The sequence below is a fragment of the Paraburkholderia sp. GV068 genome, assembly GCF_003058125.1.
Taxonomy (GTDB): Bacteria; Pseudomonadota; Gammaproteobacteria; order Burkholderiales; family Burkholderiaceae; genus Paraburkholderia; species Paraburkholderia graminis.
Window position 1 is genome coordinate 227,668 of sequence record NZ_QBUB01000006.1, and the last position, 115,343, is coordinate 343,010.

The window sequence follows — 115,343 nt, forward strand, 5'->3', positions numbered from 1 at the left end:
GTTCTTCAATGCCGCTAGCCGCAACATATCCTGCAGCGAACACGAAACAAAAAAATACTGCTGCGCAAGCCGCAGACGCTTGCCCGCCTCGGGCTCGTCGTTCGGATAGAGAACCTTGGACAAGGTTTCAGAAACCACTTTCTCCTGCACAGCCTCGTAGTATTCGCCGGCGTTGAAATCCTGGAAGTCGAACGACTCGACCGCTTCGCTCTTCCACAGCCGAAGTACATTGCAGGTATCGACACGATAGCCCTGCACCGGCAGGTCGCAGGCAACGCCCTTCACTTGCCGCGCCGGTATCCAGTTCACGCGGAGGCGGCCTTCAGCGTCGGTCTGCTGTTGCGTGTATCCGCCGAAGCCGATGTAGTGACTCACATCCGGCCGTACGATTTCCCAGGGATTGCCGTTCTGCAGCCACTTGTCTGTCACCTCCACCTGCCAGCCGTCGCGGATAACCTGATCGAAGATGCCGAACTCGTAGTGGATGCCATAACCGATCGCCGGTATTTCCAGCGTGGAAAGCGAGTCCATGTAGCACGCGGCAAGGCGTCCGAGGCCGCCGTTGCCAAGTCCGGGTTCTTCCTCGATCGCAAGCAGCGCGTCGACATCCTGCCCCAGCGCATGCATCGCCTCGCGCGCTTCGTCTCCCATGTCGAGATTGAGCAGGTTATTGCCAAGCTGTGGGCCGATCAAAAACTCTGCGGACAGATAACAGGCGACCTTGACGTTTTGTGCGGCGTAGACTTTCGTCGACGCGGCCCAGCGCGCGAGCATCCGATCGCGCACACTGAAGGCAAGCGCCATGTACCAGTCGTGCGGGCTTGCAATGTCCGGATAGCGTCCTACCCGGCAAATCAGATTCCTGACTACGTCGTTCTGGAACGCGTAGCCGCTCACGTCGTGAGTGGCGCCTTGCGTATTCAAAGCCGCTTCCGCTACGGAAACCTCGTTCATGGTCTCGGCCCTCGCATTTCACGCCGGGGCGGGATCGGCCCCGGCTCCCGTTGGATCGCGCAACGCAGGTTCTGTGCTCCGGACGATCAATACGGCCACACCCATTCCGACAACTCCGGATTATCCGTACCGTGCTCATGCGCGTAATTCATGTTGAGGATGATCGCGTTCCTCATGTCTTCTCTTAGATGTGCGGTTCTGCCCTGCAGGCGCGGCACACGATCGAGCACGTCCAGCACCAGATTGAAGCGGTCGACCTTGTTGAGTATCGCGAGTTCGAGCGGCGTATTGATGTTGCCCTTCTCCGTGTAGCCGCGAACGTGCAGATTCTCGTGATTGCGGAATCGATACGCAAGCTTGTGGATCAGCCACGGGTAGCCGTGAAAATTGAATATCACGGGCTTGTCGACGGTAAACAGGCTGTCGAATTCGCGCTCCGTCGAGCCGTGCGGATGCTCTGTCACCGGCTGCATTTTGAACAGATCGACTACATTCACGAAGCGCAGTTTCAACTCGGGCAGACGCTCGCGCAAAATGGCCGTTGCTGCGAGCGCTTCCTGCGTGGCAACGTCGCCGCATGAAGCCATCACCGCGTCGGGCTCCATGTCTTCGTCATTGCTCGCGCGCCGCCAAAGACCCATGCCTTTCGCGCAATGCACGACCGCTTCGTCGATAGTCGTGAATTGCAGGTGCTTCTGCTTGTCGGCGACGATGACATTGATGCAGTCGGTCGAGCGCAGGCACTGATCCGCCACGACGAGCAGCGTATTGGCGTCCGGCGGCAAATAAACCCGTGTGACCGAGGGACTCTTGTTAGTCACGAGGTCGATGAAGCCGGGGTCCTGATGCGAGAAGCCGTTGTGATCCTGACGCCATACCGTCGACGAAAGCAGGATATTTTCAGAGGCCACCGAAGCCCGCCACGGCACATGGTTCTTGCATACGTCCAGCCATTTCGCGTGCTGGTTGAACATCGAGTCCACCACGTGCGCGAACGCTTCATACGTGTGAAAGAAGCCGTGGCGGCCGGAAAGCAGATAGCCTTCGAGCCACCCCATCAGCGTGTGCTCCGAGAGCATCTCCATCACGCGGCCATCGCGCGACAGTTCCCCGCCGTCGTCGTCTTCGGGCAGCATGTCTGCCATCCACGCTTTCTTGCTGACTTCGTAAATCGACTGAAGCCGGTTCGACGCGGTCTCGTCGGGGCCGAAGACGCGGAAGGTGTCCATGTTGCAACGCATGGTGTCACGCAGAAACTGGCCAAGCGGCTGCGTGTTTTCGCGCAGCACATTGCCGGCGCGTGAAACTTCGACCGCGTAGTCGCGAAAGTCGGGCAGCTTCAGATCGCGGCGCAACAATCCGCCGTTTGCATGCGGGTTCGCGCTCATGCGGCGCGGGCCTTGCGGCGCAAGCTCGCGCAGTTCCGCAAGCAACCTTCCGGAGTCATCGAACAATTCGCCGGGCCTGTAGCCGCGCATCCAGCTTTCGAGCAGGTCGAGGTTCGCGGGGTTTCCCCTTACATCCGAGAACGGCACCTGGTGCGAACGCCATGACCCCTCGACCTTATGGCCGTTAATTTCCTTCGGCCCCGTCCAGCCCTTGGGCGTGCGCAACACGATCATCGGCCAGCGTGGACGCTCGGCATTGCCATCCGCGCGCGCTCTTTCGTGAATCGAGCGGATGTCGGCGATCACAGTATCGAGCGTGCCGGCCATTGTCTGATGCATCTGCGACGGGTCGGACCCTTCGACGAAATACGGCATATAGCCGTAGCCTTCGAGTAACGCCGCGAGTTCTCCGTGGCTGATGCGCGAGAGGATCGTCGGATTGGCGATCTTGTAGCCGTTCAGGTTCAGAATTGGCAGTACGGTGCCGTCGCGCGCGGGATTGATGAACTTGTTCGAATGCCACGCGGTCGCAAGCGGACCTGTCTCGGCCTCACCATCGCCGACCACGCAGGCCACGATCAGATCAGGGTTGTCGAGCGCAGCGCCATAAGCGTGCGACAGGCTGTAGCCGAGTTCACCGCCTTCATGAATAGAGCCGGGCGTTTCGGGCGTCACATGCGAGCCGATATGTCCCGGAAACGAGAACTGCTTGAAGAACTTCTGCATACCTTCGGCGTCCTCGCTTTTGTCCGGGTAGACCTCCGAATAGGTGCCTTCGAGATAGGCTGGGCCGAGTACGCCAGGCGCGCCGTGCCCAGGCCCGGCCATGAAAATCATGTCCAGGTCGTCGCGCTTGATCACGCGATTCAGATGCGCCCAGACGAACGAAAGCGCGGGACTTGCGCCCCAGTGCCCAAGCAGACGGTGCTTTACATGATCGACTTTGAGGGGTTCGCGCAAAAGCGGGTTGTCCTTGAGGTAAATCATGCCGACCGAGAGGTAATTGCACGCGCGCCACCAGGCGTCGATCAGCCTTAGTTCGTCGTTGGAGAGCGCGGTTGGGTACGAGGAGTCCGATGCTCGATCGCTGCTCATGCTGGTGTCTCCTGTGCGTGCAGCCTCGGCCCCAACAAACAGGCGAGCGGCTCTACACAATAGAGATAAACGCCGGACAGGCGACAGGCAATAGGACCTTAGGCCGATGTTGGCGGGCAGCCAACCTGCTCCATTACGCCGTCGGCTGCCTGCCCGCCGCCGGGCCGGCAGGCAACCAGCGGTTCGCGTGTAGGACCATGGTCCAATTGCCACAGTCGGGCGCTGCCTTCAGCATTCAAACCGTTGGCAAGTCGCGCCTCGTTGGTCCCGCTTTTCAATGTCGAGGTCCATCTCATGGACGGAGCAAAGCAGTTTTCACGCAGTCGGGACATCAATGCAAAGGTTGCCCGCATTTTGACGAAACGCAGCGCGGTCGCACACGAGCATCTGACAGAACGCGTGCGCACCGCGTCAGGTGTCGATCGCGACACTGCAGCCGCGCCGACCACGCGTGCGCCAACGCCTTGGGACACATGGTCTTACGGGCTCGACATCATTCAGCGATCGGTCATGTTTCTCGATACGCTGCGTGAGCGCGGGACTGCGTATCGCGAGCGGGCCCGGCAGGATCCGAAACCCGTGTTGCACTTCGACTACGAGTCTGTTCTCGACGGTCGCCAGTTCGAAAGACCCGTCAACTACGCGCTGCTAAAAATCAAGCCTCCCGAAGGCGTGATCGTGGACCCGCGCAAGCGCCCTTACCTCATCATCGATCCGCGCGCCGGCCATGGCCCAGGCATTGGAGGCTTCAAGGACGACTCACAAGCCGGTGTCGCGCTGCGCGGGGGACATCCGGTGTACTTTCTCATCTTCTTTCCCGATCCAGAACCGGGCCAGACATTGCTCGACGTGTGCGCCGCCGAGCAGCAGTTCGTGAAGCGGTTGCGCACGCTACACCCCGACAGCCCGAAACCCGCGCTCGTCGGTAATTGCCAGGGCGGGTGGGCCGCGATGATGATCGCGGCGTCAGACCCGGACGACACCGGCCCGATCGTCATCAATGGCGCGCCGATGTCCTACTGGAGCGGTGCGTGGAGCGAAGGCCAGGGCGATAACCCGATGCGCTACGCCGGCGGCATACTCGGAGGCTCGTGGCTCGCGTCATTTGCCGCGGATCTCGGAGCCGGAAAATTCGACGGCGCTCATCTGGTGCAGAACTTCGAGAGCCTTAATCCGGCGAATACGCTGTGGGACAAGTACTATCACCTCTTTCACAACGTCGATACCGAACCGCCCCGCTTTCTCGACTTCGAACGCTGGTGGGGCGATTACTATCTGATGAACCGCGAGGAAATCGAGTGGATCACGCACAACCTGTTCATCGGAAACAAGCTCTGGTCTGGCGATGTGAGAGGATCAAGCGGCAAGGCATTCGATCTGCGCGAGATCCGCTCGCCGATCATTCTGTTTGCGTCGCTTGGCGATAACATCACGCCGCCGCAACAGGCATTTAACTGGGTGGCGGATCTGTACGGCAGCACCGAGGAAATCAAGGCCCGCGGCCAGGTGATCGTCGGACTCATGCATCAGGACATCGGCCATCTCGGCATCTTTGTATCGGGCAAAGTGGCAAAGAAGGAACACACGCAGATCGTCTCAGTGCTGGAAGCCATCGAATCTTTTGCGCCCGGCCTCTACGGAATGTTGATCACCGAACGGAAAGACGCAAACGGCGAAACCGAATACGAGGTCGAGTTTCGAGAACATCGGCTCGAAGAAATAGCGGCGCATTTCAACCGCTTCGAGCGCGAGGACGAAAAGCCGTTCGAAGCCGTCGCGCAACTTTCCGAGTTCAACCAGCGTGCGTACGAACTGTTCGCCCAGCCGATCGTGCAGGCCATGTCGAACGAAACGACCGCGCGGCTGTTTCGCGAATTTCATCCGTTGCGTTTGCAGCGCTGGGCGTTCTCGGATCTCAATCCCTGGCTCGCGTGGCTGCCGTCCGCGGCGAGCGCGGTGAAGACTCATCGCCAGCCCGCGGAAGCAGACAACCCGTGGCGCGCGATCGAGCAAAGCGGCTCGCAAATGATCAGCGCATCGCTCGATTACTATCGGGAGATGCGCGATGCAGGTACGGAGGCAACATTCTTCACGATCTACGGCAACCTGTTCTCGCTCTATCTCGCTGACGCTAAACCTGCGGCAGAAAGCGGGGCCAAAAGCGGGACCGGGCCCGACAGTGATCCTCGCGATTTGCCGTTCGTCAAGGAAGCGCTCGCGTCGATCCGCGAAGGGGGCTACACGGAAGCAATCGCTCGCGCGGCCGCCCTGCTCTCGCGCAAAGGCGAGCCATTGCCGCTTTCGCGGCTCGTCACGCGCAAGGAACTGGCTCAGGCGTACGCGAGCTATCTTCCGGATCTGCCGGCCGATCAGTGGCGGCGAATTCGCGGTGAGCAGGAAATCATCGTCAGCTTCGAGCAGGATGAGGCGATTGCCACGTTGCCGGTACTTGTCGCCGACAGGAAAGATCGGGCGCGTTTCATCACGCTGCTAGACGAATTGTTGAAAGACGAACGCGTACAAAGCACCGGTCCGACTGAAGCGCAGCGGGCCATGTTCGATCGCATTCGCCAGGCACTCACGGCGAAGCCCACGCCGGGCCGCTCCGTTGCTGCGCTCGCGCGGCCATAGTCCGCCAGCCAGATGCACACGGTCCTGTTTTGCATGGAGCCTCAATGGAAGCGAAGCACAGCAAGTACCAACGACTCATCGAGCACTGCAAAAGCTTGCCGCCGATGAAAACGGCGGTCGCGCATCCGTGCGATGCGAGCTCGCTCGAGGGCGCTGTCGAAGCGGCGCGGCTGGGGCTCATCGCGCCGATACTCGTGGGGCCGGTCGAGCGTATCGAAGCCGCAGCCGCGCTGGCCGGCGTTGCGATCGCCGGCTTTGCGCTCGTCGATGCCCCGCACAGCCACGCCGCGGCAGCCGCCGCAGTGCAACTCGTGCGCGAAGGCAAGGCAGAAGCCCTGATGAAAGGCAGCCTGCATACGGACGAACTGATGGGCGCGGTGGTGAGCCGCGAGTCGGGGCTGCGTACCGAACGGCGTATCAGCCACTGCTTTGTCATGGACGTCCCGCTGCTCGAGCAGGCGCTGATCGTCACCGACGCCGCGATCAATATCGCGCCCACACTCGACGTGAAGATGGACATCTTGCAGAACGCGATCGACCTGGGTCACGCGTTGCAATTCGAGCAAGTACGCGTGGCGATTCTGTCAGCGATGGAAACCGTGAATCCGAAACTGCCTTCCACGATCGAAGCCGCCGCGCTCTGCAAAATGGTCGATCGACGTCAGGTGACGGGAGCGTTGGTAGACGGTCCGCTTGCACTGGACAACGCGATCAGTGTCGAAGCGGCCCGGATCAAGCAGATCGATTCGCAGGTGGCGGGCCGCGCCAACGTGCTGATGGTGCCCGACCTGGAAGCCGGCAACATGCTCGCGAAGAGCCTGTCGTTTCTCGCTGGTGCGGATGCGGCGGGTATCGTGCTGGGCGCCCGTGTGCCGATCGTGCTAACCAGCCGCGCCGACAGCTTGCTGACGCGCCTCGCCTCATGCGCAGTGGCGGCCCTCGTGGCAGACGCCAGGCGCGCGAGCGACAAGGTGTTGAGGTAACGCCATGCCGGATGTCATTCTGGTACTGAACGCCGGTTCGTCCAGCATCAAGTTCCGCGCCTTCGGCGTAGACGGTGCGACGATGCATCTCGTGCTGCGCGGTCAGGTCGACGGCCTCGGCACGGCGCCACGCTTTATCGCCGTAGACAGCGACGGCAACACGACAACCCGCGACTGGGACGCCAATCCAACGCTCGGACACGAGGGCGCAATCGAGCATATCGGCGGCTTCCTGCGAAGCTACGGCGGAGGATATCGTCTGATCGCCGTCGGCCATCGTGTCGTACACGGCGGCCAGATGTACTCGGGCCCGGTGACGGTGACGCCCGCCGTTCTCGACGAACTGGACAAGCTGGTGCCGCTCGCACCGCTGCATCAGCCGCACAACCTGAGTCCGATACGCATCATCGCGCGAACTCGGCCCGATATCCCGCAGGTAGCCTGCTTCGATACGGCGTTTCATCGCTTGACACCCGAGGTCGCGCAGGCTTACGCGCTACCCTCGGCGATCACGGAAAGAGGCGTGCGCCGTTATGGCTTTCACGGCCTCTCCTATGAGTACATTGCGAGCGTGCTGCCTCGGATCGCACCGGCCGCGGCAGCGGGCCGATGCGTCGTAGCCCATCTCGGCAACGGCGCCAGCATGTGCGCGATGGTGGGCGGCAAGAGCGTCGCGAGCACGATGGGCTTCACCGCCGTCGATGGCCTCCCGATGGGCACACGCTGCGGCAATCTGGACCCAGGCGTAATTCTCTATCTGATCGATGCACTGAAGATGGACAAGCAGGACATCGAAGATCTGATCTACCGGCAGTCGGGCCTGCTTGGCGTGTCCGGTATTTCGAGCGACATGCGCGCACTGCTCGCGAGCGATGCGCCACGCGCCCGTTTCGCAGTCGATATCTACACGTACAGGATCGCCCGTGAACTCGGCTCGCTAGCGGCCGCGATGCACGGCATCGACGCGCTCGTTCTCACAGCCGGCGTGGGGGAAAACGCCAGCGCGATTCGCGAGCGCATTGTGCGCGACGCCGCATGGCTCGGACTGGAACTCGACCCTGCGGCAAACGAGTCGGGCGGCCCCTGCATCAGCGCTGCGTCGAGCAAGGTATCTGTCTGGGTCATCCCGACCAATGAAGAACTCATGATAGGGCAACACACACTCGCGGCGATCCATGCCGCCGCCTCATAGAGCGAACGTACGCCCGACCGGACCCGAAGGATACCTCCATGACATCCGCCCCGCCGCAGCCGATCCTGAGTGGCGCGAAAGCGCTGGTCACAGGCATTGCCAACGAATATTCGATCGCGTACGGATGTGCGAAAGCGTTTCGCGAGCTGGGCGCGGACCTCGCGATTACCTATGCCAACGAGAAAACAAGGCCCTATGTAGAGCCGCTTGCAACGGCCCTCGGTGCATCGATCTTCGAGCCGCTCGATGCTTCGAGCCCGGGCGAGCTTGCGGCCGTGTTCGAGCGAATCGACAGGGAATGGGGCAACCTCGATATTCTCGTCCATTCGATCGCGTGGGCGCCCAAAAATGATCTGCAAGGACAGTTGATCGACAGTTCGAGCGAAGGCTTCGCGAGTGCAATGGACATTTCGTGCCACTCGTTCGTGCGCATGGCCCGCCTTGCCGCGCCTTTGATGAAAAACGGCGGCACCATGCTCACCATGAGCTATCACGGCGCAAACAAGGTAGTGCCTTCGTACAACATGATGGGACCCGTCAAGGCCGCACTGGAAGCCTGCGCCCGTTACCTTGCATATGAACTCGGCCCGAAGGGAATCCGCGTTCACGCCATTTCACCGGGGCCGCTCAAGACGAGAGCCGCGTCTGGCCTGAAAGACTTTGATCTGCTACTTACGGAAGCTGCGCAACGCGCGCCGCTGGGCGAGCTGGTCGACATCATGGATGTTGGGTTTACCTGCGCCTTTCTGGCGACGCCCTACGCCCGGCGCCTGTCCGGAGAGACGCTGTATATCGACGGCGGCGTCAATATCATGGCCTGACCGCCGTATCGATTCCACTAAGGGAGCACTTTATGGCTGATCTGTGGATGGGAAACGTTGAAGACAATACTTCGGACGACGAAATCAATGATTTCCTTATCAAATACGGCTTTCCGCCATTCGACCGGATCCACCGCTATCACGGAACGGGAGCGCGGCCCGCGATCGTGCTCACCTTCGACGGCACGTCGCCGGATGCGTTGCGCAATCTGCAGGCCCGAGTCCACAACATGTTCTGGAAGAGCCGGCCCATTGTCGTTCAGGTCATGCCGGAGCGCGCCGACAGGTCGTAGAAGGTAAGCGGAACGGTATGTGACTGATCCTGGACCCCTTGCTTGCCGACCCAGGTTACCGACGGCGACGGGGTCAGTTACGTCGGGAACGGCGACTCGTAGTCCTTGCACTTTGCCCGAGGTATCAGCGAGCCGCACGCCGCGCCGCGCGGTCGAGCCGCCGCCGGCCTCTTTCTCAGTAGCCGTCACCTCCGGCACGTTTGCGCCTCATCTCGGCCCACTCGATTAACGCCTGCATCGACGGCCCGAGCGCATATCCCATATCGCAAAGTTCGTACTCTACCTTCGGCGGCACTTGGGGATACACCGTCCGCCGCAAGATGCCGTCTTTCTCCAGCTGCTTGAGCTGCTGAATCAGCATTTTCTGGTTGATGCCGTCAATCAGCTTCTCCAGATCGGAGAATCGCAGCGGGCCTTTTGCGGCAAACAACTGGCAAATGATGACGATCTTCCACTTGCCCTCCAGAACCCGGAGGGCCTCTGTCGTCGCCTCGGCCCATTCAAGCCGCTTCTTGGGATCTTCGCAATTCCATTCACGCTCTTCAGACACAAACACCTCGGTACGCTACTTACTTTTTAGTCGGTACTTACCATTACAACATAAGCCAGCTAAAGTGGGCGCCACGTGCAATATGGAGGATACAGCTATGAAAATCGGGATCGTCGGAACAGGAAACATTGGCGCGTCTCTCGCCCGGAAGTTAAGCGCGGCAGGCCATGAAGTCCGCGTCGCGAACTCTCGTGGCGTGGATGGTGTTCGACAGTTCGCCGACGAGATCGGCGCGCAAGCCGTGGATGTTCGCGGCGCGGTCGATGGCGCGGAAGTCATCATCCTGTCGATTCCGCTGCCCGCCATACAGGCGCTTCCTGCGGATTTGTTCGATTCAGTAGCGGCTGACGCGATCGTCGTCGACACCGGCAACTACTACCCGGACATGCGCGACCCGCACATTCCGGAAATCGACGAAGGAATGCCCGAAAGCGTGTGGGTATCCAGACAGATCGGGCGCCCTGTCATCAAGGCATTCAACAACGTGCTGGCCTACACGCTCGCCGAGTTGGGCCAGCCGGAGGGGACGCCTGGCCGCCTCGCCGTCGCCGTGGCGGGGGATGACCTGCGCTCCAGGGGAATCGTGATGGAGCTGGTGAATCAGACGGGCTTCGATCCGGTCGATGCGGGTTCGCTCGCAGAATCCTGGCGCCAGCAGCCATCAACTCCTGCGTATTGCTGCGACTACGATGCGGATGCCATGCGCAAGGCGCTGGCTGCGGCCGCTCCTGGAATTGCGCCCAGGATACGCGACCGGCTGCCGGAGGTTTTCGCCAGCCTCGGCCCGAATCCCACCCACGCCGATATTGTCGCGGCAAACCGTGCAACCAACATCGTTGCAGGCAAACCAGCGTCGTGAGCGGGCTAGTTGTAGCGCCGCGCTTCATCTAACGCCTCAAGCTACGGTAGCTTCGCGCTGATACCGCGACACCGGCCGCCGCAGGCCCAGGTTCTCGCGCAACGTCGCACCTTCGTATTCCGTGCGGAAGAGGCCTCTGCGCCGCAATTCCGGCAATACCAGTCGGATGAAGTCGTCGAGGCCGTCCGGCAACAGCGCCGGCATTACGTTGAAGCCGTCTGCACCATAGTTGACGAAGCGTTCCTCGAGCGCATCGGCGATATGCTTCGGGGTACCGATTAGTTGCCAATGCCCGCGTGCGCCGGCGACGCGCAGATACAAATCGCGGATCGTCAATTTCTCGCGCCGCGCCAGTTCGAGCGTCAACGACTGCCGGCTCTTGCTTGCATTGGTCTCAGGCAATTCGGGAATCGGCCCGTCGAGCGGATAGCCCGACAGATCGAAGCCGCCCGTAAGCCCGGACAACAATGCAAGTCCGACCGCCGGATCGATCAGCGCCTGTAGCGCGGCGAACTTGTCCTGCGCTTCCTGCTCGGTCGCGCCGACAATCGGCATCACGCCGGGCATGATCTTCAGATCGTCCGGGTCGCGTCCGTACTGCGCGAGGCGGCCCTTCACGTCCGCGTAGAACGCAACGGCGTCGTCCAGCGTTTGCTGCGCGGTGAAGATCACTTCGGCGGTACGCGCCGCGAGCGCCTTGCCTGCTTCCGAGGAACCCGCCTGCACGACGACCGGCCTCCCCTGAGGCGAGCGTTCGACATTCAGCGGCCCGCGCACGTTGAAGAATTCGCCGCGATGGTCGAGCACATGACGCTTTGCCGGATCGAAATAACGCCCGGCCGCTTTGTCTCGCACGAACGCGCCTTCATCCCAGCTGTCCCACAGCCCCTCGACCACTTCCGCAAATTCCACCGCGCGCTCGTAGCGGCGCGCGTGAGCGAGATGTTCGTCGAAGCCAAAATTCTTCGCCTCGTGTGCATTCGACGACGTGACGAGGTTCCAGCCCGCTCGCCCGCCGCTAATGTGATCGAGCGACGCAAACTTGCGGGCAATGTGATACGGCTCGTTGAAGGTCGTCGACGCCGTGCCCACAAGGCCGATTCGCTCCGTGACCGCAGCCAATGCCGAGAGCAAGGTGAGCGGCTCGAACTGCGCGACGTAGCTGTGCGCTGTGCGGCTCAGGAAGTCGACGTTGTCGCCACGCGTTCCCGAGCCGTCCGCGAGGAAGACCAGATCGAACCTTGCTGCTTCGGCGGCTTGCGCAAGCCGGACGTAGTGCCGAAAGTCGCGTCCCGCATCCGCGTGACTGCCCGGATGACGCCACGCGGCGATGTGATGCCCGGTCGGATAGAGAAACGCGCCGAGGTGCAGTTGTCCTTTTCGTTGGCTCATGGTGTGTGCGAAGTGTGCTTCGGATGGCGAGCGCGCGATGCTGCCGGTCGCGTGCGCCAGCGCTGTGCGTTGGCGGGATGCGCGAGACCGGCATGCACGGCGCGTTCAGTTCGGATCGGCAGCCAGGCGATTCAGCGTTCGATATACAGGTCGGCGAAATTGCCGCGTATGCCCTCGCCGCCCGGCGCATAGTTCTTCACTTTCCTGGACGAAATCGTGATGTTCGGATTTGCACCGAACTCGACGGACGGAATATCGTCGTGCACGATCTGCTGAAACTGCATGAAGAGCTGGCGGCGCTGGGCATCGTCGGTAGCGACGGAGGCTGCCTCGAGCAATCGGTCTACTTCCGGATTGGAGTAGTGCGCGGCGTTCGAGAACGGCAGACCGATCTTGAAGTTCTTCGACCAGAACACTCGCTGAACTCCGACGGTCGGATCGAAGGTGTTCGAAAGCGCTTCTAGCGTGATGTCGAATGCGCGATCGGTGTACGCCCGCTTCACGTACGTGGCGAAGTCGTAACTTTCGATCTCGCCGTCGATCCCGATTCGCGCCAGCGATTGCCGGACGAAATCCGCCGCACGCGGGTCCTGGAACGGGTTGTACAGCAGCCGCAAGCCGAAGCGCTTGCCATCGGGTCCGCGCTTATAACCCGCTGCATCGAGGGCCGCGTTCGCCTGCGCGACGTCGTACGGAAAGTAGTGAATGTCGGCGTTGTGATACTTCGCGTTCGCCGTACCGATCGCGGCGGCCGACACCTGACCATATCCATACCAGACCACACGGTTCAGCGCATTGACGTCGAGCGCCTGCGAGATCGCCTTGCGGACCGCCTTGTCTTTCAGAACGGGCGTATCCAGGTTGAAAATCAACTGCTGATGATTGCTGTTGTACGCCCAGTTCGTCGTATCGACATTGAAGTTCGGCAGCGCGCTAAAGCGCTTCACATCCGATAGCGGGATGGCCTGGTCGCCGAGATTGGCAGCGCCCGACTCCAACGCCGCAGCGCGCGCCGCGCCGTCCGGCAAAAAACGCACAACGATCCTGTCGACGTAAGGCTTCGGCTTGTCCCAATAGTCGGGGTTGCGTTCGAGCACGATGTTGCTGCCGTGCACGAACGACTTGAATACAAACGGACCCGTGCCGACCGGGGCGCTGTTGTATGGGCTCGCCGCGATGTCGGTGCCCTCGTACAGGTGCCTCGGAATGATCGGCGACTCGGTGCCCGCGAGCGCCGTCAACAGAAACGGCGCGGGCCTGGAAAGCTCGATGACTGCGGTGTAAGGGTCCGGCGTTTTCACGTCGGTCACGTTGGCAAACGTGCTTCGCCCCCGCGGATGCACCTGCTTTAACGTCAGGATCGAAAAGGCAACGTCGGCGGACGTGAAGGGCTTGCCGTCATGCCACTTCACACCGCGACGCAGATTGAACCGGTATTGCAGTCCGTCCGTGCTGACTACCCAGGAAGTGGCGAGCAGCGGCTTCGGGTTGAGGTTCCTGTCATACGTCAGAAGGCCCTCCACCACCTTGGGGCCGATCTCCGCATTGCCCCCGGCCGTCGTAGTGAGAGGAACAATGGAAGCCGGCTCGGGCGTCACGAGCCAGGTCAGCGTTCCACCGTGGTCGGGCGCGGCGCTCGCGCCCGCAGGCACGATCCCGATGAATGCGCTCGCCAGTAGCGCGACAAGCCGGATCGCGCGTGCCCTGTGTGTCGTTTTCATTGTGGTCCTCTTGTTGTCTTTTCGTTGTCGTTGTCGTTGTTGTCGTTTTGTTGTCGTTTCATTGGGCTGGCGCGGGTGCGTGCTGCGGCGCTATTGGGTCCGACTCTCGCGTCTTGAGCCGGTTGGACTTGAGATCCGGATCGTTGCGCGCGGCTTCGCGTTTCGCAAGCCAGGCAGCGCGCTTTTGCACGAGATACTCGTTGAGCGTCGTCATGTGTGAGCGGTTGAAATGATGGGTGACTGGACAAGGCTAATACGCTGCACAGCATAGCCAGCCACTCCACATGAGCGAACCAAGCGATTCTTCTTTGCTTACGCTTTTGCGTTATTTCCGGCGCTGCCCAATTGCGCGAGCAGATAAGGATAGAAATTATTGTTCGTTGTCCGATGTGTCGACTTGCCGGTAAGTTTTGAGGGCTCCGGTGCGACTGCCCGAATGCGACGCCCGACCCTGAACTTCGTCTGTCACAGCATCGGATATATCCGTCATGACCGGTTTTTTCGCGCCATTGGCGCTCATCCGCAACACCGGGCGGGTCCACACGGTGCATGACCCGGTGCGCTGGAAGTACGCGGTGATCGGCGACTTCTATCCGAATGGTGTGCGGCCGCCCGCGACCGGCAAAACCTGACGCGCTGCGCCCAGGCATGCGCTTAGGCTGCATCGCCGTTGATCGCGCCGCCATCCGGCCGAAGAGCGAGACCTGACACGCGCCACGCCGAACCGAACCGCCACGTTCTCTACACCGATTATCGCCATGACCGACACCCTTCTCGCCGCCGCACCGCAAGCATTAGGACAAGCGCCGGACGCCACGTCTTTCGTGCCGGTGCGCTCGCCCGCCGACTTCCCTGCCAGTCCCGTTGCATGCGCGCTCGAACAGCCGCTGCTGCTCGGGCTCTTCCTGCCAATTCAGGCGGGCGGCTGGAGCGCGTCGACGCTGCCGCGCACCACCGACTGGAACTTCGACTACAACCTCGCGCTGGTGCAGAGAGCCGAGAGCCTCGGTTTCGATCTCGTCTTCGCCCTCTCGCAGTGGCTCCCCAAAGGCGGCTACGGCGGCGTGTTCAACGGCGAGGCGCTCGACTCATTCATGTCGCTCGCGGCCATGACCGCGTGCACCGAAAAAATCATCCTGGTCGCAACCAGCCATGTGCTGTACGGGCCGTGGCATCCGCTGCATTTCGCAAAGTTTTGCGCGACGCTCGATCACATTTCGAAGGGACGCTGGGGCATCAATGTCGTCACCGGGCATCGGGCCGTCGAACACGAGATGTTCGGCTGGCATCGCATCGAGCACGATCGCCGCTATGAGCTGGCGAGCGAGTTCCTCGACGCCGTGCAACAGCTATGGGCACAGCCCGATAACTTCAGCTTTGCGCCGCCTTTGTCGAGCTGGAGGCTCGACACGGCGTTCGTCACGCCGAAGCCGCAATACGGCCGCCCGTTGCTCGTCAATGCGACCGGCTCCGATGCGGGGATCGAGTTCGCCGCCCGCTATTCCGACGTGGTGTTCATCACGAGTCCCGCGGGCTCGGAGATCGAAGCGGCGCTCGCCGCCTTGCCCGCGCACACGGCGCGTGTGAAGGCCACTGCGGCGAAGTATGGCCGCAAGATCCGCACGCTGATCAATCCCATGGTGATTTGCCGCGAAACGGCTGCCGAAGCGCTGGCCTATCGCGACGCGATCGTCGCGCATGGCGACGAAGGCAGCTTCCATCGCTTCGAAAGCGACGCGCACGCGTGGCGTGGCAATCCCGAACAGCGCAATCAGGCAGCCGCGCGCGCGGTGGGGGGCAACATTTCGATAGTCGGCTCGCCGCAGCAAATCGCCGATTACATCGTGCGGCTTCACCGGGCCGGTATCGACGGCGTGCAATTGAGCTTTTTCGATTTCCAGCCGGACCTCGAATTCTTTGGCGCACACGTGTTGCCGTTATTGCGCGAAGCCGGTCTGCGCTACTGATCCCGGACCCATCCCCCACTTTCTCTTTACGTCATGGCGAGACGCATGAGCCGACTCTGGTACACCCGCTGCCCCGCTCCGACTCCATTCGGCATTGCCGTACAGAAGGGCTGGCGTGGTGCTCTGGCGCGACGCGATGCAACGGCTTCGGCTTCCGTCTGAGGCGTCGCCACTCCGCTGCCACTCCGCTGCCACTCCGCTGCCACTCCGCTGCCATTGCGCTGCTATTCATCTCCTCTTTCTATCGAACCGTAAGATGCTTGCTCTCATCTCGCAGGCGGCGCCGCGTCGTCGCGGCACCTCGTTGTTGCTCAGCGCGCTAGGACTCGGCACCGCCCTGCTGATCTCGCTCTCGTCTTCATACGCAAGCGCGCAGACGCCTGTGCGCGGCGGCACCCTGAACTTCGTCGTCACGCCCGAGCCGACCGCGCTGGTGGATCTCGCCACGACCGCGACCAACGTGCTGAAGGTCAGCGCGAAAGTCGTCGAAGGACTGCTCGAATACGACTTCTCGTTGCAGCCGAAGCCGTCGCTCGCAACTTCATGGGACATCAGCGACGACAGCCGCAAGTATGTGTTTCATCTGCGGCACGGCGTGAAATGGCATGACGGCCAGCCGTTCACCTCCGCCGACGTCGCCTATTCGCTGCAGACACTGCGGCAGGTGCATCCGCGCGCCAAGACAACCTTCGCGAATGTGACCGCCATTACGACGCCCGATCCGTACACGGTCGTCATCACGCTGTCGAAGCCGGCGCCGTATCTGATCAAGGCGTTCTCTTCGTCGGAGACGCCGATCGTGCCGAGGCATCTGTACGAAGGCAGCGACCCGCTGACGAATCCCGCCAACAACGCGCCGATCGGCACGGGGCCATTCCGCTTCGTCAAATGGGTGCGCGGCAGCTACATCGAATACGCCCGCAACGACGACTACTGGGACAAAGGCAAGCCGTTCCTGGACAAGATTGTCGTCAAGATCATTACCGATCCTGCGGCGCGCACCGTCGCCTTCGAAGACGGCTCGATCGATCTGAGCGGCGACACCCCGGTGCCGCTGTCCGACCTCGCGCGGCTGAAGAACAGCCCGAAGCTCGCACTCGACTCGCGCGGCTACGAGTTCCAGGCCGGCGTCACCCGCATCGAATTCAATCTGGACAATCCGGTACTGAAGAACCTGCAGGTTCGCCAGGCGATTGCATCGGCGATCGACCGTGAAGTGATCCGCAAAGTGATTTTCTACGGCTACGCCACGCCGCTTGCCAGCCCGATCATTCCGTCGAATCCTTACTACGATCCCGCGCCAACGCCGTATCCATATGACGTGGAGCGCGCCAACGCGCTCCTCGATGCAGCCGGTTTTCCACGCAAGGCCGACGGCACACGCTTCGCGCTGACGGTCGATCCGTTGCCGATCGGCGAGCTGCCCGCTCGCACCGCTGCCTACGTGAAGTCGGCGCTCGCCAGAGTCGGCATTGCGGTCACCGTGCGCAGCCAGGACCTGCCCGCGTATCTGAAACGCATCTACACCGACCGCGACTTCGATTTTTCGATCAACGGCATGAGCAATCTGTTCGATCCGGTGGTCGGCGTCGCGCGCCTCTACACGACCGGCAACTTCCGGCGCGGCGTGCCGTTCACGAACGGCTCGCACTACAGCAATCCGCAGATCGATCGATTGTTCGCACAGGCGGCCGAAGAAACGGACGAGGCGAAGCGCAAGCAACTGTTCTCGCAGATCCAGCAGATTCTGGAGCGCGACCTGCCCGACCTGAATCTCGTCGCTCCGCGATACCTCACCGTGTATTCACGCGCGGTTCACAACCATACGACTGGCCCGGACGGGGTCTCGGCAAGCTTCGCCGACGTCTGGCTGCAACGTTGAAACGATCCCCACTCACTCTGACGGAACTGTACTCATGGAATATAGACAACTCGGCCGCAGCGGCATCAAGGTTTCCGCGCTCACGCTCGGCACGATGATGTTCGGCGGCCCGACCGACGAAGCGACCTCCGCGCGCATCATCGGAGAGGCGCTGGAGCAAGGCGTCAATTCGATCGACACCGCGGACGTCTACGGCAAGGGAGAATCGGAGCGCGTAGTGGGCCGCGCGATCGCCGCGCAGCGCGAGCGCTGGGTGCTCGCCACCAAATTCGCCAACCCGCTCGACGAACGCGACGTGAATGCGCGAGGCGCGTCGCGCAAACACATCCAACGCGCGGTCGAAGCGAGCCTCACGCGCCTCGGCACCGACTATATCGACGTGCTGTACCTGCATCGCGAGGATCATTGGACGCCCGTGGAAGAATCCGTGCGTGCGCTCAACGATCTGATCCGCGCCGGCAAGCTGCGCTACTACGGGCTGTCGAATCATCGGGCGTGGAAGATCGCGGAATTCGCGCATACGGCGCAGGCCCTCGGGCTCGACGCGCCTGTCGCAAGTCAGCCGCTCTACAACATCGCCAACCGCCAGGCCGAAGCCGAACAGCTGACGGCGGCGCACCGCTACGGTCTCGGCGTGATTTCGTACAGTCCGCTCGCCCGTGGTGTGCTGACCGGCAAGTACGAACCCGGCGCGGCCCCTCGCGCCGACACGCGCGCGGGCCGCAGCGACAGGCGTCTGCATCAGACCGAGTGGCGGCCGGAATCCATCGAACTGGCCCGCCGAGTCGGTGAGCATGCGCAGGCGCGCGGACTGTCGGCGGGTCAATTCGCGCTTGCGTGGGTGCTCAATAGCCGCTACATCAGCTCGACCATTGCCGGACCGCGCACCGAGGCGCAGTGGCAGGACTATTTACCCGCGCTCGGCTACCGCTTAAGCGCGGAAGACGAAGCATTCGTCGATTCGCTCGTTACCACGGGCCATCCATCGACGCCGGGTTTCAACGATCCGGGGCATCCGTTCTTCGGGCGCCTCGTTCGTCATGGCGACACAACGTAAGACGGCAACCGGATTCGAGTGGACATGACCGGGCACGACGTGATCGCCGGTCAAGCCGGCATCAAGCTCATTCCGTTGGAGTCGTCACGGGCGCGAGCGATTCGAGGCACCCGCCTCACGCGGCCCGCGCGTCCTCGGACTTGCGGCCCGGTACTGCGTCGAGCAACGTGCGTGTGTACGGATGCTGCGGCGCACGCCAGATCTCGCGATGGTCGCCGCTTTCGACAATCCGTCCGGCCTGCATCACATGCACCCGGTCGGCGATATAGCGCACCACCGACAGATCGTGCGAGATGAACAGATACGCAAGTCCGAGATCGCGTTTGAGGTCGACGAGGAGGTTGAGAATCTGCGCCTGAATCGACACGTCGAGCGCGGACACCGGTTCGTCGCAGATCAGAAGATCGGGCTCCAGCACGAGCGCGCGTGCAATGCCGATGCGTTGCCGCTGGCCACCGGAAAACTCATGCGGAAAGCGCTGCTGCGCGCTGCCCGGCAAGCCCACTCGGTCGAGTATTGCCGCAATGCGCGTGCGGCGTCGCCGTGCATCGCTCACACCATTGACCACCAGAACCGTGTCGAGGATTTCGCCGACAGTACGCCGCGGATTGAGCGACGCATACGGGTCCTGAAACACCATCTGCACGTGGCGGCGCAAAGGCCGCAACTCGCGCTCGCGAAGCGGCACGAGATCGGTGCCCCGTAAGCGGATCTGGCCGCCCGAGGCCGGCACGAGCCGCAGAATGGCTTTCGACAGCGTCGACTTTCCACAACCCGACTCGCCGACCAGACCCACCGTTTCGCCGGGTGCGATCTGGAGGGACACGCCGTCCACTGCACGCAGCGTCGTCTTGCCATGACGCTGCGGATAGTCGATCCGGACGTCGTGCAGCGAGAGCAACGGCGCGTCGACGCTTGCGGCGTTGTCCGCTTCGTGCCGCGCGTCGTCTTCGCTCGAGTACGGCGCGCGCGGGATCACCGAAAAGGCTGCGCTGCCGTCGTCCGATCGAACATGACGGATCTCCGGCAATTTCCAGCCGCGATAGTGCAGATCGTCGACGAGATTCAACGACGCGCCAAGCAGCCCGCGCGTGTAGGCATGTTCGGGCCGCGCGAAGAGTTGCACAGTGGCCGCCTGCTCCACCACCCGGCCCGCCAGCATGACCGCGACGCGATCGGCGTGTTGTGCGACCACGCCCAGATCGTGCGTGATCAGCAGCAACGACATGGACAGTTCGCGTTTCAGGCCGTCCAGCAGTTCGAGAATGCGCGCCTGGATCGTGACGTCGAGCGCGGTAGTCGGTTCGTCCGCAATCAGCAGGCGCGGCCGGCATGCCACGGCCATTGCTATCATCACGCGCTGCCGTTGGCCGCCGGAAAGCTCGTGCGGATAGTCGAACACGCGCCGTTGCGGCTCGGGAATGCGCACAAGGTCGAGTAACTCCACGGCCCTCTTCCATGCCGCGGTTTTAGACAGGTTCTCGTGCTGACGCAATGTTTCGACGATCTGTGCGCCGATCGACAGAACCGGATTGAGCGAAGTCATCGGCTCCTGAAAGATCATGGAGATCTGCTGGCCGCGCACAGCGCGTATCTCTGAGGCGGACAGATCGAGCAGATCGCGGCCATCGAAACGCACGCTGCCGCTCACACGCCCCGGGCTGGGTACGAGGCGCATCAGCGATAGCGCGGTGGCCGACTTGCCGCAACCCGACTCGCCCACCAACGCGAGCGTCTCGCCCCTGGCAACCTCAAAACCGATTCCACGTACCGCTTCGTGCGCGCCGAAGCTGACGCGCAAATCGCGCACTTCGAGCAGGTTGTCGGCTTTGCTCACGCCTTCGGTCCTTGCGTTCATGGTCAGGTACGCTCCCGCAAACGCGGATTCAACGCGTCGTTCAGGCCGTCCCCGAGGAGGTTCAACGCCAACACGGCGACGACGATCGCAGTGCCCGGAACCGCCGTCAAATACCACGCCGTTCGCAACGAATCGCGCCCCGCGCCGATCATGGCGCCCCAGCTCACGACATTCGGATCGCCCATGCCGAGAAACGACAGCGACGACTCGATCAGGATCGCGCTCGCCACCATCACCGAAGCGGTCACGATCACCGGCGGCAGTGCATTGGGCAAAATCTCGCCGAATATGATGCGCGCATTGCCGAAGCCCTGAGTGCGCGCCGCCAGTACGAAATCGGCCTCGCGTAGCGTGCGAAACTCGGCGCGCACGATTCGCGCGACAGTAGGCCACGACGCGATGCCGATAGCGAGCGCAATCACCTCCACACTCGGCCGGCCAATCGCAACGATCACGATCACCAGCAGGAACGAAGGAATAGTCTGGAACAGCTCGGTTACTCGCACCAGCACGTTGTCGACCAGACCGCCGAAGAAGCCGCCCACCGCGCCCACCAGCGTACCGATGAGCAGCCCGATGCCAGCCGCCGACGCTCCGATCAGAAGCGACACGCGCGTACCGTGAGCAATGCCCGCGGCCACGTCGCGACCAAGAGAATCGGTGCCGAGCCAGTATTGCGGATCGCTGCCGGGCCATTCGAAAGGCGCGGCGACCATGTCGAGCGGATCGCCGGGAAACAGATGCGGTGCGGCGAGCGCCAGCACGATGAAGGCAGCGAGCAGGACAAGACCGCTCAACGCCGACGGATTGCCGGCGAGCGTGCGCAGCACGCCGCGTCCGCTGCGCCGTGACAATCCGGCGGCAGCGATCCGCTCACGGCGCTGGCCGAACAGCGCACCGGCCAGTTGACGCCGCCATGAAGACGATCCGGCAGACTGCTTCGGCGTCGTCGAAATGATATTGGAGGATTCGGAAGCCATTGCGTCTCTCAGGTGAATAACGGTTCAGCGACAGCGAACAGATTCAAAGGCACACTGCTTAGGCGATACGCGGATCGAGCCAGGCCTGCAGCAGGTCCACCAGCACGTTGGCGACAATCACCAGCAGCGAAGACAGCAGCAATACGCCGAGCAGCACGCTGAAATCGCGCGCCATCACCGCATCGAGGGCGAGACGGCCAAGGCCTGGCCAACTGAACACAGTCTCAGTGACCGCCGCGCCACCGAGCAACGTGCCGAAGTGAATGCCGACCATGGTCGTCAGCGGCATGAGTGCATTGCGCAGCACGTGACGCACCGTGACACGCCACGGGTGCAGTCCCTTCGCCTGCGCGGTGCGGACGAAATCCTGGCGCTGCACTTCGAGCATCGCCGCGCGCGTGAGCCGCGCGTAGATTGCAATGAAGAACGTCGACAGCGTCGCGCCAGGAAGCAACACGTGTTTTGCCGCATCGGCGAACCAGGCAAAGCCATGCAACTGGACGCCGAGCGTTACGTTCCCGCCGCTCGGCAGCCAGCCGAGGTGCACTGAAAACAGCACGATGGCGAGCAGCCCGATCCAGAATCCAGGCGTCGAATAGAACAGTAATGCCAGCACCGACAGCACACGATCCGGCCACCGGCCTACCCAATGCGCCATGACGGCGCCGAGCGTGACGCCGACCGCGATCGCGAACGTCAACGCCACGCCCATCAGCAGCAGCGTATTGGGCAGGCGTGACAGGATCAACTGCATGACGGGCGCGTCGTAGCGCGGCGAATAGCCGAGGCTGAAGTGCGCAAGATGAGTCAAATACGACCACAACTGATGCAGCACCGGCTGGTCGAGCCCAAACTTCGCACGCAGTACCTGCATCGTCTCCGCCGTCGCCGAGCCGGATTCGCCGGCGAGCACATCGGCGGCGTCGCCGGGCATCAGCTTCAGCAGGAAGAAGTTGAAGATCACGATGCCGATCACGGTCGGCAACACCTGCCACGCTGTCCGCCGCGCAACCGCTCCGAAACGCACACTCCGGCTCATGCTGGATCTCCTGTCACGCGCTGAGAAAGACATCCGCAAGATTGCCCTCGAGGCCCTGTGCGGAAACGGTGTGGTTGCGCACGCGCCGGTTCGCCAGCGTGATCATGCGCGGCGCCACGAGGTTGAGAATGGGCAGATCGCGATACACGATCTGCTGAAACTCCTGATAGAGCGCGACGCGCTTGCCTTCGTCGGTCTCGACGGACGCGCTTTCCAGCAGCCGGTCCACGTCGGCGTTGCTGTAATGCGGCGCATTGGAGAACGGCACGCCCGGGCGGATGTTTTTCGACCAGTACAGACGCTGCACACCCACGCTCGGATCGAACAGCGTATTCACGCCGATACTCGTGAAATCGAACTGACGGTCTGCATAAACGCGTTTCAGGAACGCGGGAAGATCCTGTGAACGCACCGTCACGTCGATACCGACGCGCGCCAATGCCGACTTCACGTAGTCAGCCTGACGGCGATACATATCGCCATAAGGCAGGAAGTCGTGCGTCAGCCGGAAGCGCACGCCGTCCTTGCGCGGATAGCCCGCCGCGTCGAGCAGTTGCTCCGCCTTCGCGATGTCGAACGCATAGGGCGAGAGCTTTGCGTCGTGATAAGGCGATCCCGGTGTGATCGGCGTCGGCGAGATGTCCGCGTAGCCATACGCGATCGTGCGCTGCACGACCTGCGGATTGATCGCATGGGCAATGGCCTGGCGAACTTTGAGGTCCCTGAGGATGGGATGATCGAGATTGAAGTCGATCTCCGACAATGGCTCGAGAAACCGGTAGCCGCGCGTCTCGGTGACGAGTTGCGGCAATTGCGAGAGGCGCGGCAGATCGGTCAACGGCACGGGGTTTTCGCCGCCCAGGTCGAGTGCGCCGGTTTCGAAAGCCGCCGAGCGCGCCGCCGCGTCCGGAATCACCTTGAACACCAGTGCGTCGATATACGGCTTGCCGGCATCCCAGTAGTCCGGATTGCGTTCATAGACGATGCTGGCGCCGCGTGTCCATGACTTGAAGCGGAACGGCCCTGTGCCGATCGGCGCGCTGTTGTGCGGGTTCGTCAACGGATCGCCGCTTGCATACAGGTGCCTGGGCACGATGGGAGATTCGCCTGCGGACAGCGCCTTCAGCAGGAACGGTGCGGGCTTCGACAATTCGATGATCGCGGTGCGGGCATCCGGCGTGACGACGCGTGTCACATTGGCGAAGGTGCTGCGACCGCGTGGGTGCACCGCCTTGAGCAGCTCGATTGAAAACGCAACGTCTGCCGACGTAAAGGGCTGACCGTCGTGCCATTTCACGTTCTGACGCAACGTGAAGCTGTATTGAAGACCGTCGCGACTCACTGTCCACGCAGTCGCAAGTTGCGGCTTCGGTCGCAGATCGAAGTCGTAAGCCAGCAGGCCTTCGAGTACCTTCGAACTGGCGACGAGCGCGGGGCCGGTCGTCTGAAAGATCGAGACGAGGACCGGCGGCTCAGGGTTGATCAGCATGTTCAACGTGCCGCCCCTTCTCGGCGCGACGTTGCCGCTTTGCGCGAGTGCCCATGCAGGCATGCCGGCTGACAGCGTTGCGGCCGTCGAGATCAGAAACTCGCGTCGGTTAAGTCCCGCCATTTGATGCAGATCCTTTATGTCGATGCGCTGCCTCCGGTTCGAGGGCCTATTCCATCGCCGGCCATGCAGCAACGCACACGATAAAGCCGCTGCCGCGCCAAAAGAACCAACGGTTGCGCATAAGCAAAGCACGGCACCGACGATAGAACCAGGCGCGCCTCCGGGAGCTTGCTCATCTGCGCGGCGACTTCTGTCGTTAACGCTTCCCCTTTTTTCGACCGCACAAAGCAAGGCGGGCGCGGCGACCACCCGGTCATCCGCGCCCGCATTTCAACGCCGTTGTATTCAATGCACCTTGGGAAAACCGTGACGTTCGGCGAGCAGGTCCAGAATGCGGCGAGTATCGGTCACGAAGCGCTTGTCGCCCAGCACCTGTGCATCGGCAGGCGCGGGTTGTTCGTCGCCGAAAATCAGCACAGGCAGCCCCTGGTGGTCAGCGTCGAGCGCTGCGACCACTTCAGCGCGCGGACGTGCAAACGCCACCCTGCGAATGTCGAGGCGCGCGTTGCGCGGCGCATCGCTCGCGAGCAATCCTTCAATGGGCGCGCCCGCCGGACAGATGAAGCGCTCGCCCGGATACTTGGGGTCGGTGAAGCCCGGTTCCAGCAATAGCAGCAAGTCTCGTCGGCTCATGGTGTTCCGTGACGGCAAGTGGATAAAAACGAGGCACGGCCGCGCTAGAACACGCGACCTTCGGTGAGATGCGTTGTCACGCCGTTCAATTCGTAGTCGCCGATCACTCGCGCTTTGTGAAGCAGCGGATTGTGGCTGAATATGGTGCGTAGATTGCGCCAGTGGCGATCGAAGTTGTGTGAGCGCGCAGTCGCCGACGCACCACCGATTTCGAACAGCCGCTCGGCCGTATGCAGCGCGAGCTTGCTGACGACAAGCTGGGTCTTCGCGGTTGCAAGCGCGCCTTCCAGCACCAGTTCTTCGGCGTTCGCCGCGCCGTTGCGGATCGCATTCGCCGAGCGGTCGAGCGTGCGTGCATTCTGCTGCACGAGCGCGTCGATCGAGTGGCTGTGCGCCGCAATGTCGCCCACCACCTGCTGCACGAAGCCATCTTCGCGTGAAGACGGAGCGGGACTGTGAAGCACCGGACGGCCATGCTGCACGACGTAGCGTCAAGCGTCGGCGAGAATATTGCGCACAATTCCCGCAGCGACGGCAACGAGATGCAACTGTCGCAACGCGCCACCGTGCCGACCCGGGAGGGTCCCGTAACCGCGTGCGGAGATCTCGTGCGCAAAGACCTGCACATTGTCGAGCAGAAGACTGCCGCTCGCTGTCATGCGCTGTCCCATGCCATCCCAATCGTCGACGACCTGAAGGCCTTCACGCGATACCGGCACAATGAACGATACGTTTTCGCCGTTCAAGTCCTGCACGTTGATACGCGCATAGTCCGCGAACGCCGTACCGGTCGAGTAATACTTCTTGCCGGTCACGCGGAAATGCTCGCCGTCGCGCACGAGCCTCGTGACAATTTCGCCGGGCCGCGATGTGCCCAGTTCCGTCGATGCGCCGCCGAAAATCGCGCCTTGCCTTACCCGTTCGATCTGCGTGTCGTTAAACGACGAACGCGGCGACAGCAACAGTTGCTCAGTCTGATCGTAGTGAATCCGTAGAGCGTGCGCGACGTTCGACTCGTGAGCTGCCAAAGTACTCACGACATGAAAGAGATCTTCGAGCGATCCGCCAAGGCCGCCCCACTCGACTGGAAATCGCAGCACACCCAGCCCCGATGCACGAAATAGCGCGAAGCGGTCCAGCGGCAATTCGCGCCGCAATTCGCGCCCGGCCGCATCTTCTCCGATTGCCTGCGCGAGCGCGGGCAATGCTGCAAGCGCACTTTCGAGTTTCGAGCGTTTAATGGTGTCCTGAGACGCCTGCATAGACTGGTTTCCTTTTGCTACCGCACACATCTTGAGATGGCCACGGCGGAAGGCCGCGCCACCATCGTTGACGAATTCACGCCGTATACGTGGGTTCGACGCAGCAGTATAGGTGTGCAGCTTTCGAGACAGAACCAGCGAATCAAGCTATGAATATGCGCGATTCCGAAATGCGAATCGCCGATAAGGATTGGTGAATTTGTTATTGGAGTGGCAGGCATCGAGTGCGTACTCGATGCCGGTCAGCGAGCGAGGCGCTCGACTCCATCATGTAGCCGCACCACTGCCGATTGCGAGTAGCGCGGCTTACCCGCGTCGCGGATGGTCAAGAAAGAAGCGAAGCATTTCCGCACTTGCGTCCGGCCCGGCAGGGTCCGTGTAACTGCCTCCTGCGTTCCCGCCTGCCCATGCGTGCCCGGCGCCATGAATGGTCCAGAGTTCTGCGTCGATGCTATCGGCGGAATGCAGTCGGCAGACAGTGCAGGCGCGCCGGCCCTGGTAGATCCGGTGCCCTTCGCTAGGGTCGTCAGGCCGTGCATCGAAGCCGTGCAGAAGCCGGGTGGCATTCGCGATGTTGACTGTGGCATCGGCGTCACCGTGAAAGACGATGACGGGCCGTTTCGGTGACAAGCGCTCATTTTCTGGCGTGTGCCGTGCCCCACGCGGACGTTTGCCCCCTTTCATCGCCGCCAGCGCGGAGGGTAGATCGTGCGCGCACCCTGCCGGAAGACCGGAATGAACGCCGGCCGCGGCGTACAGTTCGGGGTATTCGGCGATCATGATCGCCGCCATTGCGCCCCCCGCGGACATGCCCGCGACATACACGCGCGTGGGATCGACGCTGTGAGTGGAGATGATTTCGCGCGTGATGCCAGCAATCAACGACGGCTCCCCGCGATCGCGCTGCTGATCGTCCGGTTTGAACCAGTTCCAGCACTTTGACGGATTCGCCTGCGGCGGTTGCACCGGATAAGCAACGAGAAACCGATGCCGATCGGCAAGCGCATTCATTTGTGTGCCTGCTGCGAAGTCGTCGGCGTCCTGCGTGCATCCGTGCAGCATCACCAGTAATGGCAACGGTTCGCCCACGGCCCCCGCTGGCACATACAGCCGATACTGGCGGCGACCGGCGGCATTCGCATACGCATGGGTGCCGAAATATCCGCGGTCTTCCACGTCAATGCAGTCTTCTCGTGCGCCACGCGCGGGAGTCTCACTTACGTTTGCAGGAGCGAAATCCGCGGACACTGGGCCGTTTTCTCGTCGTGCCGAGTTATTCGGTGTGCCGATGTCGCCTCGCAGCGCGCGTTGTATCGCTTCTGTCGCTTCCGCAACGCCGCGTGTACGCAGCAGGGTCATCGCATCGTGCATCGAGTTCAAAAAGCCTTCATTGAGTTTCATTAATTTCCCACTTTCTGATGTTGGCTTCGGCCTCAGGCGGCTAGAGAATTCTGCCGGCGAGCGCCGCCTTGACGGCAGGCGAAGCGTGAAAGGCACCCAGCACGACGACGCTTTCGATAGTCGCCAGCGCGAGTTCCGGGGAAACGTCGGCAGCAATACTGGCCAATCCAAGGACCTGAATGTTCAGACGCTCGTGCGCGGCCTGGATCGCCTCCAGATCTTGTCTGGAAAAACGCTGCAGCCCGAGCACCAGTGAACGACGCGCAACCGTTTCCCGCACGACCCCCGCATGCAGCGCGAGCTGGTTGCGGATTGCCGTTCGGATCAGGTCCGTCCGGTTCGAATAAAAGCCTTCCTCGACGAGGAGATCGATCTGCCCGAGGTCGACGGGGCCGAGGTTGATCGTGATTTTTTCCGACTCGCCGCCTGCCGGGCGCGGCGTTACGACAGCAGACTGCTTTTTCATTTTTCCATCCGTACACCATCCAATGGGATGGTTATACGCGGGTTTGCCGGAGGGCGCAACGCATAAAAAGCGGGCCAGAGGCGATGGGCGCGACGTCGTTGTGCACCGGGGGGCGAAGGGTTTGCCGGGGGAAATAACAGCAGCCGGTACGGCGGCATGGCTACCGCGTGAGCGTGAGGTGTGGCCCGCCGCCTGCAGCCGGCGAGCACGCGAGATGGCCCTGGCCCGAGCACCAGAAAGTCGAAGCTGCCCTTCGGATTCGGACGGCACGGTTCATTGCGGCAGACCTTAGGGGCGTCGGCCCGTCGGCTCTGCGGTCCGCCGTTGCACGCCTATTCCTGGTGACAATGCACCCTGAAGTGTCGCAGCATGGCGGGCCCGAACGCATTGCTGATGGCCACATCGGCCGCATCACGACCATATGCCATCAGAATGCGCCCAATGCGCGGTGCGTTGTTGCGAGGGTCGAACGTTTGCCAGCTGCCGCCGACGTAGGCCTGAAACCAGCCCGCGAAATCCATCGGCGCCTCTACCGGCGGCAGGCCAATGTCGCTGATATAGCCGGTGCAGTAGCGCGCCGGAATATTCATTGCACGGCATAGCGTGACGCCGAGATGCGCAAAGTCCCGGCAGACGCCTGTGCGTTCGCGGTACACATCGACTGCGGTTTTGGTCGCTCGCGCGTGTCCGTAGTCAAACCGGATATGTCGGTGCACGAAATCGCAGATTGCGAGGACCGTCTCGCGGCCCGGCGGACACTGCCCAAAGATCTTCCACGCGACGTCCACCAGCAGATCGGTCTCGCAGTAGCGGCTGCCCAGCAGGAAGACCAGCGTCTCGTCGGGCAACTGTTCAACCGGATCGCGCCGACCGTCGATAGGCCGCGTTTCCATCGACTCCGGCACGTTCAGCAGCGCCGTCGTGCTCAATCCAATCCGGCCGGCGGGCGCGACGATCCGGCTGCACAGGTTGCCGTAGCCATCGCGATACTGCCTGATCGGCACCGGCGGATCGGTAACAAGCACGTCCGCCACAAGAATATCCTTCGCATGCGAAGAATGCGTGTTCAACATCAGCATCATCGGCGTCGGTCCTGGACACTCGAACGACAGCTCATATCCGACGCGAAGCTTCATCAGAGCTCCTGGTTTAACTGATCGTGGGGAGGTGCGGGGCAGGCATTCCAAAGTGGTGGGGAAGCCTGCAATAACATCATCCCACGATGCGAGGCGCTTCGCCCTGCATCAAAAACAATCGCATGCCGGTGTTGCCGGCTGGGCAGCACTTTATGAAGAATCGCGACCTATCGCCACCTCGCCGCGGCCAACCGGATGTTTGCCTGCCGGGATGGCCCCGGTGGCCGGTCTTTGCCAGACGCCGGACGATCACACCATATTGCGCTCGGGGGCGTCCCGCGTCTGACCGGGTGATTCTCCGACCACCCGATTCCTTCCCGCGCGCTTCGCTGCATAGAGCAGCTGATCGGCGCGCGCCAGCAGCGCCCTCAAGTCCTCACCAGGCCGATACCGCGCGATGCCAGCACTGGTCGTGACGCGAAGCGTAGCCTCGATCTCATCGAAGCGCGAAGACTCCAGCACAGTGCGTAAGCGCTCGGCGATCTCATACGCGAATTTGTCGTCAGCACCCGGCAGCAGAAGCACGAACTCCTCGCCGCCGATGCGCGCGACTACATCTTTCTCGCGCACCGCGGCGCGCAGGATTGCGGCGAACTGGCGCAGCACCGCATCGCCGGCCGCATGCCCGTAACGGTCATTGATGGACTTGAAGTTGTCGATGTCGAAAGCGATCAGCGTGAGCGGATAGCTTCGCCGGTCCGCGACGCGCCGGCCCGCCAGGCGTTCAAACGCGCGCCGGTTCAACGTTTCGGTGAGCGAATCGAGATCGCGTTCGAGAGTCAGCCGGTCGATTACATCCGACATCGCCGCGGCCAGCAGCACAAGCCCCAAGACAGCGCCCATCAGGGCGAGCGACAACTGTAGCAAGACCCAGAAAATGGTTCGCGCGAACGGCGCAGTGCTATGCGGCAAGGGTTGGATCGCGGTGAGCGACGTTCTGATAAAAAAACTGACGCCGAAGATCAGCAGCACCCAGAGGAGAACGTGGTTGACGATGCGGCCATTGCAGTGTTTCCTGAAACGGATCGCGGTAAACAACATCAAGAGCCCGGCGCTGAAATTCAGAATGTAGATACGCACCAGCAGGTTCGGCGTCACGAAGGAGAAGTAATGCATGCCGGCCAGCACCAGCACGAACATCGACGCATGCGTCACCAGTCGCAGGTGAAGCCCGGCCCTGCGCATCACACCTTCCGCCAACAGTTGAATGCTCAACGCATAAAACGTCGCCGATACAAGGGCGTTTAATCGCCATTCATCCGGCAGGTGGCAGATCTGCACGGCGGAGCCGAGTGCGAAAGCAACAAACGAAGCGGCAAGAAGGCGCAGATAACGCAGTCGTCGATCATAGAACCATGCACACGCAAAACCGAACGCAAAGACGGCCGTGATGCCTGGAATGATCAATTGAATGAGTTGATTGGGCGTTATCTGAACGGACATTTAGCTCGTTCTCCGGTGCCGGCTACGACACCGACGTGCCTACGAGTTCGCGTTGCGAGGTCCCATTCTAAAGGCGCTGCAACCGTCGGGAGAACGTGCAGATGCGAAGACAACCGTTCGTCTTCCGGTTGACTTCTGCATGCCCCTCCGGCAAACGACATGGCTGGCCATTCACCGGGCTCGACTTGCCGCATGCGGCTATCGACCGGTCACTTCTAGCGATACGTCCACGATTTCCGGCTCGTAGACGCTTGCAAGCGCAGTCCGGGGAATCCATCGAAGGTCATGTGATCGCCGCCCGGCAGCCTGGCCGCGGCGCGTGCATCGAAGTGCGTTCTTCCTCCGGCGTAGGACTCGCAGCTCCGCCCTATTCGTTCTCGTCGAAGTATTGAAGTGGCCTTTGCCTGGCGGACGTCTGCCGACCGACCTACGCCAAAGCCTACGCCGAAGTACATCGCACCTATTTGACGACTTCGTGTCGCTTTCTTACTACAATTAGAACGAAGGTGTCCGAGTCGCAGTTGCTCGACCGGAACGCCGTCACTGAGTAGCGCACGTTCCGCACAATCCCATTCGATGTCAATTCCATGGGGGAACCCAGACGGGAAAGAATTTCCGCCGGGTCACGCGAGGTCGATACCGTCACCGATACCGATACCGGAAATTCCAGGCGGCAATCGTCAGCTTTGAGAACGCTGGATCGGAGAATTGAGGTGCGCCTGGTTGAACGATCGCGAACGCGAAGTATTCGAGGACCGCTCATGCGGAAACACGGTCACCGATACCATCACGCACCTTCCAGTACGGCCCGGTAGAGCCTGCCGGAAGCTACGCGCCGCCTCGAACCCCGAAAGCTTCCCCCCAACGAAGCGGGCGCTTTCGAAGCACCGCATACGCCGCAATTAAAAAATCATTGCGGCAAATTCTTGCCCCGACACGCTAAATATTTGTGATGCCGGGGCTGTACCTCGCCGGGGTCAATCTCGTAGAGGTCGGCTGCAATTTCGACGTCAACATCGCACTTTGGGCGGCCCCATGTCGGCCTCAGCACCACCAGCCGTCAGGAACGCTTACATTTTCCAGGTTTGTCTTGCATCGGTGCGTTTGCGTATCGTCCCGGTCCGAGCCGCGACGATGTCTACTGCTACGATGCCAGAATGCGAATGGCTCACGAAGCGGGCCGCTCGCCTTTGGGAATTTGCCGCTTTCCAGCGCCCGTGTTCTCCGGCGGCAGAAGGTTAGAAACCGGACGAGCGTCAGCCCACTCCCGGACCTCGTGTTCGAGCCATCCCACTCTGCGGCCCGATAGTAGCCGCGGTTCAGGGAAGCTTTTCTCCCGAACCAGCTTCTGTACAGTCGCCGGCGACAAGGAAAGCGCCTCGGCCACTTCTTTCAGAGACAAACAGATTTTCATCGTCGTTTCCACCTTCTGTCTGTTGTCCTTAACTCCCTATTCGCACGACACTGCTCTCAGTAAAGCGTTTTTCCGAATTTAATGGATGGGATCGAGTCGGGCAAATCTCCTTGGGAGAACAGAATTGCGTTTCTCAGTGCATCGATTGCGCAACGGCTTTCTCACGGGTTCCCCCGGCGCCCTATGCAAAGTCATACCGAGCTGAAAGTCACCAGCGGCATAATTCCTGACGTTGATTTTTCTTATTTATCGTTCCGTGAAGCGTATCTAGCAAGCACGCTCTCGGGTCCTGAATCATGTCGCGCTTCTCATCCAGCTCACTCTCTTGTCCAGCTTGCCGCCTGCCGCCCGTTTCTGAAGTCGTGCCCAGCACCGATACCGGTGAGCAACGCGCCGTCCGTGGTTGGGCCGGTATCCCTCGGAGAGCACGCCCCCTTCCTGAATTCGAAGCTCGCACATCGCAGACTTATCGGTTTGCCAGCGCGGCGCGCTGCACGAACGTGCGCCGACAGACGCCACCGGCCTATGAGCGCCCGCAGGAAACGTGGTTGACCAAATCTGGTTGATCAAGTGTGGATTGATGCTAGAATTGATGCATAAACGCATCAAAAATGGAGCAATGCTATGCGAACCACCGTTACAATCGACGACGCGCTCTATCAGGAAGCTTTGGAACTTGCCGACCCGGGGACGGACAAGGCCGACCTGTTCCGGTCGGCGATGCAGACTTTCGTCCGCGTCCAGGCTGCTAAACGCCTTGCCGCGCTCGGCGGAACCGTCCCTGAAATGTCGGACATCCCACGGCGCCGCCCCAAGGCTGACAGAGAGTGAACAACGTACTGATCGACACGTCTGTGTGGGTAGACCATTTCCGCCGACGCAGCGAAACTCTCGTTCATCTGATCACCACCGATCAGGCGCTTACCCACCCGCTCGTGCTCGTTGAACTCGCCTGCGGTACCCCGCCAGCGCCGCGGGCCCGCTCGCTTCACGACATCGGCCTGCTGCGGCATGTCCAGCAGGCGACATGGAGCGAGGTCATGCAGTTCATCGAAAGAGAGCAACTGTATGGTCAGGGTTGTGGCGGCGTCGACCTGACGCTGCTGGCCTCGACCTTGATGACCCCGGGGGCCCAGATTTGGACACTGGACAAGCGGCTCGCCACGCTCGCTCGCCGGCTCGGCGTTGGCTACGGGAGCAAGGCGCATTGAATGTTCGTCCGTCAACGACTTTGCTCACGCGCTTACTGCCACGCCGGGCGTGCTCTAGCGCAAAAGTTGACTGCTCCATAGTGGGGTCTCGTGTGCGTTTCACGAATGTAGGTCGAACTCTTCTTTGGGCAAGCTTAGCAATGCATCCGGGCAACACGTCGCACAGCCAGCACTTCAGGCAGAACTTCCCCCGCCATTCAGAACTCCGTCTCTGTAACCACGCGCAGCCGGCGGCTTGATGGCCAATCGTCACCCCAACTGCTGATAGAATCAATCGCACGGAAAACATGCGTCGGAGCACGGCTGATCATGGAGTACTGAGTCAGTTACAAGCACAGTCTGGCAAGCGCCCCCGACGACTTTATTGCGCGCGTCGCCTCTCAGGTAGTCGACGACATTCCCGGGAATATTCCGCGTGCCCTGCTCCCCGAATTCATCGCAGATCTGATCCTGAAACGATCATCCCGGATCGGTAGGATCCGTGACCTGAGGATACTGTAGCGCTACCCGACCAGACGCAATGCTAGTCGGCCTGTTCACACCACACTGCTGTTTTCGGGGCGTTGCAGCGTTGACGCGGTTAACGTGCTGCACAGTATGCTAGACCGAGTCGTCCATGCTCACCTTCGCCTGAAGTTTCCCGCAAACATTGCTTTGGCGCTGGACGGCGCCCTGCCTGCACCGTATTTTCGGTAGCCGCGTCGCGGAAAGCCGGGCATGGCGTCGACAGACAGAAGCCGTTTGCGGGCGTAACCGAATGCCCGGCTCATCCACGGGGCGCCTTGTCGCCTGTCGTTCGGCCTTTGCCAGCGCTCGCTGGTCAGGCGCCGTGCATCTGCTACATGCCGTTCTGCTGTCATTGGCGATCCGTTGCAGATGAATGTCGGTCCGGAAGTATGAACGAGTCTTGACGACCCACTCCGGCCAGACAACTTGCTCCAAACCGGTCAGTCAGCCAATTTCAAGTTTGCGGGCTGGAATGCCAGTAAGCGGCCGATGGCGACCTCACCCAATCGGCCATTTTGAGACGTCCGACGGAGCCGCATAGATTGTTAGCAATGCAATATCTGTCTGAACGACCTACTTGCATTCGACATCGAAGTAACGGATGCCGACGCATTGGCGCCGTTCGCTACTCGCGCGTGCTCCTCCGGTAGGTGCACTCTGAAAGCTCGCGCCTGTCTGGACGGTGCCGGCTTCCCTAACTCGGGAGAAGGCCGGCCTGACGGTAGTTCCGGACTACCGAATCATAAATCGTGATGTCAGAACGGCTTCTCGCCATGAGCTGAGCGCCAGCAATAGCCGCATAGATGGCGCGAGCCCGTTCTTCACTCTCTTCTTTTGCCACCCCGCCGGCTGCGATGAGCACTTTCGCCAGCCAACTGATGTTGACATCGGCGAACGTCTGAACTTCCTTCTTCACTGTGTCTGGCAGGTCGTCGTACTCGGCAGCCATGAAACTGCACAAGCACATGCGATTGCCATTCTGAAGCGCCGACCGGAAGGTATCAGGGTATTCGCGCAAACATACGATCGGGTCGCCCGACGCGGCCAATCTGGCGGCAAGCATCGCGGAGAACTGCTCCCAATAGCGTTTCGCCACCTCGGCTCCCAGGTCGGCCTTGGAGGGAAAGTGATGATAGACGCTGGCAGCTTTGATGCCGACTTCTGCCGCGATGTCACGAAAATTCAGGCCGCCGTAGCCGTGGGCACCGGCGACCCTGGTCGCGGCAGCGAGGATTTGCTCTCTTGAATTCGAGCCACCGTCACTTTTCACAACAAGACCCCTCAGTAAAAATAGTGTTGACAGGCCGAATTCTATCCGATAAATTGCAACCTACCAAGTGGCAGGTAGATTTATTTGCTTGAAGGGCCACACCAACGTCAGTTGGTTTTTTTGATCGCTGCGAGACTACCATGTGGCAGGTAGATAACTGCGGCAGCAAAGACTCTTTTCGAATCTTTAGGAGCCGCACCATGTCTTCGAAACTTCAACTCTTCACTTCGCCTTCGGCCTTCCCCAACCCGCAACGCCTGCGGCTGTTCATGTACGAAAAGGGCATTGCCGCGCAGTTTGACGAGACCATCTACGACATGACGCCGGTCGGCGAACAGCGTGGCTGGCGTCACCTGAAAATGAATCCGTGGGGCGAAACGCCGACGCTTCAGCTTGCTGATGGTGGCTTTATTTCAGAAACAGCCGCCGTCGTTCGATACCTCGACCAGAGCTATCCGGGTCGAAAAATCATGGGCGAGACCCCGCTAGAGCAAGGCTTGGACAACATGTGGGACAACCGCATTTGGGTACACATCCTGTACCGAATTGTCACCGCCTTCCATGTGTTGCACAGTGGGCTCGGCTTCAAGCTCGAACTGACGAAGAATGAGGCATGGGGCGAGCATTGCCGCAAGGAAGCATTGGCCCACGCCGCGCTGGTCAACAAGCATCTGTCAGACGGCCGCGCATGGTTGCTCGGCGGCCAGGAACCGACCTTCGCAGACATCACGCTGGCAACCGCAATAGCGTTCTCGAAGTTCCCGGTGAACGCCACTCCGCTCGACGAGCGTTTCGAATTTCTTGATGCCTACTGGAAGCGTTGGCAACAACGCCCGAGCTTCAAGGCCGCCTACGCCGACCGCCAAAGTGGCATTCCGGAGCTCGATAACGCTCCGGTGTGAACGCCGGAGAACAGTTAAAACTTCCTGCTGAAGGTCAACAACCTTCCTCTCGCCGCTTCGATGTATTGCCTTTTTGACCGGGCAAAACGGTAGATGACATAGAACGCCCCTAAGCCTTGGCTGCGGGCGTTTTCCTCTTCCAGCGCAACCGAGTCGGCCTGTCTCTTTGGTGGACGGCTGCCCTCTACGCTCGCGGCCGCCTCCTGACGCTCGCAACTGAGTGCTCTCACCGGTGCTATCGATGGGGCCGTTAAAGGTCGCGACAAATGTCCAGATCCAATGAACAACGTTAGATTGTAAGCGGCCAGCAAACACATCTTGACGAATTGAACTAGCGGATAGCAACGGCTGGCTGCCAGCGATGAGGCAGCAAGGCTGCGATATCGCTAGCCCTGTGGGTTGGCAGTCGCGTCAGGATGTCTTTCAGATAGGCGTGTGGTTCGTGCCCATTCAGTTGCGCTGAACGTAGCAAACTCATGATGGCTGCGGCTCGTTGGCCGGCTCGAAGCGAACCGGCGAACAACCAGTTCGCCCTTCCGATGGCCCACGGACGTATCTGATTTTCGACCCAATTGTTATCTATAGGCACGTGGCCGTCATCGAGATAGCGGGTCAACGCTTCCCATCGTTTAAGACTGTAATCCAGCGCTCTGGCAATCGCCGAACCTTCCGAGACCAGCTTGCGCTGTGCCATCATCCATTCGTAAAGTGCGTCACAGACCGGTTTGGCCCGACTCTGTCGAAGCTTGTGGCGCTCCTCAGCTTGCAGCACTGCAGCGTCGCGCTCGATGTCGTAAAGCGCAGCGAAGAACGGCAGCGCCTGCGCGGCGATCTGGCTGCTGTGATTGGCGTGCAGATCGAAGAACTTGCGTCTCGCGTGGGCCGCACATCCAATTTCAGTGATGCCCTGCTGGAATCCAGCCTTGTACCCACTATAGTCGTCGCATACCAGTTTGCCGTGCCAGCCAGCGAGGAACGCGCGAGCATGTTCGCCTGCACGGCTGTCGGCGAAGTCGTAGACCACGGCGCGCAGCTCACTGTAGTGCGTCGGTGTATACGCCCACAGATAAGCGCAATGTGTCTTGCCTTTGCCGGGACTGAGCATCTGTACCGGCGTCTCATCCGCATGCAGCACACCCTGCTGCAGGATTTCTTCATGCAGCGCGTCGACCAGCGGTTGTAGCTGCACGCCGCACGTACCGACCCATGCGCCCAAAGTCGAGCGCGGTATCGCGACGCCCGCTCTCGCAAAGATATGCTCCTGACGATACAGGGGAAGGTGGTCAGCGTACTTGGCAACCAGCACTGACGCCAGCAGCCCCGAGGTCGGAATGCCCTTGTCGATGACGTGCGCAGGCACCGCGGCCTGCATCAGTGTTTCGCAGTTTCTGCACACCCACTTGCCACGGATATGCCGCTCAACGGTGAACACGCCCGGCGTGTAGTCCAGCTTCTCGCTGATGTCCTCACCGATACGCACGCGCTCGCAGCCACACTGGCATACGGTGCTATGCGGCTCATGGCGAATCTCTGTGCGCGGCAATTGCGCCGGCAGCGCTGCACGCTTCGGTTGCTGGGGTAGAGGCTCGGCTGTGGCTTGTGGCTGAAGTTGGTCGAGCTCAACTTCAATGGCGGCGAGATCTGCGTCAATCGCCTCATCCAGCAGGTTCATCTGATCGCTGCTGAGCTGCTCGCTGCGCCTGCCAAACTGATGGCGTCTGAGAATCGATATCTCGTGGGTCAACTGGTCGATGCGGGTCTGACGGTACCGTAGCTCCCGGTCCTTCTCACCGACCTCCCGGGTCCTCTCCTCAATCTCCCTGTCCCGGTCCTCGACGCGCGCAATCAGTCGTGTGGCGAGCGCACGCAACTGTTCCGGGCTAAGAGCGTTGAGGTCGGCTGGCAGGTCCATGCAGACGAGTCTGCCAGAACCTCGGAGGGCGCGAAAGCGCAACCGTTTACATCCCGGGCATTTTCAAACGACACGGATTACACCGTCCGCGCCGATACGCTGCCACGGCAAACCCACCACTAGACCGGCCAGCTGTTCCTGCGTGAGCGCGTGTTGCTTTGGCTCGCTACCAGCGCGCGGCCAGACGAACTGCCCCTCGTTGAGCCGCCGTGCGGCAAGCCAGATGCCGATCCCGTCGTGAACCAGCACCTTCAGGCGGTTGGCTCGCCGGTTGGCGAACAGGTAAGCATGGTGCGGATGCGCGGCGCCAAACACGGTGATCACCCGACCCAGTGCCGTATCAAAGCCGGCCCGCATGTCCAGCGGGTCAACTGCCAGCCACACCTGGTCAATGCGGATCATGCAAGCCACTCGCGCAGCCAGGCAGCGCATTGCGCTGCCTCCGAGCTTGGCCAGCTAACCGTTATCGACTGGTCTGCGCGACGAACCTCGACGCGAATCTCCGCTGTACGCCTGCTTCGCGTCTCAAGAGGCAACGGTACGAATTCCGGTGCCGTCGCCGCTGTCAATGGCGCTGCCACGTCGCGACGCGCCACCAGCACACATTCGTTCGTTTCGGCCTGGTCGACCCACCGTCGAAGCAGATTCGCGTTCAGCTTGTGGCGCAATGCGATGGCCGCGAGCGATACCCCGGGCCCCTGGCAAGCTGCCACTACCTGAGCCTTGAACTCGACGCTGTAGCGCCGACGTCGTCGACGGCCAAGCGTCGCTCCTTCTTCAATAGTGTTCACGTGTCCACCTATTTAAGTGCACACGATGCTCCCAAGACTTTCAACGCAACTCAAGATGAGATGACCGGGCGCTTACGTTAGATTTATGTGAATTATGTGAATATCGACAGACAGGCCAGCGTTCTGTAATTCCTGGCATTTGCCCGCCGTCGGAGCGACCGAATCCACTTTCCCAAGTGCGACGTGGAATGGCAGATTCCAATGGCCGCTATCGAGAATCGCGAAGGTCCGCATCGGCTCGGGCAGCGTCAGCCCGCTCTTCAGTTTCATCGCCGGAAAGCGGCCAGTGGAATCTCGCGGCCTAGGAGCGGACAGTCGCCAGCGCGTACTTCCGACCCACTTCGGCCACATCGATCCAACGGCGCGAACGGCCGTTGAGAAGGTACGAACGGACCGCGAGTGGGTTCGACGACGAGCGTCGGCGGCGACCGTGGTAGTGGTTCGCTCGCGCTGAATAACGCCACAATAGGCACTTTCGGACTGGTCGAAGGGGCAGAGAAACCGCCGTCCGAGCCGCGGCCGGAAAGTTTTTGGGATCTGCGCCAGTTCGCCACGTCATGGGTACACGCCGGTCGACGATTGCACCAACATTTCGTGTTCCGGCAAGCGGCGCAGCCGCGTTAGCTACCCGCTGTTCCAAGTACTCCGGGCGACGGAAGCGCTCCTGAAGATCCCGATCGAGCGCATCGCGCTGGCTGGAATATAGGTGCAGCTGGCGTCCTGCCCTGACAGGACCGCGCTCGTTCATGACTTCATCGAAAACCAGCCATGCACGCGGCGGCATCTACTCAATTGGTCATTTTGAACTCGAAGTGCCCCGGAGACGCGAAGCGTCTAGGCGTGCTGGTCAAAACACTCGACGAGCATATCAGTTAGGACCCGGACCTTCGCTGATGGGTTAAGACCGGGCGGGCGCACGACATATATACCCGCGGTCGGCGGTGGGAAACGACACATGACCGGCACGAGCGCGCCGGAAGCAACGTATTGATCCGTTACGCCGTCGGGGAGCCATGCGAGGCCGAGCCCAGCCGCTGCGGCGGAAGCAATAGCGATGGCGTTATCAGCCTTGAAACGTCCCCGCGGATGAACGGTTATGACATTGTCGCCATCCATAAACCGCCAGCTTTCCGTTCCCTGCATTAAAGCCTGGTGACCGTGAAGCTCGTCCGGTGTTTCAGGTGCGCCGTGCGTTTTGACATAGTCGGGGCTTGCGACGAGCTTTCCGTAGATAGGTCCAACGCGCTTCGCGATGAGGTTTGAATCCTGAAGGTAGCCGATCCGAATCGCACAGTCATAGCCCTCCCCAATCAGATCGACCATGCGGTCACTGTAGCAGGTGTGAATGTGCAGCAGCGGGTGACGGCGGGCCATTTCTGCCAGAACAGGTGATAAATGAGTCGGGCCGAACGTGAGGGGTGCTGCGATCCGCAAGCGGCCGCGCAGGTGGCCGGCTGGTGAAATCGTCTCCCTGGCAGCGTCGATCTCGGCAACGACGCGGGCGGCGTGGTCGCGAAAGGCTGTGCCCGCTTCAGTCAGAGCAGCGCCACGGGTTGTCCTTGCCAGGAGCTGGACGCCAAGCTCTGATTCAAGCCGCAAAAGTCTCCGGCTAACGATGGATTTTGAGACTCCCAAACGGCGCGCAGCGGGCGAAACGCCGCCCGAGTCCGCGACCTCAACAAACGTCTGAAGTTCTTCGATGTCCAATTCCGCGTTCCACTTGGCGCGACAGCGCGTCGCCAAATTATAGTCTAGCGTCGCGAAATAGAGAATGCCAACATCCGATTGACCGCTGCTTGTCGGCGAGTCTCAAACGAACACCCCATCATTTTCTTAAACACCGAGGATTTTTATGGCATTTCGCAATGGCCTCAATTCGCTCCTCCGCCCGCAAGATTCAGTACTCGTCTTGATCGACCACCAGCCATACCAACTCGCTAACCTGAACAGCCACGATCCCCAATCCGTTGTGAACGCCTCGACTGCTTTGGCAAAGTCGGCCAAGCTCTTTGGCGTTCCGACCATCCTCACGAGCGTCGTGGCCGCGCGAGGCGGTTTGCTCTTTCCGCAGATCACCGACGTTTTCCCGGGCCAAGAGGTGATCGACCGAACTCTCATTAACACTTGGGAAGACAAGAAAGTCGTGGACGCCGTTGCAGCGACGGGCCGCAAGCAACTGGTCATCGCCGGTCTGTGGACCGAAATTTGTGTGGCAATGCCGGTCATCCAGGCGCTCGGCGAAGGCTGGGATACGACGGTCATCACAGATGCATCAGGCGGTACATCTGTGGAGGCGCACCAGGTCGCTATCCAGCGCATGATCGCGGCTGGCGCGAACATGATGACGTGGCTGGCGCTGGCCGCCGAGTGGCAACGCGACTGGGCTCGTACCGAAACTGCGGGCGCGATGACTGAAGTGTTGGGCCAGCACGCTGCCGGTAGCGGCATTGCCTATTTCTGGGAGCAGCAGCTTCTCAACACGCCAGTTTCCGCCTGAGTCCCGAAACCGCCAGACCATATCGACGCTTGCCAGTTCGCATTTGTCCTCTAAGCCGCCACCCGTCAAGGGCTTGTAAGGGGCAACGCCTCTTACGAAGTGATCCCGATCTCAGGAATCAATCTCTTCTTGAACGAGGCGCGAGAGTAGCGACGCTATCTGCTCTACTGGCAGAACGAATTTCGGGTGGCCGCCCGCGATAGCACTGGCGGGCATCTCGGCCGCCCGTGCATCCAAAGGATCCTGAACAACACCAACGCCTCCGGCCGCGGTGATTGCACTAAGCCCATTCGAGCCGTCGTGAGCGCGGCCGCTCAACACGACCCCGATCGCGCCAGTGCCAAAAACTTGGGCGACCGACTCAAACAGCTTGTCGATAGACGGACGTACAAATTGCACCTTGGGACCGCAGTCAGATCCCAGGTGGCATGGGTCGCGGACGATCATGTGGCAATCGGGTGGCGCAATGAAGATGCACCCGTTCTTAAGTGTATCGCCGTCCTCGCCGTACCTGACTGGCAGAGAAGTAGAGCGGCTGACGATCGCGGCAAGCAGGCGGGGGCTGGACGGTGCCGTATGCAATACAATCAACAGGGCCGCTGGGAAATCTTGTGCCAAACCCGACACGAGAGTAGATAGTGCATCGAGTCCACCAGTAGACGCGCCAATAGCCACGATATTACGGTTTGCCATCCCACTCCCTCATTGAGATTGCCCCGACGTCTGAATCGATCCCCTAATTACGCGACTTGGTTGAGCAAACCGTTTAAAACCGCGAGTGCTCCATCATCGGGCTAGATGGGTAGTCAGGTCGACCAAAAGAGTTAGAGCTTGGCCTTTCTGCGCATTGGCCATCAGACTCCCGTCCTCCAGATGTCGGTGTATCTCCGATTCATCCGCTTTTCCTCATGGTATGAACGGGCGTGCGCATTTTTTGTTCCAGAAAGCGGCCTTGCGATTATCATCAGTTAGAGGCTGGCCCGTGTTCAAACCGCCGCACAATGCATGTCGAGGGTCGGCCTCGACAATACTCGCGGTTTTGCGCCAAGCCGGTATTTCGACTTCTTTGGACGACTTTGGCTGCGGCTATTCAAACCTCGCGTATCTGGTGCGGTTGCCTATCAACACGCTGAAGATCGATAAAGCACTCGTGTGGGCGCTTGGCAATGAACCCAATGCGGTAGCAATCATACGGGCCGTGATCACGCTGGCGCATGCTGTAGGCATGGCCACCGTTGCCGAAGGCGTCGAAACAGAGCAGCAGCGGGGACGGTCGCCAGGGAGGGCTGCGATGTAGTCCAAGGCTATCTCATCAGTCGCCAGCTTCCTGCTGCCGAGTTCCGCGCGTTCGTTCGCGGATGGCACTGACCAGGTCTCCGGCGCATCGATCCGCGCCGCGATAGGGGCTCCAGCTGGCCACTCGTTGCCATTCAGCAGATACGTAAGGCAAGCACAGTGCCCTGCCGGTCGAGCAACGGGCAAGCGGCCTTCTGGATCAGGAGAGGCATGCTGCGCGAAATGAGTCCGACGCTGTGCTTCAATGAAATAGCTACCCGCGAACTGAAAGCCGCAGGCGTCGTGGCGCAAGCCGTCAAAGTGTCGTTGACATGACCAAGCGTCCCGAAGAGATCGCGTTGATGGCGGAGTCAGGCCAGTTGCTCGCGGACGTATTTGGCTATCCACATGAAATGTGCCTGATCGGCATCTCCACCTTGCAGTCAGCGATCTGGTCGATAGCTTTATCGTGAGCGAGCGCAATGCCCGGCCGGCAAGCAAAGGTCAGTACGGCTAGCCGTGACCCAAAAAGGGAAAGGACTCCCAACTGACGGCCGTATGCCGCGCAATTGGAAAAGGCATCTTCAATGGCTGATTGCTGATCGTCAACGGACCTCCACTGAGCAATCTTGAAGGGCCGAAACTGGCCGATCACTGACGGCTGTTTCGGCGATTGATGCGCTCTCAACACTGACGGCGGCTTTGGCTGGACGGTTTCCCGCAACGGCAGCGGACAGACCTCAGCGTGCATCGCTTCGACTGTGTAGATTTGCATTGCACGTCGTATGCGGTCTTTAAGAACGCCGCTCTTAGGTCACTGGAAGCGAGGGCGGAGTTCCATCGTTAAGAAGTTGACGAGTTAGCCATCTTGATTTGTCTTTACACCGGGTGCTGATGTCAATCTGTGAATCAGCCGCTCGATGGAAGGGTGTCCTTCGTCGACCGCTTACTGCACGTCACCCGGTCCGCATATTCCGTCAGCGGCACGACTTGAGCAGAACACTTTCGTCGTCATGCCTGTGAACGCGCTTCATGAGCGGATCGCAGCTATCGACGGTGCACAGAACATCGGCGACTTCGATGGCTGCGCCAAGTCCATCTACGATGACCTCAGCTTCCGAACCGGCCGCTCCGCACTGCATATCAGCCGGCTGGTATGCAGTGCCTGAGCCCAGCGGCTACCCATGCCGCAAACCGTCTACATCGGTCGAATGCGCCAGTTCCTTTTGGGCCTCGAGCATGGTGAGACGCTCAGTCAGGGCTTTATGAACGAGTGCGTACGCGTCACTCCCCAACGTCAGCCGCTTCGGCGCTGGCTGCTGGTCCGCCGATGCGATGATCGCCGAAGCAACCTTGCGTGGATCGCCCGGAAACATGGCGAGGCCGGCTGTCGCCGTCATGCGGCGAAATTCTTCTGCAGGCGTCTTGTCATACACGTCCAATGCCTGCGCCATGTCCGCGCTCGATGAGGCGAAACTGGTGCGCGATGCGCCAGGTTCGACCAGCGTCACTTCGATGCCAAACGGGGCGATCTCCGGCCTCGTACCTTCGAAAAAGCCCTCAATGCCCCACTTGGTGGCGGCGTAGACGCCCATGGTCGGGTACGCCGCCTGGCCGACTGACGACGAAATCTGGATGATTCGACCGCCACCTTGCCGCCGCAGGTTGGGGATCGCCGCACGCGCAACCTGAATCGAACCAAGCAGATTCGTATCGAGCTGCCGCTCGATCTGCGCGTCTCCGACTTCTTCGGCGGCGCCGAACAAGGCATAGCCCGCGTTGCTTACGACGACGTCGATACGCGCCAGCTCCGAAAACGCGCGGTCGATGACCCTACGCACCGCTGAGCTGTCCGTGACATCAAGGATGCCGACCCAAAGACGTTCGCCATATTGCGCGGCAAGGTCCTCGAGAGCATTGGGTTTGCGAACCGTCGCCGCGACGCGGTCGCCGCGCTGGAGAAGGAGCTCTGCAAGCTCGCGTCCAAAACCGCTACTTGCACCTGTGATGAACCATGTCTTCGACATTAGATTGTCCTCTGTATGGTTAAGTCGTTCCCGCCGTCAGTCTGCCGCTTGCAAAGCTGACCTGCCGCAGGGCTACGTTTGAGATCGCAACGCAAGGTACTGTCGATTCGAACCGCACAGTCGACGAAACAGCCAGAAAAGCGATCATTCAAGCGAAGATGCCGTCCCATTGTCGACCTTCATCTGCGCAAGACTGCGACGCAGCACGGCCACATTTTTCGGCCCGTTCAAGACGCTGAACTGATGCTGCGCCTCGCGCCAGAGCGGCGCCGCCCGTTCAAAAAGACCCGCTCCCTCCGGGGTGAGTTCGACGATTCGAATGCGACCGTCCGTGGGAGACGGCCGCATCGTCACAAAACCATCGCGCTCCAGAAAACCGATCATCTTTCCCATCGCGGTCCGTTCGATGTCGAGGCGTTCGGCCAGGGCATTGACCGAGGCGCTCCGCTGTTCATTCAAGGTCGCCAGGATAAGAAATTGCGTGATGCGAAGGCCGGATGGCTGGAGACAGGCGTCGTAAAGACGCGAGATCTGACGTGCCGCCTTCCTCACCGCAAAGCAGTTGCATTGATCGACCCCGATGGGTTGGTTTTCCGGCGGCATCTCGTTTCCTCCTCAACGTTAGTTAAATTGCCCACGCTCTTTGCGCGTTCGTCAGGCGAAAGCGCTGCGATACTTCTCAATGAAAGCTGGGACGGAAAGCGCCGGCGTGCCGGTGATCTTCTCGACGGCATCGTTAGTACCCTGAAACACCCCTTCCCGATAGTGCTGCGCGACTTCGACAAGGTGCTGCACAAGGAACGGAGGGAACTTGTACACCTGCTCCATCTGTCGCTTGAAATCTTCTATCGATGTCGGAACGTATTCGATCGCCACGCCGAGCACCTCGCTCATCGCTGCAGCGATTTCCGTATGGTTCATCTCCACCGGGCCGTGGAGAGTGTAAGTCTTGCCGCCATGGCCTGCGGGATTCGCCAGAATGTGGGCAATAACCCGTCCCTGGTCGTCGGTGCTGATCGGGGCATGGCGGCCGTTCGCAAAGGGAAAATCAATCTTCTTTCTGGCCCAGATTTCCTTCGCGAAATGCGGGTAGACGAGCCAATCCGCAAAGAAGGTGGGCCGCAGATGCGTCGTAGGCACACCCGACCAGTCGAAGACCTGCTCCGAAATCCAGTGGTCCTGTGCCGCATGGCTGGTCGACTCTCGCCGCGCCGAAATCTGCGACATGTTAACGATCGCAGTGACGCCAGCTTCCTTCGCTGCCTGCGCGAAATAGGCTGCAGCGCCAAGAATCCCAGGTGCGATCGGGTGAAGGAAGTAGGCGGAACTGACACCCTCCATAGCCGCACGGATGTCATCGATGTTGGAGAAATCGCCGACGGCGATTTCAACGCCACGCGCCCTCAGCGCCGCTGCCCGCTCGTCGTCCGAGCGCACGTAAGCGCGTACACGCCTGCCCATCCGGAGCAGTTCGTCGATGGCCGCACCGCCGGTACGGCCGGTTGCTCCGCTTACAAGAATGGTCGTTTCGTTCATGATCTTGATCCTTTGAAATTAAGAGCATATGCTCCTTGCAGTCAATATAGAAGCATATGCTCCTAGTTGCAAGTTCTTTTTGACGCTGACGGCTCGGCAGGCAATTTTCGGGTGGAATCGTAAGACCTTGCCGTTCTTGAATGAGAGCCGCGCTAGGACGCTCCCCTGCCACGAACGACGCCGGGCAGCGCGTGGATCCTCGTGAACCAGGCATTGAGCAACGGCAATCCAGGCCAGTCGATTTCATACCGCACTGCAAAGGCGCTCGTGTAGGCCCCGATGTCGACGAGTGTGAAGCCGTCGCCCGCCATGTATGGGGCGTCACTGAGGAATCGTTCGGCCTGAACGAGAGCCTCGAGCGAGCGGCCGGCTAAAAATCCGGCGCTGTGTTCGTCACCTTCCCGTGTCAGGGAAAAAGCGCTGCGGTTGGGTGCGATAACTTCAGTGACGAAATAGAACAGGCGCTCGAAAAACAGGCCTGCTGCCGGGCCCGAATCAGGTATTAGCCTTTTGCGAGATCGACTCGCTGCATACAGCATGATCGCGTTTGACTGGGCGAGGATGAAATCCGCCTGCGCCAGGGCAATGGCCGCTCTTCGGCTGTTGCCTGTTTGCGCTCCGTGAAGACGGACTGCTGCCACGAGCGGATCTCCCACAACGTTCAGGGCCAGCGCCTTAGTTCATAAGCGCGCCCTTCCAACATCAACTGACACCGTGGCCGAGCGCGAAAGAGAGGAGCGCAGAAACGCGCTTCGCGCGCCACATCTGTCGTGTCCCAGGCAGAGTGCGCGCTAGCGACGCGTGATGTCAGCTTTCAAACGGAGCATGATTTATCAGATCGCACACGTTCGGAATGTCGAAACCATGTACGTGGCGACGCCCGATATCGGCGATGCCAGTGCCCACAGTCGTATGGGGTTTCTTTCTCGCAACTTCAGCCAACGCTTCGGTAAACGCCGCTTTAAATCCGAGACGGGGGTAAAGCGCGAGCGTGTCATCGATGAGTGAGGGCGTGACTTCGTCCAGAAAGAGTCCAAAGACGTCGAGATGGGCGCCCATATAGACGAGAGCGATTTCTGGCTGCTTGCGGTCGGCGAGGCCACCAGCAGAGTGAAGCGCGATTGCGTCCCACACGAGTTCGGTTTTCGATTCCGGGTAGCCATGGGCCAGCAAAAGGCGGCTGGCCGCATCGGCGCCGTCTACTTCAAAGCGTTGGTCTGCGGCAAATTCATCCGTAAGGCCCAGATCGTGAAGCAGGGACGCGAGGTACACCGCTTCGCGATCGTATTTCAGACCTCGCCTCCTGCCGAGGAATTCGGCGAACCACCATGTCCGATGCACGTGATGCATCATCGGTGTGGAATGGACCCTTTCGACGAGCGAAGCGGCTTTGGCGGCGATGTCCGAGTCCGGAGCACTAACTCCTCCGACAATCACAGGTTCACGCATGGCATGCCCTCCGGACATGTGAAGTTGCATAGCAGGTCCAGTCTAGATAGTTGGAGGACGGCGGAAATGACAGTTTCTGGGCGATTCGTGCCACAATTGCTGCCTATGCATGAACATGCGAATGCGCCTCTATGAGCAAACGGACGAAGCCGCTCGACCCGCCTGCAGGCGCAACGGCCAAGCGGGTTGTGATATTGGGCTTGCCTCCGGTGGACGCGCTCGACGTGATCGGCCCAGCGGAAGTATTCGCGTGGGCGAATCAGTTGCACGGCGGCAAAACTGCCCCCTATGCACTCGAACTGGTCTGCGCGGCTGCCAATGTGCATCTGGAGAGCGAAACAGGCATTGGGCTCATGGGGCATCGCACTCTCGAACAGGAGCGTAGTGCGAACAAACCGATCGACACGCTGCTCGTGACTGCGGGCTCCAGGACATTCGATCAGCTTGATCAGACAGCCATAGAGTGGATCCGAATGCGTTCGCAGACAGTACGGCGCGTGTGCTCGATATGTGTCGGAGCGTTTGCCCTGGCTGCTGCAGGCGTTCTGGACGGACGCAGGGCGACGACTCATTGGGGCATGGCACGGCGCCTGGCGGAGCACTATCCCAAGGTACAGGTTGATCCGGATCCGATCTGGGTGAAAGACGGCAATGTGTACACGTCGGCGGGCATATCGTCGGGAATAGACCTCGCGCTTTCCCTTGTGAGCGAAGACCTGGGAAATGACTTCGCTTTGGAGATTGCCAAAAATCTGGTCCTGTTTTTACGCCGTCCCGGAGGACAGGCGCAGTTTAGCGTCGCACTTCAGTCACAGCGTACGCATAATTCAAGTCTGGACGAATTGTGCCTCTGGATCGGTGAGCATCTGCATATGGACCTTACGGTCGAGATACTGGCAACCCGCCTGTCAACCAGCGTCAGGACGCTGATGCGCATCTTCCATCGAGAATTGCAGACCACTCCCTCGAGATACGTCGAACGCGTCCGGCTCGAATCGGTCTGTCGTTCGCTTGAACTCGGGGAGCGATCGATGGAAGAGATCTGTCGTCGGAGCGGGTATCACAGCGTCGACGTCCTAAGGAAGGCATTTGCACGCCGCTTCGGGGTAAGCCCAAAAGATTACGCGCGGCGGTTCGCGACAAGCAGCGAGCTATCTCAGGTCGGCTAGCATTGGCCGGTTGAGCATGAAGGTGCTTAGTTCTGCGCAGAGCATACTGCGGAATCGGCGCTCGTAGCCTGCTGTATGGCCCGATCTGATAGCTACCCCGCAGGTAATCGTTCCCGCGAGCACGCGAGTGCTGCCGCGACAACTCCGCTATGCAAACGCTCACGGGGTTAATGTCGGTCAGCAAACAGGCAGAAGCAGCGGGCATCGACATCGAAGGCGAGCTTCTTCCAGGAGGATCAACCGGTCGCCAACGTGCAGGCGTTCGCCGCCTTTCTCACGTCGGCCGCATAAGCCGAGCGGATAGCCTATGCGAAGCCTCCCTTATGCGACACCCCACACGTACTCGACTATCTGGGCCGCTACACCCGACCCACCGACGCTTGGCTATCTGGTCATGCTCTAGCAATTCGTCGTTCAGGTTTCGCCAGCCGGCGAGTGTACGATCGCTGTCACGTGGAGAGTTCGGGCAATCCGGAAGCCAAGCTCTCTGTACAGGCGAATAGCAGGAGTATTCGTCGTGAACACGTGCAAGAACGGGATGCGGTCGTGTTGCTGAATCGATGCCGATACATGCTCCACCAGCAGTCGTCCCAACCCCTTACCACGCCAGTCCGGATGCGTACATACGGCGCTGACCTCCACGTGCCTGCCCGCGGCCATGCGCTCTCCCGCCATGGCCACAAGTCGCCCTTTCTCGCGAATACCGAAGAAGTTGCCCAACTCATTCGTGCGCGAATTGAAAGGACCCGGTCGAGTAATCTCGACCAGCTGCAACATGTCCGAAACGTCGTCGGGTCCAAGGCGGACAACTCGGGCGTCGGAAGACTGCCGAAATTTTTTTTCTGCAATCATCTGGTGGCCGTTGGCGTCGAGCGTCACAGCGTAGCCAGAAGGTATCTCTGGTTTCATCGCAGTAAAGAGGATAAGGCTCTGACCGGGCGGCAACATGGCTGCGATTTGGGCGACGCTCTCTGCACTATATTCACGCGCAGCGCCAAAGGGCGCAAATTCTCGCCGGTATCTCGCGCCGCCTTTAAAACGTTCGACACACTCCTGCGGCGCTTCCGACAAAGACGCCCAGACTACGTTGGCAAGATACTCATCGGATTCGATATCTGCTGCTCCGACTACGTCAGTTTTAGGTGGCTCCATGGCGTACTCTTGAGGTTTGATGGATTTTTTGATTCGGTCGGTATCTTTGATACGGCTTGCATCCGCTCAAAGGCAGCGGCGCGCTCCAGAGTAGAACGCTGAAGGGCGTCGGCCGCTCGGTCGATCTCAAAGAGGCCTCACACGATGACTCAACGCCTGGCACCTTCAGTAGCTCGATCGATCTTTCCTTTCTGAATCAACGTCCGAACATGTCACCAGCCCTCAGAACGAGCCGGATGCAGCCCCGCCAGTAGCTTTCCGCAGTCGCCCGAGTACCTCTCACTCCAATTTGGCCTCGTTTGGCTGAAAGTGGATGACGGTTTTAGGGGCACGGCGCGAAATATGCCACCGTCAATGCCGGCCTCGCGGCCATCGGGACGACCGCTGAGTGACCAGAATCAGACCCCTGAGAAGATAGATGGGCCCGGCAGGCAGCGCTTTGCCGGACCGTCACGCCCGCTTGTTTATGCTGGCTTCCGGGCTGGAATGTCCCGCACTACTTCAGTCAACTCGCCGGTATCAATGTTGTAGAACAAGCCATAGAGATTGAAATGTTTCGGCACACCTGGGCTAGCGCGAAGTAGCTCAACGTCGTATTTGAGCGATTTCTCGTAATCCTCAATGCAGAGGCTATCGTGATCGTACGACTTCGAGATATCCGCGCCATGATCGTGATGGAACGCGTCGATAATGCCATCCGCGGTGAAGGCCGTCGCGCCGCAGAAAGAGTGGTGTACCACGACGACATTCTGCATCCGGAAGAGAAACTCCATTGTCGAAACCGATTGCAGCGCGGCGACAGCCCGGCCACCCGCGTTAGATACGGTAAACAAGGTCGCCGTATGTCCGACCCGGCTGCCATGTTCGTCGATGATGTTCTCGCCGGGGTAAATCTCCCCAAAATGCTCGGCAACCTTCTTCGGAATTTCGCTTGCCCGAGGATCGAAGCAGTAGACCACGATCGTCTTCATCGGGATGAACGTGGGTATCAGGTCGCGGATAGTGGATGCGTCGTACCAAGGCTGCTTCCTGAATTGGAAATCATTGAAGTTCGGCATATATTTGCTCCAGTTACCTGCTTCTCAGTGTGTGGTGAAGGCAGTCGTACCCTCTTGTGTATCGATAATCTCCATGCTCCGCGTTTGCTGCAATTCGATCGCACGCACAACGCAGCCGACGCGCGCCTTTGCGACCGTGCAAACGTCAAGGTCGCTACCGCGGCAAGCGCAAGAAACGGCAAAATCGTTGCGTTCACTACCGACCAGCCGAAGCGCGCCAGCATCTGTCCCGCGCCCAGCGATCGAGCGTGGTGGCATCGGATCGTATTGATAGGGCTGCTGAGGCCCCAATCGTCGCATTAACGGCATTGGCTGAAATGACAATTTCGCGTCAGTTCCTGCCTACTGCTCCCGGCGTCTTGTCTACACCGCGGCCTTCTTCGCTCAACAGATTTCTGCAATTTTTCGCCACTTCGTCATAGCCCACGACAGATGCTGGCGAACATCATGGGATCCTTGAGAAGAGGCGCCGTCCCGGGGGACACGGCGATCCAGATCCCCATGACGCACAAGAAGGAAGCAATCGGAGTTGCCAGCTTCTGGCCCTTCGGCAGGACTTTTTCGGCGAACATGAACAGCGTCAGCAACGCCATCCAGGTCAGGCTCATTGCGCCGACAGCGAACATCACTGCCATGAGCGCCCAGCAACAACCGACACAAACCAGTCCATGCCGGAAGCCCATCGTGACAGCACCGAAATTGCCTTCCCGCCAGTAGCGCGCGAAAAACGAGAGAGGCGTGCGGCATCCCGTCAGGCAAACCTGCTTCAGGGACGAGACCTGAAAAAGGCCCGCAATGATCAGCACCGAGCCGGCCAGCGACGGTCCTGCGCGATTCCACGCGATCATCTCCGGGCTGACTGCCCGAATGGCCAGGTCCAGAAGATAGGCCCCAAGGCCGTAGGCGACCCAGGCTATGCCGTAGCCGGCGACAAAGCTGGTCATGACGCTCGGACGCGCGGCGGATGCCCTGTCGCGCGACCTGAGCACCGCAGCGAACGCTGCAATGTAGTTGAGTTCGGACGGTAGCATCATTGCGGTCAGCATCACCACCCAGCCTGCGAGAAAGACCGGCAGATTGTGCAGCGGCGTTCCCGGCCCTTCGTCCATGCCGCCCATGAGCACTAGCGCGCAGAGCCAGGCCGAAAGGCTGAGTGCCAGGACAGCCATCGTCCAGCCGAGGGCCGGCTGTCCCCGTCCCAGAGCGGACGCTGCAGATCGCGAAGCGGACAGTACGGCTCTCATGGCGCGTCCGGTCCATGCCAGTTGAACGGGATATGCTTGCTGGCCTGACCGGCCGGGATGTTCTGATCAAAGCCGAACGCCTTCCAGCGGCCCGCCACGCTCTTGCCCCAGGTCACCGGGGCGTCGGTCGGACCGACCTCGCTCCCCGGCGGGTTGTAGCTCTGGAGACGTTTCGTCGGATCGGAGGTCGGGCCGCTCATGGCCCTGCCGCTCGCCTCGACCTTGTCTTCGACCGCCACGCTCCACCGTTCGAGCGCACTGTCGACCTCGACTGAAATGTTGGCAAACTCGACGCCCTTGATTCCGCTCACATGTGTCGGCACGAACTGCTTCATCCACCCCCCGGCCTGGCCGGTGAAGATCGCCACCAGCGCCTGCCGCTGGTCCTCGTCGGCTGCGGCGTCGAAGAACACGCCGGGGTTCAGCATCGCGCCGTCCCAGAGATTCCCGGTAAATCCGGCAATCAGGACAACCTTAAGGCCCGCCATCGGCGTCGCGCCGTAGTGCCCCTCATTGATCCTGTAGGCCCATAGCACCTCGCAATGATTATTGGTTGGAGGCTGGGCGAAGGTGCAAGGACACGGCGAATTGCACGAGCACACGTCGAACCACTCACCGGCGATCTGCCATTCTGGAATTACATCTGTGTTTTCAGATATCTGGTCTGTCATTGCCTGCCCTTCTGGCTGGTCCGAGAAATTGTCTGGACATCATGAGCCTGACGCCTGATCATCATCAGTGGCGAAATCGACATTAACCAAGGCAATATCGACATATGGCGTCACGTCCTCCAATCGAAATCGGCATCGTCGAATTTCCAGGCGCGCAGCTTGCAGCCATACATGGCTTGATTGATTTATTTGAGGTTGCAGAGCGGTTCGCCGCGCAGCATCACAAAGAGCAAACGGCCTTCCTTAGGGTGAGCCAATGGCGTCCTGATGCGCCGGGCAAAGCTCCAGTCAGAAGCCACAACATTGCCAGGGACGCTAACAGATCACCCGCAGTGCTCATATTGCCGCCGCGCCTTGGCGGACCGCTGTCACGGGAAGACGCAGTGCCATTCGTTGACTGGCTGCTGAGCCATCATCGTGCAGGGGCAACGCTCGCCTCCATCTGCGGAGGCGCGTTTCTGCTGGGTGAAACTGGCCTTCTGGCCGGACGATCGGCGACGACGCATTGGGCTCATGCAGAGATATTCCGGCAGCGGTTTCCCGATGCACGTCTGGATACCGACAAGCTCGTCATCGATGACGGCGATATCATCTGCGCCGGGGGAATGATGGCGTGGATTGACCTTGGTTTAAAACTGGTCGACCGTTTTCTAGGGCCGACCATCATGGCCGAGACTGCGCGCTTTTTACTGGTGGATCCTCCCGGCCGCGAGCAACGCTACTACAGCGTTTTTTCTCCCAACCTGACCCATGGCGATGCCGCCGTACTGAAAGTCCAACATTGGCTTCAGGCCACCGGCGCCAAAGATATGGCTCTCGCATCGCTCGTCTCGCGAGCCGGATTGGAAGAACGGACCTTCCTGCGGCGATTTCGAAAGGCGACCGGCCTGACAGCCATCGACTACTGTCAGAGGCTACGCGTTGGAAAGGCGCGCGAGATGCTCCAGTTCAGTAATTTGCCTGCGGAGACAATTGCCTGGGAGGTCGGTTACGGCGACGCGGGGGCGTTCCGCAAGATTTTCAACAGGGTTACAGGGCTCACACCGGGCGAATATCGTCGACGATTTAGCGTAAACCGACTCTAGAGCCGGGGATCCATAAACGGGATTCACGGCACGGGATGTAATTCGCTTTCCCGTGATCGGGAAGAAGTGGCTTGTCACAGGGTCGCGGAACGGGATCATCGCGACGCCGACCCGCGCTCGGCGTTCGCCGCATTCATATCCTGGACGGACATCGGCCTGGCTGGCACCGCAATGATGAACGGTGTCCCATAAAGGCGATACCGCCAAAGCGATCAACTACGCACTGAATCAGTGGGCGGCGCTCACACTCTACGTCGATGACGGCAGCGTGGAAATCGACAACAACGCCGCTGAACGCGCTTTACGTGCCGTCGCTCTCGGCCGAAAAAACTTCCCGCACTTCGGCTCCCACAGCGGCCGCGAACGCGGGGCCGCAATCTACACTCTGGTACCGCTAAAATGAATGGCCTTGATCCCGAGGCCTACCTGCGCCACGTCATCGGTCGCATCGCCGAGCATCCGTCAATCGCGTCGACGAGCTGTTGCCATGGGTCGTCGCCGATCAGCTTCACCACGACACCGCCTGAACTCAAGGTTGCGTTTAACTGCTCGGTATCAACATGCTGTCAAGAACGGTCGCGGTCGGACGGTTACGGAGAACGAGGCGAATCGCGTCGTTCTCCAACATACTGAACCGCGCAGCCGACCCTTCACGGACCACCGCGCTTAGCCGGAGCCCCTACCGCCCGAGCAGTTCCGTTCTTCAACCCACAACGGTCCCGCAGGACCGCGCACACTCAACGGCAGCTTCCAGGCAACGACGACCATTCGGGCGATCATGTTGGTCGGCGGTTCATCGGCCATTGCGGTCGTTCAAGGCCCGGGCGTGGTCGGGCGGCTGCTCGCCGCCTTCCGGCCGTTCGCACATCGCCAGTCTCGAGTGACTGATCATGCCCGCCGCCAATGCGTACTCGCGACTCTGAACCGCCCTTCGACCCGGGTTCGCCTTATAGCAGCTTCCGAGATTGAGCCGACGCTCGAGCATCCACGCGAGAGCGCGGATCAATGACCGTAGTAGGCCCACGTTAAGCGGTCATTGACTTGCCCGCTCTGGCGTTAGCTGTTCCTCGCGTACCTTCAGTAGCGGACCGACGCCATTCGCGCGCTCAGCACTTCCCTTGCGATCGTGCTTTCTCCGCAGCCGATTGTCGTCCAGAATGAATGTTCACTGCGCGAAGCGGCAGATCAAGCGTATCCGTGTTGCCCGGCCATGCAGGGGTTGGACGCCGTCCTTAAAGCGGGGGAAGGCCATGCTTGACGATTCGCGTCCCGACCGAATCAGGCCAGTCACTGTCCGTCATCGCTGGACGGTTCTGGTCGCGAGCACGGGTGGCGCGCTCGAAGTCTTCGACTTCGTGATCTACGGGTTTTTTGCCCAAAATATCGGCGCGGAATTCTTTCCGCGACAAATGGGCGTATCGGGGCAGACGCTGTCGTTCACGGTGCTGGCGGCAGGCTACCTCTCAAGGCCTCTCGGAGGCATCGTCCTCGGTCATTTCGGCGACAAATATGGCCGGCGCATCGTGTTCATATCGTCGGCGATGATCGCGGCCGTCTCCACGCTCCTGATTGGAATGCTTCCTTCATATGCCGTCTGGGGCGCGACTGCCTCGGTCCTTCTTTTAGCGTTACGGCTCGTTCAGGGGTTGTGTCTGGGCGGCGAACTGCCCGGCGCTGTCATCTATGCCGTAGAGACCGCACGCGGGAGGCCGGGGTTCATCTGCGGCATCGTCTTCGTCGCGGTCAATCTTGCGTTGTTGCTGGCCACGACCGTGAACATGGTGGTGCAAAGCATGCTCGCCACCGACCGGATCAGCGCCTCGGGATGGCGCATCGGCTTCCTTATTGGCGGCATGGTTGGCCTGTTGAGTTTCGCGCTGCGCCGTACGCTTGCGGAAACCGATGAGTACGCGCAGGCCATCGGCGCTCGACACCGTGAACCGCTGGCCGTGCTGTTTCGCAGCCATCTCAGGCCGGTCGCCGCAGGTGTTGCCGCGTGCTCGCTGGTGGGTGCATCGAGTGGCATGTTCATCGGATTCATGCCAAGTTATCTGCAAGGACTTCACTACGAAGCACGGGAAATTGGGAGCGCGCAGATCCTTTATCTGATTGCTGTCGCGGCTTGCATTCTCATCACGTCCTATGTCGGCGACCTGTTGCCGCGATACTACGTGTTCAGAGCGGGGACCGTCCTGTCGGCTCTGCTCACGCCGATCTTCTTCATCGCGGCCGCCCGTTATCACGTGAACCTGACCGCCTGGTTCATCCTGGCCGGTACGGTGACTTCACTGGCAAACGGAGTCTATGCGTGCGCAATCGCCGAAATGTTTCCCGTCGACGTCAGATTCAGCGGCCTCGCGACCGCCATGAACCTCGGATTGGCTGCCTCGCTCGGTCTCACTCCCCTCGCCGCTCACATCGCCGCTTCAAATGCTCACTGGAATCCCGGGCTGCCGCTCGTCGCGTGTGCCGCGTTCGCATTCGCCGCCTCCTTCGGAATGCGTCGCGTCCCGCGGCGAGGCGATAGCGACGAGGCAAGCAGGCGCTCCCGCCGCGAGGAGCGCGCATGAGTTCTCAAGACGGCATCAGGATTGCGGATGTGGAGCTCGACATCCAGCGCTACGAATTGCGTCGCGGCGGCGAGATGGTGCGACTCGAGCGGCTGCCAATGGAACTGCTGATGCTGATGGCGTCGCGTCACGGGCAACTGGTCACCCGTACCGAGATCGTGAGGGCGCTCTGGGGCACGAACACGTATCGCGAAACCGACAACAGCATCAATACGGCGATCCGCAAGATCCGCGTCGCGCTGGGCGAGGACCCCGAAAGTCCCAGGTACCTCGTGACTGTGAAAGGCAAAGGCTATCGGCTCGACGGCATCCGGCTCCCGAACCGTGAGGCGCCGACGGCTACTGCGCCGGCCCTTCGCGTGCTGGTACTGCCGTTTGAGAACAAGACGGACGATGCCAGCCTCGACGGTTTCTGTTCCGCCCTCGCAGACGAGACTTCGGCCAACATCGGCATTCTCTACCCGGAACAGATTCTGGTCATCGCCAGGACGACCGCTGCACGCTATCGGCGGTCGGAAAAGAGCATCTCCGAGATCGCACATGAGCTAACCGTCGATTATGTGCTCGAAGGCGCGCTGACGCGTGAGGGCGCAAGAATCCGCATTCTGGCGCAACTGATACGCTCTTTCGATCAGGTCCAGATCTGGAGCCGCGCGCACGAACCGATCGCAAAAGGCGCGCTTGATATTCAGAAAGAAGTGGGCGCCGCGTTAGCTCAAGAGGTGTCTCCGGCGCTCGCGGAGCAACAGCAGCACCGGCTGGCGAGGCGCCTGCCCGTCGATCCTTCGGCGCACGATGCATATCTGCGCGGGCGCTATTACTGGACCCGGCGAGTTCACTTCGACGCGGGGTTTGCTGCCCACCACGGACTGAGCGACGAAGACTTCATTCGCGCGCATGGCTACTTCGAAACCGCCGTCAACCTCGACCCGACTTATGCGCTCGGCTACGTCGGCCTGTCGAACATTTTCGGATCGACCGCGACGCACGGATTTTACGCGCCGTCGCAAGGCTATCCGAAGGCACGCGAGGCGGCACTGCGAGCACTCGAACTAGATCCGAACCTGCCTGAGGCCCATCAGGCGCTCGCCGGCGTGCACTACTTCTACGACTGGGACTGGCACCGGGCCGAGGAGGAATTTCTCGAAGCGTTGCGGCTCAACCCGAGCCATGCCGAAACGAGCCGCCTGTACGCGAGGCTTCTGATCGTGCTCGGACGAGAAGCCGAAGGACGGGCGCAGTTCGAGCTTGCCGAAAAGGTCGACCCGCTCGGCTTCGAAGGATCGCGGCTCCTCGGTCTCGTACAGTCGGGCAGATACGACGAAGTCATCGGCGAATATCTTAAGGCCGGGCATGGCAACCGGTCGCCGCTGATCTATCAGTTGCTGGCAACCGCCTTCGAGGTTCGCGGCCAGTACGAAGAAGCGATCGACGCCACGATCGATGCGCTCACGCGCTGCAACGAATTCACACGGGCATCGACGATTCGAACCGTGTGGGATTCGGGCGGCTATGCGAAGGTCCTGCAATGGTATTTGCAAGACCTGATGGCGCGGCGTCAGCGGAGCTATACGTCCCCCTTCCTGTTCGCCGAGATCTACGCGAGGCTCGGCCAGCAGGACGAGATGTTCCATTGGCTCGGTGTGGCACTTGCCGAGCATTCGCCGCGCCTGTGCGAACTGCGCACGAGCGCATGGTTTCATCGCTATCGATCGATGGGACGGTTCAGGGAGGTGGAAAGACGTATCGGCTATTAGGATGGCTATCGCATGCCACCGGCGTCATCGATAACGCACCGACTCTGTCTTTTTATCGCGCTGGATTGGGAACTGAACCTGGTCTTCTGAGCCCGATTTCCCCGTTGCCCGCACGAGTTAACGATTTCTTCAGATGCCGTCGATGGCCCTGTTCGCGGTCTAGCCGCAGCATGGCCATAGCGATGCCGGCACGAGGCTTCCTGTGCTGAAGAGCAGCCGTCCGGGACCGCCTCCGAGGCCAGTCATGCTCTGACCGTGCAGTTCACCTTTGCAGGAGTAAATGGACATGAAGACAATCCGAATTGCTGCCGCTTGCGCGCTTGTCGCCCTCGTCACGGGGCAGTCGTGGGCGCAGGACAAGATGACAACGTCGCAGGCCGAACCGGCTGCCCAGGACGTCGGAGGCGTTGCCGATACGCCCAAAGGAGAGGCGGGGCACGCCATGGCTTCTACGCGGCAATCTGCCGATGTTTCCGGCCATTGGCCGCAAGCAGACCAAAGCCGTGTATCCAGTAGTCCGTTCAGCCACCACTGAACCGCCTTCGTGCTTGCGATGGTGAACTTGAGGCAGGGACTTACGTGCTCGCTCTGCACACCGGCACGGCGCACGCCCGCCTCATCCCACCAGGCAATGGCCCCCTGCGCGCCGTGATGTTTCGCGCCTGATCTGGGCGACAAGGAGCTTATCGTGAAGATCAAACAATTCAGCATTCTGTCAGCAACCGCCGTGGCACTGCTCTTACTCAATGGCGCCGCGCAGGCTGACGGTCCGGGTGGACACGACGGACGCGGCGGCTCACGCGGCCTGTGTTCGAACGCAACGCTCAGAGGACCGTATGCATTCACCGGTCACGGAGAAATCATAGGCTTGATAGGACCGAACAATAAAGTTGCTCCCTATGCCTCCACGTCGATTCTTGATGACGTCGCCCTCGTGACGTTCGATGGCACAGGCGGCTTTTCGCGCACCGACTTCGGCATGATCGGCGGGCTGCCAAAAGGAGGCCTGACGACCTTCAATCCAAACCAGAATGGAACATACACAGTCAACTCCGATTGCACCGGCACCATGAAAATCGTCTATACCGCTGGAGGAGCGGTGCCGGCGGGTGTCGAAACTGACCTGAACATGGTTGTCGCTGCGGACGGGACGCTCGTCGAATCCGTGGTCTATAGGGCAGTCACCGTCTCAGGCGCGAGCGGGGACGGCTCGGTAACGTGCCCGCAGTATTGCGAGCAGGCCGTGCAAGAAAGTTTCGAGGGGAAGAAGATCGTTGTCTACGGCTTCCGCTAATCGGGTTCAACGGGCTGACGCTCGCGGAGGCGCTGCCATGAGCGGCGCCAAGCCCGACGTTGGGCGCAGAGGGTCGGTCCTTTACTTCCCGTACCGTCTGCCTGCGCGATAGGGTCACTTCCCCGACCGGTCGCAATACGGAGGCCGCCACCCGTGCTCGCAATCCGGTGGAAATCGACGCCATCAGTATGATCTGCACTGCACTGGGAGTCCGAGCGCCGATCACATGACCACGAGCGTGAGTCTGTTCTTGAGGCGCAGCGGACGTTCGAGCGTCGACGTGAAGGTCTTGCTGAACGTCTCTTTGGGGCCCCGATTGTGTCAAAACGCAATTTTTGACACATTAAAATGGCTCATCCCACAGCGGAGGATGAGCGAGATGAAGCGGTTCGTTCAAGGCGACAGTCGTACACAGAGCTTTCTCCTCCCTGAAGCACTCGATGACTACGTGACGGACACCAATCCCGTGCGCGTAGTCGACGTTTTTGTAGACGAGCTTGATCTTCAGACACTTGGGTTTGCAGGTGTCGAGCCAGCGCTAACGGGTCGGCCTTCGTATCATCCGGAGGTGATGCTCAAGATCTATATTTACGGCTATCTGAACCGTATTCAATCCAGTCGTCGCCTTGAACGCGAGGCTCAGCGCAACGTCGAGCTGATGTGGCTCACGGGTCGCCTCGCCCCGGACTTCAAGACCATTGCGCGGTTCCGCAAAGACAATGGCAAAGCAATCCGCAGCGTCTGTCGTCAGTTCGTCATGCTCTGCCAGCGTCTTGAGCTGTTCGCAGAAGCGTTCGTTGCGATAGACGGCAGCAAGTTCAAGGCGGTGAACAATCGCGACCGCAACTTCACGAGCGCCAAGCTCGAACGACGCATGCGCGATATTGAATCAAGTATCGCCCGCTATCTCGAGGCTATGGACACGGCGGATCGTCAGGAGCCTGCAATCGCGAAGGCCAGAGCAGAGCGACTACAGGACAAGATTGCAGCCTTGAAGGAACAGATGCAAAGCCTCAAGGCAATTGAGGTCAAGCTGAGCGAAGCACCCGACCGACAGGTGTCGCTCACTGACCCGGATGCCCGTTCGATGAAGACGCGCGGGACTGGAGTCGTCGGCTACAACGTCCAGACGGCGGTAGACACGAAGCACCATCTGATCGTCGCACACGTCGTGACCAATGACGGCATTGATCGTGATCAGCTGGCGTCGATGGCGAAGCTTGCCCGTACAGAGATGGGCGTCGGCAAGCTGACTGCAGTTGCAGACCGTGGCTACTACAAGAGCAAGGAGATACTCGCATGCCATCAGGCTGGAATAACCGTATTCGTTCCAAAGACGGTGACATCGAGCGCAACGGCTCATGGCCGCTTCGGCAAGGAAGACTTCATTTACAACGCAAAGACTAACGAATATAGGTGCCCCGCAGGCGAGCGGCTCATATGGCGATTCTGAACGATTGAGCGCGGCCTGAAGATCAGCAAGTACTGGAGTTCGAATTGCCAGCAATGTTCGCTAAAAGGGGAATGCACACCGGGGCCCAACGTCGCGTAGCGCGCTGGGAGCACGAAGCTGTTCTCGATGAGATGCAGGTACGGCTTGATCATGTGCCCGAGATGATGCGTATCCGGAGACAGACTGTCGAGCACCCGTTCGGCACGATCAAGGCATGGATGGGCGCCACTCATTTCCTGACACGAACCATTGAACGGGTGAGTACTGAGATGAGCTTGCACGTGTTGGCGTACAACATGAAGCGGGTAATCAAAGTACTCGGTTCAGAAGCGCTTACGAGTGCGATGCGGGCGTGATGCCCGTACGGGCTTGTTTGATCCTTCGCAATCTGGACGACTGTGATTTGACCTTCGGCTTGCCCCGTCGACACGCCTCCGTCAGCGCCGGGACAGGTGTCGTCTATTCCCACGAATTGCGCGTTTTGACACAATCTGGGCCGAAACCGGAAGTCCGGGGCGCACTGCTTCGCGGGTCACCTGCCAGCAACAATTTCCCACCCTTCACCGCCCTCCAAGGTCTGAAACACTACATGGCCGGTCACTGCTGACAGGAGGTCGCCCCGCTCGCGTAACTGCCAGCGTGTCAGCCGCCTCGTTGTCACGGATATTCTGAGCACGCCGCAAATCTGGTGATGCCGGATAGCTCGCAACAACGTTAGGCCCCGGCCGGGCGACGCTGGGTTATTTTCTGGCATGAAGCGGACAAGGTAACTAATATTCTGACTGTGGCTTAGCCACGCTTAAAGCGGTTCCGGTCGGATGGCGGGAGCCGTTGCATCCACTCGACCTTCCGCGGAAGGGGGTTGTATGGCACCTTCGTCTTTCCGTCGTCCTGTACGACGCGCGCCAGATTTCCGACACTCGCCGCGGCGCATCGCGCCCCGCATCGGTATCTCCTTCGCTGGGTTGTTGTTGGGGCACGCGGCGCTTGCCGGTGGCGTCCTCCCGCAAGGCGGCCACTACACTGCCGGCGCAGGGACCATCGCAAGCCAGGGCGCCGCCCTCGTCGTCACGCAACCTGGTTCGACCCGTGGTGTGATCGACTGGAACAGCTTCTCGATTGGCAAAGGCAACACCGTCACGTTCGACAACGATGGAGGCGCAACGCTCAATCGCGTGACGGGTAGCTCGCCTTCGGCGCTCCTGGGCAACCTGAACGCGACGGGCAGTGTGTATCTGATTAACCCGCAAGGCATCGTGGTGGGCCGCAGCGGCGTCATCAGTACGGGCGGACGATTCGTGGCTTCGACGCTCGACCTACCGAATAGCGCATTCTTGAATGGCGGAACGCTCACGCTCGCGGGAACATCGAGCGGGAAGGTGGTGAATCTTGGCAAGATCAGCTCGACGGGTGGCGATGTCTTTCTTATCGCACACGATGCCGTAGTGAATGCCGGCTCCGTCAGCGCACAGAACGGCACGGCGGAATACGTCACCGGTCAGCAAGTGGTGTTGTACGAATCGTCGAACAGCAGACAGGTATTCGTGCAGATCAGCAGCAAAGGCACCGTGGTCGATCGCGGCATCACGCAGGCCGCGCAGATCAAGCTCGAAGCAGCCGACGGCAATATTTATGCACTCGCCGGCAGTGGCTCGCGTATCCGGGCGACCGGGACAGCTATGCGCGACGGTCACATCTGGCTGGTTGCCGGCGATGGTCACGTCATGCAGCAAGGCACGCTGGACGCAACGAATGCCGATGGTCGCGGCGGCACTGTGGATACGCTCGCGAACTCGCTCACCTTGGCGAGCGACGCCACCGTGCGGGCGGGATCGTGGAACGTGTCAACGCCGAACTTCACTGTCGATAACGCCGCTGCGGGTGCGTTCGTGCGCAGCCTGAACGCGGGCACAACCGTCGACGCAACCGCAACCGGTACGAACGGCGCAAGCGGCGACATGACCGTTGCGTCGAATCTCAGCTGGCAAGGTCCAGCGTCATTATCGCTGGTGGCTTTTCGCAACGTGACGATTGCCCCCGCCACTACGATTAAAAACACCGGCAGCGGCAATCTGAGCTTGCGGGCGGACGCGGCGAGCATCGACAACGCGGGCGGCGTCGCCAACCACGGCACGATCGACTGGTCGGATAGCACGGGATTTGTCAGTTCGTTATATGACATGAACGGCAGCTATGCGGCGGGAAACAGCCTTTCAAACCAGGCGTGGACCGCGCCGCCAGACAGCGCTCTCGTCACTCAGGTCACGGCCTATAAGCTCGTCAATTCGCTAACCGATCTTGAGGACGTCGGACTCGACCTGTCAGGCACCTACGCCCTTGGAAGAGATGTGAATGCGCAGCCACCGTCCGGAAGCGCTAACGCCCCCATTGGCAGTTTTCCGTCACACCCTTTCACCGGGCAATTCGACGGCATGGGGCACACAATTTCGAACCTGGAAATTGTGGACTCCTCTTCCGAGATTCATCCAGGCGTCGGCCTGTTCAGCGAGATTGGAACGGCGGGCGTCGTGCGCAACCTGAGCGTACAAGGCAGCATCAGCGGCAGTAGCTCGCTGAACGGTGGCGACTACGGCGTTCTGGCGGGCATCAACGACGGCGGCACTATTGCCTCGGTGCATACCAGCGGCAAAGTGATAACCGCGTCAGGCAACTCGGTTGGCGGCCTCGTTGGGTGGTCCAATGGCGCGATAAGGCGGTCTTCGAGCAATGCAGACGTCCAATCCGGAGCTTCTTTTACTGGAGGCTTGGTGGGATACAACGCCGCAGTAATCAGTCAGTCGTTTGCTTCGGGGAGCGTCACTGGAAGTGAAATAGGAGTAGGCGGGCTCGTTGGGGTCAATGCGAATACGATCACACAGTCCTACTCGACCGGCCCAGTCACTGTTCCTGTCCAGTGTTTCTGTGCCGGGGCACTGGTTGGCCAGAATCTCTACAGCGTGATCGAACAGTCTTTTGCAACCGGTCGGGTGCAAGCGCCGGGAGGTGGCGGGGGCATCGCCGGCTACAACCTTGGGCCAGTGTCGATAGCCAGTGACGTCTACTGGGATACGCAGACGACCGGCGCCAGCGTCGCCGTGCTTGGCGTGGCCGGCAACTCGCAACCGGGCAACGCACGAGGTCTGACCACTGCCCAGATGAGCGTACCGTCGAGCTTTGGCCCGACGTACGATTTCAGCCCCAACGGGGTTTGGTTGATACCCTCGGGAGGAACGCATCCTGTGTTGCGCTGGCAACTAGCGCACTGAATCTGAGTAGGGCTTTTTATGCCCGTGGTTGCTTCAGATGCAGATACCGAAATGACGTCAGGGATGCCGATCAGGTACGCAGGGCCCGGCTGTGGGTTGACCGTCCTCCAGCGCGAAGCGACAGTGTCGATCTTCACCCTGGCTCGCGGTCAACCTTCATTCGATGAACTCGCGCTGGCGCCAAGGATGTCAATTAAAGTCAATGCTCTACGGCGCAACGGGCTCCCTGGAACTGAACGACGTGCTGTCAGCAGTCGCTTCTGGCCGCATCAATGAGGCGGTGCTGCTGTTGGGCGTAGTTTTCATCGTCGCAGGCATCGCATTCAAGCTGGGCATCGCGCCGTTCCACATGTGGGTGCCGGACGTCTATCAGGGCGCGCCGACCGCAATGACGCTTTTCGTCGGGGGCGGTCCAAAGCTTGCGGCGTTCGCGTGGGGCCTGCGCTTCCTTGTTATGGGCCTGCTGCCGCTCGCCGTCGACTGGCAGAGAATGCTCGTGATCCTGGCTGCGCTTTCGATGATCGTCGGCAGCATTACCGGTGTGGTCCAGCTTAACGTCAAGCGGATGCTCGCGTACTCGGCCATTTCTAACATGGGGTTTCTGTTGCTTGGACTGCTGGCGGGAGTCGTCGACGGAACGGCCGGACAGGAGGCCAGCGCATACGGTTCGGCTATGTTTTACAGCATCGCGTATCTCATTACGACGACGGGGACATTCGGCGTAATCATGCTGCTAGCTCGCCGCAATTTCGAGGCGGATACGCTACAGGACTTCAAGGGTCTGAACCAACGTAGCCCCGTGTTCGCGTTCGTAATGATGGTGATGATGTTCTCCCTCGCCGGCATACCGCCGACCGTCGGATTCTACGCGAAGCTCGCCGTACTCGAAGCCACGATGAACGCAGACCTTACATGGCTCGCGGTGCTGGCCGTGATCACCTCGCTGATTAGTGCGTACTACTACCTGCGCATCGTCAAACTCATGTACTTTGATGCACCGCAGGACACATCTCCGCTCATGGCCGGCGCCTGCAACCGCACGCTCCTCGCGCTGAACGGCGTTGCGGTGCTGGCGCTTGGCATCGTTCCGGGCCCGCTAATGACGGCCTGCCTACAGGCCGTTTCGCAGACATTGCCGCGATGAACACCGGTGTCGGCTTCGTTCCGCATGCGGCAGCGGAAACGAGAACCCGAGGCCCAGGCGCTGATGGACAATAGTCCGCGAGATAGCACCAAAGGCCAATTGTCCTGGCTCAGCGCCCGGGCTAGCATTCAAGAACTGACCCAAGCTGCGGGTGGCCGAGAGGAAGGTAGCTGAGATGGGACATCGGGGCGCACGAGAGACGCCTGATAACCGAGATCGAAACACGTCCAAGCGTCCGCCGGCGTTTTACCGTGGCGAGAAGGCGCCGATGAAGCCTGGGCGCCGACGGCTTCTCTTCATCGCGGCGGTACTGCTGCTTGTCGTGCTTGGCTGGGGGTTGGCCACCGTACTAAAGCCCGCCTTCCAACGCACGATTGTCATCACAACCGGAGCGGACGGGGGCATCTATCGAGGGTTCGCAGATCGGTACGCAAACCTCCTGAAGCGTGATGGCATCACGCTAGACATCCGCAGTTCTTCCGGATCGGTCGAAAACTATCAGCGACTAACGGATCCCCACAGCGCTTACGAAGTGGGCTTTATCCAGTCCGGCACAACCATCGCCAAAGAACACGACAATCTGCAGACCATCGCCGCAGTGTCGTATGAGCCGATCTGGGTGTTTTATCGTGGCGACGTCACCGTCAACCGGCTCGCACAGCTACGAGGCAAACGGATCGCGATAGGGATTCCTGGCAGCGGGCTGCTTAACGTAGCGCACGTCCTGCTCACGTATAGCGGCGTATCCAGCGACAACTCGACACTGCGAGAACTGGACGCAGTCAAAGCGTACGAGGGACTGCGAAACGGCCAACTGGACGCGGGCTTCTTTATTGGCAGGCCGGATGCATCGATGCAAACGAGCTTACTAAACAGTAATCTGAAGCTGATGAGCTTTGCCCAGGCTGATGCATTGGTGCAAAAGTTTCCCTCGCTTTCCAAGATCGTTTTCCCGCGTGCCTCTACCAGCATTGTCAACGACCTGCCTCAAACTGATGTCACTCTTCTGGCAGCGACCGCACTGTTCGTGTCAAAAGATACCCTGCACCCTGCGCTCGTTTACCTTCTGCTGGAGGCGGCCAGGACTGTCCATGGCGGCGAAGACTACTTCACGCCGCTCGGCGCGTTTCCAAACCTGAACACTGATGAGTTTCCGGTTTCCGACGAGAGCGCGCGTTACTTCAAATCTGGCCGCCCCTTCTTGCAGCGCTACCTACCGTTCTGGCTGGCGAGTTTTGTCGAACGGCGCCTGCTGATCCTGCTTCCCTTCGTGGCCGTGCTGGTGGGTTTGCTGCAGGCTGTGCCGGGCATGGTCGAGGCCCGCATCAAAAACCGGCTTGTCCTCTGGTATCGCGCAATCAACTCGCTCGAAGATGAGATCTGGCGGAATCCGCAACCGACTCCCGCACAGATCGCGCAATGGAGAGACGAAATCGACAAGATCGACGAGCACGCCTGCCGCATGCGGATTCCGAAGCGCTATTTCACCGATGTCTACGCGCTTAAGCAGGCCATTGGCGTCGTGCGGGCCCGGATTTTCCATGTCGCCGGAAAACCGGAGTAATAGCCGGATCACGCGCCAGCGGCATTCGTCGTGATCCTTTCGCGCTATCCCCAGGATTCGTTTCCGCCGATGCAGCGGAGTCAGACCTTCTGTTTGCAATACGAGGGGGCGAACGCTCCCGTCAGACACTTATGGCGGGAAATGCAAAGACGTCTGGTCGGCGCAGCGCGCCGCGTGAGGTGGCTCGTATGTCCCATGTCAGAGCGCCGTCGCCCTGGCGTTTTTCAAAGCCTGTAGACAGTAAAAAGCCGCCAGTGTAACCGTCACTGATTGAACCAGCGGTACTGCAAAGAAAGAGACACAGTCTGGAAATCGCTCCCGACGCGCGTTATCAGCCCATGCGACCATGCGAGCTTCGCTGACCAGTGCGAAGCAAGCGGGATCGATAATGTCACGCCGTACCGCACGCTGCTCTGGAGGTCGTGGTTTTCTACACCGTCTACGCTTGTCCGACCTCCCGAGAAGTACGTCAGGTCAGCGGAGAGCCACAATCCAGGACGCCACGTATAGCCGCTATGCCACTGAAGAACGGGTATGGGCGCCTGGCTACGCTGATGTCCTCCGAAAAATTGATTGTTGTCTGTGAACAGCCATACACCGGCCGCACCCTCCACGAACCAATCCCCCAAGGGTTGAGACAGTCCGAGTTCCGGCCTGAACGCCCAACGGTTCGATCCGACGTTTATCAAACGGGACGGCACATACTGGCCGGTCGGCGCGATCACTGTCAGGCTCGCGCCTAGCGTAGTGGTAGCTTGACGACGTGCAAATTCCTCCGGCGGAAGCGCAGGGCCACCTAACACGTTCGCTGCGAATCTGAACGCCGCGTCGCCCATCCCAGACCGCCACGCGGTCCCGGGTACGCCTTGTACATTGCCGCTCAAATCGGCATTGTTGTAGGGTACCGCCAGCGCGAAGCTCGCGGCATGTCCCGCAATTCCGAAGGTGTGCGAATAGCCCAGTAGATACGTGTTGATTTTGGCGCTAACGTCGGTGACCGGCAGCGTGGGATCTAGCGACATCCCGCCGGTTGATCGGGCATAGCTTGCTACTATGAAATTGGTACCTGTGGGAGCCGCCGAATAGGCGCGCGGCTCCATTTCCTGCGCGCAACTCAGCGTAGGCCATAACAGAACAACTGCAGCGGTCGCATGCTGGAGCCATTTGCCATTGCCAGTTGCCGTGGGCACGCGACTAGCTGCTGTGAGTCGAGCCGGATCCGCGCGACGCGACTTGATCGATACCGCCTGCGGGGCCATGAGTCATCACCACATGACTGGAAGTGTTCTGGTAGTCGATGTCAGAGGGCGTTACACGGCGCAAACGCGACAGCGGACCCATGCACCACTGGCACTCGCCGCCCGACTGTGCGGCATATACTCCTTTGCCATGTAGCCGACGATGTGGTCGTGCAAGTGCGTGCCCGATCGCGCGAGTAGCGAACACGGTCAAAGATACCCTCCCACCGAAGCAGACGTCTATCGCCCATCGGATCACGGAGAACACCAGTTACATGCTTAGTTGCAGCGCTCTGCAAGTCGACAGTGGGGATAGGAGACGTCGTCGTGAGCCACAGAGCGTAAACCGAGCGGGATCGCTCCAACGTCCCATCCTTCATGCAACACCGGGCTTCAATCCGGTGTCAGCATGATTCCCCCCGTTTCATCGCAGGCGCCGTGAAGCATCCGCCTGCGCGGCCATATCTGGTCCGTCTCACCTAGGTTTGACGTACTGCGCCGGTTCAGGAAAGGCGGAGTCTGCCAGATCATCAAGTAACGGCTTTAATGTGTCCAACGTCAAGACCGGTTGCCTTGCAACCTGGGTCAGCCGCTCGCCTGTCCCAATCCGTACTCTCTCTCCCAACAACTCATCTGTGACACTGTCTGTTCCCTCGGCTTCGATGACTATAAAGGCCCGTTGAGGCGTACCTGTCGCGGTCCTCAGTGCCATAGTCGCCACAAACACCATGGGTACAAAATGGTACGGCTTGAGGCCCTCGCTCTGCGATGCGACGCTGGTAAATCCGGCGCGAAGACGCAGAACCCCCGGCGCGGGCCGATCCACCATCCTGAACCGCTGACCGAGTGATTGCTTCAGTGTGTCATTTGAATAGGCGAGGATCTGTTGCAACGTCTCGGCGCTCACTTGGTCGTTCGGTCTCGGCTCCGGATAGAAAACCAGCGGGTCGAGCAATATCGCGTTGTAGTTGGCCCGCGTGAGCCTGGGACTGACCCAGGCCCGAATGGTCCTGCCCTGGCTGTCAGTGGTCTGCGTCAGACGAAAATAATCCCTTAGGAAACCAGAGTTCTCCGGCGCGTTGGAATCGGACCCAGAACTTCACCCTGACCCAAGTCCGCCCGCGCACGCTCCCAGTATTACGGCGACCATGACGGCGCCTATCTTGCCCGATAACGCGTTCTTCATTCTCACCTCCTCAGTGTCGTGCAACCACCGTCATAAAAGAGCGGCGAAGGCGTGTATAGCTGAATTCGCGCCTCGCGCGGCGTCAATCGCGCCGATGCTAACCGCGCTGCAATCCCGTCCTCTCCGATGAGCAACAACTGTTGGCACGGAGGCTTGGCCCCCGGATGCATCGGCCACCAGTGGACCATAGGTCACAAACGCATACGCCGATATCGGACGAAGGTCCCATATCAGCACCTGAGTGCATCCGTCGTTGCAAATCGCGGCCCGGTGAAAGCGCGATCGGCGCATGACCGGCTATAGTTGGTCAACGCTGACCGTTTTCGACCAGGCGCAATGTCGTGCGCTGTTTGTAATCATTGGCAGCTTCACGAGACATGAGAGATACCGCGTACGGAGTCGATTGCAGTGAAAGTTGACGTCTGCCGATACTGGCACGCGAACTTCGGGGAACGTGACTTGTGGCTGCCCTTCCCGCGCGGACGCGTGAATGCCTAGCTCGTACGAACAGCCACCCACCTGGGCGAACGAACGGCCGTTACACCGTCGGGATCCGTCATCGGGCTCATGCCGGGTCGAAGGTCTGCAATGGGTGCGGCAGCGTCAGCCCGCTCTTCAGTTTCATCGCGGAAAGCGGTCAGTGGAATCTCGCCGCCCGGGAGCGGACAGTCGTCAGCGCGTACTTCCGACCCACTTGAGCCGTTCCACCCGGCGCCACCTCGACGGCAGCTCCCAAGGTACATCGGCCACTCGCGCGCCGTTGCACTTACGCTCTAGTGCGCATCGCTATCGGTATGGCGCTCGCGTGGTGTCATTACCGGTACGATCGCAGTCGCGGCAGTGCGTGGATTTGCTATCACGTCGACTCGGCCAGCGCCATACCGCCTGTTTGGAGTCATAGGCGGAGATGTCTCCCGGTGGCTTTCAGTTCCGATTCGGCCCAACGCCCAACGCCTCTGCCTTGCGCACCAGCTCCGCAAGCGAGCGCGCGTGCATCTTCTTCATCGCCTGTCCGCGGTGGATCTTGACCGTGATTTCGCTTAGGTCCAGTTCAGACGCGATCTGCTTGTTCATTAACCCCGACACGACGAACGCCATCACTTCCCGTTCTCGCGGCGTCAGCGATTCGTAGCAGGCCCGCAGATCGGCGACGGAGCGGCTCGACGTTCGCCGTTTCTCATCGAGGGCAAGCGCGTTCTCGACGGCATCGAGCATGTCCTGGTCGCGAAACGGCTTGGCGAGGAAGTCTTGTGCGCCTGCCTTCATCGCTTTGACGGTCATCGCGATATCGCCGTGCGCGGTCATAAAAACGATCGGCAGGCCAAGTTCGCTTGCCGCGATCTGCTCCTGCACCGCCAGTCCGCTCTGCCCTTTAAGACGCACGTCGAGGATCAGACAGCTAGCCACGTCCGGCATCTCGCACGCGAGGAACTCTTGCGCCGATGCGAACGTCTGCACGGCAAGTCCCACCGAGCGCAGTAACATGCTGACGGCATCGCGCATCGAGTCGTCATCCTCGACGACATAGACCATCGCATTGCTGGCAGACTTGTCGAGCGGGGTGCTCATGGCATCTCTCCCTGTCAACGGGCAGAATCAACTGCAACGACGCACCGCGTTGCGCGGCGGGCTCGGCCCAAGATGCGGCCGCAATGCGCCTCGACGATCGACCGGCAGATCGACAGACCCATGCCCATACTATCGGCCCTGGTCGTGAAGAAGGCGTTGAATATTTGCCCGCGCTGTCCTCGCTAATGCCCGGCCCTGAATCTTCGACGCCCCCATGTGCTTGATGATCGCTGAGCAGCCCCATGGCGCGCGGGAGGTTGCCGTGCGCCCGCGCGACGAGCAGCACGACAACGACATAAAATACGGCGATCGCGATGTCAAGCGGCGTGAGTGCATCAATCAGGAAACCCCCAGCGCAAGGGCACCGGCAAGCGCCCATGCTATTCGCGCATCGTGGCGCGGGGTATCGGCCGACTCGTGCTGCTGGCCGCGCGGATCGGCCGGACTAAGCGGTGCAGGCATAGGTAGTCGAATTGGCGTTGACTTGACGAAGACGTGCGCTCAGCGGGCACCGGTATCGAACCGTTGCGGCAACATACGCAGGCATTCGGATACGACGGCCCCATCCACCGGCTTGCCGACAAAACACAGTGCGCCGCCGTCGAGCGCCTGCCTTCGCACTGCGTCGGATACGAACGCGGTGACGAAGATGATTGGCAACGCGAGACCCAGCTCGCGCAGCCGCCGCTGCAACTGCAGGCCGGTCATGCCAGGCATCTGCACGTCGCTAATGATGCACGCAACTTCGTCAAAATGCCTGCATTCCAGAAACGATTCCGCAGACGAATACAGATGCACATTCCAGCCGAGCGAGCGCAACAGGCTCGACGTGGCGGCGCCAACCGATTCGTCGTCGTCGATGACTGAGACTAATGGAGGGAAGTTCAAGCGCGTGTCCTCGATCATATGCTGTCGGCGCGGCCCGCACATCCGGTCCGCTCGTGTGGTGCCAATCTTAGAGAGCGTGACGGGCGCGGCAAGTCATATGTGCGTATAGCTTCTTCCGACCGCTGCCAGGCGGGTCATACGTTGGTATGGCGGCGTCATGCGCCGCAGCGTTGCAGCTGACCGAAGGTTTCGATGAGCGTCGTGGACGCGCCTCATCGAATGCACGCACGGTCATCCGAAAGTACACGCGGAACCAACACCAGGATGCCTGCTCGCGCGCCTTCGTACGATGGCCCGGCAAGCCACGCCCGACTACATTTCATTCACGGCTGGACCAACGACACGGTCAGCCGCATAAAGCATCGCCTGACGCATGACAGGTGCTTCAAGGCCCAGCTGATTCGTTCAATCATCCAAGGAGTTTGATCATGAAGAAAATCTTCGTTTGTCTCGCAGTCGCCGCAAGCGCACTCGCCGCGCCCGCTTTGAGCTTCGCACAGTCCAGCGAGCCGGTCACGCGCGCCGAAGTCCGCGCCGATCTGGTGCAGCTCGAACACGCGGGTTACAAGTCGGCGCTTGCAAGCGATGCCTACTACCCTAACGACATCCAGGCTGCGGAAGCAAAAGTCGCTGCACAACAGGGGAGCGGCGGTTTCGGCGGCGCGCAGCAGCGCACCTCGTCGGGCGCGCCAGCGCGCATGTCGATGACAACATCGACCTGCGTCGGTCCCGCGGGTTTCTGCTCGCCCTACTTCGGAAGCTGATTGTCGCGGCCGGGCGGCCGAGCCATCCCGGCCCATTCCACCTCTCTTATCCGATGACGGAGTCACTTGTGAAATTTCTCTCGCATCTATCGATTGCGCTCGCAGTCGCCGCTGGTTTTTCCTTGCCCGCGATGGCCGCCACGCCCGCTTCTGAACCTGGTCCTGCGCCAGCCAAAAATATCGTTCTCGTCCATGGCGCGTGGGTCGACGGCTCTGGCTGGAAACCGGTCTACGACATCCTCGTGAAGGACGGCTATCACGTCAGTCTCGTGCAGGAACCGTTGACCTCGCTGGCGGACGATGTGGCGGCCACCCGCCGCGTACTGGACCTGCAGCAAGGTCCGACGATACTTGTCGGTCATAGTTATGGCGGTTCGGTCATCACCGAAGCCGGCGTGCATCCGAACGTGGTCGGCCTGGTCTATGTCGCGGCGCATGCGCCTGCGGTCGGGGAAGATGAAAGCGCGCTCGGCAAACGCATGCCGAGCTACACGTCGAAGCAATCGGACACCATCGAGAAGACTGCCGATGGCTACACCTATCTGAATCCCGCTGTATTCCCGGAAGACTTCGCGGCCGATCTGCCACCGGCGGAAGCGAAGTTCGAATCGCACGCGCAGATGCTTACGGCCGCGAATGTCTTTTCGACACCGTTGACTGCTGCGGCGTGGACATACAAACCGAGCTGGGGCATCGTCGCGGGCGACGACAAGATCATCAGTCCCGGCCTGGAGCGCTGGTACTACGAGCGGGCACATAGCCACACGACGGTGATTCCCGGCGCAAGTCATTCCGTGTATGAATCGCGTCCGCGGCAGGTTGCTGCAGTCATTGAGGAGGCAGCGCGGCATGCGCGGCCATGAGCGACGCCCCACCATGGCCATGAAAGCCGTGCGCGTGCGGATCGACGCGATAGACGTCGCGTCGACCGTTATCGAGCCAGGTAGAAATCCATGGGGATAAGCTCAACGGCCCATCCGCCTTCTTCACCCAGAGTGGCGGCCGGGTGCATGGACGCGATGCGCAACGCCTCGTCAAGGCTATCCGCTTCGATGATAAACAGGCCGCCCACGACTTCCTTCGACTCGGTGTACGGTCCATCGGTCACTTGCGTTTTGCCACTGCGCGGGCGAAGTGTCCTCCAGCCGTCCAGATCGCCAAGCGACGCGGAAATCAGAACCTTGCCGGTAGCACGCATCTTCTCGTCCAACGCGGGGCATCGGCTCACCAGTTCCTTGACGTCGTCCGATGGCATTGCGGAAAACCCTTCGGGGGTGAAGTAGGCCAAGCCGAGGTATTTCATAGAAGATCCTTTGCGTGGGTATGTACTGACGACGAAGCTGATGATCGGAAATCGACAATGCTTTCGCAAAATTTCGTGGCAGGTTCTGCCAACCTCGCCGCTCCGGGTCGATGGCGAATTTTTTAGTCAAGGCGATTCGCTGCGCGTACTCTTCCGAAGGACTTCAGAGGTCGGCCTCGGTCGAAACCGGAAAATTCGGCCTGAGCCCGCCAGTCACCGGCTCGGCCTCGCCGCGAATTTCCCTTGTCGGCCCACAATCGCCTTTCGACCCAAATGCGAAAGCAACGGCAGGTTGCAAGCTGCAATGGCCAGTCGCGCGGCGTCTCGGCCGGCAAATAGTCGGTCTTTGCCGACTTTGGGTAACGTCCACGATGATTTACCATTACGCTCCTGCGTTCTTGGGCTTCCCACCATGGAACTCCGGCACCTCCGCTATTTCGTTGCCGTCGCCGAGTTGCGCAGCGTACGCGCTGCGTCTGAACAACTGCACGTGACGCAGCCTGCGATCTCGCGGCAAATCCAGGACCTCGAAGAAGCCATCGGGGCGGCGTTGTTCGATCGCACACCACGCGGCCTGGTGCTCACATCCGCGGGCAAAGCCTACCTGGCAGAAGCGCGCGAGATACTGGACCGTGTCGACGCTGCCAATCGCCTCCCCCGCCAGATCGCCTCGGGCTTGCGTGGACATTTGCGGGTCGGTTTCGTCGAAAACGCAGCATGGAGCGGCGTGGTCTCGCGTGCATTACGCGAATTCGAACAGGCCGTGGCGGATGTGAGACTCGAACTGCTACCGATGAACACACCGGAACAACTCGAATCGATTGCGGCCGGGCAGCTCAACGGTGGCTTCTGCTATCGCGTGGGAGTGCTGCCCGAAGGGATCTCGAGCGTGCGCGTGCTGGAACAGAATGTCGTGCTGGCCGTCCCCGAAGCGTGGCCGCTCGGCAAAGAGGGAGCCGTCGTAACCGCTGCGCTTCGGGACACCCCATTTATCGCATTTCCGCGTCGCGTTTATCCCGCGTACTACGATCGATTGCTCAGCGCTTGCGCCGAGCGCGGCCTCACACTCGACATCCGGCAGGAGGCCAGCACCGAAACGGCGATTTTATCGCTCGTGACCGCGGGCATGGGAGGCGCGATTGTGAATGCCGCGAATCGCGATCGGCCGCCAGCGCGCGTGCGTTTCGTCGATCTGCAGGATCTTTCGGTGCCGTTGCCACTCGAATTCTGCTTCCTCGCAAACGGAGGAAACCCGGCCCTGGAGCGGTTCGTCGATCAGTTGCGGCAGGCGGCGCCCTAACGTGCCGCGTCAATGGGGGAAGCCGTAGACAGTGATGCTCCGGAGGCATCACCCGCAGCAGAAAACGGCATTGGGCATGCGCTTTAGCGTCGGCGATAGTAAAGGCAACCGGGGCGCCGCCTCGATCTCTACGGATCGCACCATGTCAAATCTTCCATCCCTTCTCGCCACTGACGTGGATTTCGAGCGCACGGGTTTTCAGACCGGCACGCTCAGGCTCCCCTGGTCGCACGATCGCTCGGCGTACGGCTACGTTCCGATCCCGCTTGCCGTGCTCAACGCCGACGCCGGCACCGGCCCCACGGTGCTGCTGACGGGCGGCAATCACGGCGATGAATACGAAGGTCCTGTCGCGCTCATGAAGCTGTTGCAGCGACTACCTTCGATGACAATACGCGGCCGTCTCATCGTGATTCCCGCTCTGAATTTCCCGGCTTTCATCAACGGCACGCGTACCTCCCCCATCGATCGCGGCAATCTGAACCGGATGTTCCCTGGCGCACGCAACGGGCAACCGACCGAGATGATCGCGCACTACGTCGAAACGGAACTTCTTCCGCGCGCCGATATCGTGATTGACTTCCACGCGGGAGGTGCATCGTTCGAACACGCCCCTACGCTTCTTGCATCCCCACCGGGCGACGGCGAGCGGCGTGAGCTCTATCTTGATCTTGTCCGCGCGTTCGGTGCGCCGAACACGATGATCATGGATCTGCTTGGCGAAGACCGCACATTCGCGGCGGCGGCCGAACGCCACGGAAGGCTCTTTCTTTGCGGTGAATTTGGCGGCCACGCGGGCTGCGACGCGGCCAACCTCGCGATTGTCGAAAGCGGGCTGCACCGGGTACTGCACCGGCTAGGTGTCGTGCCGGAAAACGATCCGTTGCCCGCTGGCCAAACGCGCTTTCTTCGCGTGGAAGGCGCGCGCCACTACGTGTATTCACCGCTTGCCGGCGTATTCGAGCCCGCCTTCGCGCTTGGCGATCGCGTTCGAGAAGGACAGGTCGCGGGGCGGCTGTTCGATCCGCACCGGCCATGGAAGGCGCCGAAGGAGATTCGGTTTCGTGCGGACGCCACAGTGGTTTGCATGCGCACATTTGCGCGCGTGGAACCCGGCGACTGCATCGCGCTGCTGGCGGCGGATACCCGCGCCGATTAAGCACCGAACAGGCACAACCAGAACGGTGCGTTTCTATCCCCCGACTCATCGTGCGGAGACAATGTATGAGCGCTCACCCTCGTTTGGCACAGCCGACCAGGGACGCTGCCCCGCCTGCTTCCGGCGACGTGCGTCCGGCCTATGTCGTAACCCTGTTTTTCATCTGCTTCGCGTTCTCCTATCTGGATCGGCAGGTCGTCAGCATTCTCGTGCAGCCAATCAAGCAGTCACTTGTGCTCACCGATACGCAAATTGGCCTGCTACAGGGTCTTTCATTCACGATGTGCTACGCAACGGCGGGCGTTTTCGTCGCGCGGCTCGTCGATCGAGCCAACCGCGTCAAGCTGATTGCCGCTTGCGTTGCAATCTGGGCGATCTCGACAATGGCGTGCGGCTTCGCTTCGAGCTTCCCCGAACTGCTGGTGGCCCGCGCAGGCACCGCGATTGCCGAGGCGGCGTTGAGCCCCGCGGCTTTGTCGATCTTCAGCGACATCTATACCCCGCGCCGCGTGGCGCGCGCGAGCAGTGTATTCATGCTCGGGCCGTATGTAGGAGGCGGCGTCGCATTGTTCGGCGGCGGCACGCTGCTGTCCGCGGCACATGGTTCTGGCAGTACATGGCTCGCTGCCCATGGCGTGGAGCCGTGGCAAGCCGTGTTCGTCGCGGTCGGATTGCCCGGGCTCGCATTGGCCCCGATGGTGGCATTGACGGTTCGCGAACCTGTCCGACTGGAAACGCTCGCTCATGCGAAACAGGCGAGAGACGTCATGCCGTCCCTGCGTGACGTTCTGGTCGAACTGTTCCTGCGCAATCGCTTCTGCCTGCCTTACTTCGCGGCATATGTGGCGCTTATCACGCTGTTCTATTCGCACGCTGCGTGGTTTCCGACCTTATTGATGCGGCATTTCCATCTTGCACCGAAAATGGTTGGCCAATTGGCCGCTCCCGCGTACATGATCGGCGGCATGCTCGGCGTTGCGTGCGCAGGCATACTCGCGTCACGGGTCACGGACGAAAGCGCATTGCGCAAGGTATTGGGCTTTTCCGCCGGCGCGGTTGCCACGCTCGTGCCTACCGCGATTGCAATGCCGCTCGTGAGCGATAGCACGACGGCGGTCGTGCTCTACGGCGCGTGCGCGTTCACTGCGAGCATTGCGATGGGCCTTGCGCCTGTGCCGTTGCAGATCGCCGTGCCGAACCGCATGCGCGGCCGCTCGCTCGCGCTTCTCGTGTTCATGACCAATGCGATCAGCGGCGGTGTGGGGCCTTTGGCGGTTGGTGCTCTCAATGAGCACCTCGGACACGGAGGCGACAGCCTCGGCGTGGCACTGGCCCTGACCGGCGGCTTGTCCGCGCTGATCGGCGCAGCGCTCTACGCGGTCGCCATGCGGCGTGTGCCCGTTGTTCACGCTGCGCCTACACGGGTTGCAGAATGAATGGCTTCGTAGCTAACGATAAGCGAGTAGTGCCATGAACGATACTTCCATCACCTTTCGCGTGGGCGGGGCAACGATCACCCGGGTCGACGAAACAGCCTTCCCGCTGACTCCCGAGGTCTTGTTCCCCGACTGGGACGCCGAAGGCGAACGCGTAATGGAAACGCACTTTTCGACGGCGAGCGTCGACCTCGCGAATCGACGGATATGGTTGAAAACACACTTGTGGGTCGTCGAACTGGATGGTCTGACTGTCGTCGTCGACGCTGGGATCGGCAATGGCAAGGCCCGGCCGTTCAGCGCACTTTTCGACAGGCTCGACAACCCCGTGCTCGAGCGTTTCGAAGCGGCGGGTTTCCGACGCGAGCAGGTGGACTACGTGCTCCTCACACACTTGCATGTCGATCACGTCGGATGGAACACGCACTGGCAAAACAACCACTGGGCGCCGGTTTTTCCGAACGCCACGTATGTATTCGGCCGACGCGAGCGCGACTACTTCGATACCCCAGGCGGGGAGCCGCGCCGCATGGTGTTCGAGGACAGTGTGTTGCCAATCATTGAAGCGCAGCAGGCCCGCGTGGTGCAGGACGCCGTGGAGGACATCGTCGAAGGTATTCGTTGTCTGCCTACGCCGGGTCACAGCGTCGGGCACATGGCGATCGAAATTCACTCGCAAGGACACACGGCGCTGTTCTCCGGCGACGTGATGCATAGCCCGCTGCAGGTCTATCGTCCTCAGTGGAATTCGACGTTCTGCGTGGACCAGCCGCTAGCGCGAGCCTCACGACAATGGCTGCTCAATCATGCAGCGAAAACATGCGCGATCGTCTTTCCTGCGCATTTTCCCGAGACGTCGGTTGGTACGGTGCAGGAGGGGCCGCACGGCTTCGACTGGCAGTACCTGAATGGCACAAAGTCGGGGGAAGATTGAGGACGTCGTCGACAGCTTCTGATGCGATCGGGGTTCGCGTCGGAGCGTTCGCGCAGCACCCCGCAAGTCGGGGAGCCTGCATGACAGACTGTGCGCCACCACCGAAAGAAGAATTCAACCGATCTCATCGGACCGTAGCCAATCGCGCTCGGCTGGGTGTCGCAACTACAGGTCCGCTATTTGACGTGAACTGTCATGCATCTGGGTGCGTGGCTAAGTTAGCGAACGGCCATTCCTGACCGGACCTCGTCTCACGATGAACGTCCGTAGGTGACGCTAGCAGTCTGTGGTCCGAAGGGACGACACACGACCGCTGCAGGTCAATGGACGGACGTTGCAAAGCACGCGACTGCGCCGACGCTAAGCCGTCGGAACTCCAGTCCTCGCTGCCGACCCCGGTGATGGACGAAAAAGAATCCCCGGATGATAGCGATTCTTGATTACTTTCAGCCACGCATATGATCGAGAGACCCGCAAACGCGGCGGCCCGTCCGCACCCACAATCATCAAGGCCAACGCGTCCGCAACGTTCCGATTAATGGCGCACTGACGTGCTACTCATTTCCCTCCGCATGAGCGCGCGCAAGTCCTCTGTCGACATACAGATCCACGGCCCGAAGCTAGGCGGCCTCCATAAACCTCTGCCAGGATGACCGCGTTGAGCTGGTTCGAGAAGCGTCGCGGGCACCGTGCCGACTCCATTCGGCACCGAGCGGTCGGAGGCGGAACCTCACGATCAACGCGCACGTCGAAGTACAGGTTGTACCGATGCGGGCCGCGAGCCGGGCTCGACAGGGATAACTCTCGGACAAGCAAACCAATTTCCGCAAGTCAGCCGTCCGCGCGCGGATGTCGTAACCTATTCAAAAAGGAGTGATATGACGGACTGGAACAAAGTCGTTTTGCAGAAAGCGAATGCTGCGGTAAGTGCCGGTGATATCGAGGGCTTCCTCGCATTTTGTGCAGACGGTATCGAATGGACGACGGTGGGCGTCGGAAGCCTCCACGGAAAGGAGGCAGTTCGCAAATGGATGGCGAAAGAGTACGTGACGCCGCCGCAGTTCACGGTTCAAAGTCTTATTGGTGACGGCGACTTTGTGGTGGCGGTCGGCGAAATCACATCGTCAGCGGAGGACGGAAGACAAATAAAAAACGCGTACTGTGACGTCTGGCGGTTTGACGGCGGCAAGATGGTCGAGCTGAATGCGTTCGTCGTTGAAATTCCATGAGACATTGCGAGCCATGTATCTAAACGCTCTGCGCTTCAAAGCGAGCGGGCGGCAACTTGCCGTCTCCTCCTGCGTGGTCTGTGAGGCGTTAACTGATGCAAACGGTCCGAGCAATTTCGCGCTGCATTAACAATCTTTGCTCCGAAGCCAGACGCGGATGGCTTTGATACGCAGCAGCCCTAGGTCCGGCAACTCGGTGAACGACTTACGACGGTGCGTGCCAATTCTGCGCTTTGTCATTCGTCGTTAGGAGGGCAAGGTTTGCAGAATGGTGGATCGTCACGATGCCTCGTTTGTCCATCCTGATCTCGAGAGCCGGTCAGGCATTGTTCCGATTTCATGCCACGAGGTATTTCATGCTTAAAGAGAGCGACGTATCTACACGGCTGCCGGCGCAAGACCTCGCACGAGCACGGGCGTTTTATTCGCCGAAGCTCGGTCTGGAGCCAGTCGAAGAACGGCCCGGCGGGCTCCGTTATAGGTGCGGAAGTGGATACTTCACACTGTTTGAGTCGACCGGATCGGCCTCTGGCGCGCACACGCAAATGGGCTGGGAAGTCGGCGACATAGAGGCGACCGTTGCTGAACTGCGACAGCGAGGCGTGACGTTCGAGGAATACGACCTTCCTGATTTAAAGACGGTCAACGGCATCGCGCTGATACAAGGCAATTATCCATCGAGGGCAGCGTCGGGCGAAAAAGGCGAGTGGTTCCGGGATAGCGAAGGTAACCTCTTGGGCATCGGACAAGTGGTCCCATAGCACGCCGATCGCATCGTCGCGGCGCAAAGGGCGGGTATCAGAGGTCAAACGGTCATATCGGGCCCCTTCCGTGGAGCCGTCTTCCGCTAGAGCCGATGTTCATCGGTGACAAACGCCTCTAGTCTGAGATCCCAGATCATAGTTCTCAGTCGACGTCCACCGCCGGTGGTGGCAGTCTGGATGGTCGGTTGTCGAGTCGGCTCGCCCACTGCAACGCTGACCGAAGCCTACATTGCGGCGATGCTTCTGCCGTATTCCAGTGCCTCGACCAATACCTCGAGTTCCCGCCGCGTTTCGTCGAGCGCCCGGCGCAGCTGAGCAATCTGCTGATTCGCGCTCAACGGTTCCATGCTGCCGGCCAGACCCTGGCTTGTCGGCGCATCGGGCTGATCGTCGCGTGACAAGCACGCTTTCCAGCCGGAAAGTACGCTGCCAAGCAAGCCAAAGCCGCGGACATTGTCAGCCCGCAACCCGCCGCGCACGACATGGCGATTGTCAATGCCGTTGCGTTCCGCGCGCTCATCAAACGCGAGGTGGCGACTCGGTGCGGCGTGAAACCGGCCAAACATCATTGAACTGCTCCTGTGAAAATGAGAAGCCAACCGGGCGGGCACTGACGCGCAAGCTTCTGCATTGCGGGATATCAATCTCGACCCCGCCGAACAAGCGCCGGTCATACAAGATGACCGGCCTTACTTGAACTGATACAGATAGCCCAGCCGCGCCGCGGGAACGAAACGCCGGCCTATGAGCGGGCTATCGGAAATCCCGCTGCCGAGATGCGTGACGAGCAAATCGAGGCTGACGGACTGCTGCTGCGCGATCTGGTAGGCGACGCGCGTGCCGATGGTGGCATTCAGCGTGGATTTTCCTTCGTACGCGGGTCGCCCCACACGTGCCTCAGGCTGGGTCACGCCGTAGTAGTAGTCGACATATTTGTCGTTCAGCCACCTGAGGTCCGCGTGAGGCTCGATCGTCAATTTTCCTGACTCGAACGCTTTTCTGAACTCCAGGGTCGCCTGCTGCCCCTTGTTTCCGCCGATAAGGTAACTGGCGCTCAGTGTTCCGAATCCGGTACGCCATCCGAGTGCCGGGCCGTACCAGAAGGTGATACTCGTCCGGTTCTCCATGCCGTTCAGAATCGGTGCATCGGATCCTTTATATCCCTCCAGAATGCCCACCTTGCCACGCAAGGCGAAGGTGATGCCATCCCATTGCCCGACTTTCAGATCGAGCGTCGTCGCGTAGGCACTGATCCATTTGTTGTCCACGTAGAAAAGCGGAATCGGCGTGATCCTCGCACTGTCGCCCTTATACGGCGACGGTTCGATACCGACGGCGGCGCCCAGCCCCCAGTGAGTGACATTGGTGGCATTGCTGAGGACAGTGAAGCCGGATCCTTCGGGGTTGCTGGCGTTCTGTGCGCGAGCGCTGCCAGCACTGAGGACAAGTGAAGCCGCAGCCAGCAGGGCCCTGTATTCACGGCGACGGTTTTTTCTCGTGACATGCGCCAATTCGGCGCCTCGGCGCTGCGCCGTTTTCGATGATATTGCCATTCAGAAATCTCCAGTCGGGGAGCCCGAGATTACGCAGGAGATTCAACGGCATGATGTGCGTTTTTTTACGGCGCCGATACAATGTGTCGCCCTTGAAATACCGGAACGCACAGCTGACATAAATCTCGGGACCGCCCCGGTTAGCATCTGGAAATGACTTATATGCCGCACGTACTGGTGGTTGACGACGAGGAGGACATCCGGTCCTTGCTGACGGGTTTTTTTCGCAAGCATGGCCACGAGGTGAGCATTGCGACCGACGGACATAGCCTGTTCGCGGCACTCGACGCTCAGCACGTCGATATCGTCATTCTGGACGTCATGTTGCCGGGCGAGGACGGGTTTAGCCTCTGCCGGCGCATACGCGCAACGTCGAAGGTGCCGGTGATCATGCTCACCGCAGTGGCGGATCACGTCGATCGCGTAGTGGGTCTCGAGATGGGCGCCGACGACTATCTGGTGAAGCCATTCGATGCGAGGGAACTGCTCGCACGAGTAAAGGCTGTGCTGCGCCGGACGACGCAGACTGGCGCGGCGGCGACGCGCACAGAGACGAGGCCTGTACTTTCGTTTGCCGGGTGGCGTCTGGATATTGCCCGGCGCGAACTGCGCTCCGCGGACAACACACTGATCATCCTTTCGAGTAGCGAGTTCGATCTTCTGCTCGTGTTTGCGGAGCACGCTCAACGGGTGCTGACGCGCGATCAACTGCTGGATCTCACGCGCGGATCGGCGCATGAGGTCTATGACCGCAGCATCGACGTGCAGGTCGGCCGTTTGCGTCGCAAACTCGACACTGACGCGCAAACGCCTTCCGTGATTCGCACGGTTCGTGGCGGCGGCTATATGTTCACGCCGGCGGTGCGACGCGGATGAACGTACGATTGCGTGCGCCGGATACCATAGGCTGGCGAATTTCGCTGACGGTCGGCGCAGCCATCATCGGCGTGCTCGGCCTCGCCATGCTCTTTAGTCATCTTGCCGGCCCGACGGCGAGAGAGACGGCATTGCTGGACAGGGCCGACGACATCGTGCGCATGATGGACGCGGCTTCGACGATCGATCGCCCGCGGCTGGCCCGCGCGGTGCGCATTGAATCTAACCGGGCTGAATGGTATCCAGCCCCCTCACCGGTTGCCCGCGGCCTCGCTGTGGCGCAACCGCCCGATCGGGATTCAGATCTGGCCAGATGGTTTGTGACCGAAGGCCGCCAGCGTCCGCGCGTATTTTTCAGCTCGGACGATCCGCTCGCCACCAGCATCCGGTTCGATCGCGGAAGATCTTCTCGCACCTATTTTCTTGCAGTGGAACTGGGTGACGGCAGCTGGGTGGTATTCATCGCCACGCAACGCGACTGGGGGCTGCCGCAACCGCGGCAGATAGCCGTGGCACTCGGATGCGTTGCGTTGTCGATTCTCGCCGCGTCCGTGCTTGCCACTTATTTTCTCGCCAAGCCGATCAGGCAGTTCGCGGAAGACTTGCGCCGCATCGGCGGCGACCCGCGCGCCGGCCCCGTCCGCGAATCCGGACCTGGAGAACTGCGCGCGGCAATTGCGGCGTTCAACGCATTGCAGGCGCAGGTGCGCAAATTTGTCGAGGACCGAACGCTGATGCTCGCCGCCATGTCTCATGATCTGCGCACACCGCTCACCAAGATCCGGCTGCGTGGCGAGTTTATCGAGGACGACGATCAACGGGCGCGCCTCTTTCGCGACGTCGACGACCTGCAGGCAATGGCGGACTCGGCGCTTTCCTTTTTCAGGGACGACTATAAGGACGAGGACGCGACGGTTTTCGATTTCGCCGGCTTGTTGCGCACCGTTACCGACGACTATGGTGACCAGGGTCAGCCCGTCTTTTACTCCGGCCCCGATCGCATCGCGTTCAACGGACGTCCATTTTCATTGAGGCGGGCCTGCATGAACCTCGTCGACAATGCGTTGAAGTACGGCAACAGCGCGGAACTGCAACTGATCCATTCGGCAACGCAACTCGTTGTCGAAATCAGCGATCAGGGCCCCGGCATCCCCACTCACGCGCTCGAACAGGTGTTCACGCCGTTCTTTCGCCTGGAGCAATCGCGAAACCGCGGCACCGGAGGGATGGGTTTGGGACTGACATCGGCGCGAGCTGTCGTTCGGGCTCATGGCGGCGACATCGCGCTTCGCAACCGTGAGCGCGGAGGATTGCAGGTCAGGGTGACGTTGCCACTGGTATCCGAACGGCTACCCGAAACGCTTCAGATTGGCACTTCTTGACGCCCCGACATAGCTGAGCCTTCAATGCTTCGAGCCTCCGACTACCGCCTCGCGCCGCGCTAAGAAAGATTGACCGCAAGACCGGTTTGACGGAACTGCACTGACAATTGGCGACTGGCGGTATCGGAGCGATGAACATTGTTGTCGTGGCCGTGCAACCGCCGAACACAAAGTGGCTATATCTATCGCGACCAGGTGCGATGGGCTATGGGTTCGTGGACGAAGCCGCATTTGTTTTTTGGCAGGACGATCGAGCGATCGCTTTTTCTGAACGTCCTAAAGAACAAGCTCGATAAAACGTTCAGCAACGATTCCATGCTCCATGAGATGCATAGCTATGTTCAACATAATCTTCTTGCATTGCACTCGATCAAAGCCCAGCGACTGAACCGACAACTCGTCGAACATTATCAACTGACATCGCGCCAGCTTGAGGTAGTCGACTTCATTTCCCGCGGACTTTCCAACAATGAGATTTGCCACGAGACCCGAATCGAGCTGGTGGCCGTCAAAACACACGTTGGAAACGTTCTCGCAAAGCTCGGATTGAATACGCGATCGCAAGTCGCGGCCTTTCTGCACTCCATTCAGGTTTCCAAGGCGATGCGCAGTCATCCCGCGTCGCATTTCACGCGCCCCCTTGGGCGCGCAGTCAGTGTTAGATGGCACATCCCTCCCCCGCAAACTCTCAATCCTCGCCGTCGCGGCTTGGCTTTCTTGGCGGCCTGACCTTCTCGACCAGCCGAACGGAAATACGAGCAATTTTTGCCAGGACAGTGTTATTGCCGACTGTGGCTCTGACTGGGTCCGTTGCGTCGTCACTTGGCGTCGCACGCCCCGTTGTGGTCGACTCGCTGATGTGCGAGTCAAAGCATAGATGCGCCACGACCTGTCCCGGCCTGAAGTATGTGGTATGCCAATCAAGATCCGCCCTAACGGCCCGCACTTGGGAGCGCGAATTCGCGTTGCAGCCGGAGTCTGCAGCCGAGTCGACCGGAGAACGTTGTTCGGACAATCGTCTAGGTGGCTTTCGCACGGTTCGGGACAAAATTGGGGTTTCAGTATTGAAAGCCGACTTGCGACGTCACGCTCGGAGAACACCTGCTTGTTTCATACGGATCGATATGCGTGTCCGTGAACCGGTCAGCCATCCGATGTCGGAGATTGCGGCGTTTGTGGCGCAGATGAAATCAGCGTTCGGCGAGCAGGAAATCAACGAGGCGATTCGCCGTGGCAAGGCTGGGGAGCCGACGTTTTACGCCGCCGAAAACGGTCATACCTTTGGGACAGAGAGTCCGCTCACCGCAAATGCATGGCAAGTCGCCGAAGTCATTCGGGACCGCCACTATTGCGCAGGCTGCGACGGTGGATGCATGCATCAGCCGATGCGTTGCAAAGAGTGGCAGCAGCGAGAAGCAGGCAACGGGAAATCGTGAGAAAACCTGGACTTGCGTTACTGACCGCGGCATTTGCGCCGACGGCTTTCGGAGCCGGCACCTATTTGGAACTGTGGAATCCGCCTGAGGCGCGCGACTGCCCCGCACCGGGTGGGTACCGCACACAGGCTCGCAGTACGACGCCACGTGGCCTTGCACGCGAAGAAGACGCATTCGCCGCGCACGTTAGCAACTGCTCCACGGCTCGTGGCGAAGCAAGGCATTGCGCAAAAGACCTTGCACAACGAAGAACCGGATATGTCTTACGTTCCGCGGCAAACTGCGCCGGAAGGCAACGTCCTTCGCGTGAGAGGCCACGCGGCATCCGCTCAAGTCGTCCCCTAATGCAATCGCAGAAGTACCGCGGCTATGACGTACGGGGGCACGCCATCGTTGAGCAAAATGGCGGCAACCATCAGCCAGAACGTTATGCAGCGAGCGGGACCATCCCCCATGGCGGCAAGCTAGTTCAGGTGTCGGGCGTCTTGGGGACATTGAACGTGAGGAGGACGCTTAGCTTGCTGGCCTCGATTGGGCCCGCGCCTGGGTCGATGCACATGGGTAGCCGATGACATGGCACACATAGCTTGCGCACATCAACCCTGCTATGTCGCAGACGCTGGCCGAAATGTGATGTTATTCAGATGGCGGTGACTCCGCTTCCCTTGCAACTTGCCAAGTGGCGATCGGCAGCACACGACCTAAAAGGGAACAGCCGCCCTTCTCTGAAGCGGTCATTCGCGGAAAGGCGAGCTTCTGGTTCAGCCTGCTCCCAGGCTACCGATCCTTGGAGCGTCCCTCATGAACCCCCAATCTCTCGTAGACGATAGCGAAGCAGTCCCCCAGTTCCTGTTGAAGATGATCACGCATCGCGGCCGCGGTCGCGTCAAAGCGCTCGTACTCGTACGCGTCCCACGGTCCGGGGTCTGGAGGGTATTCCCAGTTGAGCGATAGGTCATGCCACGCAGTCATTTCCGCAAGCTTTCTGCGCGTCTCGTCAGCCAGCGGCAGCGACTCCTCAATCGGACCCACCCCGTATGCGCTGCGAGTAGCGTCGTCTCCCACCCAAATACAACCACCGCCCCACTCGAACATGAGTCTGAGTCGATATTTTTCGGTCATCGCAAGCGTCCGTGTCCGGGGCAAGTACCGGGTCTGTGGAAGGTCGATTGTAACGATCTAGTCACCGCTGTTGATTGTCTCCCAGTGACCGTTCGCGACTAGTTGGTGATGTTGTCGCGTATCGACGCTTCGTCTTTCGGTACCCAGTAGCCGCCGCTACCGTGATACGTTTCGGCGTGCAACCAAAAAGCTTCATTGCAATGCAGGCAGCGAAAATGGCACTCGACGTAGTCGTCCCATGCGGCACCCGCCGCGAGTTTGTCGAATGAGACGGAGACGAAAGGGCTGTCGGGAATTACTTCTACAACTGTTCTATCAGCGATGTTCTCCGCTGCAATCTGTATCGCTTTGTGTAGCTCGCGAGGACGCCTGATCGCATATCGAACGCATAGGTCCTCGCATCGAGCGCATGCCACAGAAGACTCCTCCTGGATTCGTACCCGTCATTGACTGGATGGCCAGGCTAATGTCGATATAGGCGACGAACCGAATTGTCGACGATTCATTCGTCGATGTCGAACGGCCGTTCCTGGCCGCCTTGAGGCAAAACCACTGCTAGTTAGCTCGCCGGAAACCGGCCATTGCGCGGGGGCGGACGAGATCTTGGGCATTGAAATCGGATGGCGACCTCGACCGACCACTTGTGGCCCTTCTCTCTCCGCCACAGCGGCCGCTTGACGAAGCAAATTCCACCTTGCACAGACCGGTGAAAGGCAATTCCGCATCGTCCAAACCTTAGCTCGTACCCTTACCGTCCAACCTTCCGCTGCGCCATGTACGCCAGATAAGCGACGATCAGATCGATCTCGCGATCGCTCAGTTGGTCCCGGGGGAACGCGGGCATGGTCCGGCCCGGCCAGTCTCGAACCGATGCCGGATTGCGAATATAGCGGCGCAATGCCGCGGGCTGGAAGTACTCGACTGGATTCATCGGCACATTGAGGTCGGGGCCGGTGTCCGCGCTGCCCGCATGGTTGAGCCGATGACAGGCGAGACACTGAGTAATGAACAGGCTTTGCCCCGCGCGGATCGGATCGGTTGCTGGCAGCGCCGGATCGACGGCGAGCACGGGCCAACGCGCGGATGGAGATGGTTGCGTAGTAAGCTGCGCGATCTGGTAAGGCCACTGCTCGCTGCGGACGGATTCCGCTTCCCTGCCGACCCAGACCAGGTAGAACGGTCCTGCGCTCACCGGCTTACCCGGCAGCTTCGGCCATGGTTGCGCTGGGTCCTCGACCGCAAGCCATGCGACGGCTGTCGCAGGATCACGGTTGCGCACGAGGTCCATCGGCAGTTGCGCGGCGAAGCCGTCGGTTGCACGTGCCTCGAGCACGCTGTCCGCCGGTAACGCTGCGGCGTCGACCAGGTCGGCCAGCGGCACTGCGCGGTAGGTCGTCGACGTACCGTAGGCGACATCTCGCGGAATGCGAATCTCGGCAGCATCCGGACGCCCCAGCAACACCCCTTGGCTAAACGACTGGGTCTTGCCGCCTATCGTAAATTCGATCATGGGCTGCGCGGCCGCGCAATGCCCGATCACGCCAAGCGCCAGCAGCAAAACCGCAAACTTCACGCGTTTCGACATTTGTCCTCCGTGCATTATTGTTGCCGACGACGTCGGCTGCTATATCGCCGAAGCCGTCGGGACAGACAAGCCGCCAATTCATTCGGCATCGGTGAGCGGATTATGTCAGCGGTCGCGAATCGTCGTTAGTGCGGGCGGGCTGTCTGTGCAAACCGATGGGCGCATAGAGTCGTGAGATCGAATCCCGCAAAGGGTGCTATCTTGCCTTCCCGCCTCGCATGACATCACAGCAACCACAATCGCTCTACGTTCGCTGACTGCACGCGGCCCACTCCGGTCAGACAACTTGCTCCAAACCGGTCAGTCAGCCAATTTCAAGTTTGCGGACTGGAATGCCAGTAAGCGGCCGTCGGCGACCTCACCCGATCGGCCACGAGCAGCCTTTCGCCGGCATCCATGAACGGCCATTCGACGGACCGTTCAACCTTCGGTAAGGGACGTCGACGCAGCCGCAGCTTGGCGACGCCCCCAGTTACCCGGCTAGCTTGAATATCAACACATCGAGTCCGACTCCCCGGCGTCGGACTGCTTAATCAGGAAGTCGTTGTAGCTTCTGTTCCGGATCCAGGACGGCGCGCGTCCACGGCCGCTCCAAGTTGCACCGGTGACCGGATCCTGATATTTCATCTGAAGCGGTCTGGTGTTGTAGGTGCCTCGCCGATCAATGCGTAACTGGTTAGGCACAAGGTTGAAGAAGTTCATGACCTGGCGGACGTGCTCGATAGCAGCTCTCTGCTCCTGCTGCCAGGCGGCGGATATCCGCTTATCGAGTTGTGCGAGTTGCTGCTTCAACACCTCTACCCTGCTGCTCATGTTCTCGTTCCGTAATACATGATCAAGTTTTCGCATCGCTTCCCGTCTTTGCGGCCGTCCCGGACGAGCTTCTCGGCCACCCCTCGTCCTGCTCCCGTAGGGACTTTCCAAGGCGAGCAAATGCCCAACAGTTCACATATCAAGTGAAATATGAAATGCAATCGTAATACTATCCAGTTGAATTCCAAATATCAACTGATATCCTCGTCGTCATGAAAACGACGTCCACTCCCGCGCGGCTAAGCCGCGAAGAAAGTCAATTGCAGACCAGGACACATTTGCTTGCTACGGCGAAGCGGCTGTTTGTCGAGCGAGGTTTCAGCGGTACGTCTCTCAGGGATATTGCGGCCGAGGCAGGCTATACGCAGGGCGCTTTCTATTCGAACTTCGCGAGCAAGGAAGAGTTGTTCGTGGAACTGATGCGAGAGCGGTCGAGGACGCAAGTGAGCGACATCAGCCGGACGCTGAGCGACCCGTCTGCGTCCGCCGACGACATATTGAGCGCGCTTGAAGTCTGGGCGAAGACACTTGATGCAGAGCCCGAATGGTCTGTGTTGGGCGTTGAATTCAAGCTTCAGGGACGCCGCAATCCCGCTTTTGCAACGGCCTCACAGGCGTTGCTGGATGCTCATCGTGATGGCCTTGCCTATTGTATCGGGCACATTTTCGCCAGGTTGGGAAGAGTGCCGCCCGAACCGCCGACCGTACTGGCTGCAGCCTTCATGGGCCTCTCACAGGGCCTCGCGCTGCAGCGCTCAATGCTGGCGGAGGTGCCCATTGGACATATGATCATGGTCTTCCTACGCGGTTTGTTAGCCGCAGCGCCCCCTGTGCGCTGATCTTCAGGGGTTGAGGATGATAGTGGCGCGGGCTCGGCTCGACGATGCTGGCGAGCCTACCCAGGAGAGCCCCGACAGGCACAGACTTTTCGAGGCTCTCCGGTCGCAGTGTCAGTTCATGTCGCGTCTGACTGAACGGCTCAGATGGGCCGGGCAGCGTCAGCCCGCTCTTCAGTTTCATCCCCGGAAAGCGGCCAGTGGAATATCGCGGCCCGGGAGTGGACAGTCGTCAGCGCCTACTTCGCACCCATCTCCGGTACTCGGACGGATGTTTGTGAGCGCCTCAGACACGCCCCATTGCGGTCGTTCGTGCGAATATTTCTTGGAGGGTGATCCGAAGCATTCGCTCCCGAACCCGGTATCGCCACAGGCGAACTTGATAGGCCTCACCCAGCGGTACTGCGTCAATACTCAGGCCGACGCAATGGTTAGAGCGGCAATGTCTCGTTGGTGTTGACCGCATTGAGCAGTCTCACAACGACTTCTCGCGTTTCACCGAGTTCGCGCAGCCGAGCGTCCAGCTTTTCGATTTCGCCGCGCAGCAATGCGCGCGCCTCTACGCATGGATGAAACACCGGTTTCTCACCAAGTACGCAAGGCAGCAACAGGCGGATACTGCTGATCTTCAATCCTGCTGCGGTGAGCGTGCGGATGCGCTGTGCGCCGTGTACTTCGTCGGAACCGTAATCGCGGTATCCCGAATCGGTCCTCTTCGGATTGAGCAGACCTTCGTGTTCGTAATACCGCAGCATCCGCTCACTGACGCCGGTGCGGCGAGCCAGTTCTCCGATACGCATGACGACTCCCGAAAGATGCGCTTGACCTTGACAGCGATGTCAAAGTTTAACCTCTTTCGACCGGCCGGATTGTCCGCCGCCCGATTCGTCAGCGAGCCCTTATGACACCATCCAATGACACGTTTGACGGAACGTTTCCGTTTTCGCCGCGCTTCAGCGATGTTGCCGGTTTTCGCATGCACTACGTTGATGAGGGGCCCGCGGATGGCGAGGTCGTCATGTGCATTCATGGGGAACCGACGTGGGGCTATCTGTTTCGTGATCTGATCGCGGCACTCGCGGGCAACTACCGTGTGATCGCTCCCGACCACATGGGCTTTGGCAAAAGCGAAACGCCGGAGCATCGGACGTACTGGCTACAGGATCATATCGACAACATTGAAAAGTTCGTGCTTGCCCTGGATCTAAATGACATTACCCTGGTCATGCATGACTTCGGCGGCCCCGTCGGTATGGGACTCGCCGCACGGCATCCCGGCCGCATTCGCCGAATCGTCAGCACGAACGGCCCGACGCCGTTCGGTCAAAGTACGTTATTCAAGCGGCTGAACGCGAATGCCGCAGTTTCGCCGTGGTTTCAATGGGTACTCCGCGCCGATTCGCAGGGCCGTCTGGAATCCGTGCTGGACGAACTCGGCTTCAATATCCTGAGCACCCTGAATCTCAACGGCTTCGAAAACCACGCGCGTATTAACGATACGTGGCTGCGTGCCTACGGCTCGCGATTCGCTGTGCCGGCCGACAGTGCCGGCGCGGTTGGCTGGGCAAAGGGCTTCGCGATAGGCGCGCATCGTTTCGAAGTGCCAGACTCGACCGCGCTCGACTCTATCCGTTCAAAGCCGGCACTCGCCATTTGGGGCGAGGCCGATCGCACGCTGGCAGCTGAACACTTTCTACCCCTGTTCAGCGAAATCTTTCCGATGGCGCCGATTCACCGACTCGCGGGAGTCGGCCATTACAGCTTCGAGGATGCACCGGGAGAGATCGCCGAGCTGATCGCTGGATTCCTGAAGGCCCGCTAACTCGGGCTCAGCCGGTTCTCACGACCAGCTTGCTGCGTCCGTGTACGAGTGCTTCCATTCTTCTCGGCAATCTAGCCCGGATTGAGTGTCGCAAGGTCCAAGGAGAACGGCCAATCGCTCGCGCATTGTCAAAGTCTGCTCCTGGCCGCGTTGAGGCAATACCACTGCCAATTTGCTCGCTTGAAACCGGCCATTGCGCGGGGACGGACGAGACCTTGGGTATTCAAATTGGATGGCAACCTCGACCGACCGCTTGTGGCCGAACTGAGCCCGATGGCGTTCGGCTCGGGTCGACCCAGAGCGGACCTTCGCATCGGCAATCGCCTTGCCTGAAAGCCGTCATTCGGTTGTTCACTCAAACCGCGTTGCCGGAGCCTACATGGTGCCATCGGTTGCCTCGAGATCCGTCCTCGCAATACTCAAAATGCCAACTCGAGCCAGCTCCTGTCACAATGCGCTCGACAACAACAAAGGGGGCAGCGCGTGGCAACACTGACGCAGGTACACACAGTTCAAGAACCAGAAGCGCTACACGTTGTATTTGTTCATGGCCTCGGGGGTGAGGCGCAATCAACTTGGATGCACAACCCGCGGGACCACACGACACTTTGGCCCAACTGGATTGGCGAAGCGGTCGGGTGCCATGTTTGGGTCGCTGGTTATGGTGCTGCACTTTCAGGCTGGACTGATGCAGCCATGCATCTGACCGATCTCGGCGAAGCCTTGTTCGCCGCACTTCAAGCGGAACCGAGCCTGCATGGCCGCAGGTTGGTGTTGATAGGCCACAGCCTTGGTGGGTTGGTTATCAAATCAGGAATGACTCAAGCAGCGGCGCTTGGCGACCCGCGACGGATGACGGTGCTTGACACAGTTACGGGCGTCGTGTTCGTAGGAACTCCCCACCAGGGTTCCAGTCTGGCGACGGTGGCAGACAAACTACGCCTCATGCTAAGGACAAACCCTCAGGTCACCAACATGGCCAGCGATGATGCTTGGCTGAAGTTGCTGAACGGGCAATTTCGGCACCTCCAAGCACAGCGCAACTTTGGGGTGCGCGTATTCTTCGAGACCAAAGGCGTTTTTCTCGGTCGGAAAATATTTGGTCTCTCAATTGGGCGGCGACAGCTGATTGTTGATCGCAACAGCAGCGATCCCGGCATCGTCGGCGTCGTACCCACCGGAATCGACGGTGATCACATCGGCATCGCAAAACCCAAGTCACGCCAGGAGCTTGCACACAAAGCGTTGGTCGATTTTTTGACCGGCGTGTCCGACGCTCCATCCGCAGCCCATCCAGTGACCGAGTCCTCGCGCGCCGCTTGGCCTGAGCCCAATGATCTTCGGACACGCTTGCGCAATGCGTCAGCGGCATTGCTGAGCTGGCCAAGCACGTTGCCTGACGGCACATGGCTCCCGCGACCCGAGCTGGACGCACTCAATACCAATCTCGACGCTGCGGCGGCAAGTACGCACTTTTTGTTAGGCGATCCCGGATGCGGCAAGTCGTCCCTATTGGTTCGGCTGGCTCAGGAAAAGCAGGCCGCCGGATGGATAGTTCTGGCTATCAAAGCCGACCGTCTACCTCCTGACTTGCATGATCGAGAAGCGCTCACGCAGCATTTGAACCTCGGCGCAGATACCGCGGCAGTCTTGCGGCAGCTTGCCGAAAGTGGGCCCGTGCTTGTGGTCATTGACCAAGTCGATGCGTTGGCCGATCTGGTCGTTCAACAGTCTGCGCGGTTGCGTGTTTTGCTCGATCTTGTTCAGGACCTCTCTCAAGCAGCTGACGTACATACCGTCATCTCTTGCCGAACCTTTGAGCAAAAGCATGACCCAGCCCTTCGGAATCTGGATGCCACCATTCTGACGCTGGGGTTGCCCGCCTGGTCAACAGTGTTACCGATTTTAGCTGCACGAGGCCTCCAGGCCGACATATGGAACCAAGACCTTCAACAGGTCTTACGGTCGCCTCACGCATTGGATATATTTCTATCGTTGCTTGAAGGAGTAACTGAGCCGGCGGCTCTGAAGAGCTTCCAAGGGCTATTGGAAAAGCAATGGGAGACACAAGTACTCAGTGATACCAGCGGGAACCGACGGGCCACGCTACGACATTTGGCAAAGCAAATGGCTGACCGCGAGGTGCTTGGTTTGCCATTGGCCGTAGTAGAGGACCATTTCTCGGAAATTCGGGCGCTAGCTGCAGCTGGACTGCTACGCCTAGACAATGGTCCTGGGCGGGTGGAATTTCGACATCAAACGCTGTACGAATTTGTCCGCGCGCGCAGCTTTCTGGAGGAGAGTGGCAGCCTTACCGAAAGCGTACGGGCAAAGCAAAGTAGCCTGCGCATTCGCCCCCAGTTGTGGCATGCACTCGGATACTTCCGCGGCGCGAGCCCTGAGGAGTACGGGGCAGAGATCGGGAGTCTTTGGGCGGGTGACCTGCGTCCCCATTTGAAGATGCTTTTGATCGAATTCGTGGGGCTACAGACGGCGCCACTGCCCGCCGAGAAGCGGCTAGTAGAGCAGGCGATGGCGGACAAGTGGTTTCTGCCTCGATTCATTGGAGCTGCCGTCGGAAGCCCAGGATGGTTTTCAGTTCTGGCGCCAATACACCTCCCTAGATTGATGTCGCTGGAAGACAATCAGGCCCAGGTTTTGATCCCGTTACTTCGGCAGGCGTTGCACTTTGATGCTGACGCGGCCGTTGACCTTTTGAGCCGGCACTGGCTACCCAACGAGACCCGAGACGTGTTGAGCTGGCAGGTACTGGGCATCGGAGATGTGGTGCCGCGAATAGGTTTGTGGCTGGACAGTCTCGTAACGATTGCTGGCCGAACGCCAATTTCCGACTGGGCCATAGGGCACTTGGCGGGCGTGGTGAGCGCAGCCTTTCCTGACGAGGCCCCAAGGATCGTGGCAGCATGGCTCAAACGTCAAATCGAATCAGCCAAGACTCCTCTAGATGCCGCCGCCAATGACGAGGCCGTAGCCGTCAGTGTCTCCCAGAACGTTCAGTCCATTCTTGAGGCGCGGCAGTTCCATGACATGGAGGCAATTGCTGAGTCCTCCCCAAAGGCTTTTGTTCTCTCAATATGGCCGCTGCTGATCGAAGGCTTGCGCCTATGCGCATCTGATGCGCCAAGTGTTGTGGTCGGCTATCGCCAAAGTCGCGGCTTTACCTTCCAAGAACTGGACGATGAAGAGTCTCGCCAGGAGCGTCCGCTGCTGCGCTCTATTCAGGTGGCCGTGCAAGCATGGGCCGAGTCTGATGCATCCGGTTATCTTGATTTTGCTGACGAACACGCGGAGTCCGAACTATTGTTCGTGCATCGACTTCTGTCCGTCGGCCGCGTGCGCGCTGCAAGTCACTTCCCGTTGCGCGTGTTTGACTACTTGGTCGCGGATCCTCGGCGGCTGGCGCTCGGCTCGTACACCGATGTTCATAAGGAGAGCGTCGCTCTGATCGAAGTCACGAGCCCGGTTCTCGATGACGCATGCCTTGCCCGCCTCGAATCGACGCTAATGGATTGGCGCTACTACAGAGACTGGGCGCAAGCCGATGATGACGCCAGCGTTCGACACCAAAGGCTTCAATGGGCAAGACAGCATCGCTTACGACTATTACGCGCAGTACCAATTCCGCGACGCAGCGCCGCAATGCAGAGGCTTGTCGAAGAGGAAGAGCGCGCATTTCCAGGTCTGGAGGACCATGACGTACATTTCACAGGTGCGCAGTGGATCGGAAGCCCCGTGAGCGTAGAGCAAATGGAAAAGGCTACAGACGCGGATGTTCTAAACCTGTTCCGTGAATTGACGGATGAGTCTGCATGGGACCATCCAAGGCATCACATGAAGGGAGGCGCGATCCAGGCAGGACGCGAATTGGCTAACCTCGCAAAGAAGAATTTAGCTAAGGCACTGCGAATCGTGCAAGCGCTCGAGCCAGGACGGAACGAAATTCCAGTTGCCACGGTATTACGCGAACTAGTACCGGGCGGCCTCACGGCATCGGAGTTCTATTCCTTAGTGGCTGAGCTTGAAGACAAGGGGTTCATTGGCGTCAGTTTCAGGCGTGACGCCGCATACGCAATCGCGAGCGCCGTCAGCAAAGAATCCCCCGCTCCAGATGCATTGATCGACCGCATGGAGCGCTGGTTGAATCCGCTCGTCCTGGAGCCCTGCGATGAAGGTGAAACCAGCGCCAAGGACAATCAGTCTTCAGTGCTGTGGGGTCGTGGTTCGCTAGCGGCATTCCCAGACGGGAACTATCCAACACTTAGCGCTCTTACGGCGTCGTGCCTATCGTCAGAGCCGCCGCGAGTTGAACGCTGGCTAGGGATTCTTGAACGGCATGCTGTTCGAGCCGAATCACAAAAAGTTTGGGAGGCACTACTTCAACGGGAGTTGTTGCGCCTTCAAATGGCGGAACCCTCACGGGCTGAATCGCTGATCGACAAGCTAGTAGAAGGAGCACCCTCCATCGTGCACAGGCCAGGCTGGTTTCACTTTGTTGCTCGTGCCTACCATTGGGCTTCGGCTGCATCAGTACAGCGATGGGTAATGCGTACCGTGGAGGACGCAAAGAGCGGCCAAGGCGCGGGCGAGTTGATTGGCTTGCGACATGCGCTATTTCCCGCAGAGAGCTGGCCGCGCGAGCTAGCTTATTCGCTTGGGAAGGACGGCTCGTCGCTGACCGCACTTGGACTGGCACAAAGCGTGGCCCACTTGTGGCATGAACCCATTTCAAGGCCGGTGGTTCACCCTCTCCTAATGCAACTGCTTGGCAGTAGCGATGAGCAGGTTCTAACTGCCCTGTCTGAAGTGTTCTTAAATGATGCCTTCATCGCTGACGCGGAAACGCGAGAGTTGCTAGACGCGTGTGCGGCTCACCCCAACGTATTAAAGAATGGCCGCGCGGAGCATCTACCTGAATTGCTGGTCAAGTTAGTAACCATCGAACCGGAGCGAGTGTGCCGTGTCGCCCATGCGTTGCTCGACACCGCAGGCGACCAGATGGGCAACATTGCCACCTCTTGGTACTTAAGCAGCGAATGGCTGCTAGATATTGCTCTGAAACTTCAAGACATGGGGAATGCGGAGCGTGCTGCCGGATCGTCGCTCTTTGAGCGCATGCTGGAGTTCAACATGCCACAGGCGAAGGAGATGACGCTGGATTTGGACAAGCGTATGCCGGTCGGCGATAGCCCGCGAGCGCCCGTGCGGCGTAGGTCGCGTACGAAACACCGTAGCCCGAAGCGGAACAGATGACTGACCAAGACGTCGCACAGCAGACCTTCCCGAGCGGCTCTTTCTGGCCGACCTCTGCCTCATCCGGTCTGCTCAGACCGACGATTCGTGTGCAGCCCGCTCCAGTTTTCCCGTTGCCCAACCATCAAGTCGCGCCCGCCACGTGCCGATATGCAGACGTGACGCCGATGCATCCGCCGTTCAAATCAAAGCACGACGGTCGCGGCGCTCGCCACCTATCAGGAGACGTTCCCCAAATGCAGTGGTTTTCCAATCTCAAACTGAGCCACAAACTCGTCGGCTCGTTGATGCTGTGCGCACTCGTGACGGCGATCGTCGGCATCGTCGGCATCCTCAAGGTTCGCGAGGTCGCGACCATGCAAACCGAAATGTACGAGCGTGAATTCGTGCCGGTGCGCAACGACGGCACCGCCGCGTGGCAGGCGGCCTCGCATTTCCGTCGTCTGTACTCGTACATCCTGAACGCCGACACGGCCGGCCGCGCCGATACGGTGCGCCTGAATCATGGCGGTGAAACGGCGATCCTGTCGGCGTTCGACTATGAACGCAAACACGCGAGCACCGCCGCGCAGAGCGCGTTGCTGAGTGATTTCGACGCCACGTGGCCGGCCTATACAAGTTCGGTCGCGAAGGTGATGGCACTTGCCGACCAGGGAGACCAGACGGGCGCCCTCGCAGAACTTCGATCGGCCACCGATCCGCTGCACGTGAAGCTGCGCACGCTAATGATCAAGCTGTCGGACCAGCGTGACGGACTGGCGCGCCAGCGCGTCGAAGAAGGCATCGATGCGGTCCGCTCGGTGACGTGGTGGATCGCGAGTTGCGCACTCGGCGGCGTCGCGGTTGCGATCGCTCTTGGCGTGCTGATGACGCGCGCCGTAGTGCGGCAAATAGGCGGCGAGCCCGCCGAAGTTGCGCGAATCGTCGAGACGATCGCGGACGGCGACCTGAGCGATCGGCTCGGCGCCGGCCACGTGCAGGAGCGCAGCATCCTCAGCGCGATCGCCCACATGCGCCAGCGGCTCGCGGCAACGATCGGCACCATGCGCGAAAGCGCGGAGTCGGTCAGCATTGCGTCACAGGAAATCGCGAGCGGCAACATCGATCTGTCCTCGCGCACGGAGGAGCAGGCGGCGTCGTTGCAGCAGACCGCGGCGAGCATGTCTGAACTCACGCAAACAGTCAGCCGCAATAACGACAACGCCCGCAACGCGAGCGAACTCGCGGCGCGGGCCGCGCAAGTCGCAGACACCGGCAATGCGGCAGTCGAAAGCATGGTGCGCACGATCGACGGGATCAGCGGCAGTTCGGCGACGATCTCGGAAATCACCGGTCTCATCGAAGGCATTGCATTCCAGACCAACATCCTTGCTTTGAACGCGGCGGTCGAAGCCGCGCGCGCGGGCGAACAAGGACGCGGTTTCGCGGTCGTCGCGAGCGAGGTGCGCAATCTCGCGCAACGCTCGGCGAGCGCCGCCAAGGAAATCAAGGAGACGATTACGGCGTCGGCGGCGATCATCGACGGCGGCACGCAGCAGGCCGGTAAGGTGAGCGCGACGATGGCAGACATCAAGGACGCGATTCATCGCGTGTCGAACATCGTAGGCGAAATCGCGGCAGCGTCCGACGAGCAGAGTCGCAGCATCCATGAGGTCGGCCGGGCGGTCGCGCAGATGGACGAGACTACGCAACAGAACGCGGCGCTGGTCGAACAGGCCGCGGCCGCCGCGCAATCGCTCGACCTGCAGGCGCGCAAGATGAAGGAGACCGTAGCGGTGTTTCGGGTTGAGCGGAGGGCGTGACAACTACGCGGTCGGCTGAGGCCGACCCACACGGGACAGTCGGTCAGCCTGAAAACCGACGTTCACCCATGCATTGTTGACGGCCTATTCGGCGCTGTCGGACGTCCCTTCGTGGCCGAGAGCGCCAGTTTCATAGATGTTTCACAGAGCTAACGTTGTAGTCTTCAACGGCAGCTTTCCCGGCGAGGCGGGCGAACGCGCACTGCCGAACAGCAGCCGTCGTCCGCCCCCCTACCTAGCCATTCGACAGGCTGCTCCGCTCAGACAGCGGACATTGGTGTTGGGGATGTTGAGTCGTTCATCGACGTTTGCGATCATCGACGCCGTGATGGAGACGACGCCGAAGTGTGGCGCTGCGCCTGCAGGCGATCAAGCGCCTCGACCGCCTCGCTCAGCATCCGTTCGATCACATCTTCCGCCGACTCAAGTGCATGAACCAACGCCGACGACTGACCCGCGTATAACGCCATCTTCTCCAACTCGCCCGTGGTGCTACGTAACGGTGAGATCGTGCTGTATTTCGGTATGGGTCCCCATTCGTCTTCGGCGATCACTTCGTGCGGCAACGCATACGGATCGTTGCCGAACGGATGATCGCGGACGTCGTCGGTCACGCTATTGGCGAGCACACGCACCGGTGAGCCGGCCGCCCAGTTGATTGCGTAGATATCCGTATGCACGGTGTCGCCCGCCCGGGCATCGACGATGCGCTGCTTGTGATAGTCATGCGCGTACGATTCGTGCGTCGCCAGAAACGCCGTCCCGCAATGCACGCCGCCCGCGCCCAACGCGAGCGCCGCCGCCAGACCCGCGCCATTGGCGATGCCGCCTGAAGCCACCACCGGCACACGCAAGCGCGACGCGATCTCGGGCAGCAGCGACATCAGCCCGGTGCGCCCCCTCACGTGCCCGCCTGCTTCCACCCCTTGCGCGATGATCCCGTCCGCGCCGGCGCGTTCCGCCGCGAGCGCATCGTCGAGCGAGCCGACCTGATAGAGCACCAGCGCGCCGCCCTGCTTTGCGCGCTGAATGATCCCTGGCACTACGTCCCAGAAGAAACACATCACCGGAACGCGCGCGCGCAGGCATGCGTCGAGTTCGGCGTCTAGCAGATCTGGCTTCGTGCCGGCGGGAATGAGGTTTACGCCGAAAGGCCGGTCGGTCGCGGCGCGCACCGCGGCGATCTCCTGCTTGATCACCGCGGGTGATTCCCGCACCATGCCGAGCAGGCCAAAGCCGCCTGCCTTCGATACCGCCGCGACCAGTTCCGCCCGCGCCGGACCGCCCATGCCCGCGCAGACGATCGGGTGAGGGCAGCCCAGCAAGCGAGTCAAGGCGGTCGTGAAAGGAGTTGCGTCCGCGTTCATGATGGCCTCCGTGGGTTCGCTTCGATCGTCGCATTTCCGACAAAGCATAATCGCGAAACGCGCTCAGGGCACGGCGTGCGAATGCTTCGGGTAAGCGGATCTTCGAACCGAAATTGCTACCCGCTTCGACGATCCACGCCAACAGAAGTCAGGCGCGACTAATGGAACTCCGCGTACGTACGGCCCCGGTGCCCCGGAAGCCGCCGTCTGAGCGGTGTTACGGCAATCGGCTGTGGTGGCGGCGGGTTCTACGCGCCACAATGCCCGGTAGCCCGCCACGAAGCGTCAGTCGCTTGTGCTTGTATACGACCGCCCCGACTTTCAGCCGTCAGTTCGACTCGCGGATCCGCCATTCACTTTAAAGCGTTGCTTGTCGGCCAAAGCCGCCGGTCGCCCGATCAGCCGCTGAGCGGCGCCTGAAGATCGCTCTACTGACACTTCCAAACCGTGCCGGCGAATGTCTCTTCTGTCTATCGACGAATGAGTCTTCCCGACCCGTTTGAGTCACTCAGTTAGCATGGGCGACGGTCTGCTGCCTCACCGATCTGAGACATTCCGCTCTGGTAGCTCGTTGGACCTTTTCAGATGGGCCTTAGAGCGATCTCTTCGAGCAAATGAAGCGGGGACTCCGGCGCACAACCCTTTTGACAATAGGCGTCGAAACCGGCTGCAATTCCTTCAGCCCTGATGGTGGATTCGTCGTGAGCGGTAAAAGCTACAATCAGGTGGCGTGCGTCGGTTCATGCTTTCGCAGTTCGCGGGCAACGGCAAATCCATCTATCTCCGGCATGTTGATGTCCAGAACGGCGATCTCCGGTATCCATGCACGCACGACGCTGATGACGGCGTGTCCGCCTTGTATAAACTGAACGTCGTATCCTGCAATGGATAGCGCCGCGCTGATCGCCGCCGCACTTGGCAGGTGATCGTCGACGACGAGTAGCCTGCGCCGCCCGGTGGCCGGCTGCGGGGGCAGCGTGCGAGGCGTCCAGCGGACGCCGCGTGGGAACAGTGCCATAGGGTGGGCGGCGACAAATGGAATGAACGCCCCCACCCAATAGATGCGAGACGCCGAACGAGTGGACCCTCGCGGGCCGACGGCATCGATGTGCCTAATTTGGACGATCATGGAGATCTTCACAGGCTAACCGGAGAGTCCGAAATGAAGTATACGACGGTCGGTGTAGATATCGCGAAGAACGTCTTCCAACTCCACTGGGTTGATGGCGAATCGGGGGAGATCGTAAGCAAACAACTCAAGCGCGCTGTCTTCCTTGAACATTTTGCGAATCGCGAAGCTTGCGTCATTGGCATGGAGGCCTGTGGAGGCGCCCATCATTGGGCACGCCGATTGATCGAAATGGGACACGAGGTCAGATTGATGCCGGCGAAGTTCGTCAAGGCCTTCGTCACCGGAAACAAGAACGATGCAGCGGACGCGCGTGCAATCTGGATGGCTACGCAAATGCCCAGCAAGGTCGTCGCAGTAAAGACCGAAGCCCAGCAGGCAGTGCTCGCGCTCCATCGGATGCGGCAACAGAAGATCAAATATCGAACGGCGCAAATGAATTGCTTACGCGGATTGCTGGCCGAATACGGCGAGGTGATGGCCAAGAGTCGCGCTGCGCTGGATAAAGCGATTCCCGGGGTGCTGGCAAAGCTGGCCGAGCGTCTACCGGCGATGCTGATCGACTCGTTACGCGAACTTTGGAGTGAGCTTGATCGACTGGACAAACAGATAGCTGACATCGAGCGACGTTTGCAAACGTGGATGAAAGAGGACAAGGCATGCAAGGCAATCGCCGCGATCCCCGGCGTTGGCCTACTGACGGCGACGGCGACTGTTGCCACGATGGGTGACGCGAAAGCATTCAGGTCGGGACGGGAGTTTGCCGCGTGGCTCGGTCTCGTACCAAAGCAGATCGGCACCGGTGGGAAGATCCAGCTGCTCGGTATAAGCCGGCGCGGCGATACGTATGTGCGGACATTGCTCATCCACGGTGCGCGCAGCGTACTCTTCCATGGCAAGCATGTCGGGTCTTGGGCCGAACAGTTGCAGAAGCGACGTCCATCAAATGTGGTTACCGTTGCACTTGCCAACAAGATGGCCCGAACAATCTGGGCAGTTCTCGCGAATGGCACGCCGTACAACCAAGCGCACTTTGTTGCACAACCGGCTTGATGACTAAAGCAACGTAGAAGATTGGAGCTTGCAGAATGACGTCGAAAGGTTGCGCTGGCAATTGAGCATGATGACAAGACAGGTCGGACCTGAACTCGCAAAGCCTGAAAGATAATTTGAGCGCGAAGCTCGTGCGACAAATGAGGAGCGAGTCAGCGGATTTCATCGGGGCCCGCAGCGTATGAGGCTGCAACGAGGCCGCATATAAAGCTGCAACCCATCCTGTCGAAGCAACGTGCAAGAAAACCTGGCGCATCGGGGGCGTTCATATAAATTATCTTGGCCGGCGCATTGACTCAAATTATTTGTTACCGAGCCGTTGTTGTTGCCTCATGTAATTTGCTACCGTCCCGACGGCTGGCGGGGGCGACTTATGGTGAGGTGACTCAGCATGGAGACACGACGTGAATTGATTGAAGCAGTCGGTGAGCGATACCGACAGTCGGGCATGCGGACCTATCTTTTAAAAACTCACACGTCTGAACGGCAGAGAAATATTTATCAGTATTGTGACGGTCAACGGCTCCCCCTCTTTATCACGGGCGCATCCTGCCGTTCAGGATAATATGCGCACGCTGGAAAATAGCGTCGACGCTCGTAGTTCTTTTTAGGAATGTATACGCGGCGCTGAACAGATGACACCGTCCACGCGACCATGGGAAATAGATGAAGAAAATCTGCTTGAGCATGATTGTGAAGAACGAGGCGCCAGTCATCGAAAGGTGCCTCACAAGCGTCAAACCATGGATCGATCATTGGGTAATCATCGATACAGGCTCTTCAGACGGTACGCAAGACATCATTCGGCACTGTATGGCGGGCATTTCCGGGACATTGCATGAGCGAGTCTGGCGGGATTTCGCGCACAACCGCAACGAAGCGCTGACACTCGCCAGGCCGCACGGCGACTACCTGTTCTTCATCGACGCCGACGAAACCCTGCAGATGGAGGCAGGTTTCGCATGGCAGCAGCTTGAAGCGGACGGTTACCAGTTCCGCTGCCAGCTCGACGAATGGCAATACCTGCGCAATGCACTTGTCGCGGCGCATCAACCCTGGCGCTGGGAAGGCGTATTGCACGAGTACCTGACTCAGGAGTCGCCTCATTCCTGGCAGATTCTGCCGGGCGCGACGATTGTCGTGTCTCGCGACGGTGCCCGTGCTCGCGATACCAACACCTATCTGCGCGACATCGAAGTGCTGGAAAAAGCGGCACGCAACGAGCCTGATAACCCTCGCTATCGGTTTTACCTCGCTCAGAGCTACCGGGATGCCGGCCGGCTGGAGGATAGCATTCGCGTGTACCGAGAGCGGTGTGGAATGGAAGGATGGGATGAAGAGCGCTGGTTCGCGCTCTTTCAGATCGCATCCCTAACTGAACTCAGTGGCGCAAATCCGAACGAAGTTCGCGAGGCGTACCTCGCGGCATATCAAGCTCGTCCGCATCGCGCTGAGCCACTCAGCCGACTCGCGGCGTATCACCGGCTGCGCGGTGAGTTCGCGTTGGCGCATCTGTTCGCGCGGCAGGCGGCTGCGATCGCGCGTCCTACGGACACGCTGTTCGTCGACGAATCGGTCTACGCCTGGCGGGCTCTGGACGAGCTGGTGGTGAGCGCGTATTACGTCGGTGCTATCGAGCAGGGGCGTATCGCGCTGCAGCGGCTCCTGCGCGAACAGAAATTCCCGCAGGAGCATCGTCAACGCATCGAGGGAAACCGACAATATTTCGGGCTGTAGAGGCTACCTTGCCGGGCGGCCTGTGCCTCGATTACGCCCTATCCAGGCTGCTTCAGCTACGCGACGGATAGGTACCGTCATTGCAGATCATGTAGGTCAGGCCGTTCGGCGTGACTGACGCCAGGTTGGGCAGCGCAAAGGTTGTTACGCCGTCTCCACCGAAGGCAGTTCCCAACAAGCTGAAAAGCGCTGGGTTCTGCGAGATGCTGAGAAGCTGGCCATTTGCAGGCACCCCCACGCCGACGGCGGCCGCCGTCAGCCAGACAGTACCGAGCGTGCAGGTGTCGCCCGTTCCCGGGGCAGCATTGCCCGGATTACCGAGTCCCGGAACCGAACCTGTGGCTCCCTGTGCTCCCGTGGCGCCGGTAGCACCGGTAGCACCCGTGGCTCCGGTCGGGCCGGTCGCGCCGGTTGGCCCCGTTGCTCCGGTTGCGCCCTGGATACCTTGCGCGCCGGTCGCGCCCGTCGGCCCCATAGCACCCGTCGCGCCGTTGGAACCCGCAGCACCGGTGGCGCCCGTCGCACCGGTCGCGCCGGTGGCTCCAACCGGCCCAACATTGCCGCTCACAAGTTGCTGGGTAATCGTCGCCAGAGTACTGTTGGTGGCCGCGAGCCGTGCGCTCAGCAACTCCAGTCCGTCGTCGTATGCATTGCCGGAAACCGCCTGAAACTGTTGATTCATGAGATCGATCGCATTGACATTCACACCGAGCTTAGCCAGCAATTGCCCGGTTTGCGCAACTGCGGTGGCAATCCGACTGCTGGCCGCACTCGCCGACGCAGCGGAGAACCCATTGAAGAACGTCTCTGTGTCGGAATTCGCCGCCGCGCCTGCCGTGACGAGTTCGGTGAACGGCGTCACGTTAATAGTTCCCGGCGAAGCAGCATAGGAATGCAGGACCAATCCCGACGAAGCCGAAACGCGAATCACACACGGCAACGTTAATCCGGCAGTTGAAACCGACCACGAACCGTCCGCCGCGGTCTGGGTTGAGGCGTGCCCGGCAACGCAATTCAGTGACACCTGACCGTTGGCAATGGGCGCGCCTGTCGCCGCGGTACCTTTCATCGACGCCGGCACAATGCCCTGACCGGTTGCCGCAGAATCCGAACCGCCGCAGCCACTGAACAATGTCGACACAGCGATCGAAAGCAAAATCGCCGTACTTTTTTTCCCCTGCATTTTTATTCCTTTGATTCGATATATGCCGCTCTTTATCTCAAGCCCGGTGTTCTCCTGGATTCAAGAAACGTCCGCAGGCGATCTGCGTCGCCCGGGCGAAGGTCGATATTGGTCCCGGGGGACTTCCGGTTTTCGATACATTGTCAGTCAGCCAAAGTGAGCGGATGCCTCCGACCAGACGCGCAACCGAGCATTGTTATTAGCCATTTCTTACTTAGACTTTCGGTTCGCCGGGGCGAGAATAATCGTATTTCTCCGCTAATTCAACGGAAAAATCACGCCTTAGAAAATTATTGGAGCGGTGAAGTCGCACGGCATTAAGACATCGTTGCGGACTCAATGAAGGCCTAAAAGTGGACTCTGATGGCAAATTCGAGGATTTGTGACACTTCGCCCGGCTTTCGACGGAAGCGTGTCCGCGATATTTACTCAAGTTGAAAGACATCGACTGCTTGCGAGCGGCCGTTGCAGAGACGGCAGCGGTCATCTAACTCCAACCTCTAATCGTCGCTTAGTGGCCGGCAGCACTCGTTCGCAGAAACCGCAGGAAAGCGCCGCCGAGGCTTCCAAGCGTCCGGGCCGCGGACGCATGTCCAACGAACACAATCTGCCATCAACGGCCTTGGCGGTCGCGCAAAGATAGTCATTCAACTGGCTGCTCCATACCGATCAACGGACCCTCAACGTGGCCATCCACTCCGCAAACTGCTGCCAGCCGAATGTTTTCTCGACAGAACTGTTTGTCTGCACGGCGCAGTGCGAACTCGAGTACCTCATGCGATGCTGCCGGTTTTCGCTCGCTGTTTCATCGCCTGCTCAAACGTTCCCCGGAGCGATGTAAGCGGTTTTCACGGTCGTATATGACGCCAGCGCGGAACAGGCGGCGCAACGGCTCAGCGCGCCGATCTCTGCTGCCGTCATCGGAGCGATGCCGACAGAACGCGTCTAACCGCTGCTGTTCGTACTCATCCTCAGCCTGGACGTTGTGTTAAACGAACTCAACACTTTCGTCAAGGAAATGGACGTGCATGGAGGCGTTCAGATCATCGTGCTGGAACATATCGAAGAGACGCATTGGGTCGACCTGGATTGGAGCGATTTCATCTTGTTGATCGCGAGCTGCGCGAGGACTATGGACTGATCCTCAGCCGACCCGCTTCTCCTGCGAAGGATTAGATGTCCTGGCCGAGTCGGTGAGCGATGCCAAACGTCTCTCCACGGATGCGATCGACCCGAACACCGTCAGCAATCCGCAACATTGCTGACATAAAACCCGGCGCGCTTCGAAGTTCGTTTTGGCCGATGAGGCGACGACGGCTCCCGGTGATCGAATGCCGGTTTGCTGAATGAACCTGCCTCCTGAATGTCCGGGCGACGCGTCGGGCGAAAATCCCTTCATGGCCGACTGTTGCCCTGCGAAAAAACTCCCAGGTCCGACGCGATCCTGCCGCACTGCCGCACTGCCGCCAAGGGGCAGCACGCATGCGGACCGGGCCCGGCGTCAATCCCGCGTTTCGTGCGCACCAGCGAGCGCCGCATCAGCGCACAGGAAGAAGGTTTCCTGCCCCTTCAGGCCACGACCTCGCACACGCCCCAGCGCGTATGCAGAATCGCGCCCGCCGGCGCCGCAGGCTCGCCGACTGATCGTGCGCGAAAAGTCACAGCATCTCCCTGACTGTGCATGAAAGGTCCAATCTCGATCACGACCAGCTCGTATTCGCGAAGCTGGATGCGCGATCCGGTAAACGCGCTGGTACGCGAACGTGCGGATACTGGAGCACGCTTTTGCGGCGCGACATCCCGGACATGCATGCTCAAACCTGCGAGCAGTTCACCATCAGCTGGCAAAGGCATGGGTCATTACCGTTTATTTTCCAGTCCGGCATTCTAGCAACGACATGGGCAGATCCGGCGTACGCCGGCAGGCCCCGGCGCACGCAGCGAGCCGTGAAGCACTGGCGACGGGACGTATCCGTAAGCACTGCGCGGTATGACATTCCGGCAAGCTGTCCCGACATCCGCCATAGCCGCAGGAACCAGTAGTCCGGAGCCGGTGACCGCGTCACCGCGAGCCTGATACGTTCACGGGCGTCCCCGCCGCTTGTGCGGCGGGCGGGCTTTCGCGCTGCGCGTCGAGCCGCATAGCGCGTCTCGACCCGGCGGGCATCAATCCCTGACGCAAAACCCCAACCGCGCCCCCCAACACGCTACCCCCAGTCAGGTGAAGGCCGCAGGCGCCCTCCACATTCGCGCTCGCCGCGCGGCGGCTCATCCCGGTCAAACCGCGACGCTTCGCATCCACCAGTCTCCTGTGTTCCCGCCCGACACCCGCGACCGTAGCCGATGGCGGGCAAACGTCAAGGGGCGAGGGACCGTGTTGCCCGCACCCCTCCCTCGCCTTTTTCCCTTGACGTTTGCCCGCCACCGGCTCCTTCAGTCGCACGGGCGCGAACTCAGGAGACTGGCGGCGGCAAAGCCACCCCCCGGGTTCCACCAGGACGAGCCCAACCCCTACAGCGGGGCGGAATCTTGGAGCCCGGTCAGCGCAACACCGATCAACCTCTTGTTGTGGAGAGTGCCATGCAACTCGCTTCCTCTTTCCGTTACGGCTCGCCAATGCTCCGCTCCGACTCCCCCCTGTCGGACGACCAGATCCGCCGTGTCGCCCCGTCCATCTTCGGGCACGGCAAGCACGAAAGCCGCTCGGAGCGCTACACCTACATCCCCACCATCGACGTGCTGCGCGGCCTGCGCAACGAAGGCTTCCAGCCCTTCATGGTCTGCCAGACCCGCGTGCGCGATCAGGCCAGGCGCGATTTCACAAAACATCTGATCCGCATGCGCCCCGCGAACGGGATTACCGGTGAGGACGTCAACGAAATCATCCTCCTCAATTCGCACGATGGGACCAGCAGCTATCAGATGCTGGGGGGCGTCTACCGGTTCGTTTGCCAGAACGGCATGGTCGCGGGCGAAACCGTCGGCGAGGTGCGCATACCCCACAAGGGCAATATCGTGCACAACGTCATCAACGGCGCGTTCGAGGTGCTCGGCGGCTTTGAGCTGATCCGCGAACAGAAGGACGGCATGCGCGCCGTGACGCTCACCCGCGACGAACAGCACACTCTCGCGGGCTCCGCCCTCGCACTGCGCTACGACCCGACCGACGCGCAGGCGCCCGCCCCGATCACCGAAAGCCAGCTTCTGAACGTGCGGCGCTTTGAGGACCGCCACGATGATCTCTGGACTGTCTTTAACCGGATTCAGGAATCGCTAACCAAAGGTGGCCTGCACGGCCGCTCGCGCAGCGGGCGCGCGATGTCCACCCGCCCCATTACCGGCATCGACCAGAACGTGAAACTGAACCGCGCGCTCTGGATGCTCGCGGACGCGATGCGCCAGATGAAGGCGTAAGCACGGCACGGGCGGCAGCCCATCGCCGCCTGATCGCCGCCCCATCGCCGCTGCTCCAGTCAGGACTCCTATCCGGGTCCAGTCCTGACGGTATCCCGCAGCACGCGACCCGGCACCTTCCTTTTCCTGTGGAGTAGATCATGCAAGCCGAAGTCAACACGCAAATGAACGACACCGCAAACGCCGCCGACGCCGACCCCGTCACAGGCGCAACGGCTAACGCCGCGCCACTGCCCGAAACCAGTTTCGGCAACGAGCAGCCGGTCGTCACCGTGCCGTACTCCGCCCTGCGGCGCTCGCCACTCAATGCCCGTACGAAACCATTGTCGGGCATTGACGCGCTCGCCACGAACATCAGGGCAAAAGGGCTGCTGCAGAACCTCATTGTTCACGAAATGAAGGGCTCCCGAGGCAAGCACCGCAAGCTTGCGGTCTGTGCCGGCCAGCGGCGGCACGCCGCGCTCGACCTGCTGTTCGGGCACAAGCACATCACCGCCGACTATCCGGTGCCGGTGCGCATCGTCAGCGAAGGCGAAGCTCTCGCCATCTCGCTCATCGAGAACAGCGAACGCGAGGGACTCGACCCGTTCGACGTGCTGCGTGCCTACCGGTTGCTGGCCGAAGAAGGCCGTAGCGTCGACTACATCGCGGCGCTGTTCTCGGCCGCGCCAATCACGGTAAAGCGACGCATGAAGCTCGCCAGCGCCTCTCCGAAACTGCTTGCGCTGCTGCGCGAGGAGGCCATCACACTCGACCAGCTTTCGGCGCTCGCGCTCACCGATGATCATGAAACGCAGGAGCGCGTCTGGTTCGATGCAAACGAGTGGCAACGCCAGCCCCACTATCTGCGTCAGGCGATCACGCGCACCGAGATCGACGCGAGCCGCAGCCGTCTGGTGCGCTTCGTCGGGCTGGACACCTACGAGGCAGCTGGCGGCTACGTGCGCCGCGATCTTTTCAGCGACGATGAAAACGCCGGATACATTGCCGATGCCGAACTGCTGCAGCGTCTCGCCGCACAGAAGCTCGACGCCGCGGCCGGGGAAGTCCGTGCCGAAGGTTGGGGCTGGACCGAAACGCGTATCGAGCGCGACGTGCTCGAACTGAACCGCTACGGCAGACTGCAACCGGTGCAGCGCGCCCTCACCGATGACGAACAGCGGGAGATGGACACGCTCACCGCACGGCACGACGCACTGGTCGAACAGCTTGACGCCCTCGGGGATGACGACGAAAACGCTTATGAGGAAGCCGAACGGCTCGAAACCGAAATCGACAGGGTGAACGCCACCCTCATCGCGCTCGAGAGCCGCATGCTGACGTGGGATGCGAAGCAGATGGCTGAGGCAGGCGCGTTCGTGATCCTGAACCCTCAGGGCGAACTGGTCATTGAGAGGGGTCTGGTGCGCCGCGAGAACGGCGCGGCGCTGGATGCGGCGGGCGCGACCGTGACCGGCACGCCGGAAGCAGACAGTGAACCAGACGCGGCATCACAACCGGCGCAGAAGGAAAAGCCGCCTCACAGCGCGAAGCTCTGCCAGCGCCTGACCGCGCATCGCACCGCCGCCGTTCATGCGGAACTGATCGCACAACCGTCGCTTGCACTGGCTGCTCTTCTGGAACGCGTGATTCCGGAAGTCTTTCAGGAGCGGTACAGACTCAGCTTCGCCCCGCACGCGCTGGCGCTGTCCTGCAATGGCAACCGGGACAGGCTGCTCGGCGCAGCGGACGACCTGCCCGGCAGCACCGCATGGGGCGTCATCGAGGCGCAGCGCGAGCGGTGGATCCGCGAACTGCCCTCGCGGCGCGCGGACCTCCTGCCGTGGCTGATCGAACAGGACCCCGGCACGACCCTGATGGACCTGCTCGCCTTCTGCATCGGCACCCTGCTCGACGGCATCGCGGGCGAGGAAAAGCCTAAGGCCATCAATGCGCTTGCCAGCGCGCTGAACCTCGACATGACGCGGTACTGGACGCCCACCCGCGCCTCGTATTTCGATCATGTCAGCAAGACGCGCATCGCTGAAGTCGTTGCCAGTGCCGTGTCACCGAAGGTCGCCGCCGATCTCGGCAGGATGAAGAAAGCCGACGCGGCAGCCGCCGCCGAACTGCGGCTCGCCAGGTCAGCATGGTTGCCGGAAATCCTCACTGACCGCGAAGTCCCGGTTGCCTGTCCTTACGGCATGGCCGACGACGCCGACGAGGGCGAGCAGGAGGACGAGGCGGACGAGGAGGACGAGGAGGAAGAGGAAGGCGATACGGGCGATGAAGCGCAAGAGGGGGGCGACGCGCAGCCCGATGACCACGGTCACGGCGACAGCGACGGTATCGATCGCGTCAATGGCACGGAATTCGGTGAAGGCACCCGAAGCCCGTCGCGGGTGGACGGCCCGACCGGGGCACAGGAGTCCGCTGCGACAGACCGGAAGGGTGCGCTGCCCACGTGGCCGTTCCCGACTGCCGCAACCGCTGCCACCGGCGCATCGGCGATAACGGTCACGCCACCTGACGCGTCAATGACGCACAACGCTGCGTAATCGCACGGGTTTCGCCGGTCCGCCCGGTGGAACCCGCAGACCCGGCGCGGCCCGGCAGGACTGCGCCGCATCGCTGCGTGCCGTCCCGCGTGCATATCTGGACGCAGGCAATCATGGAACAATGCATCCAGGTCATCGTGGTGGCGATGAGTGACGGCTCCGCCCAAGTCCTCACAACCCAGGTTGAAGTGACCGGCGATGACTACCCCAACGATGCGCGTTTCCCTATTGCTGTCACGTCGGCTACCAACGCCGGCTTCGTGTCTCCCGTGCTGGCCCGGAAGCGGACGAACTGGCCAGGCTGTGACGGACCTGTGGACATTCATCGCACGGCGCAATGCCATGCACCCACCCTTCGCGCGACGGCCCGAATCACCTTTCCAGTTCTCGCGCCTGTTTGTTATCCGCGCCGTTTATTAGGCCCGCCGTTTGTTATTTACGCCATAGTGTCAGCCAGACAACCATCGCTGCCGCACCGGCCAGCACTGTTAACGCGAGCGCGAGCATGGCCCGCAGCGCGCGCCAGTACCGGCGCTCCAGTGTCTGCGCCCCGGCCTGCGCCTGCCACCCCGCTTCCTGCGTCGCCCTTCCGAAAGCCGCAACAGCTCCATCAAGTTGCGCGCGCTGCCCGCGTGCCGCGATGGCGAGCGCGCCCACCAGACGATTGCCCGCCGCACGTGCGATCCGGTTAGCTGCCCGGTCCACCAGCGCATCGAGCGCGGCCTCGTTCAGCCCTGCGAGAGCGGCCTGGTAGCGCTCCTCATGCTCGTGGATCAGTTGCTCGGCAAGCCGTATCGTTTCCTTGCAGCGCGCGAGTGCATCGCGGTGCTGCGCCATCAGTGCATCGGTCGCTTCCCGCGCTTCGGCACGCATGGTGTCGAGGCCGCCCTCGCCCACTTGCCTGATGCGATCCGGCATCGACTCGTACAGGCGCGCATAGTATTCAAGCACGGCGAGCACCGACCAGAGCGCATCGTTATCGCGCAGGTTCAGCGCCGCGCACACTCGCCGCATACGTGCCAGGCTCGCCTCATCCGGGACCTCGCCCGACACATCAAGGAACAGGCGCGCAAGCGCATCGGGTGGGCGCGCACGCGGCGAGCGCATGGAAAGTCGCGGGCGTTGCCGGGGCTTCTGCGCTCCAGAAGCTCCGTCAGCCATCGGCGATGACTCCCGCAAACATTGCGTCATAGAGCGATCGCCAGCGCAGCAGTTCGGCACGCTGCCCGATGGGCAGCGTCTCTGCCGCCTTGGGCACCGACAGCCGCTGGCTGCGCAGGTCATCGGCCACGCGATCCGCAAGGTCCGGAAAATCCAGCGACTTTCCCTTTGCTTCGATCCCTTTGCGGAGGTTCGAATCCTGATAAAGCGTGAACTTGTCCGCCGTGCCGAAGTACCCATTGCGCACAACATGAGTCATCGCATCAGGAAACGTCGCACCAAACTCGCGAAGGAGTTCCAGACTGTCGCGCTGCCGGTTGATGACCCAGAATACGACGAGGCTGCGCGACAGTTCATCAAGCGTACTGGCAAGCGTTGCGCCATAGCGCGCCACACCCGCCTGATTGCGCGCCGCCGTATTGACGATTACCACCGCGTCGCGCCTGGCATCGCAGTAGTTGACGAGGCCGATCCAGCCATCCGCCTCGTCAAGATCGAACGCCGCACATTCGATCTCGCCGTGAACCGCCTTCATGACATCGGGATTGGAGGTATCGGTCTCGATCAATACGAGGCTCGCGTTGCGCCGTTGCAGGTGATCGGCCAGCGCCAGCGCAACGATGCTTTTGCCCACGCCGCCCTTGCTGCCGCCTACCAGATAGATGGAGTTGAGGTTAGTTGTCATCGCCGTCCTTTACAGGTCGTCGGTATCGGGTCTGATCGCGAATGCGAGCGAACCCTGCACCGGCACGGGTTGCGGTTTGACTTCCGCTTTTCGCCCATGCGGACGCCCTTCAGTGCGTCCGTCTGTACACCCCTGAGGGCGAAGGCTGTTCCCGCGTGACGCGCCGCCCTCCTTTCCCCGGTGCGCGCGCGTCAGTGTCGTGACAGTTCCCTTCGCTGGCGCTCCGGTCGTCGGGCCCGCCTTCTGGCCTGCGCTGTTTCCCTTTCCGGCGCTGTTTCGCTTTCCTTCGGAACGCAGCGCATACCGGATTGTGCCAGCCGTGATATCGATGCCTGCCTGCCTTGCCTGCTCCGCGATCTGCTCCAGCGTGTATCCCTTGCCTTGCGCATGACGGATCGGGGCGCGCACCTCTTTGATCGCTTCGCGAAGACTCAGGCCGCGCTCAGACTCCGGTTTTTCCGGCAGCGCATCGAGCGTCCGGGCAAACGCACTCCATTGCGATTTCATATAGACCCTGGCAACAGGCATCGCCACCTCCAGCGCACATCGGTATACACCGCCTGCGCATCATCGTGCTCACGCACAACGCACCTGTCAACGCGGTCCTTCTTGCGCCGCGAGGCGCCGCAGGAACGCCTGACGACTCTTGAGAACACGCGGGACTAACGCATTATTTTTTCGCGTGTCGTACGCTCGCAACGCTCCTACCCAGACGCATTCCGGTTCGCGGCAATTACGCTGCGGTTCGCGCTGAATCTGGACAGCTCGTCGCCACCGTTACGCACTGCGTTTGCGCCCAGACTGGACGGCCTCACGCCACAACATCACACCGTTAAGGCAACCAGCCTGCACATTCTTGTCAACTCTCAACGCACGCGGTTTGCCCAACGATTCGCCGTTTCTGCGCTGACGTCACGCACACCTTGCACCTCGTATTGCGTCCAGCACCGAACAGGTCCTGTATCCGTCGGGCGCAGGCGAAGCGTCCGGACAGTTTCCGGGCACGCAACCGGAACGCGTCGCGTTGCTCCGTCATAGCGCATTTTTAACGCGTGCTGTTCGCGCCAGGTGCAACTACCTCCACGCGCGGGATACGCACGAGGCACACCTATCTTTACGCACCTCTGTACACACGAAGTACGCAACTTTCTCGCACGCGGTTTAACCTGAAACGGAAGAGCATTACGCAGGAGGTCACGCATTTTTCCGCACCTGGGAGCGCACGGCGTTTGCCCTTTCACGGCGACCCATTACGCAGTTCCCCGCACGGCGTGACGCAGCGATCTTTACAGGGCCTGAGCCGTCATTTGCGCGAAAGCCGCGACCTCCGCGCAAAACGTTTACTCTTGGCGACAAAAAACGCAATGGAAACGAGTGATTGCAGGATAGGCTTGCGCCGGTTTTGGGCGCCATGCGACGTACTTGTACGATGCGAAACCGACAGACGGATCCAGTGCCGGCGAGAAACGCGAACTGACGAGTGGACCGGAGGTCTCGCGCAAGACGAGTTCCTATGCCACCTCGATACAATAATGAAGCCATCAAGATAAGAAGAGTTATCTTGATGGCGCGGGGAAAAGGACCGGCCGCGCTGATTTAGTGTCCGTCAACAAATATCAGGGCTGGCGAATGGCTGCTCCGGAAAGCATCACGGGCTCTTGTCGTTAAGCGTTGTTCGATGCCTGCCCTTGTCCGCAGCCCATGAGTGCACGGCGACGCATGCGGGCAGGCGTTGGACAAGGCTCGAGGGAGGAAACCGCGGAGTGAACCGACGCGGCCGGAACCTTGATCGGCTATGGGGAATAAAGCGGGCTCACCGTCAGCCTTGCCACCGGATGCTGAAGCGAACCTGGGTCGGGATGGTGTCGAAGGCGGTTTCGAAGGTGTCGACCGGGATGATGTGACGATGCCGCGAGCGGCGCAAGGGGCTGCCTGGAGCGGCAGACGTGAGTGTCTCCTGTTGGCGCTCGTTGCCG

Annotated in this window: 91 protein-coding genes and 7 pseudogenes (2 of these 98 only partly in view); 48 read left to right on the forward strand and 50 right to left on the reverse strand. The window is 60.5% G+C overall.

Annotation, left to right across the window (positions count from 1 at the left end; all coding sequences use genetic code 11):
- Both C8K18_RS15120 and C8K18_RS15125 read right to left on the reverse strand, forming a co-directional pair.
- A protein-coding gene (locus tag C8K18_RS15120) for a glycogen/starch/alpha-glucan phosphorylase (RefSeq protein ID WP_107707959.1) crosses the window boundary here: on the reverse strand, positions 1–954 show its 5' end (the start). It extends 1,545 nt beyond the left edge of the window; 954 of the gene's 2,499 nt are visible here — the first part of the coding sequence; the start codon lies at positions 952–954; its stop codon lies beyond the left edge, outside the window.
- Between the two features lie 86 nt (positions 955–1,040).
- Positions 1,041–3,437 (reverse strand): phosphoketolase, encoded by a 2,397-nt coding sequence (locus C8K18_RS15125; protein WP_107707960.1) that lies wholly within the window; start codon positions 3,435–3,437, stop codon positions 1,041–1,043.
- A 294-nt stretch (positions 3,438–3,731) separates the two neighbouring features.
- On the opposite strand from C8K18_RS15125, the gene C8K18_RS15130 reads away from it, so the two are divergent.
- From C8K18_RS15130 to C8K18_RS15150, 5 genes are read left to right on the forward strand one after another with little or no spacing between them, the layout of a single operon-like run.
- Positions 3,732–6,068: a DUF3141 domain-containing protein gene (locus C8K18_RS15130; protein ID WP_107707961.1), complete on the forward strand. Its 2,337-nt coding sequence runs from the start codon at positions 3,732–3,734 to the stop codon at positions 6,066–6,068.
- Between the two features lie 44 nt (positions 6,069–6,112).
- Positions 6,113–7,051: a phosphate acetyltransferase gene (locus C8K18_RS15135; RefSeq protein WP_107707962.1), complete on the forward strand. Its 939-nt coding sequence runs from the start codon at positions 6,113–6,115 to the stop codon at positions 7,049–7,051.
- Positions 7,052–7,055: 4 nt separating this feature from the next.
- Positions 7,056–8,243: an acetate/propionate family kinase gene (locus tag C8K18_RS15140; protein WP_107707963.1), complete on the forward strand. Its 1,188-nt coding sequence runs from the start codon at positions 7,056–7,058 to the stop codon at positions 8,241–8,243.
- A gap of 38 nt (positions 8,244–8,281) precedes the next feature.
- Positions 8,282–9,064, forward strand: coding sequence for an enoyl-ACP reductase FabI (gene fabI / locus C8K18_RS15145; protein ID WP_053860465.1), 783 nt, complete (start codon positions 8,282–8,284; stop codon positions 9,062–9,064).
- Positions 9,065–9,096: 32 nt separating this feature from the next.
- A complete protein-coding gene (locus C8K18_RS15150) occupies positions 9,097–9,357 on the forward strand; it encodes an RNA-binding protein (protein WP_107707964.1) in 261 nt (86 codons plus the stop codon).
- 175 nt (positions 9,358–9,532) lie between these two features.
- Here the strand turns inward: C8K18_RS15150 and C8K18_RS15155 are convergent, their stop codons facing one another.
- Entirely contained in the window at positions 9,533–9,907 is a 375-nt protein-coding gene (locus C8K18_RS15155; protein ID WP_107707965.1) for a helix-turn-helix domain-containing protein, read from the reverse strand.
- A gap of 97 nt (positions 9,908–10,004) precedes the next feature.
- On the opposite strand from C8K18_RS15155, the gene C8K18_RS15160 reads away from it, so the two are divergent.
- Positions 10,005–10,766 (forward strand): NADPH-dependent F420 reductase, encoded by a 762-nt coding sequence (locus C8K18_RS15160; protein WP_107707966.1) that lies wholly within the window; start codon positions 10,005–10,007, stop codon positions 10,764–10,766.
- A gap of 36 nt (positions 10,767–10,802) precedes the next feature.
- Here C8K18_RS15160 and C8K18_RS15165 read toward each other — a convergent pair whose 3' ends face one another.
- Entirely contained in the window at positions 10,803–12,158 is a 1,356-nt protein-coding gene (locus C8K18_RS15165; protein ID WP_107707967.1) for an LLM class flavin-dependent oxidoreductase, read from the reverse strand.
- A 131-nt stretch (positions 12,159–12,289) separates the two neighbouring features.
- Positions 12,290–13,879 (reverse strand): ABC transporter substrate-binding protein, encoded by a 1,590-nt coding sequence (locus tag C8K18_RS15170; RefSeq protein WP_107707968.1) that lies wholly within the window; start codon positions 13,877–13,879, stop codon positions 12,290–12,292.
- A gap of 488 nt (positions 13,880–14,367) precedes the next feature.
- Here C8K18_RS15170 and C8K18_RS33310 point away from each other — a divergent pair, with 488 nt between their 5' ends.
- From C8K18_RS33310 to C8K18_RS15190, 4 genes are all read left to right on the forward strand, one after another.
- Positions 14,368–14,511 (forward strand): hypothetical protein, encoded by a 144-nt coding sequence (locus C8K18_RS33310; RefSeq protein WP_165919855.1) that lies wholly within the window; start codon positions 14,368–14,370, stop codon positions 14,509–14,511.
- Between the two features lie 126 nt (positions 14,512–14,637).
- Positions 14,638–15,846 (forward strand): LLM class flavin-dependent oxidoreductase, encoded by a 1,209-nt coding sequence (locus C8K18_RS15180; RefSeq protein ID WP_107707969.1) that lies wholly within the window; start codon positions 14,638–14,640, stop codon positions 15,844–15,846.
- A 256-nt stretch (positions 15,847–16,102) separates the two neighbouring features.
- Complete coding sequence (locus C8K18_RS15185; RefSeq protein ID WP_107707970.1) at positions 16,103–17,728, forward strand: ABC transporter substrate-binding protein; 1,626 nt, start codon at positions 16,103–16,105, stop codon at positions 17,726–17,728.
- Between the two features lie 34 nt (positions 17,729–17,762).
- Positions 17,763–18,785, forward strand: a complete 1,023-nt coding sequence (locus tag C8K18_RS15190; RefSeq protein ID WP_107707971.1) for an aldo/keto reductase — start codon at positions 17,763–17,765, stop codon at positions 18,783–18,785.
- Between the two features lie 115 nt (positions 18,786–18,900).
- On the opposite strand, the gene C8K18_RS15195 is transcribed toward C8K18_RS15190, so the two are convergent.
- The 12 genes and pseudogenes from C8K18_RS15195 to C8K18_RS15250 form a co-directional block, all read right to left on the reverse strand.
- Positions 18,901–20,643, reverse strand: a complete 1,743-nt coding sequence (locus C8K18_RS15195) for an ABC transporter ATP-binding protein (protein ID WP_107707972.1) — start codon at positions 20,641–20,643, stop codon at positions 18,901–18,903.
- Positions 20,644–20,645: 2 nt separating this feature from the next.
- On the reverse strand, positions 20,646–21,623 hold the full coding sequence (locus tag C8K18_RS15200) for an ABC transporter permease (protein ID WP_107707973.1): 978 nt from the start codon (positions 21,621–21,623) through the stop codon (positions 20,646–20,648).
- A gap of 58 nt (positions 21,624–21,681) precedes the next feature.
- Complete coding sequence (locus C8K18_RS15205) at positions 21,682–22,662, reverse strand: ABC transporter permease (RefSeq protein ID WP_107707975.1); 981 nt, start codon at positions 22,660–22,662, stop codon at positions 21,682–21,684.
- A gap of 13 nt (positions 22,663–22,675) precedes the next feature.
- Positions 22,676–24,274: an ABC transporter substrate-binding protein gene (locus C8K18_RS15210; RefSeq protein WP_107707977.1), complete on the reverse strand. Its 1,599-nt coding sequence runs from the start codon at positions 24,272–24,274 to the stop codon at positions 22,676–22,678.
- A gap of 285 nt (positions 24,275–24,559) precedes the next feature.
- A complete protein-coding gene (locus C8K18_RS15215; protein ID WP_006051635.1) occupies positions 24,560–24,907 on the reverse strand; it encodes a DUF3088 domain-containing protein in 348 nt (115 codons plus the stop codon).
- 44 nt (positions 24,908–24,951) lie between these two features.
- Positions 24,952–26,169, reverse strand: a pseudogene (locus tag C8K18_RS15220) (acyl-CoA dehydrogenase family protein).
- Positions 26,170–26,475: 306 nt separating this feature from the next.
- Positions 26,476–27,570 carry a PHB depolymerase family esterase gene (locus tag C8K18_RS15225; protein ID WP_107707979.1) on the reverse strand — a complete coding sequence of 365 codons (1,095 nt, stop codon included), beginning with the start codon at positions 27,568–27,570 and terminating at the stop codon, positions 26,476–26,478.
- A 40-nt stretch (positions 27,571–27,610) separates the two neighbouring features.
- On the reverse strand, positions 27,611–28,036 hold the full coding sequence (locus tag C8K18_RS15230) for a CopG family transcriptional regulator (RefSeq protein ID WP_029968769.1): 426 nt from the start codon (positions 28,034–28,036) through the stop codon (positions 27,611–27,613).
- Between the two features lie 332 nt (positions 28,037–28,368).
- Positions 28,369–29,172, reverse strand: coding sequence for a transglutaminase family protein (locus C8K18_RS15235; protein WP_053860454.1), 804 nt, complete (start codon positions 29,170–29,172; stop codon positions 28,369–28,371).
- A gap of 249 nt (positions 29,173–29,421) precedes the next feature.
- Positions 29,422–30,453 (reverse strand): GGDEF domain-containing protein, encoded by a 1,032-nt coding sequence (locus C8K18_RS15240; RefSeq protein ID WP_258196128.1) that lies wholly within the window; start codon positions 30,451–30,453, stop codon positions 29,422–29,424.
- Positions 30,454–30,761: 308 nt separating this feature from the next.
- Positions 30,762–30,902 (reverse strand): annotated as a pseudogene (locus C8K18_RS33695) (alpha/beta hydrolase); the annotation flags it as partial.
- An 881-nt stretch (positions 30,903–31,783) separates the two neighbouring features.
- Complete coding sequence (locus tag C8K18_RS15250) at positions 31,784–32,029, reverse strand: AlpA family transcriptional regulator (protein WP_107707983.1); 246 nt, start codon at positions 32,027–32,029, stop codon at positions 31,784–31,786.
- Positions 32,030–32,653: 624 nt separating this feature from the next.
- Between C8K18_RS15250 and C8K18_RS15255 the strand changes: the two genes are divergently transcribed.
- Both C8K18_RS15255 and C8K18_RS15260 read left to right on the forward strand, forming a co-directional pair.
- On the forward strand, positions 32,654–32,860 hold the full coding sequence (locus C8K18_RS15255; protein ID WP_107707985.1) for a type II toxin-antitoxin system VapB family antitoxin: 207 nt from the start codon (positions 32,654–32,656) through the stop codon (positions 32,858–32,860).
- Positions 32,857–33,240 carry a type II toxin-antitoxin system VapC family toxin gene (locus tag C8K18_RS15260; protein ID WP_107707987.1) on the forward strand — a complete coding sequence of 128 codons (384 nt, stop codon included), beginning with the start codon at positions 32,857–32,859 and terminating at the stop codon, positions 33,238–33,240. Before C8K18_RS15255 ends, C8K18_RS15260 begins: the two co-directional genes overlap by 4 nt.
- 1,201 nt (positions 33,241–34,441) lie before the next feature.
- On the opposite strand, the gene C8K18_RS15270 is transcribed toward C8K18_RS15260, so the two are convergent.
- On the reverse strand, positions 34,442–35,017 hold the full coding sequence (locus C8K18_RS15270; RefSeq protein WP_107707989.1) for a TetR/AcrR family transcriptional regulator: 576 nt from the start codon (positions 35,015–35,017) through the stop codon (positions 34,442–34,444).
- 200 nt (positions 35,018–35,217) lie between these two features.
- Between C8K18_RS15270 and C8K18_RS15275 the strand changes: the two genes are divergently transcribed.
- Entirely contained in the window at positions 35,218–35,919 is a 702-nt protein-coding gene (locus C8K18_RS15275) for a glutathione S-transferase family protein (RefSeq protein WP_107707991.1), read from the forward strand.
- 331 nt (positions 35,920–36,250) lie between these two features.
- Here the strand turns inward: C8K18_RS15275 and C8K18_RS15280 are convergent, their stop codons facing one another.
- The 4 genes from C8K18_RS15280 to C8K18_RS15300 all read right to left on the reverse strand — a co-directional run bounded on the left by C8K18_RS15280 (position 36,251) and on the right by C8K18_RS15300 (position 40,329).
- Positions 36,251–37,831, reverse strand: coding sequence for an IS66 family transposase (locus C8K18_RS15280; protein ID WP_107707995.1), 1,581 nt, complete (start codon positions 37,829–37,831; stop codon positions 36,251–36,253).
- A gap of 63 nt (positions 37,832–37,894) precedes the next feature.
- Positions 37,895–38,233, reverse strand: coding sequence for an IS66 family insertion sequence element accessory protein TnpB (gene tnpB, locus C8K18_RS15285; RefSeq protein ID WP_161966615.1), 339 nt, complete (start codon positions 38,231–38,233; stop codon positions 37,895–37,897).
- Positions 38,230–38,622: a transposase gene (locus tag C8K18_RS15290; RefSeq protein ID WP_165919879.1), complete on the reverse strand. Its 393-nt coding sequence runs from the start codon at positions 38,620–38,622 to the stop codon at positions 38,230–38,232. Before C8K18_RS15290 ends, tnpB begins: the two co-directional genes overlap by 4 nt.
- A gap of 834 nt (positions 38,623–39,456) precedes the next feature.
- Positions 39,457–40,329, reverse strand: a complete 873-nt coding sequence (locus tag C8K18_RS15300) for a LysR family transcriptional regulator (protein WP_107708000.1) — start codon at positions 40,327–40,329, stop codon at positions 39,457–39,459.
- A gap of 145 nt (positions 40,330–40,474) precedes the next feature.
- Between C8K18_RS15300 and C8K18_RS15305 the strand changes: the two genes are divergently transcribed.
- Positions 40,475–41,119, forward strand: a complete 645-nt coding sequence (locus C8K18_RS15305) for a hydrolase (RefSeq protein WP_107708002.1) — start codon at positions 40,475–40,477, stop codon at positions 41,117–41,119.
- Positions 41,120–41,230: 111 nt separating this feature from the next.
- Here C8K18_RS15305 and C8K18_RS15310 read toward each other — a convergent pair whose 3' ends face one another.
- Positions 41,231–41,812 carry a chemotaxis protein CheB gene (locus tag C8K18_RS15310; protein WP_107708004.1) on the reverse strand — a complete coding sequence of 194 codons (582 nt, stop codon included), beginning with the start codon at positions 41,810–41,812 and terminating at the stop codon, positions 41,231–41,233.
- Between the two features lie 289 nt (positions 41,813–42,101).
- On the opposite strand from C8K18_RS15310, the gene C8K18_RS15315 reads away from it, so the two are divergent.
- The 3 genes and pseudogenes from C8K18_RS15315 to C8K18_RS15325 form a co-directional block, all read left to right on the forward strand.
- The gene (locus C8K18_RS15315; RefSeq protein ID WP_258196129.1) at positions 42,102–42,416 is read left to right on the forward strand and encodes an EAL domain-containing protein; all 315 of its coding nucleotides are present in this window, start codon (positions 42,102–42,104) and stop codon (positions 42,414–42,416) included.
- Positions 42,417–42,547: 131 nt separating this feature from the next.
- Positions 42,548–42,730 carry a hypothetical protein gene (locus tag C8K18_RS15320; RefSeq protein WP_107708006.1) on the forward strand — a complete coding sequence of 61 codons (183 nt, stop codon included), beginning with the start codon at positions 42,548–42,550 and terminating at the stop codon, positions 42,728–42,730.
- A pseudogene (locus C8K18_RS15325) lies at positions 42,727–42,908 on the forward strand (type I methionyl aminopeptidase); the annotation flags it as partial. The gene C8K18_RS15320 and the pseudogene C8K18_RS15325, both read left to right, overlap by 4 nt.
- A gap of 664 nt (positions 42,909–43,572) precedes the next feature.
- Here C8K18_RS15325 and C8K18_RS15330 read toward each other — a convergent pair.
- From C8K18_RS15330 to C8K18_RS15350, 5 genes are all read right to left on the reverse strand, one after another.
- Positions 43,573–44,421, reverse strand: coding sequence for an SDR family oxidoreductase (locus C8K18_RS15330; RefSeq protein ID WP_107708008.1), 849 nt, complete (start codon positions 44,419–44,421; stop codon positions 43,573–43,575).
- Positions 44,422–44,565: 144 nt separating this feature from the next.
- Positions 44,566–45,024, reverse strand: a complete 459-nt coding sequence (locus tag C8K18_RS15335) for a MarR family winged helix-turn-helix transcriptional regulator (protein ID WP_006047415.1) — start codon at positions 45,022–45,024, stop codon at positions 44,566–44,568.
- Between the two features lie 51 nt (positions 45,025–45,075).
- On the reverse strand, positions 45,076–45,957 hold the full coding sequence (locus tag C8K18_RS15340; RefSeq protein WP_107708010.1) for an NmrA family NAD(P)-binding protein: 882 nt from the start codon (positions 45,955–45,957) through the stop codon (positions 45,076–45,078).
- A 152-nt stretch (positions 45,958–46,109) separates the two neighbouring features.
- Positions 46,110–46,598, reverse strand: a complete 489-nt coding sequence (locus tag C8K18_RS15345; protein ID WP_132384635.1) for a glutathione S-transferase family protein — start codon at positions 46,596–46,598, stop codon at positions 46,110–46,112.
- Between the two features lie 166 nt (positions 46,599–46,764).
- The gene (locus tag C8K18_RS15350; protein WP_006047418.1) at positions 46,765–47,406 is read right to left on the reverse strand and encodes an HD domain-containing protein; all 642 of its coding nucleotides are present in this window, start codon (positions 47,404–47,406) and stop codon (positions 46,765–46,767) included.
- A gap of 131 nt (positions 47,407–47,537) precedes the next feature.
- Here C8K18_RS15350 and C8K18_RS15355 point away from each other — a divergent pair, with 131 nt between their 5' ends.
- Positions 47,538–48,575, forward strand: coding sequence for a GlxA family transcriptional regulator (locus tag C8K18_RS15355; protein ID WP_107708014.1), 1,038 nt, complete (start codon positions 47,538–47,540; stop codon positions 48,573–48,575).
- A gap of 414 nt (positions 48,576–48,989) precedes the next feature.
- On the opposite strand, the gene C8K18_RS15360 is transcribed toward C8K18_RS15355, so the two are convergent.
- From C8K18_RS15360 to C8K18_RS15380, 4 genes are all read right to left on the reverse strand, one after another.
- Positions 48,990–49,727 (reverse strand): GNAT family N-acetyltransferase, encoded by a 738-nt coding sequence (locus C8K18_RS15360; RefSeq protein ID WP_006047420.1) that lies wholly within the window; start codon positions 49,725–49,727, stop codon positions 48,990–48,992.
- A 464-nt stretch (positions 49,728–50,191) separates the two neighbouring features.
- Complete coding sequence (locus C8K18_RS15365) at positions 50,192–50,785, reverse strand: hypothetical protein (protein WP_006047421.1); 594 nt, start codon at positions 50,783–50,785, stop codon at positions 50,192–50,194.
- A 416-nt stretch (positions 50,786–51,201) separates the two neighbouring features.
- Positions 51,202–51,954, reverse strand: coding sequence for a DUF2182 domain-containing protein (locus C8K18_RS15375; RefSeq protein WP_232292226.1), 753 nt, complete (start codon positions 51,952–51,954; stop codon positions 51,202–51,204).
- Positions 51,955–52,025: 71 nt separating this feature from the next.
- A complete protein-coding gene (locus C8K18_RS15380) occupies positions 52,026–52,700 on the reverse strand; it encodes a DUF1326 domain-containing protein (RefSeq protein WP_181324906.1) in 675 nt (224 codons plus the stop codon).
- A 104-nt stretch (positions 52,701–52,804) separates the two neighbouring features.
- Here C8K18_RS15380 and C8K18_RS15385 point away from each other — a divergent pair, with 104 nt between their 5' ends.
- The 10 genes and pseudogenes from C8K18_RS15385 to C8K18_RS15430 all read left to right on the forward strand — a co-directional run bounded on the left by C8K18_RS15385 (position 52,805) and on the right by C8K18_RS15430 (position 66,833).
- Positions 52,805–53,785, forward strand: a complete 981-nt coding sequence (locus C8K18_RS15385) for a GlxA family transcriptional regulator (RefSeq protein WP_107708018.1) — start codon at positions 52,805–52,807, stop codon at positions 53,783–53,785.
- A gap of 190 nt (positions 53,786–53,975) precedes the next feature.
- Positions 53,976–54,312: pseudogene (locus C8K18_RS15390) on the forward strand (transposase); the annotation flags it as partial.
- A 723-nt stretch (positions 54,313–55,035) separates the two neighbouring features.
- Positions 55,036–56,355: an MFS transporter gene (locus C8K18_RS15395; RefSeq protein WP_107708020.1), complete on the forward strand. Its 1,320-nt coding sequence runs from the start codon at positions 55,036–55,038 to the stop codon at positions 56,353–56,355.
- Positions 56,352–58,112 carry a winged helix-turn-helix domain-containing protein gene (locus C8K18_RS15400; protein ID WP_107708022.1) on the forward strand — a complete coding sequence of 587 codons (1,761 nt, stop codon included), beginning with the start codon at positions 56,352–56,354 and terminating at the stop codon, positions 58,110–58,112. The genes C8K18_RS15395 and C8K18_RS15400 overlap by 4 nt, the downstream gene beginning before the upstream one ends.
- A gap of 286 nt (positions 58,113–58,398) precedes the next feature.
- Entirely contained in the window at positions 58,399–58,647 is a 249-nt protein-coding gene (locus C8K18_RS15405) for a hypothetical protein (RefSeq protein ID WP_132384636.1), read from the forward strand.
- Between the two features lie 153 nt (positions 58,648–58,800).
- Positions 58,801–59,406: a hypothetical protein gene (locus C8K18_RS15410; protein ID WP_107708026.1), complete on the forward strand. Its 606-nt coding sequence runs from the start codon at positions 58,801–58,803 to the stop codon at positions 59,404–59,406.
- Between the two features lie 379 nt (positions 59,407–59,785).
- Positions 59,786–61,215, forward strand: a pseudogene (locus C8K18_RS15415) (IS1182 family transposase).
- A 510-nt stretch (positions 61,216–61,725) separates the two neighbouring features.
- A complete protein-coding gene (locus tag C8K18_RS15420; RefSeq protein ID WP_107708028.1) occupies positions 61,726–64,125 on the forward strand; it encodes a filamentous hemagglutinin N-terminal domain-containing protein in 2,400 nt (799 codons plus the stop codon).
- Between the two features lie 199 nt (positions 64,126–64,324).
- Positions 64,325–65,269: pseudogene (locus C8K18_RS15425) on the forward strand (NADH-quinone oxidoreductase subunit N); the annotation flags it as partial.
- A 268-nt stretch (positions 65,270–65,537) separates the two neighbouring features.
- The gene (locus tag C8K18_RS15430) at positions 65,538–66,833 is read left to right on the forward strand and encodes a TAXI family TRAP transporter solute-binding subunit (RefSeq protein ID WP_107708030.1); all 1,296 of its coding nucleotides are present in this window, start codon (positions 65,538–65,540) and stop codon (positions 66,831–66,833) included.
- A 263-nt stretch (positions 66,834–67,096) separates the two neighbouring features.
- Here C8K18_RS15430 and C8K18_RS15435 read toward each other — a convergent pair whose 3' ends face one another.
- The 4 genes and pseudogenes from C8K18_RS15435 to C8K18_RS15455 form a co-directional block, all read right to left on the reverse strand.
- Positions 67,097–68,023 carry a transporter gene (locus C8K18_RS15435; RefSeq protein ID WP_258196130.1) on the reverse strand — a complete coding sequence of 309 codons (927 nt, stop codon included), beginning with the start codon at positions 68,021–68,023 and terminating at the stop codon, positions 67,097–67,099.
- A gap of 523 nt (positions 68,024–68,546) precedes the next feature.
- Positions 68,547–69,128: pseudogene (locus C8K18_RS34135) on the reverse strand (DUF3313 domain-containing protein); the annotation flags it as partial.
- A gap of 1,053 nt (positions 69,129–70,181) precedes the next feature.
- Entirely contained in the window at positions 70,182–70,826 is a 645-nt protein-coding gene (locus C8K18_RS15445; RefSeq protein WP_107708037.1) for a response regulator transcription factor, read from the reverse strand.
- A 501-nt stretch (positions 70,827–71,327) separates the two neighbouring features.
- On the reverse strand, positions 71,328–71,714 hold the full coding sequence (locus C8K18_RS15455) for a response regulator transcription factor (protein WP_107708145.1): 387 nt from the start codon (positions 71,712–71,714) through the stop codon (positions 71,328–71,330).
- A gap of 428 nt (positions 71,715–72,142) precedes the next feature.
- Between C8K18_RS15455 and C8K18_RS15460 the strand changes: the two genes are divergently transcribed.
- Entirely contained in the window at positions 72,143–72,478 is a 336-nt protein-coding gene (locus C8K18_RS15460) for a DUF4148 domain-containing protein (protein ID WP_107708039.1), read from the forward strand.
- A gap of 131 nt (positions 72,479–72,609) precedes the next feature.
- Complete coding sequence (locus tag C8K18_RS15465) at positions 72,610–73,341, forward strand: alpha/beta hydrolase (protein WP_375135814.1); 732 nt, start codon at positions 72,610–72,612, stop codon at positions 73,339–73,341.
- A 68-nt stretch (positions 73,342–73,409) separates the two neighbouring features.
- Here C8K18_RS15465 and C8K18_RS15470 read toward each other — a convergent pair whose 3' ends face one another.
- Positions 73,410–73,781: a YciI family protein gene (locus tag C8K18_RS15470; RefSeq protein WP_107708043.1), complete on the reverse strand. Its 372-nt coding sequence runs from the start codon at positions 73,779–73,781 to the stop codon at positions 73,410–73,412.
- 412 nt (positions 73,782–74,193) lie between these two features.
- On the opposite strand from C8K18_RS15470, the gene C8K18_RS15475 reads away from it, so the two are divergent.
- The 6 genes from C8K18_RS15475 to C8K18_RS15500 all read left to right on the forward strand — a co-directional run bounded on the left by C8K18_RS15475 (position 74,194) and on the right by C8K18_RS15500 (position 80,600).
- The gene (locus C8K18_RS15475) at positions 74,194–75,081 is read left to right on the forward strand and encodes a LysR family transcriptional regulator (protein WP_107708045.1); all 888 of its coding nucleotides are present in this window, start codon (positions 74,194–74,196) and stop codon (positions 75,079–75,081) included.
- A gap of 142 nt (positions 75,082–75,223) precedes the next feature.
- A complete protein-coding gene (locus C8K18_RS15480; protein ID WP_107708147.1) occupies positions 75,224–76,240 on the forward strand; it encodes a succinylglutamate desuccinylase/aspartoacylase family protein in 1,017 nt (338 codons plus the stop codon).
- A 65-nt stretch (positions 76,241–76,305) separates the two neighbouring features.
- Positions 76,306–77,676 carry an MFS transporter gene (locus C8K18_RS15485; RefSeq protein WP_107708047.1) on the forward strand — a complete coding sequence of 457 codons (1,371 nt, stop codon included), beginning with the start codon at positions 76,306–76,308 and terminating at the stop codon, positions 77,674–77,676.
- A 34-nt stretch (positions 77,677–77,710) separates the two neighbouring features.
- On the forward strand, positions 77,711–78,610 hold the full coding sequence (locus C8K18_RS15490; RefSeq protein WP_107708049.1) for an MBL fold metallo-hydrolase: 900 nt from the start codon (positions 77,711–77,713) through the stop codon (positions 78,608–78,610).
- Between the two features lie 878 nt (positions 78,611–79,488).
- Positions 79,489–79,839 (forward strand): nuclear transport factor 2 family protein, encoded by a 351-nt coding sequence (locus C8K18_RS15495; RefSeq protein ID WP_107708050.1) that lies wholly within the window; start codon positions 79,489–79,491, stop codon positions 79,837–79,839.
- Between the two features lie 293 nt (positions 79,840–80,132).
- Entirely contained in the window at positions 80,133–80,600 is a 468-nt protein-coding gene (locus tag C8K18_RS15500; RefSeq protein ID WP_258196131.1) for a VOC family protein, read from the forward strand.
- 227 nt (positions 80,601–80,827) lie between these two features.
- Here the strand turns inward: C8K18_RS15500 and C8K18_RS15505 are convergent, their stop codons facing one another.
- Together C8K18_RS15505 and C8K18_RS15510 are read right to left on the reverse strand one after the other, a co-directional pair.
- Positions 80,828–81,172 carry a hypothetical protein gene (locus C8K18_RS15505; RefSeq protein ID WP_107708052.1) on the reverse strand — a complete coding sequence of 115 codons (345 nt, stop codon included), beginning with the start codon at positions 81,170–81,172 and terminating at the stop codon, positions 80,828–80,830.
- Positions 81,173–81,292: 120 nt separating this feature from the next.
- On the reverse strand, positions 81,293–82,156 hold the full coding sequence (locus C8K18_RS15510) for a MipA/OmpV family protein (RefSeq protein WP_107708054.1): 864 nt from the start codon (positions 82,154–82,156) through the stop codon (positions 81,293–81,295).
- Positions 82,157–82,309: 153 nt separating this feature from the next.
- Between C8K18_RS15510 and C8K18_RS15515 the strand changes: the two genes are divergently transcribed.
- The 4 genes from C8K18_RS15515 (at position 82,310) to C8K18_RS15530 (ending at position 85,850) form a co-directional block, all read left to right on the forward strand.
- Complete coding sequence (locus tag C8K18_RS15515) at positions 82,310–83,032, forward strand: response regulator (RefSeq protein ID WP_207909700.1); 723 nt, start codon at positions 82,310–82,312, stop codon at positions 83,030–83,032.
- Positions 83,029–84,414 carry an ATP-binding protein gene (locus tag C8K18_RS15520; protein WP_107708058.1) on the forward strand — a complete coding sequence of 462 codons (1,386 nt, stop codon included), beginning with the start codon at positions 83,029–83,031 and terminating at the stop codon, positions 84,412–84,414. The genes C8K18_RS15515 and C8K18_RS15520 overlap by 4 nt, the downstream gene beginning before the upstream one ends.
- A 207-nt stretch (positions 84,415–84,621) precedes the next feature.
- Positions 84,622–85,143 carry a response regulator transcription factor gene (locus tag C8K18_RS15525; protein WP_107708060.1) on the forward strand — a complete coding sequence of 174 codons (522 nt, stop codon included), beginning with the start codon at positions 84,622–84,624 and terminating at the stop codon, positions 85,141–85,143.
- A gap of 389 nt (positions 85,144–85,532) precedes the next feature.
- Complete coding sequence (locus C8K18_RS15530; protein ID WP_107708151.1) at positions 85,533–85,850, forward strand: hypothetical protein; 318 nt, start codon at positions 85,533–85,535, stop codon at positions 85,848–85,850.
- Positions 85,851–86,627: 777 nt separating this feature from the next.
- Here C8K18_RS15530 and C8K18_RS15540 read toward each other — a convergent pair.
- From C8K18_RS15540 to C8K18_RS15555, 3 genes are all read right to left on the reverse strand, one after another.
- Positions 86,628–86,972, reverse strand: a complete 345-nt coding sequence (locus C8K18_RS15540; RefSeq protein ID WP_207909701.1) for a hypothetical protein — start codon at positions 86,970–86,972, stop codon at positions 86,628–86,630.
- 748 nt (positions 86,973–87,720) lie between these two features.
- On the reverse strand, positions 87,721–88,557 hold the full coding sequence (locus tag C8K18_RS15550; RefSeq protein WP_107708066.1) for a cytochrome c: 837 nt from the start codon (positions 88,555–88,557) through the stop codon (positions 87,721–87,723).
- A gap of 492 nt (positions 88,558–89,049) precedes the next feature.
- Positions 89,050–89,370, reverse strand: coding sequence for an H-NS family nucleoid-associated regulatory protein (locus C8K18_RS15555; protein WP_107708068.1), 321 nt, complete (start codon positions 89,368–89,370; stop codon positions 89,050–89,052).
- A 212-nt stretch (positions 89,371–89,582) separates the two neighbouring features.
- On the opposite strand from C8K18_RS15555, the gene C8K18_RS15560 reads away from it, so the two are divergent.
- Positions 89,583–90,209 carry a TetR/AcrR family transcriptional regulator gene (locus C8K18_RS15560; RefSeq protein ID WP_107708070.1) on the forward strand — a complete coding sequence of 209 codons (627 nt, stop codon included), beginning with the start codon at positions 89,583–89,585 and terminating at the stop codon, positions 90,207–90,209.
- 428 nt (positions 90,210–90,637) lie between these two features.
- Here C8K18_RS15560 and C8K18_RS15565 read toward each other — a convergent pair whose 3' ends face one another.
- Entirely contained in the window at positions 90,638–91,006 is a 369-nt protein-coding gene (locus C8K18_RS15565) for a MerR family transcriptional regulator (RefSeq protein ID WP_107708072.1), read from the reverse strand.
- A gap of 101 nt (positions 91,007–91,107) precedes the next feature.
- Here C8K18_RS15565 and C8K18_RS15570 point away from each other — a divergent pair, with 101 nt between their 5' ends.
- From C8K18_RS15570 to C8K18_RS15580, 3 genes are all read left to right on the forward strand, one after another.
- The gene (locus tag C8K18_RS15570) at positions 91,108–92,028 is read left to right on the forward strand and encodes an alpha/beta fold hydrolase (RefSeq protein WP_107708074.1); all 921 of its coding nucleotides are present in this window, start codon (positions 91,108–91,110) and stop codon (positions 92,026–92,028) included.
- A gap of 483 nt (positions 92,029–92,511) precedes the next feature.
- Positions 92,512–97,299 (forward strand): alpha/beta fold hydrolase, encoded by a 4,788-nt coding sequence (locus C8K18_RS15575; protein ID WP_107708076.1) that lies wholly within the window; start codon positions 92,512–92,514, stop codon positions 97,297–97,299.
- A gap of 236 nt (positions 97,300–97,535) precedes the next feature.
- Positions 97,536–99,101: a methyl-accepting chemotaxis protein gene (locus C8K18_RS15580; protein WP_107708078.1), complete on the forward strand. Its 1,566-nt coding sequence runs from the start codon at positions 97,536–97,538 to the stop codon at positions 99,099–99,101.
- Positions 99,102–99,415: 314 nt separating this feature from the next.
- Here C8K18_RS15580 and C8K18_RS15585 read toward each other — a convergent pair whose 3' ends face one another.
- Entirely contained in the window at positions 99,416–100,468 is a 1,053-nt protein-coding gene (locus tag C8K18_RS15585; protein WP_107708080.1) for a nitronate monooxygenase family protein, read from the reverse strand.
- Positions 100,469–101,189: 721 nt separating this feature from the next.
- Positions 101,190–101,597 (reverse strand): response regulator, encoded by a 408-nt coding sequence (locus C8K18_RS15590; RefSeq protein WP_258196132.1) that lies wholly within the window; start codon positions 101,595–101,597, stop codon positions 101,190–101,192.
- A gap of 33 nt (positions 101,598–101,630) precedes the next feature.
- Between C8K18_RS15590 and C8K18_RS15595 the strand changes: the two genes are divergently transcribed.
- Together C8K18_RS15595 and C8K18_RS15600 are read left to right on the forward strand one after the other, a co-directional pair.
- Positions 101,631–102,650: an IS110 family transposase gene (locus C8K18_RS15595; RefSeq protein WP_006051652.1), complete on the forward strand. Its 1,020-nt coding sequence runs from the start codon at positions 101,631–101,633 to the stop codon at positions 102,648–102,650.
- A gap of 666 nt (positions 102,651–103,316) precedes the next feature.
- Positions 103,317–104,387 (forward strand): glycosyltransferase, encoded by a 1,071-nt coding sequence (locus C8K18_RS15600; RefSeq protein WP_107708082.1) that lies wholly within the window; start codon positions 103,317–103,319, stop codon positions 104,385–104,387.
- A 52-nt stretch (positions 104,388–104,439) separates the two neighbouring features.
- On the opposite strand, the gene C8K18_RS15605 is transcribed toward C8K18_RS15600, so the two are convergent.
- Positions 104,440–105,570 carry a phage tail protein gene (locus tag C8K18_RS15605; RefSeq protein WP_107708084.1) on the reverse strand — a complete coding sequence of 377 codons (1,131 nt, stop codon included), beginning with the start codon at positions 105,568–105,570 and terminating at the stop codon, positions 104,440–104,442.
- A gap of 2,580 nt (positions 105,571–108,150) precedes the next feature.
- Between C8K18_RS15605 and C8K18_RS15620 the strand changes: the two genes are divergently transcribed.
- On the forward strand, positions 108,151–108,984 hold the full coding sequence (locus tag C8K18_RS15620; protein ID WP_107708088.1) for a DUF932 domain-containing protein: 834 nt from the start codon (positions 108,151–108,153) through the stop codon (positions 108,982–108,984).
- 140 nt (positions 108,985–109,124) lie between these two features.
- Positions 109,125–111,521, forward strand: coding sequence for a ParB/RepB/Spo0J family partition protein (locus C8K18_RS15625; protein ID WP_107708089.1), 2,397 nt, complete (start codon positions 109,125–109,127; stop codon positions 111,519–111,521).
- A 432-nt stretch (positions 111,522–111,953) separates the two neighbouring features.
- On the opposite strand, the gene C8K18_RS15630 is transcribed toward C8K18_RS15625, so the two are convergent.
- The 4 genes from C8K18_RS15630 to C8K18_RS15645 all read right to left on the reverse strand — a co-directional run.
- On the reverse strand, positions 111,954–112,628 hold the full coding sequence (locus tag C8K18_RS15630; RefSeq protein ID WP_107708091.1) for a hypothetical protein: 675 nt from the start codon (positions 112,626–112,628) through the stop codon (positions 111,954–111,956).
- Between the two features lie 46 nt (positions 112,629–112,674).
- Positions 112,675–113,367, reverse strand: coding sequence for a P-loop NTPase (locus tag C8K18_RS15635; RefSeq protein WP_107708093.1), 693 nt, complete (start codon positions 113,365–113,367; stop codon positions 112,675–112,677).
- A gap of 9 nt (positions 113,368–113,376) precedes the next feature.
- Complete coding sequence (locus C8K18_RS15640; RefSeq protein WP_107708094.1) at positions 113,377–113,895, reverse strand: hypothetical protein; 519 nt, start codon at positions 113,893–113,895, stop codon at positions 113,377–113,379.
- Positions 113,896–115,186: 1,291 nt separating this feature from the next.
- Positions 115,187–115,343, reverse strand: partial view of a hypothetical protein gene (locus C8K18_RS15645; protein WP_107708095.1) — the 3' portion only. 44 nt of this gene lie beyond the right edge of the window; the window shows 157 of its 201 coding nt (coding positions 45–201); the start codon falls outside the window, past its right edge — the gene reads right to left on this strand; the stop codon is at positions 115,187–115,189.

What these genes read in the sequence shown, in the direction of transcription:
- C8K18_RS15125 (WP_107707960.1), bottom strand. Translation starts at nt 3,437, where the DNA reads ATGAGCAGCGATCGAGCATCGGACTCCTCGTACCCAACCGCGCTCTCC.
- C8K18_RS15130 (WP_107707961.1), top strand. Translation starts at nt 3,732, where the DNA reads ATGGACGGAGCAAAGCAGTTTTCACGCAGTCGGGACATCAATGCAAAG.
- C8K18_RS15135 (WP_107707962.1), top strand. Translation starts at nt 6,113, where the DNA reads ATGGAAGCGAAGCACAGCAAGTACCAACGACTCATCGAGCACTGCAAA.
- C8K18_RS15140 (WP_107707963.1), top strand. Translation starts at nt 7,056, where the DNA reads ATGCCGGATGTCATTCTGGTACTGAACGCCGGTTCGTCCAGCATCAAG.
- fabI (WP_053860465.1), top strand. Translation starts at nt 8,282, where the DNA reads ATGACATCCGCCCCGCCGCAGCCGATCCTGAGTGGCGCGAAAGCGCTG.
- C8K18_RS15150 (WP_107707964.1), top strand. Translation starts at nt 9,097, where the DNA reads ATGGCTGATCTGTGGATGGGAAACGTTGAAGACAATACTTCGGACGAC.
- C8K18_RS15160 (WP_107707966.1), top strand. Translation starts at nt 10,005, where the DNA reads ATGAAAATCGGGATCGTCGGAACAGGAAACATTGGCGCGTCTCTCGCC.
- C8K18_RS15165 (WP_107707967.1), bottom strand. Translation starts at nt 12,158, where the DNA reads ATGAGCCAACGAAAAGGACAACTGCACCTCGGCGCGTTTCTCTATCCG.
- C8K18_RS15170 (WP_107707968.1), bottom strand. Translation starts at nt 13,879, where the DNA reads ATGAAAACGACACACAGGGCACGCGCGATCCGGCTTGTCGCGCTACTG.
- C8K18_RS33310 (WP_165919855.1), top strand. Translation starts at nt 14,368, where the DNA reads ATGACCGGTTTTTTCGCGCCATTGGCGCTCATCCGCAACACCGGGCGG.
- C8K18_RS15180 (WP_107707969.1), top strand. Translation starts at nt 14,638, where the DNA reads ATGACCGACACCCTTCTCGCCGCCGCACCGCAAGCATTAGGACAAGCG.
- C8K18_RS15185 (WP_107707970.1), top strand. Translation starts at nt 16,103, where the DNA reads ATGCTTGCTCTCATCTCGCAGGCGGCGCCGCGTCGTCGCGGCACCTCG.
- C8K18_RS15190 (WP_107707971.1), top strand. Translation starts at nt 17,763, where the DNA reads ATGGAATATAGACAACTCGGCCGCAGCGGCATCAAGGTTTCCGCGCTC.
- C8K18_RS15195 (WP_107707972.1), bottom strand. Translation starts at nt 20,643, where the DNA reads ATGAACGCAAGGACCGAAGGCGTGAGCAAAGCCGACAACCTGCTCGAA.
- C8K18_RS15200 (WP_107707973.1), bottom strand. Translation starts at nt 21,623, where the DNA reads ATGGCTTCCGAATCCTCCAATATCATTTCGACGACGCCGAAGCAGTCT.
- C8K18_RS15205 (WP_107707975.1), bottom strand. Translation starts at nt 22,662, where the DNA reads ATGAGCCGGAGTGTGCGTTTCGGAGCGGTTGCGCGGCGGACAGCGTGG.
- C8K18_RS15210 (WP_107707977.1), bottom strand. Translation starts at nt 24,274, where the DNA reads ATGGCGGGACTTAACCGACGCGAGTTTCTGATCTCGACGGCCGCAACG.
- C8K18_RS15215 (WP_006051635.1), bottom strand. Translation starts at nt 24,907, where the DNA reads ATGAGCCGACGAGACTTGCTGCTATTGCTGGAACCGGGCTTCACCGAC.
- C8K18_RS15225 (WP_107707979.1), bottom strand. Translation starts at nt 27,570, where the DNA reads ATGAAACTCAATGAAGGCTTTTTGAACTCGATGCACGATGCGATGACC.
- C8K18_RS15230 (WP_029968769.1), bottom strand. Translation starts at nt 28,036, where the DNA reads ATGAAAAAGCAGTCTGCTGTCGTAACGCCGCGCCCGGCAGGCGGCGAG.
- C8K18_RS15235 (WP_053860454.1), bottom strand. Translation starts at nt 29,172, where the DNA reads ATGAAGCTTCGCGTCGGATATGAGCTGTCGTTCGAGTGTCCAGGACCG.
- C8K18_RS15250 (WP_107707983.1), bottom strand. Translation starts at nt 32,029, where the DNA reads ATGAAAATCTGTTTGTCTCTGAAAGAAGTGGCCGAGGCGCTTTCCTTG.
- C8K18_RS15255 (WP_107707985.1), top strand. Translation starts at nt 32,654, where the DNA reads ATGCGAACCACCGTTACAATCGACGACGCGCTCTATCAGGAAGCTTTG.
- C8K18_RS15275 (WP_107707991.1), top strand. Translation starts at nt 35,218, where the DNA reads ATGTCTTCGAAACTTCAACTCTTCACTTCGCCTTCGGCCTTCCCCAAC.
- C8K18_RS15280 (WP_107707995.1), bottom strand. Translation starts at nt 37,831, where the DNA reads ATGGACCTGCCAGCCGACCTCAACGCTCTTAGCCCGGAACAGTTGCGT.
- tnpB (WP_161966615.1), bottom strand. Translation starts at nt 38,233, where the DNA reads ATGATCCGCATTGACCAGGTGTGGCTGGCAGTTGACCCGCTGGACATG.
- C8K18_RS15305 (WP_107708002.1), top strand. Translation starts at nt 40,475, where the DNA reads ATGGCATTTCGCAATGGCCTCAATTCGCTCCTCCGCCCGCAAGATTCA.
- C8K18_RS15310 (WP_107708004.1), bottom strand. Translation starts at nt 41,812, where the DNA reads ATGGCAAACCGTAATATCGTGGCTATTGGCGCGTCTACTGGTGGACTC.
- C8K18_RS15330 (WP_107708008.1), bottom strand. Translation starts at nt 44,421, where the DNA reads ATGTCGAAGACATGGTTCATCACAGGTGCAAGTAGCGGTTTTGGACGC.
- C8K18_RS15335 (WP_006047415.1), bottom strand. Translation starts at nt 45,024, where the DNA reads ATGCCGCCGGAAAACCAACCCATCGGGGTCGATCAATGCAACTGCTTT.
- C8K18_RS15340 (WP_107708010.1), bottom strand. Translation starts at nt 45,957, where the DNA reads ATGAACGAAACGACCATTCTTGTAAGCGGAGCAACCGGCCGTACCGGC.
- C8K18_RS15350 (WP_006047418.1), bottom strand. Translation starts at nt 47,406, where the DNA reads ATGCGTGAACCTGTGATTGTCGGAGGAGTTAGTGCTCCGGACTCGGAC.
- C8K18_RS15355 (WP_107708014.1), top strand. Translation starts at nt 47,538, where the DNA reads ATGAGCAAACGGACGAAGCCGCTCGACCCGCCTGCAGGCGCAACGGCC.
- C8K18_RS15360 (WP_006047420.1), bottom strand. Translation starts at nt 49,727, where the DNA reads ATGGAGCCACCTAAAACTGACGTAGTCGGAGCAGCAGATATCGAATCC.
- C8K18_RS15365 (WP_006047421.1), bottom strand. Translation starts at nt 50,785, where the DNA reads ATGCCGAACTTCAATGATTTCCAATTCAGGAAGCAGCCTTGGTACGAC.
- C8K18_RS15375 (WP_232292226.1), bottom strand. Translation starts at nt 51,954, where the DNA reads ATGGCTGTCCTGGCACTCAGCCTTTCGGCCTGGCTCTGCGCGCTAGTG.
- C8K18_RS15380 (WP_181324906.1), bottom strand. Translation starts at nt 52,700, where the DNA reads ATGACAGACCAGATATCTGAAAACACAGATGTAATTCCAGAATGGCAG.
- C8K18_RS15385 (WP_107708018.1), top strand. Translation starts at nt 52,805, where the DNA reads ATGGCGTCACGTCCTCCAATCGAAATCGGCATCGTCGAATTTCCAGGC.
- C8K18_RS15395 (WP_107708020.1), top strand. Translation starts at nt 55,036, where the DNA reads ATGCTTGACGATTCGCGTCCCGACCGAATCAGGCCAGTCACTGTCCGT.
- C8K18_RS15400 (WP_107708022.1), top strand. Translation starts at nt 56,352, where the DNA reads ATGAGTTCTCAAGACGGCATCAGGATTGCGGATGTGGAGCTCGACATC.
- C8K18_RS15405 (WP_132384636.1), top strand. Translation starts at nt 58,399, where the DNA reads ATGAAGACAATCCGAATTGCTGCCGCTTGCGCGCTTGTCGCCCTCGTC.
- C8K18_RS15420 (WP_107708028.1), top strand. Translation starts at nt 61,726, where the DNA reads ATGGCACCTTCGTCTTTCCGTCGTCCTGTACGACGCGCGCCAGATTTC.
- C8K18_RS15430 (WP_107708030.1), top strand. Translation starts at nt 65,538, where the DNA reads ATGAAGCCTGGGCGCCGACGGCTTCTCTTCATCGCGGCGGTACTGCTG.
- C8K18_RS15445 (WP_107708037.1), bottom strand. Translation starts at nt 70,826, where the DNA reads ATGAGCACCCCGCTCGACAAGTCTGCCAGCAATGCGATGGTCTATGTC.
- C8K18_RS15460 (WP_107708039.1), top strand. Translation starts at nt 72,143, where the DNA reads ATGAAGAAAATCTTCGTTTGTCTCGCAGTCGCCGCAAGCGCACTCGCC.
- C8K18_RS15465 (WP_375135814.1), top strand. Translation starts at nt 72,610, where the DNA reads ATGGCCGCCACGCCCGCTTCTGAACCTGGTCCTGCGCCAGCCAAAAAT.
- C8K18_RS15470 (WP_107708043.1), bottom strand. Translation starts at nt 73,781, where the DNA reads ATGAAATACCTCGGCTTGGCCTACTTCACCCCCGAAGGGTTTTCCGCA.
- C8K18_RS15475 (WP_107708045.1), top strand. Translation starts at nt 74,194, where the DNA reads ATGGAACTCCGGCACCTCCGCTATTTCGTTGCCGTCGCCGAGTTGCGC.
- C8K18_RS15480 (WP_107708147.1), top strand. Translation starts at nt 75,224, where the DNA reads ATGTCAAATCTTCCATCCCTTCTCGCCACTGACGTGGATTTCGAGCGC.
- C8K18_RS15485 (WP_107708047.1), top strand. Translation starts at nt 76,306, where the DNA reads ATGAGCGCTCACCCTCGTTTGGCACAGCCGACCAGGGACGCTGCCCCG.
- C8K18_RS15490 (WP_107708049.1), top strand. Translation starts at nt 77,711, where the DNA reads ATGAACGATACTTCCATCACCTTTCGCGTGGGCGGGGCAACGATCACC.
- C8K18_RS15495 (WP_107708050.1), top strand. Translation starts at nt 79,489, where the DNA reads ATGACGGACTGGAACAAAGTCGTTTTGCAGAAAGCGAATGCTGCGGTA.
- C8K18_RS15505 (WP_107708052.1), bottom strand. Translation starts at nt 81,172, where the DNA reads ATGATGTTTGGCCGGTTTCACGCCGCACCGAGTCGCCACCTCGCGTTT.
- C8K18_RS15510 (WP_107708054.1), bottom strand. Translation starts at nt 82,156, where the DNA reads ATGGCAATATCATCGAAAACGGCGCAGCGCCGAGGCGCCGAATTGGCG.
- C8K18_RS15515 (WP_207909700.1), top strand. Translation starts at nt 82,310, where the DNA reads ATGACTTATATGCCGCACGTACTGGTGGTTGACGACGAGGAGGACATC.
- C8K18_RS15520 (WP_107708058.1), top strand. Translation starts at nt 83,029, where the DNA reads ATGAACGTACGATTGCGTGCGCCGGATACCATAGGCTGGCGAATTTCG.
- C8K18_RS15525 (WP_107708060.1), top strand. Translation starts at nt 84,622, where the DNA reads ATGGGTTCGTGGACGAAGCCGCATTTGTTTTTTGGCAGGACGATCGAG.
- C8K18_RS15540 (WP_207909701.1), bottom strand. Translation starts at nt 86,972, where the DNA reads ATGACCGAAAAATATCGACTCAGACTCATGTTCGAGTGGGGCGGTGGT.
- C8K18_RS15550 (WP_107708066.1), bottom strand. Translation starts at nt 88,557, where the DNA reads ATGTCGAAACGCGTGAAGTTTGCGGTTTTGCTGCTGGCGCTTGGCGTG.
- C8K18_RS15555 (WP_107708068.1), bottom strand. Translation starts at nt 89,370, where the DNA reads ATGAGCAGCAGGGTAGAGGTGTTGAAGCAGCAACTCGCACAACTCGAT.
- C8K18_RS15560 (WP_107708070.1), top strand. Translation starts at nt 89,583, where the DNA reads ATGAAAACGACGTCCACTCCCGCGCGGCTAAGCCGCGAAGAAAGTCAA.
- C8K18_RS15565 (WP_107708072.1), bottom strand. Translation starts at nt 91,006, where the DNA reads ATGCGTATCGGAGAACTGGCTCGCCGCACCGGCGTCAGTGAGCGGATG.
- C8K18_RS15570 (WP_107708074.1), top strand. Translation starts at nt 91,108, where the DNA reads ATGACACCATCCAATGACACGTTTGACGGAACGTTTCCGTTTTCGCCG.
- C8K18_RS15580 (WP_107708078.1), top strand. Translation starts at nt 97,536, where the DNA reads ATGCAGTGGTTTTCCAATCTCAAACTGAGCCACAAACTCGTCGGCTCG.
- C8K18_RS15585 (WP_107708080.1), bottom strand. Translation starts at nt 100,468, where the DNA reads ATGAACGCGGACGCAACTCCTTTCACGACCGCCTTGACTCGCTTGCTG.
- C8K18_RS15590 (WP_258196132.1), bottom strand. Translation starts at nt 101,597, where the DNA reads ATGATCGTCCAAATTAGGCACATCGATGCCGTCGGCCCGCGAGGGTCC.
- C8K18_RS15595 (WP_006051652.1), top strand. Translation starts at nt 101,631, where the DNA reads ATGAAGTATACGACGGTCGGTGTAGATATCGCGAAGAACGTCTTCCAA.
- C8K18_RS15600 (WP_107708082.1), top strand. Translation starts at nt 103,317, where the DNA reads ATGAAGAAAATCTGCTTGAGCATGATTGTGAAGAACGAGGCGCCAGTC.
- C8K18_RS15605 (WP_107708084.1), bottom strand. Translation starts at nt 105,570, where the DNA reads ATGCAGGGGAAAAAAAGTACGGCGATTTTGCTTTCGATCGCTGTGTCG.
- C8K18_RS15620 (WP_107708088.1), top strand. Translation starts at nt 108,151, where the DNA reads ATGCAACTCGCTTCCTCTTTCCGTTACGGCTCGCCAATGCTCCGCTCC.
- C8K18_RS15625 (WP_107708089.1), top strand. Translation starts at nt 109,125, where the DNA reads ATGCAAGCCGAAGTCAACACGCAAATGAACGACACCGCAAACGCCGCC.
- C8K18_RS15630 (WP_107708091.1), bottom strand. Translation starts at nt 112,628, where the DNA reads ATGCGCTCGCCGCGTGCGCGCCCACCCGATGCGCTTGCGCGCCTGTTC.
- C8K18_RS15635 (WP_107708093.1), bottom strand. Translation starts at nt 113,367, where the DNA reads ATGACAACTAACCTCAACTCCATCTATCTGGTAGGCGGCAGCAAGGGC.
- C8K18_RS15640 (WP_107708094.1), bottom strand. Translation starts at nt 113,895, where the DNA reads ATGCCTGTTGCCAGGGTCTATATGAAATCGCAATGGAGTGCGTTTGCC.